Source organism: Pseudomonas protegens (assembly GCF_003363755.1).
In the GTDB taxonomy this organism is placed as follows: Bacteria; Pseudomonadota; Gammaproteobacteria; order Pseudomonadales; family Pseudomonadaceae; genus Aquipseudomonas; species Aquipseudomonas danubii.
In genome coordinates this window covers 1,995,105-2,107,647 of sequence record NZ_CP031396.1, presented here as the reverse complement: position 1 = coordinate 2,107,647, position 112,543 = coordinate 1,995,105, and the positions used below count along the sequence as shown (strand labels likewise).

Below are 112,543 nucleotides of genomic sequence, written 5' to 3'. Positions count from 1 at the left end.
ACTGTGGCTCGACGGCGAAATGCAGTCCTCGCCCATGCGGATGCCGCGGGTGTCGGCAATTTCCTGGGTCACCTTGTGCTTGGGCAGGATGCCGCCATGGCCCGGCTTGGCGCCCTGGCTCATCTTGATCTCGATCATCCGCACTTGCGGGTTCTGCGCCTGGGTGGCGAAGCGCTCGGGGTCGAAGCGGCCGTCGGCGGTGCGGCAGCCAAAGTAGCCACTGCCCAGTTCCCAGGTCAGGTCGCCGCCGTGTTCACGGTGATAGGGGCTGATGCTGCCTTCACCAGTGTCGTGGGCAAAGTTGCCGAGCTTGGCACCCCGGTTCAGGGCACGGATGGCGTTGGCACTCAGGGAGCCGAAGCTCATCGCCGAGATGTTGAATACCGAGGCCGAATAGGGCTGGGTGCATTGCGGGCCGCCGACGGTGACCCGAAAGCTGCTGGGGTCGCTCAAGGGCGCCGGGCGCATGGAGTGGCCGATGAACTCGAAGCCCGACTGGTAGACATCGATCAGGGTGCCGAAGGGTTTGTCGGCGCTTTCATTCTTGGCCCGCGAGTACACCAGGGAGCGCTGGGCGCGGGAAAAGGGCAGGGCGTCGCTGTCGGATTCCAGCAGGTATTGGCGGATCTCCGGACGTATGCCTTCCACCAGGTAGCGGATGTTGCCCAGGATCGGGTAGTTGCGGCGTACCGCGTGGGGACTTTGCAGCAGATCGAAGATCCCCAGCAGGCTCAGCAGGCCGGTGACCAGGGTGAATGGCCAGAGCCAGTCGTGTTCGAGAAAGGGCAGGCTGGCGAGGGTGAATATCACGCAGGCAGCAAAGAAGGCGTAGCGGCTCAGAAGTGACAGGCTCATACGGTTTCCTTGGTTCGGACTCATCAGGTCAATCAGGCACCGGGTGCCTTGATAACGGGTAATCGACAGCGACACCGAACGGCTGAGACGGTGGGCTGCACAGGCATTTCTTATAGGAATTCACGGCTGTGTCAGAGCGTTGCAGCCCAGCATACTGGCCCGCTGGGGCCTTACGGGCAAGCCTGAATCGGGGGATCGAGGCAGGACTTAGACCATTGTTGCAGAATCTTATTGCGATAAGTTCTCGTTTAAACAGGGTTTTATTGTTACTGTATAACACTGTTTTTCACCCCAGCCGCTGGAGACTCCGATGAAACCCAACATTCACCCTGACTACCGCCCCGTGCTGTTTCACGATACTGCCGCCGACGTGTTTTTCCTCATTGGCTCTACCGTCGATACCGACCGCACCTATCAGCACAGTGATGGCCAGACCTATCCGTACGTAACCCTGGATGTGTCCAGCGCTTCGCACCCGGTGTACACCGGCCAGCAACGCAAGACCCAGTCCGAAGGCCGTATCGCTGGCTTCAACAAACGTTTTGCCTCCTTCGGTTCCAGCGGTAAAGCCGCTGCCAAGTGAGGTCATTGGCCTCCATTCTCGCCGCCGTCCGTTGGTGCTCTTCCAGCGGACGGATGGTATTAAAAAGCCATCATTCCCCTCGGAAATGCTTCTACGCTTGAATCAGGCAACAAGGATCAGTGTTGCCAGTGAAAAGAATGAAGGACATGTGCATCGATGTTGACCCGAGGTGTCTCATGGGTGAGCTGAACGTTGCCACAGTCACACGCCAGTCCGAGGTTCTGTTGGTAGACAGCCAGGACGCGATCCTGCAACGCCTGCACCAACTGCTCAGTGCCCATTCCTACGTGCTGCACCTTGCCCACGACGCCAGCGAAGCCCTGAAGGTCATGGCCACCCGGGAGGTGGACCTGGTCATCAGCGCCGCCCATCTGCCGCAGATGGATGGCCCGTCCCTGCTGGCGCGCATTCATCAGCACTATCCGGACACTACGCGCATCCTGCTGACCGGTGACCCGGACCTGAAACTGATCGCCAAGGCGATCAATGAAGGGGAAATCTACCGTTACCTGAGCAAGCCCTGGGATGACCAGGAACTGCTGCTGGCCCTGCGCCAGGCCCTGGAGCACCAGCATTCCGAACGTGAGCGCCAGCGCCTGGAAGCTCTGACCCAAGAGCAGAACGCTGAGCTCAAGGCCCTCAATGCCCTGCTGGAAAAACGCGTCGCATCGCGCACCGCGGAGCTGCAACAAACCGCCGACATGCTGGACCTGGCCTATGAGGAGCTCAAGCACAGCTATGCCACGGGCGCCGAGCTGTTCTCGCTGCTGGTGAACCAGCGTCTGCCGAGCGACAAGCAGACTAACCGCCGGATCATCGATTTGGTGCGTGCCTACTGCAAGATCCACGGCATCGACGCCGTGGCGCAGCGCGACCTGGCCATGGCCGCGGCCCTGCACAACATCGGCAAGCTGAGCTGGAGCGACAGCATGATGGTCACTCCGGCCGATTGGTTGCACCACCATGAGCGTGAACGCTATCGGGCCTATCCGGCGCAAAGCGAATCGCTGCTGATGACCCTGGAACCGGTGCAGGATGCGGCGCGCCTGATCCGCCATCACCAGGAACACTGGGATGGCAGCGGCTTTCCCGATCACCTCAAGGGCGAGGCGATTCCCCTGGGCTCGCGGTTGCTCAAGCTGGCGGTGGATTTTATCGAACTGCAGTGCGGGCTGATTCTCGAACGGCACATGAACAGCGACGAGGCCCTGGTGTTCATCCGTAAATACGCCGGCCGGCTGTACGACCCCGAGTTGGTGGAGGGGTTTATCCAAGTGTGTTCTGTGTACCTCAGCGATGTGACCCTGGGCGACCCTTCGGTCAAGGTCCTGGGCACCCGGGAGCTGGCGGCGGGCATGCTGCTGGCGCGCAACCTGAATGCTGACAACGGCATGCTTCTGCTCAACGCCGGCAAGGTGCTGAGCCAGCCTCTGGTGGACAAACTGATCGCCTTTGAAACCATGGAAGGCGCCCGTTACAGCGTGTTCGTCAAGCTGGCGCGAGAGCCGCAGTCGGGCACCTGAGAAACGCCCTGGAACGACGGGAAATATACCGCTGGCGGATGACGACCCGCTGCCGGGCATGTGATCCTTGCGCCTTCGTTCTCAAGGTGTCCAGGTCCCCATGTCGCTGCCCTCCGCCGTTGCACCCTCCGTCATTCGTATCGCCGCCGCCCTGTTGCTGGGGGCCGATGGCCAGACCCTGCTGGTGCGCAAACGCGGCACCCAGGCCTTCATGCAGCCTGGCGGCAAGATCGAAGCCGGCGAGCCGCCGGTGCTGGCCCTGGTCCGAGAGTTGGAAGAGGAACTCGGCCTGCGCATCGATCCGAGCCAGGCCTGCTATCTGCAACAGTTTTGCGCACCGGCCGCCAACGAGCCCGGCCATGTGGTGCAGGCGGAGGTCTTTCTTGTTCGCATCGACATTGCGGTGACTCCGGCGGCGGAGATCGAGGAGGTGCGCTGGATCGATCCGGCCAGCGATGGTGGTTTGTTTCTGGCGCCGTTGACACGGGATCTGATCTTGCCGTTTTATCGTCAGGCCCAGGCGAGCCTCGCCTGACCTCCCGTTGCCAAGGACTGCCATGATCCCACTTCACGACTACCTGATTTTCGCCGCGGCCTCGTTGCTGATGGTGCTGACCCCAGGCCCGAACATGATCTACCTGATTTCCCGTTCGATCTGCCAGGGGCGCAAGGCCGGGGTGACGTCGTTATTGGGCGTCGTGATGGGCTTTTTCGTCCACCTGTTTGCCGCTGCACTGGGCCTGACCGCGATCTTCATGGCGGTGCCCATGGCCTATGAAGTGCTCAAGTGGGCCGGTGCCCTGTATCTGCTGTGGCTGGCCTGGCAGGCGCTCAAGCCTGGCGCGCGATCGCCGTTCGAAGCCCAGCAGTTGCCGCTGGACTCGCCCCGCAAGCTGGTGATCATGGGGTTTCTGACCAGCGCCCTGAACCCCAAGATCGCGGTGTTCTACCTGTCGATCTTTCCGCAGTTCATTCATCCCGAGCACGGATCGGTGTTTTCCCAGAGCCTCATTCTCGGCCTGACCCAGATCAGCGTGAGTTTTTCGGTGAACCTGCTGATTGCCCTGTTCGCCGCAGGCATTGCCTCCTGGTTCGCCAGTAACCCCACCTGGCTTTCGGTCCAGCGTTACTTCATGGGGTTCGTGCTGGCGGGGCTGGCGGTGCGCTTGATGTTCGAACAACGCCGTACCAACTGAACATGACGGACTGACGATCCCGCATGAACCTGCAGATCCGACACCTGACTCCTGACGATGCCGCGCAATACCGGGCCTTGATGCTCGAAGCCTATGAGCGCCATCCCCAGGCGTTCACTTCCAGTGTCCGGGAGCGCGAGAAGCTGCCCCTGGCCTGGTGGGGTGCCCGTCTGGATGGGGAGCTGGACCTGATGCTGGGAGCCTTTGACCGAGGGCGGCTGGCGGGGATCGTCGGCCTGGCCTTCGAGCTGCGGGAAAAGGCCCGGCACAAGGCGACCCTGTTCGGCCTTTACGTCACGGCCGAGCAACGCGGCAGCGGCCTGGGTCGACAGCTGGTGCAGCATCTACTGGCCGAGGCGGTGGGGTACGAAGGCCTGCGCCTGGTGCAACTGACGGTGACGGCGGGCAATGACGCAGCGCTGTCCGTGTACCAGCGCTGCGGCTTTGTCCAGTTCGGGCTAGAACCCCAGGCGGTGTGCGTGGGGGAGGACTATCTCGACAAGATCCACATGTGGCGCGAAGTGCCACGCTGATCCTGCTCGCTGGCCTGCCGGCGCCGCATGAGGGTGGCGCTCAGCGTACAGCGCTGACGCCGTCCAGGGTCGAGAACGAGGTGTCCTTGGCGGTCAGCAGGAAGTCACGCATGTAGGGCGCGTCCAGCATGTCGGCGCGAATCGCTGCGTACAGGGTGGCGAACAGTCCCTTTTCACCCAGCCGCTTGGCCTTCACATAACCCCGTGAGCTGTATTCATGCAGGGCCCAATGAGGCATGCCGCACACCCCGCGGCCGCTGGCCACCAGCTGCATCATCATCACCGTCAGTTCCGAGGTGCGGACCTGCGCCGGTTCGATGTCCGCCGGTTCCAGGAAGCGGGTGAAGATGTCCAGACGATCCCGCTCCACCGGATAGGTGATCAGGGTTTCGTTCAGCAGATCTTCCGGGACTATGTAGGGCTTGCTTGCCAGGGGGTGCTGGTTGGCCACCGCAAGCATGGCTTCGTAGGTGAACAGCGGCACATAGGTGATGCCGGCCAGTTCCAGGGGATCGGAAGTCACCACCAGGTCCAGGTCACCCCGGGCCAGCGCTGGCAGCGGTGCAAAGGAGAAGCCCGAGGCCAGGTCCAGTTCCACTTCCGGCCAGGCGTCGCGGAACTGGTCGATGGTGGGCATCAGCCACTGGAAGCAGCTATGGCACTCGATGGCCATGTGCAAGCGGCCGGCGGTGCCGCCGGCCAGGCGGGCAATGTCCCGTTCGGCGCCGCGCAGCAGCGGCAGGGTGGCATCGGCCAGTTGCAGCAGGCGCAGGCCAGCGCTGGTGAAGCGCACCGGCTTGGTCTTGCGCACGAACAGCGGCATGCCCAGGCGCTCTTCAAGTTCCTTGAACTGGTGGGACAGGGCGGACTGGGTCAGGTGCAGGCGTTCGGCGGCTTCAACCAGGCTGTCGGCTTCGCGCAGGGCGTGCAGGGTCTTCAGGTGACGGATTTCGAGCACCAGGATCTCCATGAGTAAATTTTGTGATCAACACGAAAAGGTTGAGTTTGTCTCATGTTGCCCGAGCTGTCGACAATAGCGCCATCTTTGACAAGGAGGCGCTTTCCCATGGCACTGGCCCACACCCTCGGTTTTCCCCGCATCGGCGCTGACCGCGAACTGAAAAAAGCCCTCGAAGCCTACTGGAAGGGCGACCTCGATCAGGCTGCATTGCAAGAGGTCGGTCGCGAGCTGCGGGCTCGGCACTGGCAAGTGCAAAAAGACGCCGGCATCGACCTGCTGCCAGTGGGCGACTTTGCCTGGTACGACCAAGTGCTCGGTCACTCCCTGACCTTCGGGGTGATTCCCGAGCGTTTCGACGGTCTTCGCGATGCCCAGGGCCGTCCGACCCTGGACACTCTGTTCGCCATGGCCCGTGGCGCCAATGCTGGCTGCTGCGGTGAGCAGGGCCAGGCGCAATACGCCCAGGAACTGACCAAGTGGTTCGACACCAACTACCACTACCTGGTCCCCGAGTTCAGCGTCGACCAGCCGTTCCAGCTGAGCTGGGAGCAACTGTTCGACGAAGTCGAGCAAGCCCATGCCCTGGGTCATCAGGTCAAGCCGGTGATCATCGGCCCCTTGACCTACCTGTGGCTGGGCAAGGCCAAGGGCAATGGATTCAATAAGCTCGACCTGCTGGAGCGCCTGTTGCCGCTGTACGGCGAGATCCTCAACCGGCTCAAGGCCCAGGGCGTGGAGTGGGTGCAGATCGACGAGCCGATCCTGACCCTTGACCTGCCCCAGGAGTGGAAGAGCGCCTTCGAGCGGGCCTACCACATCCTCCAGTACTCGCCGCTGAAAAAACTGGTGGCCACTTACTTCAGCGGTTTGGAAGACAACCTCGGCCTGGCGGTGGGCCTGCCGGTGGACGGCTTGCACATCGATGCGGTGCGGGCGCCGGAACAACTGGGCCAGGTCCTGGACCGGCTGCCGACCTACAAGATTCTTTCCGTGGGCCTGGTCAATGGGCGTAACGTCTGGCGCTGCGAACTGGAACAGGCCCTGCAGCAGTTGCAGGTGGCCCAGGAGCGTTTCGGCGACAACCTTTGGGTCAGCAGCTCCTGCTCCCTGCTGCACAGCCCGGTGGACCTGTCCCGGGAAGACCAGCTGGATGCCGAACTGAAAAGCTGGCTGGCCTTTGCCGTGCAGAAGTGCGGCGAGATTTCGGTCCTGCGTGATGCCCTGAACGATCCCCAGGCCCCGGCGGTGCAAGCGGCCCTGGCGCAAAGCCGGAAGGTCCAGGCCAGTCGTGCCCAGTCCCCGCGGATTCACAAGGCCCAGGTCCAGGCCCGGATCAAGGCCATCAGCGCCGCCGACAGTCAGCGTCAGTCGCCCTTTGCCCAACGTATCGAACAGCAGCGAGCGCGCCTGCAATTGCCGGTCTTTCCCACCACCACCATCGGCTCTTTCCCGCAGACTGCATCGATCCGCCTGGCGCGCCAGGCCTACCGGCAGGGCAAGCTGTCGCTCAACGACTACACCGATGCCATGCACAGCGAGATCCGCCACGCAGTGCAGATCCAGGAGAGCCTTGGCCTGGACGTGCTGGTCCACGGTGAAGCCGAGCGCAACGACATGGTGGAGTACTTTGCCGAGCAACTCGACGGCTACCTGTTCACCCGCTTCGGCTGGGTCCAGAGCTACGGCTCGCGCTGCGTCAAGCCGGCCATCATCTACGGCGACCTGAGCCGGCCCCGGGCCATGACCGTGGACTGGATCCAGTACGCCCAGAGCCTCACCGACAAGGTCATGAAAGGCATGCTCACTGGCCCTGTGACCATGCTCATGTGGTCTTTCCCCCGGGAAGACGTATCGCGCAAGGTCCAGGCCCAGCAACTGGCGCTGGCCCTGCGCGATGAAGTGCAGGACCTGGAACAGGCCGGGATCAAGATCGTGCAGATCGACGAGGCGGCGTTCCGCGAAGGCCTGCCCCTGCGCCGCGCGCAATGGCAGGAATACCTGGACTGGGCGGTGCAGGCCTTCCGCCTGAGCGCTTCGGGTGTGCGGGACGAAACCCAGATCCATACCCACATGTGCTACAGCGAGTTCAACGATGTGATCCAGTCGATTGCCGCCATGGATGCCGACGTGATCACCATCGAGACTTCCCGTTCGGACATGGAGTTGCTGCAAGCCTTCGAAGCCTTCGACTACCCCAACGACATCGGCCCGGGGGTGTATGACATCCACTCGCCACGGGTGCCGGACACTGCCGAGATGGTCAAGCTGATGAGCAAGGCGGTCAAACGCATTCCCGCCGAGCGACTGTGGGTCAACCCCGATTGCGGCCTGAAGACCCGCGCCTGGCCGGAAACCGAAGCGGCCCTGGTGAACATGGTGGCCGCGGCCCGCCAGCTGCGCAGCCAGCTGGCCTGAAAGCCGGTAGAAACCTGCTTGCCGACGAAGGCGATCATCAGTTCCACCTCGTCGGCAAGCGAGGCGTCGCCCGAGCGCCCCTAAGCGATGACCGCTGGGCGGGCTTCATCAAACTGTCACGCAACTGTGGCAGCGCGAAACATCGAAGTTCATCAGACTCGCGCTCTACTGGGGTTCTGCGTTTCGGTGTTTTCCATGCGGGCAAGATTGTTTTCCACTGTCATCCTGCTGGCCGGGCTTTTGCTCGGCCAGCTGTCTTTTGCGGCCGCGCGCTGCGATGTCAACGTACCCACGCAACGGGTCGACCTGGCGCAGGTGAGCCTGGCCTACCAAAGCATCGGTCGAAGCTCCGATCCGGCATTGCTGCTGGTCATGGGCCTGGGTGGGCAATTGATCCACTGGCCGGACGAAGTAGTGGAGGCCTTGTGTCAGCAAGGGTTTCGGGTGATTCGATATGACAATCGCGACGTCGGCCTGTCCACCTGGCGCCAGGCTCCGGCCAGCGCCAACCTGACCTTCGAAGTGCTGCGCTACAAGCTCGGCCTGCCCGTGGCTGCGCCTTATACCCTGAGCGACATGGCCGATGATGCCCTGGGGCTGATGGATGCCCTGCACATCGAGCAGTTCCATGTGCTGGGGGCGAGCATGGGCGGCATGATTGCCCAGCATCTGGCGGCCATGGCGCCACAACGAGTCGAGAGCCTGACGCTGATCATGACCAGCTCCGGGGCCCAAGGCCTGCCGGCGCCGAATGAGGCGCTGGTGCAATTGCTGTCCCGGCGCAATGCACCGAACCGCGAAGCGGCCCTGGAGCAGCAGGCGGACCTGCTGGCGGCCCTGGGCAGCCCGAAGGTCGCGGATGACCGTCAGGTTCTGCTGCATCAGGCTGCGTTGTCCTATGACCGGGCGTTCAACCCGGAGGGCGTCAAGCGTCAGATCATGGCGATCCTCGCCGAGCCGAGTCGGGTGGCCTTGCTCAAGCAACTGCGGGTGCCGGCCCTGGTGGTGCACGGCACCGCCGATCCGCTATTGCCGGTGATGCATGGGGTGCACCTGGCGGCGCAGATCCAGGGCAGCCAGCTGAAGCTGATTCCGGGGTTGGCCCATCGTTTCCAGGACGCCTTCAAGGCGCCTTTGCTGGCGGCGGTGCTGCCATACCTGCAAAACCATCGCGAAGACACTTCCCACTGGGCCCAGATCGAACCGCTGGAAGTGGGGCGCATGCTCTGAGCCAAGTCTCAGCGGATAGATTTTCGCTTGCAGCTTGTCGCTGTTCGCGTCAGCGAACAATCTTGTCTACCTGAATGCCGAGCTTTTTCAGGCGGTACCAGAAGCTGCGTTCGGAAATGCCGATCATCTGTGCCGCGGCCGCCTGGACGCCGTTGCTCTGGTGCAGGGCCGCGAGGATGTAGGCCCGCTCCACTTCGGCCAGGGCCGCGTCCAGGTCGCTGGGCACTTGTGGGCCAACGCTGAGGGCCACGCTGCCCTCGGTGCCTGCTGGCGGGGTGTCGAACAGATAGCCTGGCAGGTCACTTTCTTCGATGACCGGGGCGCGGGCGACGATGGTGGCTCGCTCCACGCAGTTCTGCAGTTCGCGGATGTTTCCTGGCCAGCTGTAGCAAGCCATGGCCTGCAGGGCTTGTGGGCTGAAGCCCGTGATGCGCTTGCCGGCGGTGGCCCCCAGGCTGTGGGCGAAGTGGCGGGCCAGTGGAGCGATGTCCTCGACCCGCTCGCGCAGCGCTGGCAAGGGAATGGGGAAGACATTGAGGCGGTAGTACAGGTCCTCGCGGAACTCCTTGTTGGCCACGGCTTCCAGCAGGTTCTTGTTGGTCGCGGCGATCACCCGCACATCGACCTTGCGCTCCCGGGGATCGCCCACCGGCTCGATCACGCGTTCCTGCAGGGCGCGGAGGATCTTGGCCTGCAAGGCCAGGGGCATGTCGCCCACTTCATCGAGAAACAGGGTGCCCTTGTCGGCCTGCTGGAAGCGTCCGACCCGGTCCGCCACGGCGCCGGTGAAGGCGCCCTTGCGGTGGCCGAACATCTCGCTTTCCAGCAAGCCTTCGGGAATGGCCGCGCAATTGACGGCGACAAAGGGTTTGTCCGCGCGATTGCCGTGCTTGTGGATGGCCCGGGCGACCATCTCCTTGCCGGTGCCGCTTTCTCCGGTCAGGAGAATGGTGGCGCTGCTCTCGCGTACCGAGTCCACCGCCTGCAGTACCTGGCGAAAGGCCGGGCTGTCGCCCACCAGGCTGTCGAACTGCTGGTGCTCGTCGAGCTCGGCGCGCATGCGCTGGTTGTCTTTGAGGATGTCGCGAAACTGCAGGGCCTTGCTGACGGTGATGTCCAGCTCATCGATATCGAAGGGCTTGGCAATGTAGTCGTAGGCGCCGTTGCGCATGGACTGCACAGCGTTCTTCACCGTGCTGTAGGCGGTCATCACGATCACCGGCAGGTTCGGGTAGCGCTGCTTGATTTCCGCCAGCAGCTGGGGCCCGTCCATGCCCGGCATGCGCCAGTCGCTGATCACCAGGTCGATGTCTTCCTGCTCCAGCACCTTGAGGGCGTGCAGGCCATTGCTTGCCGTGAACACCTGGATGCCGTTCTGGCTCAAGGCCGAAGACAGCAGGTCACAGAGTTTGGGTTCGTCATCGACCACCAGCAGGTTATGCGTCATCAGTGTCCTCGTCGTCCTCTTCACCGTTGGCCGGAATGTACAGGCTGAAGGTGGCGCCGGCATCTTTTTCGCTGACGCACTCGATGTGGCCGTCATGGCTTTCCATGATCGAAAAGACTTTCGCCAGGCCCAGGCCGGTGCCCGAGGCCTTGGTGGTGACGAAGGGGGTGAAGATGCGTTCCAGCATATCCGGCTCGATGCCCTGGCCGGTATCGCTGACGCTGATGATGGTTTCGTCTTCCTGCTGGGCGATGCCCAGGGTCAGGCGGCCGCCCTCGGGCATAGCGTCGATAGCGTTGAGGATCAGGTTCAGGCAGGCCTGCTTGAGCTGCCGGGCATCGGCATGGATGGTCGCACCCGGTGCCTGGTCGTCGATCCGCGCTTCGATATTGTGGGTCGCCAGTTCCGGGGTGCAGAAGCCCAGCAGTTCCTCGACCAGCGGGCGTGCCGCCTGGGTGGCACGAATGGGCGCGCTGGGTTTGGCGAAGTCGAGGAAGTCGGTGATCAGGTCGTTGATCCGGCTGACTTCACTGATCACGTATTCCAGGTGGCGCTTGTCGTTTTCCGGCAGGTTGGCCCGGCGGTGCAGCAGTTGGGTGGCGGTCTTGATGATGCCCAGCGGATTGCGGATTTCATGGGCCAGGCCCATGGCCACCTCGCCCAGGGCGTGCAGGCGATCGCGACGGCGCAACTGGCCCTCCAGGTGCTGCAGTTCTCCCAGGCGCTCGCTCATGTGGTTGAAGGTGCTGCTCAGCTCCGCCAGTTCGTCGCCACCGATCACCGGCACCCGCTGCCGGTAGTCACCGGCGATCACCGCCTGGACGCCCTTGGACAGGCCCCGCAGCGGCCGCGTCAGGCGTTGCGACACCAGCCAGCCGACACACAGCGAGGCGGCCGAGCTGAGGAGGAAGATCAGGATGAACAGGTTGCTCTGGTTAACCAGGCCCACCAGGCTGCTGTGGCGCAGCAGGCCACTGAAAATCACCCCCACCAGGTCGCCGCTGTCGTTGAAGATCGGTCGGTACAGGCCGCTGTAGCGGCTGGTGAACTGCTCGGTGGGCTGGCGGGTGGCGCGCAGGATGTCTTCGATCTTGTGCGGCACTCGGGGGGGATGGTCCTCGAAGCGCTGGGTGGCGAAGATCTCCGAGAAATCATCGGCCTTGGCCAGGTACAGGCGCAGGTCCAGGGAGTGCACATCGGCCACGCTGGTGAGGAAGCTGGCGTCCAGGTAGGTGGCGATCAACAGCTGGTAGTCGACCCCGTCGAGCTGGGTCTGGAAGGTCGAGACCACCGCCCCGGTGGCCACGCCACCCACCTGGATGGTCTGCAGGACGGCGTTGGAAGCGGTGCTGATCTGCCCTACCACGTCGTCCGCGGCGGTGGTGAACATCACCTTGTGGTCGCTCTTGCGGATCAGCGCCACCACGTCTATGCCCATGGAGTCGGCAATGTCGGCGGTGAGCTTGTCATGCTTGGCTGCATTGCGGTCCGAGGGCGGGCGCGTATAGCGCAGGAACAGTTGGGCGATCCGCGCGTTGTCATGGAGGATCTCGGTGATCTCGTCCTCGACGATCTTGGTGGATTCCTGCAGCCAGATGCGCACGTTGCTGTCGAAAATCTCCGACAACGTGGTGGCCGCCAGCTCCGCGGCAATCATGGTGGGAATCACACTGACCAGCCAGAACGCCAACACCAGCTTGCGCTGCAGGCTCCAGCGGGAGATGGCAAAAGGGCGGGGCGGGCGACGATCTTTTCTGGTCATGTACTTTCGCTTATTGCAGCAGCCATGGCGGGGTCGGAGCGATCCGGACGGACAAAGCGTTTTATCACCTTGAGCAGGGCATTGAGCAAGGGATTGCGATGCCTGAAAAACAACATGTTACCGGTGAACTGGCAACCCAGGCGCAACTTGCTGGCGTAACCGGCCTGACCACACTCGTACAGGGGAATGTGCTGCTGGATACAGTAGTCGACGTTGGCCAGCCAACTGCGGAAGTACAGATTGTGCTCACGGGTGACGTTCAAGTCGTGGGCGAAGAATTTGTCGATCAGCCGATGCTGGTCGATGAGTACCAGGTTGAAGGCCACCAGTTGGTCCTGGACCCAGTACAGGACGCAGGCGGCGCGCTGGTCCAGTTGTTCGAGAATGCCGGTGAAATAGGCCGCCGGCAGTCGCTCGAACTGCAGGTCGCTGCGTTCCAGGGTGGCTTCGTAGAGGCGCATGATGTCGGGCAGCACGTCGTCGATCTGCCGCCGCCACTCGATGCGCGGCGCCGGGGCGCGCAGCTTGCGCCGCAGGTCCTTGCGAGTGGACTTGCCCAGGGTGCCAAGATAGGCGTCGATCGAGGCGAAGGGCACCGGCAGCAGCGCGCTGGGCAGGCTCGGCATCGCCTGCAGGCCGGCGGCCCGGCAACTGGCGGCCCATTGCGGGTCGCTGCTGGGGGCATCCTTGACCGCCATCAGGCCGATGCCGAAGTTGTCGGCGTCGCGCCGGGCCAGTTGCAACAACTGCTCCAGCAACGCCTGACGACGTTCCAGGGGAACATGGCTGGCGGTGCCGGCACTGCACTGTTCGGCCACGGGCGAGCCGATGGCGTACAGGCGCAGTTCCAGGGCACCTGGCCACTGGCGTGCCAGGCGTTCGGTGAAGCGTTTGGCCAGGCCGGAGACCGTGGTGTCGAGCCGATACTGAGTCGTGAAGGCCGGCGCCACCGCCACCAGGGTCGAGCCCTCGTAGATCGCCAGGTAGCGCCAACGGAAATCGGCGATGGCGGCTTTTTCCACGGCCAGGTAGTAGTCCCAATCCTCCAGGGCGTCTGGAAAACAGTCATTCCAGGCGCTGCGTTCAATGGCCTGGATGGTGGAATAGGCTTGGGCGGTAATCACGTCTCTTCCTTAAGTCATGCCAGCTGGCGGTAGTCTTCGCGCACCGCAGGTGCAACCACTCGCTGCTCGATGAAGTCCACGCTCAACTCGATCACCCGCTGGTATTGCAGGTCCACGGTGATCATGTGATAGCAGTTGTCCAGGAGGATCTTGGTCACCGGGCCGCCGAGTTTGCGCTCCACATAGTCGGCATTCCACGGACTGGTGATGTCGTCCTCGCTGGAGTGCAGTACCAGGGCCGGGGTCATGATCGAAGGCATGCGTTTCTTGACCACGGCGTTCATCCGGTGCAACTCGCGCACCGTCACGCCCTCCATGGTCAAGAGGCCCGCATCGCTGCTCTGGCCGGCTTTCATCTGTTTCTCGACAATGGCCCGCAGGCGTTCGTTCTTGATGCCGTAGGGCGGCTTTTCCTCGAAGCGGCAGATGTGCACGCCGAAGGGAATCTTCATCAGCAACGGGGTGAGGAACGCCAGCTTGTTGATGCTCCAACCGTCGTACTTGAGGGTGGTGGAATACATCAGCAGGCCGCTGATCTGCCCCGGATGCTCGGACGCCAGGTACATGGACATCACGGCGCCCATGGACAGACCGCCGACGAACACTTGCTCGTGACGCTGTTGCACGCCGACAAAGGTCTTGCGCACGCCCTCGTACCAGTCCTGCCAGCCGGTGGCCTGCAGGTCGCTGTTGTCCCCGCAGTGCCCGGGCAGGGTCGGAACGTACACCGTGCACGTTCCGTCCTTGGCCAGGCCCTGGGCCACCCGACGGAGTTCCGTCGGGGTGCCGGTCAGGCCGTGGATCAACAAGACCCCGACCGGACCCGTGCCGAGAACGAAGCCGGCGTTGCCTTCGCCCAGATCGATCTCAGCGGCGCTCATCGCTTCATGGCCCGATCCAGCAGGCGGTCCAGCAGTGCGATGCCCAGATCGATTTCCGCGTAGCTGATTTCCAGCGACGGGGCCAGGGTGATGACGTTCTTGTAGTAGCCGCCCACGTCGAGGATCAGGCCCAGGCGCTGGCCGTCGATCTCGATGTCGCCCTTCATGCCTTCCTCGACCATGAAGTCCAGGGTCGCCTTGTCCGGGGTGAAACCGTCGGTGGTGCAGATTTCGCAGCGCAGCGCCAGGCCCAGGCCGTCGACATCGCCGATGATCGGGTAGCGCTTCTGCAGGTCTTGCAGGCCGGCCAGGAAGTACTTGCCCTTTTCCATGACCATCGCGCCGTAGTCGATCTCGCTGGTCATCTTGAACATTTCCAGGCCCACGGCGGTGCCCAGCGGGTTGGAGGCGAAGGTGGAGTGAGTCGAGCCTGGCGGGAATACGCCCGGGTTGATCAGCTCTTCACGGGCCCAGATGCCGCCCAGCGGGTTGAGGCCGTTGGTCAGCGCCTTGCCGAACACGATCACGTCGGGTTGGACGTCGAAGTGTTCGATGGACCACAGCTTGCCGGTGCGATAGAAGCCCATCTGGATTTCGTCCACCACCATCAGGATGCCGTGCTGGTCCAGCACCTGCTTGAGCTCGCTGTAGAAGTTCATCGGCGGGATCACGTAGCCGCCGGTGCCCTGGATCGGCTCGACGTAGAAGGCGGCGTATTCGCTCTGGCCGACTTTCGGGTCCCACACGCCGTTGTATTCGGTCTCGAACAGGCGGGCGAACTGCTGCACGCAGTGGCTGCCGTACTCTTCCTTGGTCATGCCTTTAGGGCCGCGGAAGTGGTACGGGAACGGGATGAACTGCGCGCGCTCGCCGAAGTGGCCGTAGCGGCGACGGTAGCGGTAGCTGGAGGTGATCGACGAGGCGCCCAGGGTACGACCGTGGTAGCCGCCTTCGAAGGCGAACATCAGGCTCTTGCCGTTGGTGGCGTTACGCACCACTTTCAGCGAGTCCTCGACCGACTGCGAACCGCCGACGTTGAAGTGCACGCGACCGTCGAGGCCGAACTTCTTCTTGGCGTCCACGGCAATCATTTCCGACAGCTCGATCTTGCCTTTGTGCAGGTACTGGCTGGCAATCTGCGGCAGGGTGTCGATCTGTTGCTTGAGGGCATTGTTCAGGCGCGGGTTGGCGTAGCCGAAGTTCACCGCCGAGTACCACATCTGCAGGTCGAGGTAGGCCTGGTCGCTGGTGTCCCAGACGTAGGAACCTTCGCAGCGGCTGAAGATGCGCGGGGGTTCGATGTAGTGAACGGTATCGCCGTAGGAGCAGTACTTGGCTTCTTTTTCCAGAAGGATCTGGTCTTCGGCGGTCGCGATGCGGATATCAGACATGGTGGAAGAGTTCCTGGGTTTCAAGGGAGAAATGGGTCGCGTTGGCCGCGTTGTTCGGCAGTTTTGCCAACAGCGCCGGCAGTTCGGCGAAGGAGTCGAACCGAGCGTGAGGAATCTTGTTGCGTTCGCAGTAGTCGGCCAGGCGATCCTTGGCGAAGACGAAGTCGGCGGTGGTTGCCACGCACATGTCCGACTGGCCATCACCGATCACCAGCACGCGTTTGCCCCGTGGCGTGGATTTGCACTTGCAGTTGCCGGAGGCGGCGCGGCAGGCGTCGCTGGCGTAGGGAAAGTCGATGCGCCAGCTGTTGTGGTCGACCTGGCGCAGGCGGTTGGCGAGGATCGGCAGCAGGGTCACGTAGTGGCGTGCCAGGATGCGGGCGATGCCTTGCTCGATGCCGTCACTGACCACTTCAATGGAGGCGCCCAGGCCGATCACGTGATCGACGAAGTCGGGGAATTCCGGGTCGATTTCGACACTGTCGAAGTAGCCCAGCAGTTCGGCGGGCGAAGCCTTGACCAGGGCCAGTTGGCGACTGAGGCATTCCCGGGAGCCGATGTGACCGTCCAGCCATTCCTGTTCTATGCCTTCCCAGCTCGGGTCGGCGAAGCGTTGGAGAACGTTATCGATCACGTCGGCGCGGGAGATGGTCCCGTCGAAGTCACATACGATATGCCAGTGCATCATCTGCTGTTACCTGTTGAATAAGAGCGCTGTTTGCGCTTGCGACAGGGGTAGAGCAGGGACTGTGCCAAGTTGCGAAAACCCAGCAGGGCTGGGCCTCTGGCGAGGGCGGCGGGAGATTTGTAGCGTTCTTGCTACAAATTTTGTAGGTCGCTACAAACAACATCAGTGCTTGCGTTCCAGGGGCGCTCTGATGATTGATGCGCGCATGTTCAGACAAGGAAACTCATTCATGCCTCGGCTTTCTTCCCCTGCTTTGCTCGCCGGTCTGCTGTCGCTGACCGTTGCCTGTAGTGCCTTTGCCGATTCCGACATCACGGGCGAACTCGGTCTGGGTGTCGGCTACCAACCCCATGACCCCACGGGCAGCCGCTATGAGACTGTGCCGCTGCCGTACCTGGATCTGGACTGGGGCGATGTCAGCCTCAGTACCGACGACGGCCTGACCTGGGATGCATTCAAGGGCAATGGTTTCAGCGCCGGCCCCTATCTCAACTACCTGCAGGGACGTAACGCCGATGGTGAGCTGCGCGGCTTGCGGGATGTGCGCGACATGGCCGATGTCGGGGCTTTCGTGCAATACGCCCCGGACGACTTCTGGCGGGTGTTCGCCGCCGTGGGCCAGGCCGTCGGCGGTGCCGGTGGCCAGGGCGGCATGCTGGGCAAGGTCGGAGGGGAGATCGGCTATCCCTTGGGCATGGGCATCATCGGCAGCAATAACCTGACCCTGCACTTTGCCGACGCCCGCCAGAGCCAGACCTTCTTTGGCGTCAACGCCAAGGAAGCCCTGGCTTCGGGCATTGATCGCTACAGTGCCGGCGGTGGCCTGCAGAACTTCAGCCTGAGCCAGAACATCCAGGTGCCGCTGGGCAACAACTGGTCGCTGGTGGCCAGCGCCAGTTGGATCCGTCTGGTCAACTCCGCAGCGGACAGCTCCATTGTTCGTCAGCGGGGCGAAGTCAACCAGGGCCAGGTGCAGACCGCCGTCAGCTACAAGTTCTGAGGCGCGTTGCCGCAGGTCGCCCCCGGCCTGCGCAGCCCTCACCTCCCTGGGGCATTCGGCAGAGGGCCCTCAGGCCTCCTCGCCCTCGGCCAAGAGGGCAATCCCGCCGATGATCACCAAGACCCCGACCCAGTGCAGCAGGCTGATCTGTTCGCCCAGGCCCAGCCAGGAGCCCAGCAGCACCACGACAAAGACCAGGGAGCTCAAGGGGAAGGCCAGGGACAGGCTGCTGCGACGCAAGATCAGCATCCACACGAAAAACGCGCCGATATAGCAGGCAATTGCCAGCAACACGCCCGGATTGACGGCTACCGCCGCCAGCCATTGCAGGTTGAAATCCATCTGCCCCAATTGGTCGCCGCCAACTTTGGTAGCGATCTGGCCGGCGCTCTCGAAGCCGATCAGCAGGGCCCAGAGCACGATGGTGCCCAGACGCTCGTGCAGCCAGCCGTGGGATGTGTTCGAACTCATGAAAGGTTTCCTTCTATTCGTTGAATAAGGCTCAGGTACTGGCCACGCACACCAGCATCACCCCGGCGGTGATCACCAGCGTGCCCATCCAGCGCCGACGGCTGACGGTCTCGCCCAGCACCACCTTGCCCGCCAGCACCACGCCGCAATAGGCCAGGGCCGCAGCCGGAAACAGCAGGCTCAGAGGGGCCCGGGACAGGGCTTCGAGCCAGACGAAAAACTCGATCACATAGGCCCCGATACCGCACCAGAGCAGGGGCGCGTTGAACACCTGGCCCCAGAAGGCATTCAGGCGAAAGCCGCCTTCCAGTTCTGGCAGGCGGTCCAGGCCGAGCTTGAAACAGAGCTGGCCGATGACGTCCAGCACAATGGAAAAAGCGACTAGCAGAACAACGGTCAAGGTCACGGGAACAGCTCCTCGAACAGCGAGATCAGGGCTTCATTGGTCACTGAGTTGCGCAGCAGGTCGTCCTGGCTCCAGCGCTCGGCCGGAGGTTGGTCCGACTTCGCTTCCCAGCGTTTGAAGGCATTGCTGAAGGCGGGTTTGGCGAACTCGCCGCAGACATCGATGCCCAGCACCCGCTTGCGCGCCGCCAGCTCGCGTATCGCTTGCAGCAAGTGGGTCAGGCGCATGCCGCCCTGGTCCCAGTTGGTGGCGGCGTCTTCGCTGGCCAGCACGTCCTTGTCGATGGTGATCCACACCGCTGCGGTGGGCAGGCTGTCGATCATTTGCGCGAGGAAGGCGGCCCAGTCCTGGTCCGCCAGATTGCGCCAGTGCAGGTGATTTTCCTGTTGCTGGTGCCCGGCGCCATCGCCGACCCGGCCCCAGACCTTGGATGGCGCGTGCTGCCAGGGAAACAGCTGCAGCTTGCCGTGCTTCAGGGCGCCGAGGTTGCCGCCTCGCAGTTGCGGATTGTGCAGGTCTTCACTGCAGGGGCCCAGGGTGACAATGCGCTGGATATTGGGCAGCTGCAGCGCCCGGTTGACCCAGGAGCCGCAGTGCCGGCGGGGGGCGAAGCGCACCCAATCCGGGTGATTGTCGAAGTGGATCAGGCTGATCGGTTCGGGCAGATCGTAGAGAAAGGCCGGGGTCAGGTGGTGATAGTCGCCGGAGCCGACAAAGAAGATTTCCGGTTGCGGGCCGCTGTGCCGGGGGCGTTGGCCCAGGCGTTCGCGGAAATGACGGTAGGTGCGTTCGGTGGACCAGAGTCGCAGCTTGGGGCCCAGGTCCAGCAGGTCCAGGCGTCGCGCCTGGCCGCTTTTCAGGCGCCGGACTATGGGCTCCTGGGCGGTCAGGCTGTGGTCGAGATCTAAGATGTTCAAGGTGTTCTTTACCCATGGCAGCGCCCTCCAGAAAACTGCGTGATCAGGCGAAAACGCAGGCTGGGCGGGCTTTACAGGGTAAATGCAAGGGTCGGGCCAGGGTCGTGGCCAGGTTGCCGGCGAGAGACCGCGGCGCAGGCTTGGCGAGCAAGCTCGTTCCTACGGGAATGCTAGGGCTCAGGCGTGGAGGCGGACCCAGACGCTGACCAGCAGGGTGGCGGCAATCAACCAGGCCACGGCGGCCACCGCCAGGGAGGCTTCCAGGCGCAGGCGATCGACCATTACATAGAGCGTCGCCAGGTAGACGAAGTAGGGAATGATCGACCACATGCCGAACAGGATGGTGGTCTTCAAGTCATCCAGAGAACGGCCCTTGCCGACGATGTAGTGGGCAATCAGGGCAAAGGTCGGGAACAGTGGCACCAGGCCGGCGATGTAGTAGTTCCGGGTTTTGGCCAGGGCCGCCAGAATCACCACCACCGCCGCGCCCAGGGCGGCCTTCAACAATAGATCCATGAGTCCTCGCGCTTGGGTCAGTGGTTCAGGCCGTACTTCTTGACCTTGTCGAACAGGGTGGTCTTGGCCATGCCCAGTTCCTGGCTGGCCTGGGTCAGGTTGCCACCGCTGCGCTGCAAGGCATCGTTCAGCAGGTTGCGTTCAAAGGCTTCCACCGCTTCGGCGAAACCCAGGCCCTGGGCGTTGCTGCTGCCGGACTTCTTGAACGCCGGCAGACCTAGGGCAAAGCGCTCGGCGACGTTGCGCAACTCGCGCACGTTGCCCGGCCAGTCGTGGCTCATGAGGGTCGACAGGGTCTGGTTGTCCAGCTCTGGCACGGTGCGGTCGAAACGCAGGGACGACTGCTGCAGGAAGTGTTCGAACAGTTGCAGGATGTCCTCGCGGCGTTCGCGCAGGGGCGGTAGTTCCAGGGTCACCACGTTGAGGCGGTAATACAGGTCGCTGCGAAATGCCTTGGCCCGGCTCAGTTCGTCCAGGTCCGACTTGGTGGCCGCGATCACCCGGCAATCCACGGCCACGCTCTGGTTCGAACCGAGGCGCTCCAGGGTCCGCTCCTGCAGTACCCGCAGCAGCTTGATCTGCAGATTGATCGGCATGCTTTCCACTTCATCAAGGAACAGCGTGCCTTGGTGGGCGTGCTCGATCTTGCCGATACGGCGCTTGCCGGCGCCGGTGAAGGCGTTGGCCTCATGGCCGAAGATTTCACTTTCGAAGAGGTTTTCCGGCAGGCCGCCGCAGTTCAGGGCGACGAACTGTTGTTGGTGGCGGCGGCTGAAGTCGTGCAGGCAACGGGCGACCAGTTCCTTGCCGGTACCGGTTTCGCCCTCGATCAGCACGTTGGCCGAAGTGTCGGCGACGTTGGCGATCAGCTCCCGCAGGTTCTGCATGGCCGGCGAGCGGCCGATGATCCGTCCCTCCAGGGAACTGCGTTCGGCCAACTGGCGGCGCAGGGCGGTCACTTCCCGGGCCAGTCCCCGTTGTTCCAGGGCGCGGCGGGCCACGTCCACCAGACGCTCGGGAGAAAAGGGTTTCTCCATGAAGTCGTAGGCGCCTTTCTGCATTGCCCCCACGGCCATGGAAATATCCCCGTGACCGGTGATCAGCACCACCGGCAGGCTGCGATCCCGGGCCTTGAGTTGGGTCAGCAGTTCCAGGCCATCGATGCCCGGCAGGCGGATATCACTGACCACGATGCCGGGAAAGTTCTCCCCGACCTGGGCCAGGGCTTCTTCGGCGCTGCCCACGCCGATGCAGGGAATGTCTTCCAGGGCCAGGGCCTGTTGGCAACCCAGCAGGACATGGGGGTCGTCTTCGACGATCAGCACGGTCAGCTCGTTGTTCATATCGGCTCGGCTTGATTGGGGCTTGCCAGGGGCAAGCTGAGGACAAAGGCGGTGCCGCCGCTTGCCGGATGTTCCACACCCAGGCTGCCGCCGGTGGCGGCGGCGAGGCTGGCGGACAGGGTCAGGCCCAGCCCCAGGCCCTGTTCGCCGGGTTTGGTGGTGAAGAAGGGTTCGAACAGGTGCTTGCGCGCCTCAAGATCGATGCCATGGCCGTTGTCGCGGACCCGCAGGCGATACTTGCCGTCGCCGGGTTCGCCTTCCAGCCACAGTTCCGGCGCCGGCTGCGCCTGCATGGCGTCCAGGGCATTGCCGATCAGGTTGACCAGGATCTGCTCCAGGCGGGTCTGGTCGATCTGCAGGGTCTGTTCGCTGAAGTCGCGGTGCAGTTGCAGGGGCAGGGGTTCGATGCGCGCGTTGAGAATCTGCAGGGCGGCGTCCACTGCCTTGTCCAGGCTGGCCTGGCCTTGGTCGTCGCCGCGGCGGGCGAAGGAGCGCAGGCTGGCGGTGATGCGGCCCATGCGGTCGATCAGTTCATTGATGGTCTTGAGGTTGGCGCTGGCGGTGTCCAGGGCGCCGCGCTCAAGAAAACGCACGGTGTTGCCGGACAAGGTGCGCAACGCCGCCAGCGGCTGGTTCAGCTCGTGGGCGATGCTGGTGGACATCTGGCCGATGGCCGCCAGCTTGCCGGCCTGGACCAGTTCGTCCTGGGCCCGGCGCAGGGTCTCTTCGGCCTGGCGGCGTTCGCGGATCTGCCCTTTGAGGCGCTCGTTGCTGGCCCGCAGGTCGGCGGTGCGTTCGGTGATCCGCCGCTCCAGCTGGCTGTTGGCTTCCTGCAGGGCTTCTCGGGCGGCCAGGCGGGTGGCGATGACCTTGCGCCGTTCATTCCAGGCGATCAGCAGGAAGGCCACCAGGGCAAAGGCCACGGCCACCAGGATGCCCTGGTTGATGGCTTCCCGGCGCAGGTCCTGCAACGGGGTGAGCAGGGTGAAGTTCCACGGGGTGTCGCTCAGTGGCCGGGTCTGGGACAGGTAGCTGATGGCCTTGTCGTCGGATACCAGTTCGGTATTGGCGGGAAAGGTCAGCTTCTCCACGCCTTCGGCCAGGCGTTCCCGGGCCAGGGGTTCCAGTTCGTTGAGGGGGAACCAGTAGTACTGCAGGCTGCGGGCCAGGCGTTCCTTGGTGTCGTCGCTGAGCGGGCGGACCGACTTGAGCCGGCGCGCCGGGTCGCTGGAGAGAATGATGATGCCGTTCTCGTCACTGACGAAGGCTTCCAGGCGGGCCCTTTGCCACCGTTCCTCCAGGGCCTCCAGGCGCACTTTGACTACCGCCACGCCAATGATCTTGCCGTGTTCTTCCAGGCCGTGGGCCAGGTAGTAGCCGGGCTCGCCGCTGGTGCTGCCGATGCCGTAGAAACGTCCGGGCTGGCCACGTACGGCGTTCTGGTAGTAGGCGCGGAAGGACAGGTCTTCACCCAGGTAGCTGTCGACATCGCGCCAGTTGCTGGTGGCCAGCACCCGGCCGGTGGTGTCCATGACATAGATGGCCCGGCTGCGGCTGCGCCGATTCAGGCCTTCGAGGTATTGGTTGACGGTTTGCCGGTGCTCCGGCGAGGGATCGGCCAGCAGCCTGGAGACACTGGACTCCAGTTCCAGGAGGCTGGGCAGATAGGTGTATTTGCTGATCTCGCTTTCTACGGCGCGGGCGTGCAGTTCCAGCTGGCGTTCGCCATTTTCACTGAGGCTGCGAATGCCATTGTGTTCGCTGATCCAGAAGCCGACGTAGCCCAGGCCGATCATCAGCAGGATGACCAGGGGCGGCAGGAACAGGTGACGGATCAGGCGGGGTTTCACGGCGAGTGATGGCGGCGCGGCGCGATAGAGAGTGGGGTCGCATTTCATCACAGATGCCTTGGGTCAACCACTGTGCGGTGTCCATAGGAGCCGGCCGGCCGGCAAAACGGGCGAACCTGGCGATAGGGGAGCCCGGTGCGTCCCCTTCGCCGGCCAGCCGGCTCCTACAGAAGCACAGGTTTAGTGCTGCAGGATCTTCTCGAGGAAGTGCTGGGCACGTTCGGAGCGGGCGCTGATGTCACCGAAGAATTCCTCTTTCTGGCAGTCTTCGATGATCTGGCCCTTGTCCATGAAGATCACCCGGTTCGCCACTTTGCGGGCAAAGCCCATTTCGTGGGTCACGCACATCATGGTCATGCCTTCCTGGGCCAGTTGCACCATCACGTCCAGCACCTCGTTGACCATTTCCGGGTCCAGGGCCGACGTAGGTTCGTCAAACAGCATGACGATCGGGTCCATGGCCAGGGCGCGGGCGATGGCCACACGCTGTTGCTGGCCCCCGGACAACTGGCCCGGGTGTTTGTGGGCATGGGCGGAGAGGCCGACGCGATCCAGCAGTTGCAGGCCTTTCTTGGTGGCCTCTTCCTTGCTGCGGCCCAGGACCTTGATCTGCGCGATGGTCAGGTTCTCGGTGATGGTCAGGTGCGGGAACAGCTCGAAATGCTGGAACACCATGCCCACCCGAGAACGCAGTTTCGGCAGGTTGGTCTTCGGGTCGGCGATGGAGGTGCCATCGACCACGATGTCGCCCTTCTGGAAGGGTTCCAGGGCGTTGACGCATTTGATCAGGGTGGATTTGCCCGAGCCGGACGGCCCGCAGACCACCACCACTTCGCCTTTCTTGACCTCGGTGCTGCAATCAGTCAGCACCTGGAAGTCCCCATACCACTTGTTGATGTTCTTGATAGAGATCATACGGCGAACCTTTTTTGCAGACGCTTGACCAGCAGCGAGGCGGCAAAGCTGATTGTGAAATACACCAGACCGGCAACGATCAGGAATTCATTGGAGCGGCCGATGATGTCGCCGCTGGAACGCGAGGCGTTGAGGAAGTCCACCAGGCCCACGGTGTACACCAGGGAGGTGTCCTGGAACAGGATGATGCTCTGCTGCAGCAGCAGCGGAGTCATCTTGCGGAATGCCTGAGGCAGGATGATCAGGCGCATGGTCTGGCCGTAGCTCATGCCCAGTGCCTGGGCAGCGCCCATCTGGCCCTTGGGAATGGACTGCACGCCGGCACGGACGATTTCGCAGAAGTACGCCGCTTCGAACATCATGAAGGCCACGATGCAGGAGGTGAACGCACCGATCGGGGTGTCTTCGCCGGTGATCCAGCGCAGCACGAACGGCACCGCCAGGTAGAACCAGGTGATCACCAGCAGCAGCGGAATCGAGCGGAAGTAGTTGACGTAGGCACCGGCCAGGTTCGACAGCAGCTTGTTGTGGGACAAGCGCATCAGTGCCAGCAAGGTGCCGAGGATGATCCCGCCCACCACGCCCATGACCATCAGCTTGAGGGTCATCAGCATGCCGTTCCACAGGCCGGGAATGGCCGGGATGATGCCCGAGAAGTCGAATTCCATTATTTACCTCCCACGGAGATCAGGCCGGGGACCGATACTTTTTTCTCGACCAGGCGCATCAGCAGCATCAGGCTCATGTTCAAGGTGAAGTAGATCAGGGTAGCCAGGGTGAAGGCTTCGAACAGGTTGGCCGAGAACTCGGCGGTCTGCTTGGTCTGGGCCAGCAGTTCCATCAAGCCGATCAGCGACGCCACGGAGGAGTTCTTGAAGACGTTGAGGAATTCCGAGGTGAGCGGCGGAATGATGATCCGGTAGGCCTGGGGCAGCAGCACGTTCCAGTAGATCTGCGGCAGCGAGAAGCCCATGGCGCGAGCGGCGGATTCCTGGCCACGTGGCAGCGCCTGGATGCCGGTACGCACCTGCTCGCAAACCCGTGCGGCGGTGAACAGGCCCAGGCACACGACAACGCTCAGGTAGGCCGAGGTGGTCGGGTTGAGGTCCTGCTTGTACCACTCCTGGAGGTTGGCCGGCAGCAGATCCGGCACCAGGAAGTACCAGATGAACAGCTGCACCAGCAGCGGCACGTTACGGAAAATCTCCACGTAGACCGTGGCAATGCCCGACACCAGACGGTTCGGTATGGTGCGCATGACGCCCAGGATCGACCCCAGCAGCAGCGCGATGATCCAGGCCACCACAGCGATGGCGATGGTCCAGCCCAAACCGCTGATGAACCAGTCGAGATAGGTCTCGCTGCCCACACCGGTGGACTTGAAGAATACGCCCCAGTCCCAGTTGTAATTCATTAGGGTTACCCCTCAGATCGTTCGATGTACAAGCACCCGCCTGGGGACGTCCGTTCCCGCCTGATCATGACGACCAGGCACACACGAGCGGCTCGACAACCACCGGTTCGAGTGTTTCCAAAAAATGCCAGCAGGTAGTGACAGACTCCCGAAGGGGCGGCGCCCCTTCAGGAGATAAGGTTAGTCAGGAATCAGGACTTCTTGTCGTCAGCCGCTTTGTCGGTCGGGTTGGCGATCAGGGCCTTGAGCTCGTCGCTCATCGGGAACATCAGGTTCAGGCCTTTTGGCGGAATCGGCGATTGGAACCATTTGTCGTAGATCTTGTTGATTTCGCCCGACTTGTAGGTGGCGACGATGGCGTCATCCACGGCTTTCTTGAACGGGGCATCGCCCTTGCGCACCATGCAGCCGTAGATTTCGTAGGACTGAGGAGTACCGGTCACGGCCCAGTCGGCAGGCTTCTTGGCCTTGGCCATTTCACCGGCCAACAGTGCGTCGTCCATCATGAAGGCCACGGCGCGGCCCGATTCCAGCATCTGGAACGACTCACCGTGGTCCTTGGCGGAGATCACGTTCATGCCCATCTGCTTGTCGGCGTTCATCGCCTTGAGGATGCGCTCGGAAGTGGTGCCAGCGGTGGTCACCACGTTCTTGCCTTTGAGGTCAGCGAAATCTTTGTAGGTCGAGTCCTTTTTGGACAGCAGACGGGTACCGATTTCGAAGATGCCGACGGAGAAGTCGACCTGTTGCTGACGTTCCACGTTGTTGGTGGTGGAACCACACTCGACGTCGACGGTGCCGTTCTGCACCAGTGGGATACGGGTCTGGGAGGTCACCAGGTTGTACTTGACCTTGAGGTCAGGCATGTCGAGGTCTTTCTTGATCGCTTCGACGATTTTCAGCTGGATGTCGTGGGAGTAGCCCACTGGCACGCCGGAAGCGTCAGCAATGTAGGAAAACGGAATGGAAGCGTCGCGATGTCCGAGGGTGATGGTGCCGGATTCTTTGATTTTCTTCAGTGTGCCGGTGAGTTCGGCTGCGAAAACTGGAGTGCTAATCAGAGCGGCAGCGATAGCTGCGCCCAACAGATGGGGAACGATGCGCATCAATATTTCCTCGACATTTGTTTTTTTTATGAAGCCAGTTCGACGGCTCTTTTATACAGCGAATGCCTTGACGGCTCCTGTTGTGTTGGCACGACAGGCATTCGTCGCACAGTGTAGAGCATGAGTCGTGCCAGACCCATTGTTCATGGATAACGTATTGATTTTAAAGGCTATTAAATATTTGTTGCGAAGGTTTTAGCTGCGGATTATCCGGTTATCCGAATCATTTTCGGTGCTGCGTTCGGAAAACCGAATGCGCATCCGGCACTCTTAGGAGCCGGCGTGCTGGCGAAACGTTCAATGCGTCGCCCACAAAAAAGCCCCTGAACCTTAGGCAGCAGGGGCTTTGTCTATCTGGGCTGCTCAGGCGGCCTTGATCTTGCCGCGGTTGTGCTCGACCTTCTGCAAGTAGTCTTCCAGTTGCTGCTGTTGCGCCACGGTGGTGAACAGGCCGAGTTTGCTCCGGCGCCAGAGGATGTCCTGGGCTTTCAGCGCCCATTCTTCCGCGCACAGATAATCCACTTCACGCGTATAGAGGCCGCCACCCAGGTGCTCGCCCAGGTCGCTGAGGCTGTGTACGCCCTCCAGCAGGCGCCAGGTGCGGCTGCCATAGGTGCTGGCCCAGCGCTGGGCGATCTGGCTGGGCACCCAGTCGAATTTCTTGCGGATGGCTTCTGCCAGGGCCTGTGGCGTGCTCATGTTCTCGCCGCCGGGCAGGGTGGCTGTGGCAGTCCAGCTGGGCTTGGCCTGCTTGAAGTAAGGCGCCAGTTGCGCCATGGCCGATTCCGCCAGCTTGCGATAGGTGGTCAGCTTGCCGCCGAACACCGAGAGCAGCGGAGCTTCCTCGCCAGTGCCGGAAAGGGCCAGGGTGTAGTCGCGAGTCACCGCCGAAGGGTTGTCGGATTCGTCGTTGCACAGTGGGCGAACCCCGGAGTAGCTGTGCTGGATGTCGCTGCGGCTCAGTTGCTTCTTGAAGTGCGCATTGACCACTTGCAGCAGGTAATCGGTTTCCGCTTCGGTAATCGCTACCTTGGCCGGATCACCGGTGTATTCACGGTCGGTGGTGCCGATCAGGGTGAACTGATCGAGGTAGGGAATGGTGAAGACGATGCGCTGGTCTTCGTTCTGCAGAATGTGTGCGTGCTCGCCTTCGTACAGCTTGGGCACGATCAGGTGGCTGCCCTGGATCAGGCGGATGCCGTAAGGCGACTCCAGTTTCAGGTCATCCTTGATGAACTTGGCGACCCAGGGGCCGGCTGCGTTCACCAGGGCTTTGGCGCTGATGGAGAACAGGCTGCCGTCGGCACGCTCCAGTTCCAGCTGCCACAGGCCCTTGCTGCGCCGGGCGCTGACGCAACGGGTCTGGGTATGCACGTGGGCGCCGTGCTCCCGAGCGGCCATGGCATTGAGCACCACCAGGCGGGCATCGTCGACCCAGCAATCGGAGTATTCGAAGCCTTTGGTGATCTCGGCCTTCAGGGCGCTGTCGGCGCCGAACTTCAGGCTGCGCGAGCCGGCGAGTTTTTCGCGCTTGCCCAGGTGGTCATACAGGAACAGGCCGGCACGAATCATCCAGGCCGGGCGCAGGTGCGGCCGGTGCGGCAGGACAAAGCGCATGGGCTTGACGATGTGCGGGGCCTTGGCCAGCAGCACTTCACGTTCGGCCAGGGCTTCGCGCACCAGGCGGAACTCGTAATGTTCGAGGTAGCGCAGGCCGCCGTGGATCAGCTTGCTGCTGGCCGACGAGGTGTGGCTGGCCAGATCGTCTTTTTCGCAAAGGAACACGGACAAGCCGCGACCTGCCGCATCCGCGGCAATTCCAACACCATTGATCCCACCGCCGATGACGGCGATATCGTAAACCTCGGAGAGAGGGCGCGCGGGCAAGGTAGAAGTGGGCATCGACAGGCCTCGTGTTGCTTTGATATTTGAATTCGAACATTAATGTTCATTTTCGAAAATACTAGCGCATAAAGAAGGGCGTATCCAGCAAGTTTCGATTGAAAAAACTGATCGAAATGCCCTGAAAGGAAAGTTTACGAACATTAACGAGGGGTAACTGTAGTCGCTGCCGCGGGCTTTGACTGTGTGCGAGTGATCGGCCGTGTCGATTCCGAAAACGATGCAGCCCTTGCTGGGCGGCGTTCGGACACAGCCGGATCCGGGAGGGGGAGGAGGGGGTCAGACCACTTCGAGGCGGATCTTGTGCTGGTTGAGCAGTTGGGTCAGGGCCGGTACCGGTTGCTGGTCGGTGACCAGGCAGTCGATCAGGCTGATGGGCCCCAGGCGGATCATGGCATTGCGCCCGAACTTGCTGGAGTCGGCGGCGAGGATCACTTGTCGGGCGTTGGCGATGATCGCCTGGGATACCCGTACTTCCTGATAGTCGAAGTCCAGCAGGCTACCGTCTTCGTCGATACCGCTGATGCCCACCAGGGCGAAATCCACTTTGAACTGATTGATGAAGTCGACGCTGGCCTGGCCGACCACGCCGCCGTCACGGCGCACATTGCCGCCAGTGAGCAGCACATCGAAATCGTCCTTGGCGCTGAGCATCGAGGCCACGTGCAGGTTGTTGGTGATGATCTTCAGGTGGCTGTGGTTGAGCAGGGCGCGGGCGATGGACTCGGTGGTGGTGCCGATGTTGATGAACAACGAGGCGTGATCGGGGATCTGCGCGGCAACGGCTTCACCGATGCGTTGCTTTTCGTCGCGCATCTGGTCGGCGCGCATGGCGTAGGCGGTGTTTTCGACGCTGGAATCATAGGCTGCGCCGCCGTGATAGCGGCGCAGCAGATTGGCTTCCGCCAGCTGGTTGATGTCGCGGCGGATGGTTTGCGGGGTAACAACGAACAGCTGGGCCAATTCCTCGATGCTGACGTACCCGCGTTCGCGGACCAGATCGAGGATTTGTTGCTGACGGGGAGGCAGATTCATGGTGCTTCCTTTGGGCTGCCGTGCAAAATTTGCCCATGATGCCGCAGGAATCCCCTCCCGACCAGTTACAAGCGGTTACCAATCCACGGCTTGGCTTATTTGGCCTCGTCGTGGGGTTCCCAGTCGCGGGTGCGGCTCACCGCTTTCTTCCAGCCTGCATACAGGCCTTCTTTTTCCTCTTGCGCCAGCTGTGGTTCGAACTCGCGCTCGATCACCGCTTTGCCTCGCAGCTCTTCCAGGCTGCCCCAGAAACCGCAGGCCAGGCCCGCCAGGTAGGCCGCGCCCAAGGCTGTGGTTTCGCGCATTTGCGGGCGCTCCACCTGAGTGCCGAGAATGTCCGCCTGGAATTGCATGAGGAAGTTGTTGGCCACTGCGCCGCCGTCAACCCGCAGGGCTTTCAGGCGTTCGCCGGAATCCTGCTGCATGGCGTCGAGCACGTCGCGGGTCTGATAGGCAATGGACTCCAGGGCGGCGCGGATGATGTGGTCCACGCGTACGCCACGGGTCAGGCCAAACAGCGCGCCGCGGGCGTAGGGGTCCCAGTAGGGAGCGCCCAGGCCGGTAAAGGCGGGTACCAGGTACACGCCGTTGCTGTCCTTGACCTTGCCGGCGAAGTATTCGGTGTCATGGGCGTCGTTGATGATTTTCAGTTCATCACGCAGCCACTGCACAGTGGAGCCGCCGTTGAACACTGCGCCTTCCAGGGCATAGGCCACTTCGCCGCGGGGGCCACAGGCGATGGTGGTGAGCATGCCGTGCTGGGACTTCACCGCCTTGTCGCCGGTGTTCATCAGCAAGAAGCAACCCGTACCGTAGGTGTTCTTGGCCTGGCCCGGTTCGACGCACATCTGGCCAAACAGCGCGGCTTGCTGGTCGCCGGCGATACCGCCGATGGCGATGCCACTCTTGGTACGGCCGTAGATTTCCGACGAGGACTTCACCTCCGGGAGCATCTCCCGCGGGATGTCCAGCACTTCCAGCATCTTCGCGTCCCACTCCAGAGTGTGGATGTTGAAGAGCATGGTGCGCGAGGCGTTGGTGTAGTCGGTGACGTGGGTCTTGCCGCCAGTGAATTTCCAGATCAGCCAGCTGTCGATGGTGCCGAACAGCAGTTCGCCGCTACGGGCGCGCTCACGGCTGCCTTCGACATTGTCGAGGATCCACTTGAGCTTGGTGCCGGAGAAGTAGGGGTCGGTGACCAGGCCGGTGGTGTCGCGGATGTAGTCTTCCAGGCCGTCGCGCTTGAGCTGCTGGCAGATCTCGGTGCTGCGGCGGCACTGCCAGACGATGGCGTTGTAGATCGGGCGGCCGGTGGTCTTGTCCCAGACCACTGTGGTTTCACGCTGGTTGGTGATGCCAATGGCAGCTACCTGATCGTGATGCAGGCCGGCCTGTGCCAGGGCCTCCACCATCACCGCGCTCTGGGTGGCGAAGATTTCCATCGGGTCATGTTCGACCCAGCCGGCCTGAGGGTAATGCTGGGCGAATTCACGCTGGGCAGTGCAGACCACGTTGGCATCGCGGTCGAAAATGATCGCCCGGGAGCTGGTCGTACCCTGATCAAGGGCAATGATGTAGTTCTTATTCTGAATGTCGGTCATGTCGATTGCCTTGGACGAAATAAGGGAGTGAGAACAGGCGCGTGATCGATTTGGGCAGGATCACGCGCCGCGAGAATCAAGACACTTTGACTTTGCCCTCTATGGCCGGTTCGGCCTCGGAGGCAGCAACAGCGCTGGGCAGATGCCGGGCAATCAGCCCGCGATAGGCCGCAGCACCGAGGCAGGCCCCCAGAATCGGGGCAAAGATCGGTACCAGGAAATACGGAATGTCACGGCCGCCGGTGAAGGAGATTTCACCCCAGCCAGTCATGAACGTCATCAGTTTAGGGCCGAAGTCCCGTGCCGGGTTCATGGCGAAGCCGGTCAGGGGACCCATTGCGCTGCCGATCACGGCAATCAGCAGGCCGATCAGCAGCGGCGCCATCGGGCCGCGAGGCAGGCCGTTGTTGTCATCGGTCAGGGACATGATCACGCCCATGAGAATCGCTGTGATCACCACTTCCACCAGGAACGCCTGGGCAGTGGACAGTGCCGGGTTGGGGAAGGTGGAGAACACCGAGGCCAGTTCCAGGCTGGCCTGGGAGCCACGGATCATTTGGTGGGATTGTTCGAAATCGAAGAATAGGTTGCTGTACAGCGTGTAAACCAACAGCGCCGCGCAGAAGGCGCCGGCGACCTGGGCCAGGATATAGAAGGGCAGTTTGCGTTTATCAAAGTCGGCGAACAGCCACAGAGCGATACTCACGGCCGGATTCAGGTGCGCGCCGGAGACCCCGGCAGTCAGGTAGATCGCCATGCTCACGCCGATCCCCCAGATGATGCTGATTTCCCACAGACCGAAGCTGGCGCCCGCGACCTTGAGGGCGGCGACACAGCCGGTGCCGAAGAAGATCAATAGCGCAGTACCCAGGAACTCGGCCATGCATTGGCCCGATAGCGACGGTTGTTGCAGAGCAGTTGTCATTGTGAACCTCGATTTTTGTTGTTGTCTGGCGCTGCTGCAAAAGGCATGGAGCGCGACTTCCAACGAAGACGGAATCCCCATTCCGGCCTCGTCTTGCTACTGGGTGCAACCTTGGATCTACCGCAGGATATTCAGAAACGAAAAAATATAGACAAGAAACACCGCTGTCAAAGGTCGAAAGTGAACGATTGGTCATTTTATAGATATCAATCAGATGAATGATCCTGGGTGGCAGTCTCGGGAGTGACAGAGAACGTTGTGCTGGCAGCTCTCAGGGTGCGTTATCAAGGCTTGGAATAGAGCCTTTTGTTGGTGAATGACCTAAAATTCAGCCGCTCGGTTTTGCCTTTTCGTACCCCTTGGAGCTGCCATGACCCCTGCACTGGACCTGCTGAAAAAAGTTCGCGCCGAACATCGCATTCACAGTTACGAACATGACCCCAAGGCAGCGTCCTACGGCCTGGAGGCGGCGGAGAAGCTCAATCTCGATCCGGCGCAAGTGTTCAAGACCCTGCTGGCCAGCAGTGAAAAGGGCGAATTGCTGGTGGCGGTGGTGCCGGTCGTCGGAAGTCTTGACCTGAAGGCCCTGGCCCATGCTGCGGGGGTGAAGAAGGCTGAGATGGCTGATCCGGCTGCTGCCCAACGTGCCACCGGTTATCTGCTGGGGGGCATCAGTCCGCTGGGGCAGAAAAAACGACTGCGGACCTTTATCGACAACAGTGCCCAGCCGTTGGCCAGTATTTTCGTCAGTGCCGGTCGCCGTGGCCTGGAGGTGGAGTTGGCGGCGGCCGTGCTGGCCGAGCACACCCAGGCGAAGTTCGCCGACATCGGTCGCTCTTGAGCCCAGGCGTCGGCAGCGGCCCGGGCTGCTGCTGTATGCCGGAAAATCTTCCCTTCTGTGTCTGTCGGGTTCCTTGTTCCGGGCCTCATGCTGGCGGCCGACTATCCAAGGAGCACAGTTATGCCGCTTGAGTTCCAACAGATCGATGCCTTCAGTGATCGCCCCTTCGCCGGCAATCCGGCCATGGTTTACCGGCTTGATGCGTGGCTTGACGAGGCGCTGATGCAGCAGATCGCCGCCGAGCACAACCTGGCGGAAACCGCTTTTGTGGTGCGTGAGGCGCAAGGCTGGCGAATCCGCTGGTTTACTCCGACCACTGAAGTACCTCTGTGCGGGCATGCCACCCTGGCCAGTGCTTATGTGTTGTTCGAGGTCTACGACGAGCCGACGCAACGCATCGATTTTCAGAGCCGTTCCGGGCCCTTGAGTGTCACCCGCGAAGACGGGCTGCTATGGCTTGATTTCCCTTTGCGCAGCCCCAGCAGCCAGGCTGGGCTGGAAGACGTGGCGCAGATACTGGGTGCCCGAGTCATCGAGCTGCTGGGCGCCAATGAGCTGTTGGCGGTGCTGGAGTCGGAGCAGGCGGTGCGCGATTGCCAGCCGGATATGGCTGCGTTGGCGAAGCTGCCCTGGCCTGGAGTGATTGTCACGGCGCGTGGAGACCGGCATGACTTTGTCTCGCGGTATTTTGCCCCGGCCATTGGCATCGACGAGGACCCGGTGACCGGTTCGACCCATTGCTGCCTGACGCCTTACTGGGCACGGCAATTGGATAAACAGCAGTTGAGCGCTTATCAGTGTTCGGCGCGAGGTGGAGCCTTGTTCTGTCGGTTGGAGGGAGAGCGGGTGAAGATCGGTGGCCATGCGCGGCTGATTGCCAGCGGACATTTGCACCTGGAATGACTGTGCCGGGTGTTTCGCCGTCAAGCCGGCTCCTACAGTTCGTTGCGATCTTGTAGGGGCCGGTTGGCCAGGGGAAGCGTTATCAGTGCGCGCTGCTGTAGCGGCGTACCCCTGATTCACTGTGTGGAATCTGCGCGGCGGTGCTGCCCGAGGCCTGGAACAGCACCAGGTGTTCTGCGGCGACCCGAATCCCCACATCCGCTCCAACCTGATGATCGGCATGGCTGGGGAAGATCGACTCCAGCAGGCTGCCGGTTGGCAGTTGCAGGCGATACAGGGTCGAGGCACCGAGAAAGGTCTTGCCGACGATCCGCGCTTTCAGAGCGCTGTCCGGCGCATAGACGATATCGTCGGGGCGCAGCAGTACGTCCACCGCTCCACCGGACGGCCAGGTGTAGGCGCGGTTGCCCTGCAGCACACCCAGTTCGGTCTGCACCGATTCCGGGCTGCTCAACTGGCCGCGAATGAAGTAGCCCTGGCCAATGAAACTGGCGACAAAGGGCGTCTGCGGCTCGTGATAGAGGTTGTAGGGGGTATCCCACTGTTCCAGGCGGCCTTCCTTGAACACCCCGACCTGATCGCTCACGGCAAAGGCTTCTTCCTGGTCGTGGGTGACCAGGATGGCACTGGTACCCCGAGCCTTGAGGATGTCGCGCACCTCATGGCTGAGCTTGCGGCGCAATTCGCCATCGAGATTGGAGAAGGGCTCGTCCAGCAGCAGCAGTTGGGGTTCCGGTGCCAGGGCGCGGGCCAGAGCCACCCGTTGTTGTTGGCCGCCAGACAGTTCGTGGGGGAAGCGCTGACCGAGGTTCTTCAGGTTGACCAGTTCCAGCAATTCAGCGACCACACGGTCTTTCTGTGGGTGCTTGCGAATGCCGAAGGCAATGTTGTCCGCCACACACAGGTGTGGGAACAGGGCGTAGTCCTGGAACACCATGCCGATCCGGCGTTTCTCCGGCGCCAGGGTGAAGCCGGCGCTGGAGATGGTTTCGCCGGCCAACTGGATCTCGCCCTCGTGTACGGGCTCGAATCCGGCGATGGCCCGCAGGGTGGTGGTCTTGCCGCAGCCGGATGAACCCAGCAGGCAACCGATATCACCGGCATTGAGGTGCAGATTGAGGTTCTGCACCACCCGTTGGTCCTGATAGCCGCATGCCAGATTGCGCAGGTTGAGCAGTAATGGCTGGCTCATGCGTGGTGGTACGCCGGCTCGAAAAGAAACTCGAGCAGGGCCTTTTGCGCATGGAGACGGTTTTCCGCCTGGTCCCAAGCCACCGAACGTGGGTCGTCCAGCAGGTCGAGGCTGATTTCCTCGCCGCGGTGGGCGGGCAGGCAATGCATGAACAGTACGTCCGGCGCGGCCAGGTCGAGCAGGGCGCGGTTTACCTGGAATGGCGCGAACAGCTTGAGGCGCTTGGCGGTTTCCTCTTCCTGGCCCATGGAGGTCCAGACGTCGGTGCTCACCAGGTGGGCGCCGGTCACCGCTTCGCGAGGATCGCGGACGATGGTCACGCGATCGCCGGCCAGAGCGACAAACTCCGGGTTGGGCTCGTAGCCTTCAGGGCAAGCGACGCGCAGTTGGAAATCGAACTGCATGGCCGCTTCTATATAGCTGTTGCACATGTTGTTGCCATCGCCGATCCAGGCCACGGTCTTGCCTTGGATCGAGCCGCGATGTTCAAGGAAAGTCTGCATGTCCGCCAACAGTTGGCAGGGGTGCAGGTCATCGGACAGGCCGTTGATCACCGGTACCCGGGAGTTGGCCGCAAATTCGGTCAGGGTGCTATGGGCAAAGGTACGGATCATCACTGCGTCGAGCATGCGCGACATGACGATGGCGCAGTCGCCGATGGGCTCGCCGCGTCCCAGTTGGGTATCCCGTGGCGAAAGGAAGATGGCCTGGCCGCCCAGTTGGATCATGCCGGCTTCGAAAGACAGTCGGGTACGAGTCGACGACTTCTCGAAAATCATGCCGAGCACACGATTTTTCAAGGGCTCGAAGAGTACGCCGCGGTTACGCAGGTCCTTCAGCTCGATGCCTCGACGAATCACACTGACCAGCTCTTCGGGCGTGCAATCCATCAGGGAGAGAAAGTGCCTTGCGCTCATCATTAACTACCTTTTTGCAACGGACCGCAGATTCTCAAAGCCTTGTTTAATCGAACAACGGGCTGGACCTGCGGCGAAAGCCGCACGGGGCGACGAAATAGGGGAAGGCGCGATCTTATAATTAAATGTCGCGTCTTACCAATAGTGCTACGGCGATTACGGGCATGAGAGGTCAGGACGCGATTGCGCTGACGCTTTTGAGACCAGTTTCCAGACAGCAGCCGGGCATTTGTACACTGCCCTGGCGCGCCTTGGCAATCCAGCGGGGCGCCGGCTGTTCGCTTGCAGTCGTTTTCTGACCTGTGGGCCGAGGTCGCTGCCATGGGCATGCCGAGAGGGTGTCAGTCTGAAACATTTCCTAATGCAAAGTACTGCGGATACCCAGGCGAATCTGCGGCCGGGATAGATGCGCGATGGAATCCAAGGAGCAGCAACTGATGGCGCTTTTGGGGCATGGCCCGGACGCTCACTGACATGACCGCCTCAGTGACAGCCCTTTTTTTGAATTGCTGCTCAATTGCTGCCGATGGCCTGCCGCGCTTGCCCCGAACTGACAGCTCTGATCATGGCTGGGGCTGATGGCCCTGAATTCATGGGACGAACGTCGCTGGTGTCAGCAGCGGTCAGCCGCCATAGTTTTTGCTTCCAGCGGCCCCCTATGGGTTGCCTTCAAACAATAGAGACTGGCCATGACCAAGACTCTCCATCACCGTGCCTGCCACTTGTGCGAAGCGATCTGCGGCCTGACCCTGGAAGTCACCGAGGAAGAGGGTGGCGCTCCGCGCATTACCTCGATCAAGGGGGACGCTCAGGACAGCTTCAGTCGCGGCCACATCTGCCCCAAGGCTGTGGCCCTGCAGGATATTCAGAATGACCCCGATCGTCTGCGTCAGCCGGTGCGGCGCGTGGGCAATGAATGGCAGCCGATCGAGTGGGACGAGGCTTTCGCCCTGGTAGCCGAAAGGCTGGCGAGCATCCAGCAGCATCATGGCAATAATGCGGTGGCGGTCTATCAGGGCAACCCCAGCGTTCACAACTACGGGCTGATGACCCACAGCAACTACTTCCTTGGCCAGCTCAAGACCCGTAACCGTTTCTCGGCCACGTCGGTCGACCAGTTGCCCCAGCACCTGACCAGCTACCTGATGTACGGCCACGGTCTGCTGCTGCCGATTCCGGACATCGACCACACCGACTTCATGCTGATCCTCGGCGGCAATCCCTTGGCGTCCAACGGCAGCATCATGACGGTGCCGGACGTGGAAAAGCGTTTGAGGGCAATCCAGGCTCGTGGTGGCAAGGTGGTGGTGATCGATCCTCGGCGCAGTGAAACGGCGGCCATGGCCGATCAGCATCTGTTCGTCCGTCCTGGAGGCGATGTGGCCTTGCTGTTTGGCCTGTTGAACACGATTTTTGAGGAAGGGCCGATTCGCGACAGTCATCTGCAAGTCGATGGATTGGCAGAGGTGCGCCAGGCGATTTCCCCCTTCACCGCAGAGGCCATGAGCCCGCTGTGTGCGATTGCGGCGCCGCAGATTCGGCAGTTGGCCCGGGAGTTCGCCTCGGCGGAGCGAGCGGTCTGTTATGGACGCATGGGGGTTTCGACCCAAGCCTTCGGTACGTTGTGCCATTGGTTGCTGCAACTGCTCAATCTGATCACCGGCAACCTTGACCGGGTAGGTGGGGCCCTGTGTACCGAGCCGGCGGTGGATCTGGTAGCGGCGACATCGGGGGGGCACTTCAACCTTTGGCAGAGTCGGGTTTCCGGGCTTCCGGAGTATGGCGGCGAGCTGCCTGTATCGGCCCTGGCCGAAGAGATGCTCACTGAGGGCGAGGGACAGGTTCGGGCATTGATCACCGTGGCAGGCAACCCGGTGTTGTCCACACCCAATGGCCGGCAGTTGGAGCAAGCACTGGACGGGTTGGAGTTCATGCTCAGCATCGACTTGTACATCAATGAAACGACCCGTTATGCCGACTTGATCCTGCCGTCCACCTCGGCTCTGGAGAACGATCACTACGACACCACGTTCAATCTTCTTGCAGTACGCAATGTCAGTCGCTTCAACCGGGCGATCCTGCCCAAGCCTGCGGGTGCGCTGCACGACTGGGAGATCTTTGTCGGCCTGGCCAAAGCGTTTGCTGCGAAAACCGAACAACCGCTGAAGCCGACCATCCCCCCAGCGCAGATGATTGACATGGGTTTGCGAGCCGGTGCCTACGGCGATGCATCGCCGCTCAAACTGTCCTTGGCAACACTGGACCAGTATCCCCACGGTATTGATCTGGGGGCGCTGCAGCCGAATCTGGCGGCCCGCTTGAAAACCGAGAATCGGCGGATTCAGGCGGCGCCAGCGCCGATCATGGCGGATCTGGCGCGATTTGCCGCCTTGAGCGTGCCGCCGTTGGATGAGTTGCTGCTGATTGGCCGTCGCCATGTACGCAGTAACAACTCGTGGATGCACAACTATCACCGCCTGGTGAAGGGCAAGCCCCGTCACCAGTTGCTGATGCACCCGGATGACCTGGCCAGTCGCGGGCTGAATGACGGTCAGCGGGTGCGAATCAGCTCTCGGGTCGGTGCGGTGGAGGTAGAGGTGCTGGCCAGCACTGAAATGATGCCGGGGGTGGTGAGCTTGCCCCATGGTTGGGGGCATGGGCGCCCAGGGGTGCAACTGAACATTGCCATGGAGCAGCCCGGTTGCAGCGCCAATGACCTGACCGATGAACGTCAGCTTGATGCGTTGTCTGGGAATGCGGCGTTGAACGGGGTGCCAGTCAAGGTGGAAGCGGCCTGAGATGTCTGTCGGAGAGGCCGAGCAGGGCGCTCAGGTTTCCGTTACAATGCGCCACCGTGCCGACAACAGCGTCGGAAAGTTCAGCCGAGGTGTTCCATGGATATCATCGAAACTATTAAAGAGCAGATTGCCAACAACACCATTCTGCTTTATATGAAAGGCTCGCCGAATGCCCCGCAGTGTGGCTTCTCCGCGAAAGCCGCCCAGGCCGTAATGGGCTGTGGTGAGAAGTTCGCTTATGTGGACATCCTGCAGAACCCGGAAATTCGCGCCAACCTGCCCAAGTACGCCAACTGGCCGACCTTCCCACAGCTGTGGGTGGCAGGTGAGCTGGTCGGTGGTAGTGACATCATGGCTGAGATGTTTGCCAACGGTGAATTGCAGGCTCTGATCAAGGACGCAGCCGAAAAAGCCGCGGCCAAGACTGAAGCCTGACGCGAATATATCCGCGTAATAAAAAGCCCCGCCTCTCTTTCGAGGGCGGGGCTTTTTATTGCTTGAGTATTACGAGTTAAGTTACTCGTCACCCATTTGCGATTGCAGATAGTTCTCGATGCCGACTTTATCGATCAGGCCCAATTGGGTTTCCAGCCAGTCGATGTGTTCTTCTTCGGATTCAAGAATATCTTCCAGCAGTTCACGGCTGCCGAAGTCGCTCACCGACTCACAATGGGCGATGGCTGCCTTGAGGTCTGCATGGCCAGTGCGTTCGATACGCAGGTCGCACTCGAGCATTTCCTTGGTGTGTTCGCCGATGTGCAGCTTGCCCAGGTCCTGAACGTTCGGCAGGCCTTCGAGGAAGAGAATGCGCTTGATTAGCTTGTCCGCATGCTTCATCTCGTCGATGGACTCGTGGTACTCGTGCTTGCCCAGCTTGTTCAGGCCCCAATCTTCATACATGCGTGCATGCAAGAAGTACTGATTGATCGCGACCAGTTCATTGGCAAGGATTTTATTGAGATGCTGGATGACTGTAATGTCGCCTTTCATGATGGGGTCCTGCCCTTTAATTAGTGGAATAAGGACAGAGTCTGAGCCGCGCAAACATTACTGTCAAACCTAAGTTATTGAATAATATATGAAAATTAATCGGAATAAGAATGTTTGTGTTCCGCGTTTTGACCCTAAGCGATTGAATTACAGGCATAAAAAAACCGGACGCTAGGTCCGGTTGTTTAAAACAGTGCTATTTATCCGAGAAATCAGGCGACATTAAATTCCACTGGATAGGGAATTGCTGCCTGGCTGCTCTGCAGTTCGGTCAGGGTCTCGCGGACCACTTGCTTGGCCAGGCATGCGCATTTACCACATTGGCTGGCGACGCCGGTTGCCTGACGCACATCGCGGTAGCTGCAGCAACCTTCATAGATGGCTTCGCGAATTTGTCCGTCGGTGACACCGGTGCAGAGGCAGACATACATAGGATGAGAACCGTCGCTGGTTAGGGCTCAATTGCGATGGATCTTAATGTTAACGAGAATGATTGTCAAAGTGGTTTCGGCGACCTTTGTTGCAGTTTCCTACCAGGGTGACGAACGGTTTTGTTCGCGATAGTGACAGATGATTCGCATTTTTCGCTTTGTGAGCCGGGCTGATGAAAAACCGTTGAGGACAGCTCAAAGACGCGGTGTATGATGGCCGGTCCTTGCGAAGCGGGGTCAGGTCAAGGAGCTGTCGCATCCGCGTGGCAGACTCAAGGCCAATCCCCTTCTTCATTACTACGTCCACACCAGGAGATATCCAATGAGCGTACTCGTAGGCAAACAAGCCCCTGACTTCACCGTACCGGCCGTTCTCGGCAATGGCGAAATCGTTGACAGCTTCACCCTGTCCTCGGCCATCAAAGGCAAATACGGCCTGGTGTTCTTCTATCCACTGGACTTCACCTTCGTTTGCCCGTCCGAGCTGATCGCCCTGGACCACCGCATGGCTGACTTCAAGGCACGCAACGTGGAAGTGATCGCTGTTTCGATCGACTCGCACTTCACCCACAACGCCTGGCGTAACACCCCGATCAATGCCGGCGGCATCGGTCAGGTTCAATACATCATGGCGGCTGACATGAAGCACGACATCGCCAAGGCCTACGACGTTGAGTCCGAAGGCGGCGTGGCTTTCCGTGGCGCGTTCCTGATCGACGACAAAGGCGTTGTTCGTTCGCAGATCGTCAACGACCTGCCACTGGGCCGTAACATGGAAGAGCTGATCCGTCTGGTTGACGCTCTGCAATTCCACGAAGAGCACGGCGAAGTCTGCCCTGCCAACTGGAAAAAAGGTGACAAAGGCATGACCGCTTCGCCAGAAGGCGTTGCTGCTTACCTGAGCGAGAACGCTGGCAAGCTGTAAGCCAGGCGTCACGCATAAAAAAACCGGCCTCAGGGCCGGTTTTTTTATGCAGGCAATTCAACCCGACGAAGAATTGATCAGTCGTCGAAATCCTGCCAGCCGCCCATTTGTTTCCAGCGGTTGACGATGCCGCAGAACAGCTCGGCAGTCTTCTCGGTGTCGTAACGGGCCGAGTGAGCCTCGCGACCGTCGAAGTCGATATCCGCACTCTGACAGGCCTTGGCCAAAACGGTCTGTCCATAAGCCAGGCCAGCCAGGGTGGCGGTGTCGAAGCTGGAGAACGGGTGGAACGGGTTGCGCTTCATATCCAGGCGCGCCACAGCGGCGTTGAGGAAGCCCAGGTCGAAACTGCTGTTGTGGCCCACCAGGATGGCGCGTTTGCAGCCATTGGCTTTCAGCGCCTTGCGCACCCCACGGAAAATATCGGTCAGTGCAGTTTCCTCGCTGACGGCCATGCGCAGCGGGTGGTCGAGCTTGATCCCGGTGAACTCCAGGGCCGCGGCTTCGATGTTCGCGCCTTCAAAAGGCTCGACCCGGAAGAAATAGGTGTGTTCCGGGAACACGAAGCCTTTTTCATCCATGCCGATAGTGGTGGCGGCAATCTCCAGCAGGGCGTCGGTGGCCGAGTTGAAGCCGCCGGTTTCAACGTCGACGACTACCGGCAGGTAACCGCGAAAACGAGCGGCCATCGGGTGTCGAGGGCCGCCGCCGTTACCTTCTTGTTCGTCGTCGAAATGGTCGTCACTCACGAGTGATCCTCCAGCAGGCGCCAGCGCAGTTTTTCACCGGCGCGCAGCGGAATGACAGTCAGCTCACCGAACGGCAGGCTGGCGGGGGCGGTCCATTCTTCACGAACCAGGGTGATGCGATCGGTGTTGGTCGGTAGGCCGTAGAAGCGCGGGCCGTTGAGGCTGGCAAAGGCTTCCAGTTTGTCCAGGGCATTGCGCTGTTCGAACGCTTCAGCATACAGCTCGATCGCGGCATAGGCGCTGTAGCAGCCGGCGCAACCGCAAGCGGCTTCCTTGGCGTGCTGGGCATGAGGCGCCGAGTCGGTGCCGAGGAAGAACTTCTCGCTGCCACTGGTGGCCGCATCCAGCAGAGCTTCCTGGTGGGTGTTGCGCTTGAGAATCGGCAGGCAATAGAAGTGCGGGCGAATACCGCCCACCAGCATGTGGTTGCGGTTGTACAGCAGGTGGTGCGCGGTGATGGTGGCGCCGACGTTGGCCGAAGCCTCCTTGACGAACTGCACGGCTTCGCCGGTGGTGATGTGTTCGAACACCACTTTCAGACTGGGGAAGCGCTCGACCACGCGACGCATATGCTCGTCGATGAAGATTTTCTCGCGGTCGAAGACGTCGACGTCGCCGCGGGTCACTTCACCGTGAATCAGCAGCGGCAGGCCAACTTCGGCCATCGCCTCGAGCACCGGGAAGATCTTGTCGATGCTGGTCACGCCCGAGTCCGAGTTGGTGGTCGCGCCGGCCGGGTACAGCTTGGCGGCGTGCACGAAACCGCTGGCCTTGGCTGCGTGGATCTCGTCCGGCTGGGTGCGGTCGGTCAGGTAGAGCACCATCAGCGGCTCGAAGCGGCTGCCGGCCGGGCGCGCAGCTAGAATACGCTGGCGATAGGCGTCGGCTTCCACGGCGTTACGCACCGGAGGTACCAGGTTGGGCATGATGATGGCGCGGCCAAAGGTGCGCGCGACATCTGCGACTGTATTGGGCAACACGGCACCATCGCGAAGATGAATATGCCAGTCGTCGGGACGCAGCAGGGTCAGGCGGTCGGACATTGGAGGTTCCAGGCGGGTAAAACTCGGGGGGAATGCTACCGGAAAAGACTCTTCCAGGCACTCGCTATCAAGTTTTGCGACGAGCAACCGATATCCCGAAGGTATGGCGTATTAACGCCTGTCGATTTTTCTGTTGTACACGTCAGTGGAGCCTCCCGTGCGCCAGCGTTATCTAGCCTTGCTCAGTGTGTTTGCCAGCCTGCCCGCGATGGCTCTCACTTTCCAGACCCGTCTGGAGAGCATTGAGTGGACGGTCGAAGGTGACAAATTCGAGTGCCGCTTGATCCAGCCCGTCACCGATTTCGGTTCCGGCGAATTCGTTCGCCGCGCCGGTGAGCAGGCGATTTTTCGCCTCAAGAGTTTCAACCCGATGCAGGCAGGTGGCTCGGCGACGCTGCTTGCGGCCGCGGCGCCCTGGCAGCCGGGGCGTGGCGACATCAACCTCGGGGCGGTCAAGGCCGGCACGGATGGGGTGCTGTACAACAGCAATCAGATGCAGGCCGGTCGCCTGATCATCGGTTTGCTGGAAGGGCGTAGTCCGGTGGTCCGGCATTTTTCCCGCGAGGGTGGGGTTTCCGAGGTGCGCCTGCTTCCGGTGAAATTCAGCAAGGCCTACAGCGACTATCAAAGCTGCATGACCAAACTGCTGCCGATGAACTACGAACAGGTGAAGCAGGGCGAGATCGGGTTCCCGGGCGGCGGTATCGAACTCGATGCTCGGGCCAAGGCGAAGTTGCAGGTGATGGTGGATTTCATCAAGGCCGATCCGACGGTCAATCACGTCGAACTGGATGGCCACTCTGACAATAGCGGCAATCGCTTGACCAACCGCGACCTGTCCCGCCGCCGGGCCTTGGCGGTGATGGAGTTCTTCAAGGCCAACGGTTTGGCGGAAAACCAGATTGTGGTGCGCTTCCATGGTGAGCGTTATCCCCTGGCTCCCAACACCAATCCTGCCAACCGAGCGAAGAATCGCCGGGTCAATGTGCATCTGGAACGGGTCGCCCCCACCGAAAAACCGGCTCCGGCGCCTCAGGCCACCTCCGGTTCCAGCGCTGCGGCGACTTCCTGATACGGCTGTCGTCGTCGCGCGCTCGACATAATCTGTCGCTTGGTCGTCATAAGCTGTCGCGCCTCTGTAAATTATCCTCGTGGATCGGTAGACTCGACGGCTTTCCGTACAACCCCGTGGAGTGATGGCATGGCGGACGTAAACAAGGTCGTTCTGGCGTATTCGGGCGGCCTGGACACTTCGGTGATCCTCAAGTGGCTGCAGGATACTTACAACTGTGAAGTAGTGACTTTCACTGCTGACCTGGGCCAAGGCGAAGAGGTCGAGCCGGCCCGCGCCAAGGCGCAAGCCATGGGCGTCAAAGAGATCTACATCGACGATCTGCGCGAAGAGTTCGTGCGTGATTTCGTTTTCCCGATGTTCCGCGCCAACACCGTCTACGAAGGCGAGTACCTGCTGGGTACTTCCATCGCTCGTCCGTTGATCGCCAAGCGTTTGATCGAAATCGCCAACGAGACTGGCGCGGATGCCATTTCCCATGGCGCCACCGGCAAGGGCAACGATCAGGTGCGTTTCGAGCTGGGCGCCTATGCCCTCAAGCCAGGGGTCAAAGTGATCGCCCCTTGGCGTGAGTGGGACCTGCTGTCCCGCGAGAAACTGATGGACTACGCCGAGAAGCACGGTATCCCGATCGAGCGTCACGGCAAGAAGAAGTCGCCGTACTCGATGGATGCCAACCTGCTGCACATTTCCTATGAAGGCGGCGTGCTGGAAGACACCTGGACCGAGCACGAAGAAGACATGTGGCGCTGGACCGTCTCCCCGGAGAAGGCTCCTGACACCCCGCAATACCTGGAGCTGACCTACCGCAACGGTGACATCGTCGCCATCGACGGTGTGGAAATGACTCCGGCTACCGTGCTGGCGACCCTGAACCGCATCGGTGGTGAACACGGCATCGGTCGTCTGGACATCGTCGAGAACCGTTACGTGGGCATGAAGTCCCGTGGCTGCTACGAGACCCCGGGTGGCACCATCATGCTGCGCGCCCACCGCGCCATCGAGTCCATTACCCTGGACCGCGAAGTGGCTCACCTCAAAGACGAGTTGATGCCCAAGTACGCCAGCCTGATCTACACCGGCTACTGGTGGAGTCCTGAGCGTCTGATGCTGCAACAGATGATCGACGCCTCCCAGGCCCACGTGAACGGTGTAGTGCGCCTGAAGCTGTACAAGGGCAACGTGATCGTTACCGGCCGCAAGTCCGATGAGTCGCTGTTCGACGCCAACATCGCCACCTTCGAAGAAGACGGCGGTGCTTACAACCAGGCGGACGCAGCAGGCTTTATCAAGCTCAACGCATTGCGCATGCGCATCGCTGCAAACAAGGGGCGGACTCTGGTCTGATACCTTGAGTTGCTAAAAGAACCCCGCGATAAGCGGGGTTTTTTTTGCTTCTGATTAATGGTGCCTACGGGCAGAGGCTGAGTAGGGCAGTTGATTGAACGAAGAAGTGCTATTGAGTGCAGTTTGTTAATCACCCTCTCGCTGCTGAAAGTGCTGCCTGATGATGTGTCTTTTAGTACGAAAAGTAGCTGCTCTAGCGATTAATCTTAAGCGCTTTTCCAGTTAAGCGACCTTTATCTAAATTTTTTTGTAAGGTAAATCGGTATTGTTTGTAAGGATCGTCCTCGTAGGGTCGTAGCCCCTGGTAGCACGGTGTCAGAGTCAATTCTCTGGGGTATTGTGCGGGCTCTAAAAAACTCTAAGGACTTGGATGGACCTATGAAAAGAGTATTGATCGTGGATGATCATCCTGTTATTCGCCTGGCTGTGCGCATGTTGATGGAACGCCATGGTTTTGAAGTAGTAGCAGAAGCAGATAACGGCACGGATGCTTTAAAGTTGGCTCTTGAATATGTTCCCGATATTTTGATTTTGGATATTGGTATCCCACAACTTGATGGGCTTGAAGTTATAACCCGCCTGATGTCCAGAGGCATGCCGATCAAGATTCTAGTGTTGACTCTGCAAGTTCCCGGACCCTTTTCCATGCGTTGCATGCAGGCCGGGGCCGCCGGCTACGTGTGCAAGCAGCAGGACATTACCGAACTGATCAGTGCGGTGCGGGCGGTGCTGGCAGGTTACAGCTACTTTCCCAACGAGGCGTTGCACACCTTTCGTTCCAGTCAGGGCATCAGCAGCGAGGAAGAAATGATCGAGCTTCTTTCAGGGCGTGAGTTGATCGTATTGAAGCAGCTCACCAATGGCATGAGTAACAAGGAAATCGCCGAGGGCTTGTGTTTGAGCAACAAGACCGTCAGCACTTACAAGCGGCGGTTGTTGGCCAAGCTCAATGCTCGTTCATTGGTTGACCTGATCGAATTTGCCCAGCGCCATCAGTTGGTATGAGTGTGGGTGACTGAAGCGACAGCCTTGAATGGAACAATCTGTTAATTAGGAACGGACCGGTCATGCCGAGGGGCTGACCGGTCGAGTTTCAGGGCGAGAGAGGCACAAAAAAACCTCCGTCTGGAGGTTCTTTTGTGACTAGAGGTCAAAGTCGTAATCGGCCAGTTGTTTCTGCAGCCGTCGTTCTTCCAGAAGATTGTCGATGGTTCTGCGCTTGCTCAGATTGGTTTTCGCCACCTCGACCACCGGTTCAGCATCGTCTGTGTCTGCTGCGATGAAGTCTTCTTCCACGTCCAGTTGTTCTTTGCCAGTGCTCATAAGGTCAACTCCAGGCTAAGACTGCCATTGGCGCTCCTTATATCGATATTCTCCTGGCGGGTAAAAAAGATTTTTTCAATCGACTCATCAACAAAATCAATGCTGCCTCAATCGTCAGAAGTCTTTTGCTTGTACTCGCACAGGTCTTCGATTCGACAGCTACCGCAACGTGGCTTACGGGCCAGGCAGACGTAGCGACCGTGAAGGATCAGCCAGTGATGGGAGTCCAGCAGAAACTCCTTGGGTACAAACTTCAGCAGTTTTTTTTCCACTTCCACTACATTCTTGCCCGGGGCCAGCCCGGTGCGGTTGCTGACCCGGAAGATGTGGGTGTCCACAGCCATGGTCAATTGCCGGAAAGCGGTGTTGAGGACCACGTTGGCGGTCTTGCGGCCGACGCCGGGCAAGGCTTCCAGCTCCTCCCGGGTCTGTGGCACTTCACTGTTGTGGCGTTCCACCAGCAGGCGGCAGGTCTCGATGACGTTCTTGGCCTTGCTGTTGTACAGGCCAATGGTCTTGATGTATTCGGACAGTCCCTCGACCCCCAGTGCATGGATAGCTGCCGGTGTATTGGCCACGGGGAAGAGTTTGGCGGTCGCCTTGTTGACCCCGACGTCGGTCGATTGCGCCGAAAGAATCACCGCGATCAGCAACTCGAACGGCGAGGAGTAGGCCAGTTCGGTTTTTGGTTCGGGGTTGTCTTCGTGAAGTCGGCGAAATATTTCCAGGCGTTTGGCGGCATTCATCGGTGGTTCATTTCCTCGAAGACGGTCGGTTGAAGGATGAAGAGGTGGTCCAGGCCCGCTTTGCCGCCAGCAGCAGGCCAAGCAGGATAAAACCCCCAGGGGCCAGAGTCAGCAGGCGCAATCCGCCTTGGGGCAGCAACACCCAACCGGCGCTATCACCGGGCAGGCCGGCGAGCCAGCCTAGATGGCTGCCCAGGGCGCCGGTGCCCAGCAATTCGCGCAGCGCGCCCAGCAGCGCCAGCGCGCCACAGAAACCTGCAGTTAGGCGTAGCCGGTCGCGGTGCTGGAAGAAGCCCGCCTGTTCCAATATCACGCATTGCAGGGGCAGCAGGCCCAGGTACAGGCTCAACTGCTGGTGTAACTCATAACTCCAGGCTTGCACCGCCAGCCACAGCCAACTGCCGAGAGTGGCGGCGAGCAACAGGCTGGCCAGCCACTGCTGACGGCTTTGCAAGTGTGGCCGCAGCAGGCCCATGCCGGCCCCGAAGGTCCCGATCAGCAGCGTGGACGCCAGAGCCAGGCCCAGGGCCTTGACCCAGGAATCCGTGGCCCCGATCAACGGCGTCAGCATCAGCAGGCCCGGCAATGACAGTGGCTTACTCATCGGCGGCTCCCGAAAGCAGTTGCTGACGATGCTCATCGAAGTAGCGCAGGGCATCGTGCAGGGCGCTGATCACCGCGCGGGAGGTGATGGTGGCGCCGGCGATCTGATCGAACTGGCCATTGTCCTTTTTCAGGGCCCAGGCAGCATCGTCCGGGGACGTGCGGGATGTGCCGGAAAACCCCTGCAGCCAGGCGTTGGGCTGTTCGGCGATGCGGCCTCCCAGGCCTGGGGTTTCATCCTGCTTGAGCGTCTTGCTGCCCAGCAGGCGGCCATGGCTGTCGATGGCGATCAGCAGCTCGATGGGGCCCGCGTAACCGTTCACTCGAGTGCGTAGCAGCACGGCACTGGGCTGACCCGCGCGGGTGGCCAGGTAGCCATCCAGCAAGCGGCTGTTGTCCAGTTGCACATCCCTCAAGGGCAGTGGTTGCTCCAGTGGCTGGTTGTCGTAGCTTGCTGCAGGCAGCAGGTCGAGTAACTTGCGGGCCTGCAACGCCCGTTGCTCGGCGGCGATGCGCGGTGCGCCAGCGTATTGCAGCCACAGAGTGGCGCCCACGCCGAGAACGCCGAGCAGCACCAGCAGGAGCAGACCTCGCGCGCTCTTCATGCTCAAGCTTTCTCCTGTTCCGAGAGGCACAGGCGTTCCAGCCCCGGTACCGCCAGATTCATCAGCAGTACGGCGAAGGCAACGCCGTCGGGGTAGCCGCCCCAGGTGCGGATCAGGTAGGTCAGCAGGCCGACGCCGACGCCGAACAGCAGCCTGGCTTTCGCTGCCTTGGGGCCGGACACCGGTTCGGTTACGATAAAGAATGCGCCCAGCATGCTGGCGCCGCTGAGCAGGTGAAACAGCGGTGAGCCATGGGAGTCGGAGCCCGAGCCGTTCCAGCACAGCAGGCTGATGACAAAGAGGCTACCCAGCATGCCCACGGGCGCCTGCCAACTGATGACCCGTTGCTGCAGCAGAAACAGCCCCCCGGCAAGAAACCCCAGGCTGATCCATTCGGCGCCACGGCCGCCGAAGTGACCGAAAGCGCGGTTGCCGGCAAAGAGTTCGTCGAGGGTCAGGCTCTTGTTGATCCGCAGGCTGTCCAGTGCCGTGGCTTGAGCCCAGGCGTCCGCATGCAGGCCGTCCGCGACACCGAATACCTGTTGCAGGCCACCGAGCAAGTCCATGGCGTGGGGCGCAGGCCAATGGGTCATCGACTGGGGAAAACACAACAAGGCCAGGGCGTAGCCGAGCATGGCCGGATTGAACGGGTTCTGGCCCACACCGCCGTATAAGTGCTTGCCCAGGACAATGGCGGCGGCGGCCGCGCTCAGCGGCAGCCACCAGGGGCAGTAAGCTGGCAAGGCCAGGGCCAGTAGCGTGGCGCTGACCAAGGCACTGCCATCGCCTAGGTTGGGCGGCAGCGGGCGTCTTCTGAGGTACAGGACCAGGGCTTCCATGGCCAGGGCGCCGCTGACGGTCAGCAGCAGATTGAGCAGCACGCCCCATCCGTACAGCCACAGCATCACCAACAGGCCCGGCAGCGTGGCCAGCAGCACTCGCTGCATGGCCTGGCGCAGGCGTTGGTCGACGCCGTCAGCTATCAGCATGGGCCTTCACCTGGCGCTCGGCCTCGTGCAAGCGTGCCTGAGCCTGGGCCAGCTGTTCTGCTCGGGTGTCGGGCTGGCGCTGTAGTTTGTTCAGATCGGCGCGGGCGTAGGCCAGTTCGGTTTTCAATTGCCGCAGCTGTGGATCGATCGGGCGTTTTTCGATGCGAGTCAGTGTCGGCGCCGGTTTCGCACTGGCGTCCTCGGCCGCATGCAGGGCCTGTTCGGCCGCCGCCAGGGCTGCGCTCAGGGTTTCCAGTTCAGCACTGGACGCTTCAGCCGCCTGAGCTTTCTTCAGTTCGGCGCGGCGCGTCGCCAACTGGATCTTCGCGCGCTTGAGCTCAGCATCCTTGGCCTCTGGCGGCGGAGCAGGGGGCGCCTGGGACTCCAGCTGGGCCAAGGCCTGCTCGGCGGTTTCGAACTGACGCTGCAGGACGATCAATTGCATTTGCTGCTCGAAGGTCGGCGGATGGCCGAATGCCTTGAGCGACTTGTGCAACTGGGCCCGGCTCATGGCCAGCTCGATCTTGGCTTTCTTCAGTGCTGCATCGGCCGCCGCGGCCTTCTGCGCACGGACCCGTTCGATGGCGGCCTGCACCGGGTTCTGGCTGTTGTCAGTGGTTTGCGCGGCTCGTTGTGCGCGGGCCTGGCGCTCGGCCAGGCGCCGGGCTTCTTCCCGTTGCAAGCGTTCGTTGCGTTGTTCGAAGCGTCGTCGCGCCTGCTCGCGCTTGCGGCTCCGGGCTTGCACCTGCTCGGGGCTGGTGGCCTGGCCGCCGACGATCGGTACCACCTTGCTCTCGGGCAGCGGCAGCATATCGATACAGTCCACCGGACAGGGCGCCACGCACAGGTCACAGCCGGTGCATTCGTCGACCAGCACGGTATGCATCAATTTGGCCGCGCCGACGATGGCGTCCACTGGACAGGCCTGGATGCATTTGGTGCAGCCGATGCATTCTGCCTCGCGAATATAAGCGATCTGGGCCGGAGCTTCGCCGCGGCTGCGATCCAGCTCCAGCACCGGTAGCTGCAGGAGTTGCGCCAGGCCGGCGATGGTTTCCTCGCCGCCGGGTGGACACTTGTTGATGGCCTCGCCGTTGGCGATGCCCTGGGCGTAGGGTTTGCATCCGGGGTGGCCGCACTTGCCGCACTGGGTCTGGGGCAGGAGGGCATCGATGCGTTGAATCAGACTCATGTTTTGATCAGTCCGTTGAAGCCGAAAAACGCTACTGCCAGCAGGCCGGCGCTGATCAGGTCGATCGGCAGGCCGCGCCAGGGCAGGGGAATATCGTTGTTGGAGATACGCTGGCGCAGATCGCTGAACAGGCTCAGTACCAGCCAGAAGCCCAGTCCGGCCCCCAGGCTCATGGCGCTGAGGGTCGCCAGCCCGAGGTTTTCCCCAGTGGCGATCAGCAGCAGGCCGAGCGCACTGGCATTGCCCAGCAGTAGCGGCCAAAGGCCGTCGAATGGAACATTGGGCAAGGCCCGGGATAGCAACCGCAATAGCGGTTTGATCAGCAGCACGCTCAGGGGCAGCCAGAGAAACAACTGCAAGGATTCCAGCCCCCAAGGCAGCAGCGCACCACGATAAAGGACATGGCCGAGCACGCAGCTGACCAGCATCAGGACCGTGGTCGCCAGGCCCAGCGCGTGAATCCGCTGCCGAGTGCTATCGGCTGGGGCCTGCAGCAGCGGATCGACGCCCAGCGGCCACTGCAACACGAAGTTGTTGATCAGGGCGGTGCTGACAAGGGCGAGGAGGAAGTGGGTCATGGTTGGGCCGGTACGGGCAGGCGGTCTCTCAAGAGTAGGCAAACTCCGGCGCGGGCGCAGGGCCGCCAGATATGCAAATCCCCCCGTTGCGCCGGGCACAACGGGGGGACGGGGTCCAGCCTGCAGCCTTACTTGATCCGCTGGCCCGGCTTGGCGCCGCTGTCCGGGCTCAGCAGGTAGATTTCTTCACCGCCAGGGCCGGCGGCCATCACCATGCCCTCGGAGATGCCGAATTTCATTTTCCGCGGCTTGAGGTTGGCGATCATCATGGTCAGGCGACCATCGAGCTTGGACGGATCCGGGTAGGCGCTCTTGATTCCGGAGAACACGTTGCGCTGCTCGTCACCGATATCCAGGGTCAGGCGCAGCAGCTTGTCGGCACCTTCCACGGCTTCGGCCTTGACGATCAAGGCGACGCGCAGGTCGATGGCGGCGAAGGTGTCGAAGTCGATTTCCGGCGACAGCGGATCCTTGGCCAGTTCGCCGTTGCCTGCTGGCGCGGCTGCGCCGGTGTCGGTCTGGCTGGCGGTCAGGTCTTCTTTCGAGGCGTCGGTCATGGCTTGTACTTTTACCGGGTCGATCCGCGTCATCAGCGGCTTGAATTCGTTGAGTTGATGGTTGGCCAGCAGGTGCAGGTGATCGTTCCAGGTCAGCGGTGCAACGTTGAGGAACGCCTCGGCATCGGCGGCCAGCAGCGGCAGCACCGGCTTGAGGAAAATCACCAGCTGGCGGAACAGGTTGATACCGGTGGCGCAGATGGCCTGCACCTCGGCTTGCTTGCCTTCCTGCTTGTTCAGCGACCATGGGGCCTTGTCGGCGATCCAGGCGTTGGCGCGGTCGGCCAGGGCCATGATTTCGCGCATGGCACGGGCAAAGTCGCGGGCTTCATAAGCGTCGGCGATGCTTGGCGCGGCAGCCAGGAAGGCCTCGGTCAGCTCGGGAGCGGCATTGCTGTCGACCATCAGCCCGGCATTGCCCTTGTGGATGAAGCCGGCGCAACGGCTGGCGATGTTCACCACCTTGCCCACCAGGTCGGAGTTGACCTTCTGTACGAAGTCTTCGAGGTTCAGGTCCAGATCGTCGACACCACGGCCCAGCTTGGAGGCGTAGTAGTAGCGCAGGTATTCCGGCGACAGGTGCTCCAGGTAGGTGCGGGCCTTGATGAAGGTGCCCCGGGACTTGGACATCTTCTGGCCATTGACCGTCAGGTAGCCGTGGACGTTGATGCCGCTCGGCTTGCGGTAGCCGGCGCCTTCGAGCATGGCGGGCCAGAACAGGGCGTGGAAGTTGACGATGTCCTTGCCGATGAAGTGGTACAGCTCGGCGGTGGAGTCCTTGCCCCAGAACGCGTCGAAATCCAGCTCAGGACGACGGGCGCAGAGGTTCTTGAAGCTGGCCATGTAGCCGATTGGCGCGTCCAGCCACACGTAGAAGTACTTGCCCGGCTCGTCCGGGATCTCGAAGCCGAAGTACGGCGCGTCGCGGGAGATGTCCCACTGCTGCAGGCCGGCATCCAGCCATTCGGCGATCTTGTTGGCCACGGCGTCTTGCAGGGTGCCGCTGCGGGTCCAGCTTTGCAGCATCTGCTGGAAGTCCGGCAGCTTGAAGAAGAAGTGCTGGGAATCCTTGAGCACCGGGGTGGCGCCGGAGATCGCCGATTTTGGATCTTTCAGGTCGGTCGGGGCGTAGGTGGCGCCGCATTTTTCGCAGTTGTCGCCGTACTGGTCCTCAGTGCCGCACTTCGGGCAGGTGCCCTTGATGAAGCGGTCGGCCAGGAACATTTTCTTTTCCGGGTCGAAATACTGCGTGATGGAGCGCGTGGCGATGTGCCCGGCGTCCCGCAGCTTGAGGTAGATCTGGCTCGACAGCTCACGGTTTTCCTCGGCGTGGGTCGAGTGGAAGTTGTCGAAGTCCACCAGGAAGTCGGCAAAGTCGGCGCTGTGTTCGGCCTGGACGTTGGCGATCAGTTGCTCCGGGGTGATGCCTTCCTTTTCCGCGCGCAGCATGATGGCCGAGCCGTGTGCGTCGTCGGCGCAAACATAGATGCATTGGTTGCCGCGATGCTTCTGGAAGCGCACCCACATGTCGGTCTGGATGTACTCAAGCATGTGGCCAAGGTGGATGGAACCATTGGCATAGGGCAGGGCGCTGGTGACGAGGATCTTGCGTGGCTCGGACATGGGGCTCGGCTACTTGATGAAACGGAGGTCGGCCACTATAAAGCGCCAGCGCGGATTTTTCACCCTTCCGGGTACATTGTGCACAGCAAGCTTTCTCGCCACGAAGGAGTCGGCGGCGTAGGATAGCCGCCTGATTTTCCAGTCTTGTTATCGGAGTTGCCCATGAGCGCCGTCAATCGCGCAGCGGTGGAAGCCGTCCTTCGCCAATACACCGACCCTTACCTGAACCAGGACCCGGTCAGCGCCGGCTGCGTGCGCGACATCGACGTCCAGGGCGACCGGGTCACGGTCCGCATGGAACTGGGTTATGCCGCCGGCCTGTTCAAGAGCGGCTGGGCGCAGATGCTGCAACTGGCCATCGAGGGCCTGGACGGTGTGAGCTCGGCCAAGGTCGAGATCACCAGCGTGATCGCCGCGCACAAGGCCCAGGCGCAGATCCCGGGCCTGGCCAACGTCAAGAATGTGGTGGCGGTGGCGTCCGGCAAGGGCGGCGTGGGCAAGTCCACCACCGCGGCCAACCTGGCCCTGGCCCTGGCCCGGGAAGGCGCCAAGGTGGGGATTCTCGACGCTGATATCTATGGTCCGAGCCAGGGCATCATGTTCGGCATTGCCGAAGGCACCCGGCCGAAGATCAAGGACCAGAAGTGGTTCGTGCCCATCGAGTCCCATGGGGTCGAGGTCATGTCCATGGCTTTCCTCACCGACGACAACACGCCGATGGTCTGGCGCGGCCCGATGGTCTCCGGCGCCTTGCTGCAACTGGTGACCCAGACCGACTGGGGCAATCTCGATTACCTGGTGATCGACATGCCGCCGGGCACTGGCGATATCCAACTGACCCTGGCGCAGAAAGTCCCGGTGGCCGGTGCCGTGATCGTCACCACGCCGCAGGACCTGGCGTTGCTGGATGCGCGCAAGGGCGTGGAGATGTTCCGCAAGGTCAACATCCCGGTGCTGGGCGTGGTGGAGAACATGGCGGTGCACATCTGCTCGAACTGTGGCCATGCCGAGCATCTGTTTGGCGAAGGCGGTGGCGAGAAGCTGGCCAGTCAGTACGATGTTGAACTGCTGGCTTCGTTGCCGTTGTCGATGCTGATCCGCGAACAGGCCGATGGTGGCAAGCCGACGGTGATCGCCGAGCCTGAAAGCCAGATCGCCATGGTCTATCAGGAACTGGCGCGGCATGTCGGCGCGCGCATCGTGTTGCAGGAAGCCGCGGCGCCGGCGATGCCCAGCATCACTGTCAGCGATGACTGAATCGCCGCGCTTCTTATAGGTGCCGGCACCCCCCAAGAAAAAGCCCGATGTGCAAACATCGGGCTTTTTCTTGGGGGCTCAGACTCGCAGGCCGCCGTCCATTTCCAGGATGCGTCCGGTGTAATAGTCGTTCTCGAAGATGTACGCCGCCGAGTGGGCGATCTCTTCCGGCTTGCCCATGCGCTTGAGGGGAATCCCCGAGGTCATCTTCTCGAGGGCTTCAGGCTTCATGCCCAAGGTCATCTCGGTTTCGATAAAGCCCGGGGCAATACCGGCCACGCGGATGCCATAGCGCGCCAGTTCCTTGGCCCAGGTCACGGTGGCCGCCGCGACCCCGGCCTTGGCCGCGGAATAGTTGGTCTGGCCGATGTTGCCAGCGCGCGAGATTGACGAGATGTTGATGATCGCGCCGCTGTTGTTCAGCTCGATCATTTTTGCCGCCACTTCACGGGTGCAGAGGAATACCCCGGTCAGGTTGACGTCGATCACTGCCTGCCACTGGGCCAGGCTCATCTTGGTCATCTCGCCGTCCTTGACCTTGACCAGCAGGCCGTCGCGCAGGATCCCGGCATTGTTGATCAGGCCGTGGATGGCGCCGAAGTCCTCGGCGACCTGGGCCACTATATGGTTGACCTGTTCTTCATTGGCGACGTTGCACAGATAGGCTCGGGCTTCTACGCCATGGGCCTTGCAGGCCGCGACCGCCTGGTCGAGTTTTTCCTGGTTCAGGTCCACCAGGGCCAGCCGTGCGCCCTTGGCGGCGAAATACTCGGCCATGGAGCGGCCCAGACCTTGGCAACCGCCGGTGATAATGATTACTTTGTCAGTGAGTTGCATTCGCATGTCCCGCTAGCAGGTCTTGAGGGGTGGTCCTTTTGGGGGAACCTCGGCTGGCTGCCGGACCTGGCCTGGCTGCAGAAGAGAATTGCCCCGTTGGCGTAGCTGGAACAATGCTCCAGGCGCCCGTCCGTTTTCGACGGATTCTAAAGAAGGAGTCATAAAGTGAGCGTTGAAGCTGCCAAGAATGCACGAGAATTGCTGCTCAAGGAATACCGCGGCGTGTTGTCGACGCACTCCAAGGCCATGCCGGGTTTTCCCTTTGGGTCCGTAGTGCCTTATTGCCTGGATGCCGAGGGGCGACCGCTGATTCTTATCAGCCGCATTGCCCAGCACACCCACAATCTGCAGAAGGATTCCAAGTGTTCGCTGCTGGTGGGCGAGCGCGATGCCGACGACGTGCAAGCAGTGGGGCGCCTGACCTACCTGGCCGAAGCCGAGAAGCTTGAGGACCAGGACGCCATCGAGGCCGCCGCCGAGCGCTACTACCGCTATTTCCCTGAATCCCAGAACTACCATAAGGCCCATGACTTCGATTTCTGGGTGCTCAAGCCCGTGCGTCACCGCTATATCGGCGGTTTCGGCGCCATTCACTGGGTGGATCAAGTGGCCCTGGCCAACCCGTTCGCCGGCAAGGCCGAGCTGAGCATGGTGGAGCATATGAACAGCGACCACGCCAAAGCTATTGCCCACTATGTGGAGTTGGCCGGACTGCCGCACAGCGAGCCCGCGCAACTGGCCGGAATCGACAGTGAAGGCATGCACCTGCGCATTGGCCAGGCTCTTTACTGGCTGCCATTTCCAAGCCTTTGCAACACGCCGACACAAGTGCGCGAAGCCCTGGTTTTTCTGGCCCACGCCGATCAATGGCCGAAAAATCCGGCACCGGGTGCTTGAATTCACGAATTGGCGACGTCATTTACGGTCTACTGGAAGGCATTCTTCCGCAGAGGAAACCATTTGATGCGCCCTTTTCTGTTGCTCTTTTTACTGTTCCCGGTGCTGGAGCTGTTCGTCTTCGTCAAGGTCAGCGCAGCCATCGGGTTTTTCCCGGCACTGCTGCTGATCATTCTCGGTTCGATGCTCGGTGTGCTGGTGTTGCGCGTGGCCGGTCTGGCCACGGCACTGCGTGCTCGTGAAAGCCTCAATCGCGGCGAGCTGCCGGCTCAGCAGATGCTCGAAGGGCTGATGCTGGCCCTGGGGGGCGGCCTGCTGATCCTGCCGGGCTTCATCAGCGATGTATTCGGCCTGCTGATGCTGCTCCCTATCAGTCGTCGTCTGCTGGCCAATAAAATGCGCCAGCGTGCCGAGGAGCAGGCCCTGCGCCAACGCGCCTTTGCCGATGACATGCGTGCGGCCCGTGGCGGCCCGGCGCCGCAACAGCCGTTGGGCCGTGAGCCCAATGTCATTGAAGGTGAGTTCGAGCACCGAGATTCTTGATAACTGGCCTCAAACACACGGCACCTTCGGGTGCCGTGTTCGTTTTAACCCGGGTGATGTAAAAAATTTCATCAGCCAGCCCTTGTAATAACCTTATGCGCCCTTATGTAACGGTCACCGCAAGGTTTCTGGTGCTGACACCAGACAGACTTCCGCGGCTCGCTCGCGAGCCGCACCCGGCAAAGCCGGATTTGCTAACCCGCCGGTATCGACACCGGCCGTTGAAAACCACAATTAGGAGAGATCGACAATGAAGCTTCGTCCTCTGCATGACCGCGTCGTCATCCGTCGCAGCGAAGAAGAATCGAAAACTGCTGGCGGCATCGTTCTGCCTGGTTCGGCTGCTGAAAAACCTAACCGTGGCGAAATCGTCGCTGTAGGTACCGGCCGTGTGCTGGACAACGGTGAAGTACGTGCGCTGGCCGTGAAAGTGGGTGACAAAGTGGTGTTTGGCCCGTACTCCGGCAGCAACACCGTGAAAGTCGATGGCGAAGATCTGCTGGTAATGGCTGAGAACGAGATTCTCGCCGTTATCGAAGGCTGATTTCCCACGTATTTCCCCGCTACTACACAGTATTTAAGGAATATCGATCATGGCTGCTAAAGAAGTTAAATTCGGCGATTCCGCCCGCAAGAAAATGCTCACTGGTGTCAACGTTCTGGCTGACGCAGTAAAAGCGACCCTGGGCCCGAAAGGCCGTAACGTGATCATCGAGAAGAGCTTCGGCGCTCCGACCATCACCAAGGACGGCGTTTCCGTAGCCAAAGAAATCGAGCTGAAAGATCGCTTCGAAAACATGGGCGCGCAGCTGGTCAAAGACGTTGCCTCCCGTGCCAACGATGACGCTGGCGACGGCACCACCACCGCCACCGTTCTGGCTCAGTCGATTGTCAACGAAGGCCTGAAAGCCGTCGCTGCCGGCATGAACCCGATGGACCTGAAGCGCGGTATCGACAAGGCCACCATCGCCATCGTCAAAGAGCTGAAAGGTCTGTCCAAGCCATGCGCTGACTCCAAAGCCATCGCTCAGGTCGGCACCATCTCCGCCAACTCCGACAACTCCATCGGCGACATCATTGCCGAAGCCATGGAAAAAGTCGGTAAAGAAGGCGTGATCACCGTTGAAGAAGGCTCGGGCCTGGAAAACGAACTGTCGGTTGTAGAAGGCATGCAGTTCGACCGTGGCTACCTGTCGCCTTACTTCATCAACAAGCCGGACACTATGGTCGCCGAACTCGACGGCCCGCTGATCCTGCTGGTGGACAAGAAGATCTCCAACATCCGCGAAATGCTGCCAGTGCTGGAAGCCGTTGCCAAAGCCGGCCGCCCACTGCTGATCGTGGCTGAAGACGTTGAAGGCGAAGCCCTGGCGACTCTGGTTGTGAACAACATGCGTGGCATCGTCAAAGTCGCTGCCGTCAAGGCACCGGGCTTCGGCGACCGTCGCAAGGCCATGCTGCAGGACATCGCCGTTCTGACCGGCGGTACCGTGATCTCCGAAGAGATCGGCCTGAGCCTGGAAAGCACCACCCTGGAGCACCTGGGTAACGCCAAGCGCGTGATCCTGTCCAAAGAAAACACCACCATCATCGACGGTGCTGGCGTTGAAGCGGACATCCAGGCTCGTGTGACCCAGATCCGTCAACAAGTGGCCGACACTTCGTCCGACTACGACCGTGAAAAACTGCAAGAGCGTCTGGCCAAGCTGTCCGGCGGCGTTGCAGTGATCAAGGTTGGCGCTGGCTCCGAAGTTGAAATGAAAGAGAAGAAAGCCCGCGTTGAAGACGCCCTGCACGCGACCCGTGCAGCCGTCGAAGAAGGCGTGGTACCTGGCGGTGGCGTAGCCCTGATCCGTGCTCTGCAAGGCATCAAGGACCTCAAAGGCGACAACGCCGATCAGGACGTGGGTATCGCTGTTCTGCGTCGCGCTATCGAAGCCCCACTGCGTCAGATCGTTGCCAACTCCGGCGACGAGCCAAGCGTGGTGGTGGACAAGGTCAAGCAGGGCGCTGGTAACTTCGGTTACAACGCTGCCACCAGCGAATACGGCGACATGATCGAAATGGGCATCCTGGACCCAACCAAGGTGACCCGTTCCGCGCTGCAAGCTGCATCGTCCATCGGCGGTCTGATCCTGACCACCGAAGCCGCTGTTGCTGAAATCGTGGAAGACAAGCCGGCCGCTGGCGGTATGCCAGACATGGGCGGCATGGGTGGCATGGGCGGCATGATGTAAGCCAGCCTTACCCCCGCACTGAAAAAGCCCTGCCGGTGAAAACCGGCGGGGCTTTTTTGCGCCTGAAATTGAGGGGCGCCTGTCGGTGCCGCCTCTGGCATGGACTGAGAATGGCCAGGCCCTTGCTGTCGAACAGTCCCAGGTGTTGGTGGTTGCCCACCAGGACCGCAGTGGCCGTGGGGTGTCTTGCAACAGCTCCAGGACGCTCGATTCGTCGTTCAGGTTCAACAACCCAACAGCGCTGGCACGGCGAACATCCATTGAGTTCTGGCCAATGAAACGCATTGGCTCTTTCTGCTCGGCGGGCAAGCCAGGAAGTGCTGTTCCTGTCTGTTTCTGGTCGGCAAACGGTCGGCAGTCTGGGCTTGCCCCTGTAGTCAGGTTGTGAGCCAGCGGTGAAAAATTTGTTAAGCCATTGAAGGGGGCAAAAGTGCCCCAGGATCGGTCAGACAAGGCTGGCGGCGAGTCGGACTTGGCCTTAAGCTGCGCGAGCCAAGACGGCCCTAACTGTGTGCGGAGAGAGTGCCGATGCGAATTCTACTGGTCGAAGACAACCGCGATATTCTCGCCAACCTGGCGGATTACTTGGGACTCAAGGGCTATACCGTGGACTGCGCCCAGGATGGTCTGTCGGGGTTGCACCTGGCTGCCACCGAGCATTACGACCTGATCGTGCTCGACATCATGCTGCCAGGGATCGACGGCTACACCCTGTGCAAGCGCCTGCGCGAAGATGCCCGGCGCGATACCCCAGTGATCATGCTCACGGCCCGCGACCAGTTGGATGACCGGCTTCAGGGCTTCAAGTCCGGGGCCGACGACTATCTGCTCAAGCCATTTGCCCTGTCCGAACTGGCCGCGAGGATCGAGGCGGTGATGCGCCGTGCCCAGGGCGGTGGTCGTCGAGCGCTGCAGGTCGGTGACCTCAGTTATGACCTCGATACCCTGGAAGTCACCCGCGAAGGGCGTCTGCTCAAGCTCAACCCGGTGGGCCTCAAGCTGCTGGCAGTGTTGATGCAGAAGAGCCCCCATGTGTTGCGCCGGGAAATCCTCGAAGAGGCCCTGTGGGGCGATGACTGTCCGGACAGTGACAGCCTGCGCAGCCATGTCCACCAACTGCGCCAGGTGATCGACAAGCCGTTCGCCAAGCCGTTGCTGCACACCGTGCACGGTGTCGGCTATCGGTTGGCCGAGGGCCGTGATGGAGTTTAAGCAGAGCCTTGCCCAGCGCATCATCATCGCCTTTGCTTTGATGAGCGCACTGGTGGCGGGGGCTTTCGCCATGGGCATCGTGGCGACCGTGCATCTGGTGGAGGAGAAACTCATCTCCGCCGGCCTTGGCGGCGATCTGCAACGCCTGTTGCTGATGGATAACGTTGCCGACTGGAATCACCGCCCCGAGCCCGACCAGCTGTTCTACTACAGTGGCGGGCGCGGCGACTTCGAGTTGCCCAAGGACCTGAGGCATCTGGACCCGGGCTTCCATGAAGTGTTTCGCGAGCAGCTGTCCTATCACGCCATGGTTGAAGTGGTGGATGGCCGGCGTTATGTGCTGCTGCAGGATCAGAGTGATTTCGAAGAGCGCGAGCGGGTGCTGTTCGCGGTGGTGCTGGTGGGCTTTGTCCTCAGCCTGGCGCTGGCGGTGTTCCTGGGTTGGGTCTTGGCGCGTAGGGTGATGGCACCGGTGGTTCGTCTGGCTCGCCAGGTCCGTCACCGCGATCAATTGCTGGGCCTGGCCCCGCCCCTGGCGCCGGATTATGCGGCGGATGAGGTGGGCGAGTTGGCGATCGCCTTCGATGCGACGCTGGGACGTCTGCGCCAGGCTTTGAGCCGTGAGCGCCTGTTCACCAGTGATGTCAGCCATGAACTGCGCACGCCGCTGATGGTCCTGGCCACGTCCTGCGAGCTGCTCCTGGAAAACCCTGGGCTTGATCCCCGTGGACGATCCCAGGTCGAACGTATTGCCCGGGCCTGCGAAGAAATGCGTGAGCTGGTGCAGACGTTCCTGATGCTGGCCCGGGCCCAGCGGGAAGATGCCAGTATGTCGCCGCAGCTGACGTTGACCCAGGTGGCCAATGACCTGATCGGAGTGTGGCGCGAATCCATCGAAGCCAAGGGTATCGAGCTGATCTTCGAGCCGGGGCAACCGGGTGAAACTCGCTACAACGCCACCTTCCTGCATGCGGTGATGGGCAACCTGTTGCGCAATGCCTTGCACTACACCGAACAGGGATTCATTCGTTTGAGCCTGGTGGCGGATGGATTTGTCGTCGAGGACAGCGGCGTGGGCATTCCCGAGGAAAAGCGCGAGGCGATGTTCCAGCCCTTTGTCCGTGGCGATGAAAAACGCGGTGAGGGCCTGGGGCTGGGCTTGTCCCTGGTCCAGCGCATCTGCGAGAACCAGGGCTGGAGCGTCACTCTCAGTACCATGACCCCCAATGGCTGTCGTTTTCACGTTCAGCTCCCCCCTTCCAAGGCTTGAATACTCTTGCCAGGCCCTGTTTTGCAGGGCCACTCGCTTGTCGATTTTTCTTCTGAAGTGGCCCCAGGCCATTGCCTGCTGCCTGTAAAACTCTGAAATATTTCATCGTTGGACGGTACGAAGTTTTCACAAGGGGATGACCTGTCGCTGACACGTCGCTGCCTAAGGTGGCGCCATCAGTTGCAGGAGACTTTGATGATGGCGACACCGATCAAGCTGGAATTTTCCGACAAGTACGATGCCCAACATGCGCAGCAATACCTGCTCAAGCACCAGCAAGGACTGGCGCGACAGTTGTCCCACAAGCGTGATGAACAATTGGCTCGCGCTGCGCTGGCCCTGGCGGGAGAGCCGGGCCTGGTGCTGGACCTGCCCTGTGGCGCGGGCCGTTTCTGGCCGCTGCTGACCGAAAAGGCCAATCGAGTCATTGTTGGCGCTGACAATTCAGCGGCTATGCTCAGCACCGCTACGGTGGCGCAACCGGCCGACGTGGTGAAACGGGTACGAGCCTTGCAGACGTCAGCGTTTGCCATCGATTTACCGGACAACGCTGTGGACTGCATTTTTTCCATGCGGTTGCTGCACCACATCGGCGAGGTCGAGCATCGGATGGCGCTGCTACGGGAGTTTCAGCGGGTCACCCGTGACAGCGTGATTATCTCGCTATGGGTCGATGGCAATTTCAAGGCCTGGAAGCGCAAGCGTATGGAGCGCAAGCGGCTGTCCGAAGGTGGGCAGGAGGGTTACCAGAATCGTTTCGTGTTACCGGCGGCTACGGTCGAAGAAGAGTTCAGGCAAGCCGGTTTTCGTGTCCAGGAGCATCTGGACTTCTTTCCGCTCTACGCCATGTGGCGAGTCTACGTATTACGCAAGAGGTAAGAGGATGGCTGTTGAATGTGCTTCGGAAATGGATGCCGTGCCCACAGATTGCTTCGAATACTTCTGGGACCAACAAGGTGAATGGGTCGAGCAACCCAATAAGCGTCGAGGCGGTGAGAGCGGCGTGCAGCGCCTGATCAGCGGCGGTCGTCTGCTCTATGCCAAGCGACAGATCGGGCATATTCATCGCAGTTTTCTGCATCCTTTTGGTCGTCCGACCGTCCTGCGTGAGCGTGATGCCCTGCAAAGCCTGCGTTCGCTGGATATAGAGGTGCCGGAACTGGTGTTCTGCGGCGCCCGGCGCGGCCCCGAGCACCAGTGGCAGGCCCTGCTGGTGACCGCTGCGCTCGACGGCTTCGTGGAAATCGATAACTGGTATGCCGCAGGTGAGCGTGAACGCCACGGCGAAGTTTTGCACGAACGAGTGTTGCAGACACTGGCGCAGACGCTGGCGCGCATGCACAAGGGCCGTTGGCAGCATGGCTGCCTGTATTCCAAACATGTTTTCGTGCGAGTAGATGGCGAGGGCGAGCAGGCCCAGGTGAGGATTGCATTGCTGGATTTCGAGAAGTGCCGCCAGCGCCTGAGCAGCCGCCGGGCCGCGGCCCACGACCTCAAGCAACTGCGCCGCCATTCGTCGTGGAATGACACCGACTGGCAAAAGCTCTACTACCTTTATAGAACGGTGTTTGGCAGCCCCATCAAAGGTTTATAGCTATGAAGCTAGAAATTGCACGAGGTTTGTTCCTGGCAGGAGCCTTGGCAGTTGCTTCCTTGGCCATGGTTGTCTGGGAGCAGCCGCGAACGCAGGTTCTCAGCGCCGCTCAGGGTGAACATTGCCCATTGCCACGGGTGGCCAAGAGCTCGGTGGCGGTCAAGCCGGATCATGAACTGCTGCTGTTCATGTTCGGCATGAGCCAGGCGTTGAAGCCACAGAGTTGAAGACCTGAAACTGCCACCTGAAGGCCTCGCATTGCGAGGCCTTTTGTTTGTCCCCGGCTCAGGCGTCCGGCTTGGCCAGCAGGGTGTAGATGCAGGGGAGGACGAAGAGGGTGAACAGGGTGCCGATGGACATGCCTGTGGCAATCACCGTGCCGATATCGAAGCGGCTGACTGCTCCGGCACCGCTGGCCAGGATCAGTGGCACCATGCCGAACACCATCGCCGCTGTGGTCATCAGCACTGGGCGCAGGCGAATGGACGCGGCTTGCTCCACCGCCTGTCGGGCGCTGAGTCCCTGGTCCCGGCGCAGTTGGTTGGCGAATTCGACGATCAGGATCCCATGCTTGCTGATCAGGCCGATCAGCGTCACCAGGCCGACCTGGGTGTAGATGTTCATGCTCGACCAGCCGAGAAACAGCGGGATCAGGGCGCCGCAGATCGATAGCGGCACGGTCACCAGAATCACCACCGGGTCGCGGAAGCTTTCGAACTGCGCCGCCAGTACCAGGAAAATGATCGCCAGGGCCAGGCCGAAGGTGACCCAGAGCGCGCTGCCTTCCTGGACGTACTGGCGGGCAGCGCTGGCATAGTCGAACGCATAGCCGGCGGGGGCCTCCTGCGTGGCGATCTGGCGCATGGTGTCGATGGCTTCGCCCATGCTGACCACGGGCACACCGGAAATGGTCGCGGCATTGAGTTGCTGGAACTGGTTCAACTGCCGAGGGCGGGCGCGGTCGCTGACTTTGATCAGGGTCGACAGCGGCAAGGCCTCCCCCTTGCTGTTCTTCACGTAGTAGTTGTTCAGCCAGTCAGGGTTGTCCCGATAGGCGCGCTCCACTTGGGCGATCACTTTATAGCTGCGGCCGTCGATGGTGAAACGGTTGATTTCCGCCTCGCCGAGCAAGGTCGCCAGCGTACCCCCCAGGTCCTGCATGGTAACGCCCATCTGCGCCGCCTTGGCCCGATCGATGCCGACCACTACCTCGGGCTTGTCGAAGGCCAGGTCAATGTCGACAAAGGCGAACTTCCCCGACTCCATGGCGCGTTTCTTTACCCGGTTGGCCACCTCCAACAGGGACTCGTAATCGTTGGGGGTGTTGATCACGAAGGCAAAGGGCAGGCCCTCGCCGGTGCCGGGCAAGGCTGGCAGGTTGAAACCGAAGACTTGCAGGCCGGCAATGCCTGCCAGTTTCTCCTGGACCTGAGGCAGGATTTGCATCTGGGTCTGTTGGCGCTGGTTCCAGGGCTTGAGCAGGAAGCCGCCGATCCCTGACTGCACTCCGTTGAAACCGTTGATCTGGAATGAGGAGTAGTACTCGGGGAACTCCTTGAAGATCGCCAGGAACTCATCGGTGTAGGCATTGAGGTACTCCAGGTTGGCCGGTTGCGGCGCCGTGGCCAGCATGAAAACGATGCCCTGGTCTTCGTCCGGTGCCAGCTCCGCCTTGGTGAACTTGAGCAGCAGGGGAATCAGGCACAGCACGATCAGTGCGAACACCAGTACGACGGGGCGGGTATCAAGGGTGCCGTGGAGCAGGCGCTGGTAGCGCTGCTTCAGGCTGTCGAAAATCCGGTCCAGGCGATGGGACAGGCCGCTGGGGTTTTCCTCGCGGCGCAGCAACAGTGCACACATCATCGGTGACAGGGTCAGGGCGACGATCCCGGAAATCACCACGGCCCCGGCCAGCGTCAGGGCGAACTCCTTGAACAGGGCCCCGGTGAGTCCCTGGAGAAAACCAATGGGGGCGTAAACCGCCGCCAGAGTGATGGTCATCGATACCACCGGCATGGCGATTTCCCGCGCTCCTTCGATGGCCGCGTCCAGGGGGGACTTGCCCTCTTCGATGTGCCGATGGATGTTCTCCACCACCACGATGGCGTCGTCCACCACCAGGCCAATGGCCAGGACCATGGCCAGCAAGGTCAGCAGGTTGATCGAGTAGCCCATCAACTGCATGAAGAACATCACGCCGATCATCGACAGTGGAATGGTCACCACCGGGATCACCACCGAACGCAAGGCGCCAAGAAACAGGAACACCACCACAATCACGATCAATACTGCCTCGAACAGGGTCTTGAGCACCTCGTCGATGGAGGCCTGGATAAACAGCGTGGCGTCATAGGCAATGTCTAACTTGAGGGTCGGGGGTAGTTGCGCTTCCAGTTCCGGGAGCAGCTTGCGCACCTCCTTGATCACGTCCAGAGGGTTGGCTCCGGGGGTGGCCTTGATGCCGATGTAGACCGAAGGGACGCCGCCGAAGGAGCTGATGGCGTTGTAGTTTTCCGCACCCATTTCCACCCGCGCCACATCCTTGAGCAGGACCCGGCTGTCGCCATCGGTTTTCAACGGGATAGCGGCGAACGCCTCGGCGGATTTCAGTTCGGTGTTGGCATTGATACTGGTGACGACATACTCGCCCTTGACCTCGCCGGCGGCGGACAGAAAGTTGTATTGGCGCACGGCATTGCTCACGTCGCTGGCCGCCAGGCCATAGGCCGCCAGCTTCACCGGGTCCAGCCACAGGCGCATGGCAAACACCTGGTTACCGAGGATCTCCGCCTCGGCCATGCCCGGCAGGGTCGCCAGCTTGGGTTGGATCACGCGCGACAGGTAGTCGGTGATCTGTGGGTTGTTCAGTTGCGGGCTGGAGAAGCTGATGTACATCAGCACCGAGGCGTCGGCTGCTTCTTTGCTCAACACCGGGTCTTCGGCTTGCTGGGGCAGCTTGTTCTTGACCTCGTTGGCCTTGGCCAGCAGTTCGGTGAACAGGCGGTCGCTGTTGGAGCCGATCCGGGCGTAGATCGAGATCACCGAGAAGTTCTGCCGGCTCACCGAGGTCATGTAGTCGATGCCTTCGGCGCTAGCCAGGCTCTGCTGCATGGGTTGGGTGATATAGCCCTGGATGGTTTCGGCATTGGCCCCGGGGTAGGCGGTGGTCACCGTGATCAGGGCGTTCTCCATCTGCGGGTACTGGCGCAAGGGCAGCTTGCTCCAGGCCTGGAACCCCAACAGCACAATCAGCAGGCTGACCACGGTCGCGAGCACCGGGCGGCGAATGAACGGATCGGTAAAGGCCATGGGGATTCCTTGATCAGTCGGCGCGGGGCTGGCTGTTCGGCTGTTCCGGTTGCAGCTTGTCCGGAGTGATGCTGATGTCGGCGCCGTTATCCAGTTTGATCTGACCGGCACTGACCACCTGTTCGCCCTTTTTCACGCCCTTGTTGATCATCACCAGGCCGCCGCGATGCTCGCCCGTGTCGACGAAGCGCCGCTCGGCGACCAGCAGCGGCTGGCCCTTGGGGTCTTTCTCCAGGCTGCCGTCGGCGGCTTTCTTTTGCGTTACCACATACACCGAGTTGCCGTAGAGGGTGTAGGTGAGGGTGCTTTCCGGCACCACGACCTTGAGCTGCGGATCGGGGAGCAATACTTGCAGGTCGGCGAACATGCCTGGCAGCAAGCGGCCTCCGGGGTTGGCCAGGGTGGCGCGTACCAGCACGTTGCGGGTGCTGTTCTCGACCTTGGGGTTGATGGCGCTGATGCTGCCGGGGAACGACTCTCCGGGGAACGCTGCAACGCTGAGTTCCACGGTCTGTCCCAGGCGGATCTTGGGCACCGATTGTTCCGGGATGTAGAAGTCCACGTACAGGCTGCTCAGGTCCTGCAGGGTGGCGATCACCGTACCGCTGGCCAGGAAGTCGCCGATATCCACCTGGCGGATGCCGATCGTGCCGGCAAAGGGGGCGAGAATGCGTTTCTTGGCCAGGGAGGCCTTGAGCTGGTTGACCGTGGCCTTGTTTTTTTGCAGCTGTGCCGAGAGTCGGTCGTACTCGCCCTTGGAAATCGCCTGGCTGCCCACCAGTTGGCTGCCGCGTCCGAAATCCAGCTGGGCCAGGCCGAGGTCGGCCTGGGCGGTTTCCAGCAGGGCGCTTTCCACCGCGCTGTCCAGGGTCAGCAACGGCTGGCCGGCCTTGACCTGCTGCCCGGATTCGAACTGCAGGTCCTTGACCGTACCGGCGACTTCCAGGCTGAGGTTGACCCCTTGCAGGGCCTTGAGGCTGCCGACACTGGGCAGCCGGCTTTGCCAGGGGCGCTCGTCGGCGGTAATCACCGCCACGCTGATGGGCGGCTTGGGGGCCGAGTAGACCTGGACCATCTTGTAGATCGAAAACGCCTTGTAGCCGGCCAGCAACAGCACGACCAACAGGACCACACCCAGCATGATCAGCATGCGGCGACGCAGCATATTCCGCTTCCTTGGAAAGCCCGGTAAACAAGCCCGGTAGACATTACTCCGAGTCGCGTGCGGGTTCCAGATGAGCGTCCTGTCGTTCAGCGAAGCTCCCGGCGCCAAGGCCGGGGAGGTTTTTTCAGATCAGATGCAGATGGTTGTCCCAGAGCCCTGCGGGCAGATCCAGCGGCTTTGCCACAATCTGTGTCTGACGACAGTCGTAGAAGCGGCAACGGCCTTGTCCCGACGTCACCACGAAACCGTCGGCCACGGCGCCGACCCCGGCACAGTCTGGCAGGGGCGCATCGACCCGCACTGCGCCGCTGTCCAGGTCCCAGATGAAGAAACGGTTGCCCCGGGGGGCGGTCAGGGCCACCAGGCGCAGGTCGCTGTGCACCGCGACGCTGGCGGTGTAGTGCCCCATGGCTTGCAGCTGCTGTTCGGGCACCGGGAAGGCCGCGAAGGGCTGGCCCGGACGCTTGATTGCCAGGAGTTCCGAGGGCTCGTGGGCGGCGCCCATGAACTGCTGGCCGGTGACGATGGTGCCGTCGCTGGCGATGCCCATGTGGCGCACGCTGTTCATCTGCTGGGCCAGGGTTTCCTTGCTCAACAGGGTGCCGTCGCGCTGCATCAGCACCAGGCTGGGCTCCATGGCATCGAGGTTCATCTCCACCCGGCTCTCGGCTTCAGTGCGGATGCCGCCATTGGCTACCACCAGGGTTTCACCGTCGGGCATCCACGACACCTGGTGCGGGCCGATACCGTGGGTGGACAGCTCAGCGCTGTGCACCAGACGCTCGCCTTCGAAGCGATACACCCCGAGCAGGCCGCGGCCGGGGTCCCGGGTGTCGTTCTCGGTGGCGTACAACCACTGGCCATCCTTGTGGATCACCGCGTGACCGTAGAAGTGCCGGTCAGGTTGTGAGGTCACGGTCTGCAGCAGCGCGCCGTTGCGCAGGTCGATCAGGTAACTCTCGGTGCCCGGGCGCCGGGCCACGAACAGGGCGATCGGCAACTGCGGGTGATTGATGATGTCATGGCAACGCTGGCCGACCTGGGTGGCAAACACCTGTTTACCGTCCAGCTGATAACCGACGGCGTAATGCTTGCCGTCACCATCGTCCCTGGCCGAAAGCAGCAAGGGCTGTTTGCCCTTTTGCTTGAACAGCGTCCAGCCGCCCAAGGTCACCGCACTGAGCAGCAGGCTGCCCAGAACCAAAGCCTGACGTCGCAGCATCATCAGTCACCGTCGTTGGCGTTGAAGCCCAGTTGGATACCCAGCGCCTTGGCCAGTTCGCCTTCGTGCAGGCGGTGGACCACGTTGAGGCTGTCGTACAGATCATTGAGCTGCTGGCGCCCGGCGTCGTCACCGAGCATTTCGGTCAGCGAGCGCTGGGTGCTGGCGAAGAGTTTCAGCGAGGCGGCGTATGCAGCGTCGATCTTGTCGGCCAGGGGCTTCTGATCGGCTGGCAACAGGCCGCGCAGGCCCTTGTTGTCGACTCCGGCCCAGACCGTCTGAGCAGCGCTGAGGCTGGCCTCAAGGCCTTGCAGGGACGACTGGCTGCGCCAGGCGTCGGCCTGGAACGGCTGAGGAATGCCCTTGGTCTGGCGGCCCATCGGCGTGCCGAGCTTCTTCTTCAGGGTATCCAGGGCAGTGACCTGGACCCGCAGCAAATCAGCGATGGCTTCATGGGAGTCGGCGTAGCGCTGGTTGGGGAACTTGCTCATCTGGGCGAGCATGCCGTCGTTGGTATTCCAGCCCGCCAGGATTTCTTCCGCCAGTTGTTTCTGACGTTCACCGATGGCGGTCAACAGTGGGCAGTAGCGAGCTTTCTGTGCGCTGTCGGCCATGTCGATCTTGCTGTCGAACAGGATGTACTCGTAAGCCGACAGGCCTTGCACCACCACACTGGACTTGGCCAGGGCCGCGGCATCGATCTGCGCATTGGCGCTGACCAGTTGTTCGACCTGGCGGCCTACCAGGTTTTTCTTGTCCGGCCAGAACTGCACTTGCCAGGCGCGGTTGCCCTCGGCCAGCGGGCCGATCAGCAGCGGTTGCAGCTCGGCCCAGGCCTTTTGTGCGTGGAGGAAGTCGGCACGGGCAGTGTCCAGGCTTTCCTTGCCTTCGCAGAAGGCCAGGGCGCTGATGGCCAGTTGGCGGTCAGCGTCGACCCAACGGCTGTAGGTCGGCAGGATCACCTGCTTGGCGATAGCGGCCGAGGTCACGGCTTGTGGGTCCTGGGGCGAGCAGGCGCCCAGGGCAAGTGCGGCAAGGCTGGTGAACAGCAGTTTGGGGCGGAACATGTTCGGGCTCCCTTTGTTGTGGAGAAAGCAGATGAGACGAATGTTTATAGCGAATTCAAAAAGGCCAGCAGCGCGGCACGCTGCTCGGCATTGAAGGCGAGAACCTGTTGCTTCGCGCCCTCGGCTTCGCCGCCATGCCACAGCACCGCCTCCATCAGGTTGCGGGCGCGGCCGTCATGCAGGAACTGGGTGTGGCCACTGACGGTTTCCGTCAGGCCGATGCCCCACAGGGGCGCAGTGCGCCAGTCGCGGCCACTGGCCTTGAACTCAGTGCGGTGGTCCGCCAGGCCCTCCCCCATGTCGTGCAGCAGCAGGTCGCTGTAGGGGCGTATCACCTGATTGGCCAATTCGGGTTCGGCGGCGTTGGCCGCAGTGGTGAAGCTTGGGGTGTGGCAAGACTGGCAGCCGGCCTGGAAGAACAGGTTCTTGCCGGCCAGGACCTGGGGCGAATCGACATCGCGGCGCGCCGGTACCGCCAGGTTGCGAGTGTAGAACAGCACCAGGCGCAGGATGTTGTCGCTGACCTCCGGCTCACCGTCCGGACCATTGCCGTTGGGGGCCTGCTTGCAGGCGGTTTGCGCGTCGGTGCAGTCATCGAAGGGCCTCAGGCGGGTGGTCAGGCCCATATCACCAGAGAACGCGTGAACATTTTGTTGATTGAGGTTGGGTTGGCCGGCTTTCCAGCCAAAACGCCCGAGTACGGTCTTTTGCTGGGCGTCATCCCAGACCCAGTTGGGTCGTCCGGCAATGGCCTTATTGCCGGAAGCGGGCCGAGCGTTGGCCAGGATTGCCGCTTCGGGAATGGCCTCCAGCAACCCCAGGCCGATCATCGGCGGCGCCACTCGGGCGGAGAACTGCGTCTCGGGGTGCATTGGGCCGTAGCCCAGGTCCGTGATCTGCAGCCTGGGTTTGCGCAACTCCACCTGGGTGCCGTCCTTGAACCGTACGGGCAGCGGATCGTATTCGACCCGTACCCGGCCTTCGGGGGCGACTCCGGGAATCGCCATGTCTTGCAACTGGCCGCCATACACCGGTTCCGGCACCACGCCGACCTGCTCAATGACCTTGGCGTAGGCCGGGGTATCCGGAATCGACAGGCGCACCAGCATCGACACCGCGTTCAGCGCATCCGGCGCGGGCGGATGGCCGCGGCCGTCCTTGACGTGGCAGTTCTGGCAGGCATTGGTGTTGAACAGCGGGCCGAGGCCGTCACGGGCGGTGGTGGTGGAAGGGGCGATCACCCAGGGGTTGCGGAAAAAACTGTTGCCGACGCTGAAGTCCAGGCGTCGGGTCGGTGGCAGGTTGGCCGATGGCAGGGAGAAGGCATTGCGATCGGCCTTGTTGACCGTGGTCGCGCCGCCGGCCCGGGCTTCCCCTGGTTCGGCCTGGGTAAAGCGCGGAGCGTCATCGCAGGCACTCAGGCTCAAGGCCATGAGTAGAGCGGACCAGCGAAGCAGCGACGGGGGCATCGGACATCCTGCAAGACGAGCAAAACAAGGGCGCAAAGTCTAACAGGGCCGCCTGGATTGAATAAGAGGAATTATCGTTTGGTTTGATTCAGGACAAGCTTGCCGGGAAGCGTCCAGGCGCCTGAAACGGAGCGCCACGGGCACAAAAAAGGCGACCCGCAGGTCGCCTTTTGGCTGAAGCCGCGCTGATCAGAACTCGTGATCGGCGTTGTCCGGGTTCAGGTCGCTGATGCCCAGCTTGCCCGCAGCCTGTTCGATCGAGCCGGTCTGCTTGACCAGGGCGGCGATGGCGTCGCGTACGATCTGGTTGCCGGATTCGTTGCCCGCCGCGATCAGTTGGTCGTAGTGCTCACCCTTGTTGGCGTGGTCGACCATGACTTGGATCTTGGCTTCGGTGGCGGCCAGGTCGGCTTTCAGGGCGGCGTCGGCTGCCGGGTCGGCCTTGGCCACCAGGGACGACAGACTGGCGCCGGTCATCTTGCTGCCGTCGACACGGGTGTACTCGCCCAGATAGACGTTGCGGATGCCCTTGGCATCGTAGAAGTGCGAGTTGTGGGTGTTGTCGCTGAAGCAATCCTGCTCATCTTCAGGGGAGTTGGCTTCCAGGGATACCTTCATCCGCTCGCCCGCCAGTTCGCCCAGGGAAAGGCTGCCCATGCCGAACAGCATCTTGCGCAGACCGGTCTCGGCCGGTTCGGCTTCCAGGGTGGCGCGGTAGTTGTCGGCCACATCCGGCTTCCAGTTGCCGACCATTTCTTCCAGGTCGTTGACCAGCAGTTGGGTCACGGCCTTCAGGTAGGCGCGACGACGCTCGTTGTGGCCGCCGGTGGCACCGGCACCTTCCAGGTAGTCGGAAGCAGGGCGGGCGCCGGCGCCAGGGCCGGTGCCGTTCAGGTCCTGGCCCCAGAGCAGGAATTCGATGGCGTGGTAGCCGGTGGCGACGTTGGCCTCGGCACCACCCAGCTCGTTCAGGCTGGCGAGGGTTTCCGGGGTGATGTCTTTCACGTCGACCTTGTCTTCGCCGACCTGGATCTGGGTGTTGGCGATGATGTTGGCGGTGGCGCCCGGGTTGCCCAGTGCGTGCTCGTAGCTCTTGTCGACGTAGTCGATCAGGCCTTCGTCCAGTGGCCAGGCGTTCACCTGACCTTCCCAGTCATCGATGATGGTGTTGCCGAAGCGGAACACTTCGCTCTGCAGGTAAGGCACGCGAGCGGCAACCCAGGCAGCCTTGGCGGCTTTCAGGGTTTCGTCGTTGGGCTTGGCGAGGAAGGCATCGATGGCGGTTTGCAGGGTTTTCGCGGTGGATTCGGAGTCGCTGTAAACGGCGAATACCATGTCGGCGTAATGCGCGACTACAGCCTTGGCCGCGGCTTCGTCGACCTTGCCGGCAGCGTCAGTGGCTGGGGTGGCAGTGCTGGCGGCCGGGGTCGGCGCTTGAGCGGCAGCCTTGTCGTCTTTGCCTTCGCCGCAGCCGGCGAGGGAAATAGCGATGGCCAACAGACTGGCGGTAGCCAGAGGCATACGAATCATGGCGAACATCCTGCTTCGAGAGGGGGAGTGGACGGCGCTGGGGGGCGCGCAAAACTGCAACATAATGCGAAAGATTTGCATTATGTGTAAAGGGTCGCGCTTGTAAATATTTCTTATTCAGAAGGGGACTGCGCCAGGTCAAGCCGGCCAGTGCTCTGTTTAGGTCAGAGGATCACCGCGTTGCTGCGCTGCGCCTGTTTCAGGTAGGCGCTCAACTCCCGTGCCGGCAGGGGTTTGCTGTAGTGATAGCCCTGACCCTCATGGCAGCCTTCGGAGATGATGTAAGCCTCCTGTTCAGCCGTTTCCACGCCCTCGGCGATCACCTGCATGCCCAGGCTTTTACCCAGCTGGATGATGGCGCGCACGATGGTCGCATCGTCGTCGTCATCCAGCAGATCCTGGACGAAGCTCTTGTCGATCTTGATCTTGTCCAGGGGCAGGCTTTTCAGGTAACTCAGGGACGAATAACCAGTGCCGAAATCGTCGATGGCGATCAGCGCTCCGGAGCGTCGCAGGCTCAGCAGATGCTGGGCGGCGGTGCTGATGTCTTCCATCAGGCCGGTTTCGGTGACTTCCAGTTCCAGGCTGCGCGGTGGCAGGCGGTAGATCTGCAGCAGGTTGTTGACCACCCGTGGCAGCTCGGCGTGGTGCAGTTGCACCGTGGACAGGTTGACCGCCATACGCAGGTCGCTGAAGCCCATGTCGTGCCATTCGCGCAGTTGACGGCAGGCCTGATCCAGGACCCATTCGCCGATGGCGATGATGGTGCCGTTCTGCTCCGCCAGGGGAATGAACAGGTCCGGCGGCACCAGGCCGTGTTCCGGGTGTTGCCAGCGAATCAGCGCCTCGACTCCCACCACCCGGTGGTCGCGATAGCTGATCTGTGGCTGATAGACGAGGAAGAACTGCTCCCGGGTCAGGCCTTCACGCAGGTCCTTCTCCAACTCCCGGCGCCGACGCATTTCGCTGTCGACGCTGGCGATATAGAACTGATAGCGATTGCGTGACCGGCTCTTGGCCAGGGTCATGGTCTGTTCGGCTTTTTGCAGGAGTTTTTCCGTGCTGTCGCCGTCTTCCGGGAACAGGGTGATGCCGATGGTGGCGCGCAGGCGGATTTCCTGATGATCGAGGGCGAAGGTGGCCTCCAGGTCGTCGAGGATGCTTTGTGCCAGCTCTGCGGCTTCATAGGGTTGTTCGATATCGGCCTGGACCAGGGCGAACTGATCGCCACCCAGGCGAGCCAGGGCGCCGAGGCGGCCACTGTGGCCACGCAGGCGATCGGCCAGGGCCAGCAGCAGTTGGTCGCCGGTCTGGTAGCTGAACTGTTCGTTGATGCCCTTGAAGTCATCCAGGCCGACACACAGTACTGCCACCCGGCGTTGCAGGCGTCCGGCGTCCACCAGGATCTTGTCCAGTTGCTGCTGCAGTTGCTGACGGTTCGGCAGGCCGGTCAGGAAGTCGTACTGGGCCATGCGCAGCAGGCTGTTTTCCGCTTCGTGGCGCAAGTGGGTGTTGCGCTCGATGGAGGCCAGCAACTGGTTGGCGGTGATGATCCAGATTCCCAGTTCGTTTTTTTCGTGCCCCTTGAGCAGTGGCAACTGGTGTTCGCTGGGGCGGTCGGGATTGATGGTAGTCAGGTGCTCGATGATTCGTGACAGCGGTTTGGTCAGCAACCAGTGATAGACCAGGTACAGCACCAGTGCCATGGCCAGGGCGCGCAGGACGCCGGAGATGAAGATGATCACCGAGTTGATGATGAAGCCCTGGCCGTAGGTAGCGGTGTCGAGGGTGATGCTCAGGTCGCCGTAATACTCGCTGTAGGGGCCGCGGCCCACCAACTGGGTGGTGAAGGTGCGTTCCTGGCCAAGAATCAGATCGGTGAGCCAGCGACTGGAAGAATGCTGCAGCTCGCGGGACTTTTCCGCGAGCATAGTTTCATTGGGGTGGCCAATGGAGGCCATGCGCACCGCATCATCCTGGAACAGGCCTTCAATGACTTGCATGCCCATTTCCCGGTCCAGGCTGTAGACCGCCTGTGTCGATGGGTCGCGAAACATGTCGAGAATGCGCTGGGCGTCGTTAGCTACCGCCTGCCGAGTCTTGTAGGCATCGAAGACGATCTGGGCACAGCTCAGGACTACGCCCACTATGAGTGCCGACAGCAGCACAACCCGGAGCAACTTCACCGACAAGCTGTTTTTGAGTTCCAGCTTCAAAGGGCTATTCCTTGTTCCGTGCGCGTAGCGTCAAGTTGCCATGAGTATTGGCAATCCCGTGTTGGCCGTCAAAGTGACATTAAGGCCGAGAACAGGACGTCTGCGGGCCAGGCCCGGGTGATCAGATTCAGGATTGCTCTTGCTGTGGATAGTGTGTCGGTAGCGACGCCTTGCAACTTGAGGGGCGGCGTTGATTTTTACATCAGATGAATCTTAGCGTCTCGGCTGGGCGGGACAAGATGCCGGCTTTGTCAGAGGCAAAAAAAACCCGGCCAGGCCGGGTTTTTTGCACTGCAAACGGACTTAAGCGACGAAGTTCTTGCCTTCGAACTGCTCAGCCACGAATTTCCAGTTGACCAGGTTCCAGAACGCTTCGACGTATTTAGGACGAACGTTGCGGTAGTCGATGTAGTAGGCGTGTTCCCAGACGTCGCAGGTCAGCAGCGGAGTGTCGCCGCTGGTCAGCGGGTTGCCGGCGCCGATGGTGCTGGCCAGGGCCAGGGAACCGTCAGCCTTCTTCACCAGCCAGCCCCAGCCGGAACCGAAGGTGCCAACGGAAGTCTTGGTGAATTCTTCTTTGAACTTGTCGAACGAACCGAAGGCTGCGTTGATGGCCTCGGCCAGAGCGCCAGTAGGTTGGCCGCCGGCGTTTGGCGCCAGGCAGTTCCAGTAGAAAGTGTGGTTCCAGACCTGGGCTGCGTTGTTGAAGATGCCGCCCGAAGAGGTTTTGACGATCTCTTCCAGAGTCTTGCCTTCGAACTCGGTGCCTGGCACCAGGTTGTTCAGGTTCACGACGTAGGTGTTGTGGTGCTTGTCGTGGTGGTATTCCAGGGTTTCCTTGGAAATGTGCGGCTGCAGGGCGTCGTGTGCATAGGGCAGCGGCGGCAATTCGAAAGCCATGATGATTCTCCTAATCAGGTCAGTTGCGGTGAGCGCAAGGCCGATCACGGGCGGCCAGACAAGCGCCGGGGAGTTTGTACTCTTTGCGGCGCAGGGTTCGGATCATAGCACCGGGGGTGCGGCTTAACCACGCAACAACTGTGTGGGATAGAGGTTCCAGAGCCTTTTGGAATAAGTCACGCAGCGCTGATCAGTTGGAACGCCACGCTGAACATCATCACCGCCACCAGTAGGTCGAGCATCCTCCAGGTACTGGGGCGAGCCAGCCACGGAGCCAGCCAGGCGGCGCCCAGGGCCAGGGTGAAGAACCACAGCAACGAAGCGCTGGCGGCCCCCACCACGTAAGCGCCGGGCTCGGTTTGTTGCGCCCCCAGTGAACCGATCAGCAGCACGGTATCCAGGTAGACGTGGGGGTTGAGCAGGGTGACCGCCAGGGCACTGAGCATAACAGCCCGCAGCGAACGCACGGTCTGGCCTTCGCCCTGTTGCAGGCTTTGTTTCGAGCAGGCCCGGCGCAGGGCCTGGGTGCCGTACCAGATCAGGAACGCCGCGCCGCCCCAGCGCGCCACGGCCAGCAGCATCGGGCTCTGGGTCAGGATGGTGGCCAGGCCGAACACCCCGGCCGCCACCAACAGGGCATCGCAGGTCACGCACAGTGCCGCCACCGGCAAGTGGTGTTCACGGCGCAGGCTCTGAGCCAGGACGAAGGCGTTTTGCGTGCCGATGGCCATGATCAGGCCGGCGGCCACCAAGAGACCGTTTACATAGCTTTGCCACATGATTACTGCTCCTCGCCGGCGGCCAGTTTTTGCAGAACCTGCATGGCTCGCCGGGCATCCGCCTGACCGACAAACAGGTGGTCGTGGTAGTAGCCGGCGATCACGTTGCAACTGATTCCGGCCTGGCCCAGGGCGCCAGCGAAGGCCGCTGTCAGGCCCACGGCTTCAAGGGCCGAATGCACGTTGAGGGTGATCCAGGCCGCCACGTAATCGAAGGCCAGACCCAGGCGCTCGGCCTGTTGGCGCGGGAGGATAACCGTCAGTCCCTCGCGTTCGCGAAAGCTGCCCAGCACTTCGCAGTCCTGCAGCAGGCTGGGGTCAGTGAGGGAACAGAACACGTACTCGCCGTCGTTGAGCTGTGGGCTCATGCTGCGTAGCAGGGTAGCGAGGGAGGTTTCACCAGCCATGAACAAAATCCTTGAGCGAAGAAGCATTACAGAGGCTTTACGCTGGCTATTTTCTCGCTCCAGGCGGTATAAGAAAAACCAATAGTGCTGATCACTCATTAGGAAAAATGATGTTCGACTACAAGTTGCTCTCTGCCCTGGCCGCGGTAATCGAACAGGCAGGATTCGAACGGGCGGCCCAGGTGCTGGGATTGTCGCAGTCGGCCATTTCCCAGCGCATCAAGCTACTGGAGGCCCGGGTCGGGCAGCCAGTGCTGGTGCGGGTGACGCCACCTTCGCCCACGGAAATCGGGCGCCGCCTGCTCAACCATGTGCAGCAGGTACGCCTTCTGGAGCGGGACCTGCAAAGCCTGGTGCCGGCCCTGGACGAAGAAGGCTTGCCGGAGCGCCTGCGTATTGCCCTCAACGCCGACAGCCTGGCCACCTGGTGGGCCGAAGCGGTGGCTGACTTTTGCGCCGAACATCACTTGCTCCTGGACCTGGTGGTGGAGGACCAGACGGTGGGCCTCAAGCGCATGCGCGCCGGCGAAGTGGCGGCTTGTGTCTGCGCCAGCGAGCGTCCGGTGGCCGGGGCCCGCAGCCTGCTGCTGGGGGCCATGCGTTACCGCGCCCTGGCCAGCCCGGCGTTCATCGCCCGGCATTTTCCCCTGGGCGTGCGCGCCGAGCAGTTGGCTCGGACCCCGGCGTTGGTGTTCGGCCCCGACGATTTCCTGCAGCATCGCTATTTGGCGTCCCTGGGGGTCGATGGCGGTTTCGAACATCATTTGTGCCCATCTTCCGAGGGCTTCATCCGTCTTGCCGAAGCTGGGCTGGGCTGGGGGCTGGTGCCCGAACTGCAGGTTCGCGAGCAACTGCAGCGAGGCTTGCTGGTGGAGCTTTTGCCGGATAAACCCATCGATGTGCCGCTGTACTGGCATCATTGGCGCAACGGCGGACAATTGCTGGGCTTGTTGACCGAGCACCTGGCACGTTTATCTGCACAATGGCTGGTGCCTTGGGAGCAGCCATAAGCGTCAAGCGACAAGCTGCCAGTGCACAGCTTGCGCTTCGACTTTCAATGCGCGGCTTGTAGTTCGTAGCTCGTCACTGCTTTGTTTAGGAATATTCATGAAAATTCTGGTTACCGGCGCAAGCGGCTTCATCGGCGGGCGCTTTGCTCGTCTTGCCCTTGAGCAGGGCCTGGAGGTCCGGGTCAACGGCCGTCGCGCCGAAGCGGTGGATCATCTGGTGCGCCGTGGCGCCGAGTTCGTCCAGGGCGATTTGAACGATGCGGGCCTGGTGCGCGAACTCTGTCGCGATGTCGATACCGTGGTGCATTGCGCCGGTGCGGTGGGCTTGTGGGGGCGTTATCAGGATTTCCATCAGGGCAACGTGCTGGTCACTGAGAATGTGGTCGAAGCCTGCCTCAAGCAACGGGTCCGGCGCCTGGTGCATCTGTCCTCGCCGTCGATCTATTTCGATGGCCGTGATCACCTGGGGCTGACCGAAGAGCAAGTGCCCAAGCGTTTCAAGCACCCCTACGCAGCCACCAAGTACCTGGCCGAGCAGAAGGTTTTCGGTGCCCAGGAGTTCGGGCTGGAGGTCATTGCGTTGCGGCCGCGTTTTGTCACCGGTGCCGGCGACATGAGTATCTTCCCGCGGTTGTTGAAGATGCAGCGCAAAGGTCGCCTGGCCATCATCGGCAACGGCCTGAACAAGGTCGACTTCACCAGTGTGCACAACCTCAACGAGGCCCTGTTCAGCAGCCTGCACGCCAGTGGCTCGGCCCTGGGCAAGGTCTACAACATTAGCAACGGTGCGCCGGTGCCGCTGTGGGACGTGGTCAACTATGTGATGCGCCAGATGCAGGTGCCGCAAGTCACCCGCTATCGCTCTTTTGGCCTGGCCTATAGCGTGGCGGCGCTCAACGAGGGGCTCTGCAAGCTCTGGCCCGGCCGTCCTGAACCGACCTTGTCGCGCTTGGGGATGCAGGTCATGAACAAGGACTTCACCCTGGATATCAGCCGGGCCCGGCATTACCTCGGCTATGAGCCCAAGGTCAGCTTGTGGGCCGCTCTGGATGAGTTCTGCAGTTGGTGGAAGGCTCAGGACATAAGCTGAAATCAAAGACTGAACCCGGTTTGCCCGGGCCGGTCCATTGGCCGGGTGAATTAGCGGTTTATACTCGCCGCATTCAGCCATCACCGCGGTTCACAAAGGTTGCCCCATGCGTAACGATGCACACGATGACTTCGATGACGTTCCAAGTCTGCGCGCCGATCCCCTCGATGACGATGTCTTTCCTACCACCAGCGCTGCCCGTGAGCGCACCACCGTGCATTCGCGCAGCGCTCCGGTGGCCAAGGTCAAGGGGCCCAGTACCGGACCATTGTGGGCATTGGTGGGGGCGTTGTTCTTTGCCTTCATCGGTCTTGCCTGGTGGAGCTTCCAGCAGATTTCGCTGATGGAGCAGCAACTGGTGGCGACCCAGGAAAGCTTCGCCAGGATCAGTGAAGAGGCCGCCGGCCGTCTGCAGGACATCTCCGGCAAGGTAGTGGCCAGCCAGACCAATGTCACCACTGACAGCGAAGCCTTGAAGCTGCAGATCAAACAGTTGGAAAGCCGGCTGCAGGATCAGAGCCGACAACAGCAGGGCGTGGCCGGGCAGGCGACTGACCTGGACAAGCGCCTGGCGCAGATGACAGCCCAGACTGCCGAGCAGCAGGCGGCCAACGTGCAGTTGCAGGCCCAGGTGAAAGCCTTGAGCGCTGAACTGGCGAGCCTCAAAGGCGTCCAGGCGGACGCCGGCAAGCTCGATAGCCAGCTCAAGAGCTTGAATGCCGACCTTGCCGCATTGAAAAAACAGGGCAACCCGAGCGCTGCCATCGAGCGACTGGAGCAGGAGCTGGTGGTACTCAAGAGTGAGCAGGACAATCGTCCCGCTGCCCAGAGCGGAGCCAGCACCGCCGAGTTCGATGCGTTCCGTGGCCAGGTCACCCGCAACATCAATACCCTGCAAAGCCAGATCCAGAACCTGCAGCAGCAGATCAATACCCGTCCTTGAGTGGTCAAGCCCTCCCCGCGCACGGCGTGGGGGGCTGTTCGGCCAAAGTGTGCTGAATGTTCACCCATATTGCGCAGCCGTCTACGCTCTTCAAACGTCATCAGGAACGAGGTGCGAGCGATGAGGCTGTTGCAGAAAAATACCTGGCTGGGATGGTTGTTATTGCTGTGCATGGGTTCGTTGCATGCGGCGGTACCGGCGGCCGATGACGGTGTGGCGGCCCGGGCGCTGCTGGAAAAAGCCCTGCGCTATTACCACGACCAGGGTGACAAGGCGTTTGCGGCCTTCAGCCGCCAGGGTGAGTTTGTCGACCGTGATCGTTATGTGTTCGTGGTGGACACCCGGGGCGTGATGCTGGCCAGCGGCGGTCCTTCGTCGGCATTGATTGGCCGAGATGTTTCCGAAGTCCTGGGGCCGGATCTGCGCAAGGCGTTCAAGGACGCCCTGAAGATTCCCGAGGCCAATGGCATCCAGCAAGCCGAATACCGCTGGCAGAACTGGGCCGACGGCAAGATCGAACGCAAGCATGTGTACTTCCAGCGTATCGGCGAACGCATCCTGGCGGTGGGGTATTACCTGCCTCGGGCCTCGGCCGAGCAGGCCAAGGCGCTGCTGGATCGAGCGGCCACGGCCTTGGGTGGCGATCAGCCGGGTACGCTCAAAGCCATCAATGACTTGCGTGGCGGGTTTCTCGAAGACGATCTGTATGTGTTCGTGGTGGACCTCGACAGCCACCGCTATCTGGCCCATGGCACCAACCTGCGCCTGCTCAATACCGATTTTGGCAAGATCAAGGACCCAGAGGGCAAGCCGGTTGGGGAGCCGATCCTGGCGCTCATGGCAGGCCAGGATCAGGGGGAATACGAGTACCGCTGGAAGAACCCGGTGACGGGCAAGGTCGAGGACAAGCATGCCTACTTGCGCAAGGTCGGAAAGCTGCTGGTTGCCGTGGGGTACTACAGCCCTTGAATCCTGAGCGCTGGCCCCTGCCAGCATCAGGATCAATGCGCCTTGTCTTCACGGCCCCGTAACAGGCGATTGGGCATGGCAATCGCCGCCGCCAGCCCCAGCAGGGAAACCGCGGCACTGACCAGCAGCAGGTGCTGGAAGGTCAGCAGCAACTCGTTGCGCAATGCGTCGCGCGCGGGGCCAGGCGCGGCGTTCAGGCCTTGCAGCAAGGCATTGCCGGAATGCCCCTCGCTCATCAGCCCTGTGCCACTCAGATGCGCCAGGCTGGAATCCTGCAACAAGGCCAGCAGCAAGGCCGACATCAGCGCCACCCCCACCGCGCCGCCCAGGGCGCGAAACAGGTTGGTGGTGCTGGTGGCGACACCGATATCCCGTTGCTCCACCGAGTTCTGGGTGCCCACCAGGGAGGTAGGGAACTGCATGCCGCTGGCGATCCCGCAGAGCAACATGAACAGGCTGCTCAGCAGGACCTCCTGGGGCGACACCAGGGCTATGCCGAGAATCGACACCGGCATCAATAGCGCGCCGCCCAGGATCATCGGCTTGTAGCGTCCGGTCACCGAGGTCAGGCGTCCGGCGCAATAAGCGCCCATGGGCAGGCCCATGGCCAAGGGCAGCAGGTGCAGGGCGGCACTGTCAGCCCCGGCCCCGGTGATGCTTTGGAAACGCAAGGGCATCAGCACGATCAGCGAGATGGCCTGGAAACTGGTGAAGAAAATCGTGCACCAGCACAGCAGCGCATTGCGATTGGCAAACAGGTGCATCGGCAGCAGGGGCTCCCGGGCCCGGCGCTCATGCCAGACGAACAGGGCCAGGACGATGCAGCCGATAGCCAGCAGGTCGAGCACTTCGGCGCTGCGCCAGGAGTGGCCCTGGCCCACTTGGGTGATGCCCAGCAGCAGGGCGCTCAGGCCGATGATCAGCAACACAGTGCCGAGGTAGTCGATGATCGGCTTGCGCTGGGGCACCGGCAGCCCTACCAGGGTGCGGTGTGCCACCCACCAGGCACCCAGTCCCAGGGGCAGGTTGACCAGGAATACCCAGCGCCACGACAGAAACTCGGTCATGTAGCCGCCCAGCACCGGGCCGGCGACACTGGCCACCGCGTACATGCTGCTGAAGTAGCCCTGATAGCGGCCGCGCTCCCTGGGCGGGACTATGTCGCCGATGATGGCCTGGCTCACCGAGATCATGCCGCCGGCGCCGATGCCCTGAAAGATCCGCGCCAGCACCAGTTGTTCCATGTTCTGCGCCAGGCCGCAGAACAGCGAGGCCAGGGTGAACAATCCCATGCCGAACAGCATCAGCCGACGCCGGCCATACAGATCGCCGAGCTTGCCGTAGATCGGCACTGCCACGGTCATCGCCACCATGTAGCCGGAGATGACCCAGGCCAGCAGGCTGACATCCTTGAACTGAGCGGAAATGGCCGGCATGGAGACCGCGACGATGGTCTGGTCCAGGGCGCCGAGAAAGATCGCCAGCATCAGGGCGATCAGCACGCTGCGGATGGCCGGTTTGGGCGGGCCAGGCTGTTGGAGGTGAGTCACGAAAAAACCTGCAGGCAGTGATTGATCCGTAGCGGCAAGGCTGGCGGGAATGGGCGTCAGTGTACTCGATAGGGTGCTATCGGATAGCGCTACAAGGAAGAGCACGGCGTTTTTTCATGAAGGTTTTCAAGGGGGGAGGTTGTGCCAAAGCGCCTTGGATTCACCGCTCTCGAAAAGCTTTGTGGCACTTGGTGTTGATGTGTAATGGGACGCATTCTGTATAGTGTGCGCTCGGTGCCGGCTCCCTGAATCCTGGCTGTGCGAGTGTTTATTTGTGTTGCCGGTGCTTGCGTTTTTCCTGGCTGAACCCGTCAATGGGTCGATGAAATCTGGCGGTTACCTGAGCTTTTTTTCAGCGGTGCAATTCTCCCCCCCTGTTACTCTGAGGCCTGGACTGTAGTGATGAACAAGCCTGCCCTTGCTGCCATTCCCGTGTTCAAACTCTATGGCGAAAGCCTGGAGTGGCCCACCCCGGATTTGCTCCATTGCGAGTCCATCAGTCAACGCAGCCGTGAGCACCAGTGGGAAATAAAACCCCATCGGCATGCCGACCTCGGCCAATTGCTGTTTGTCTTCCGAGGGCAGGCCGAACTGGAGGTCGAAGGCCTGCGGACTTTGTTGAACGAACCGATGATTCAGGTGTTGCCGCCGTTATCGGTCCATGGCTTTCGATTTTCCGAGGATGTCGAAGGTTATGTCGTGACTCTGGCGGCGCCGCTGTTGAGCCATTTGCAAGCTCAGTTGGGGCGTTCGGAAAATACCCTGGCCACGTCTTGCAGCTACCCGGCCCGGGAGGATGCGCAGTACCTGAACGGTTTGTTCAGTGCCTTGCAGAATGAGTATCAAGGGCAGCAGCCGGCTCGGGAAATGCTCATGCACGCCCTGGTGAGCATGATTGTGGTCTGGATTGGTCGTCAGGCACTGCAGCGCAGCAGTTCCAGTCAGCGTCCCCAGCGGGCCCGGGAATATTTCAACGGTTTTATCCAGTTGGTGGAGGCCCACTACCGCGAGCATGTGAAGGTCGAGGACCTGGCTCACAAGCTGGGCATCTCCGTATCGCACCTCAACGGCACCTGCCGCGAGCTGGCCGGGCAACCGGCGCTGCAGATCATGCACGAGCGTCAACTGCTGGAGGCCAAGCGCCTACTGACCTACACCGGGATGACCATCTACGAGATTTCCGATGACCTGGGCTTTTCCGATCCCACCAATTTCACCCGGCTGTTCCGACGCCGCGAGGGGATTTCGCCCAAGGTGTTCCGCGACCGGCTCAAGGCCGATCAGGCGGGGGAGCCTGGGGCGTTGCCGCTCACCTGAGGGCGTTCAAGGTGGCGTTGTGGGGAATGCAGCGTTCCAGGTTGCAACTGGCGTAGTTGCGCTGTTGCATGCGGGCCTGCTCGACGCGATAAGCGGCGGTACCGTATAGCGCCAGGGTCATGGTGCAGGTCATGAAGATGGCCAGGTACCTTCTTGTCTTGACGTTCATGGCAACGACCTCTGAACCAATACCCCGTGTTTTCAGGGGCACTGATATCAGCATAGGTCAGTTGCGGGGGCTTGCCAGGCCGCTGCCCAGCCTGTTTGGCGAGGTATTGAACCGCTGGATCGTGCCTACAGCCCCACATCCCAGAGCGGTTCCTGGGGAAACCTGAGCACCAGGAAATCCAGCATGCTGCGCAAGGTCGCCGGCATGTGCTTGCGCGAGGCGTAGACCGCATACATGTTCATCGTGCGGGGTTCGGCATGGGGCAGCAGGCGCACCAGTTCTCCCCGCTTGATGTACTCCCCGGCCTGGTAGCTGGGCAGCATGGCGATGCCGGCGCCGGCCACTGTGGTGCGCAGCAGGGTACTGGCTTCGTTGGCGCTGATATTGCCCTGTACCGGTACTGACACCTGCTCGCCGTCTTGTTCGAAATGCCACAAGCTTTTGCCGAAGTAGGAGTGGGTCAGGCAGTTGTGCTGGCTCAAGTCCTCCACCCGTTGTGGCGCCGGGTGCTCCTGGAGGTAGATCGGTGAGGCGCAGATCACCGAGCGACAGACGGTCAGGCGTCGGGCGATCAGGTTCGGGTCCAGGTCGTTGCTGGTGCGGATCGCCAAATCGATACGCTCATCCACCAGGTTCACCGTGCGATCGAGCATCTGCAGATCGATGCTCACACCGGGGTAACGCTTGACGTAGTCGGCCATCGCCTCCGCCAGTTGTGACTGGCCGAAGGAGGTGCTGACGCTGATGCGCAGCAGCCCGCGGGGCGCATCGTCAGGCTCGCCCACCGCAGCCTGCATATCGTTGGACAGCTCCAGCATCTGCCGACAGCGGGGCAGGATCTCGCCGCCGGCCGCGGTCAGGCTGAGCTTGCGCGTGGTGCGGTGCATCAACCGGGCACCGACCCAATCCTCCAACTCCGCCAGATAACGTGAAACCACCGGCCGTGAAAGGTCCAGGTGGTCGGCGGCGGCCGACTGGCTGCCCAGGTCCACAACGGTGACAAAGACCCGCATTGCTTGGAGACGATCCATGATTTGCCCGCTTTCAGAAACAAACTATGTTCAAGCATCGCATTTTTTGTAACGAGTCTGGCAACTAAGCTTTGTCCACTTCCAACCAAGCCAACAGATGCTGGAGCTGCCCTCATGATCGGATTCACCTCTCTTAAACGCCTGCTGCTGGCCACCGCCACCCTGGGTTTTGCCGCCCATGCCGCAGCCGCCGAGCCCAGCCTGAAGCTGGATGTCTACAACCCGGGGGCCAATGCCATCTTCCCGGTGACCTCGGTATTGGTCAGCGGCAAGAAGGACGCGATCCTGGTGGATGCCCAGTTCGGCAAATCCCAGGCCCAGCAACTGGTGGAAAAGATTCGTGCCAGTGGCAAGCACTTGACCACCATCTACATCAGCCACGGTGATCCGGACTACTACTTCGGCCTCGACACCCTGACCAAGGCTTTTCCTGATGCCAAGGTTGTTGCCTCACAACCCACAGTGGATCACATCAAGGCCACGGTGGATGGCAAGCTGGCGTTCTGGGGCCCGAAAATGGGCGCTGACGTTCCGGCCAAGACCATCGTGCCCGGCGTACTCAAGGGCCACAGCCTGACCCTGGAAGGGCAGAAGCTCGAAGTCATCGGCCTGGACGGCAAGCAACCGGATCGCAGCTTTGTCTGGATTCCGTCGATCAAGGCGGTGGTCGGTGGCGTGGTGGTCGCGGAAAACATCCACGTATGGATGGCCGATACCCAGACCCCGCAGTCTCACCAGGACTGGCTGAGCACCCTGAAGACCATTGAGGGCCTGAACCCCAAGACCGTGATTCCCGGGCACTTCCTCGGCGACAGCGCACGCTCCCTGGCCCCGGTGCACTTCACTGCGGACTACATCAAGGCCTTCGATGAAGAGACGGCCAAGGCCAAGGACTCCGCTGCGCTGATCGCGGCCATGAAAAAGCGTTACCCGGACCTGGGCGAAGACAGTTCCCTGGAACTGAGCGCCAAGGTTGCCAAGGGCGAAATGAAGTGGTGAAACCGGTTTGACCCGCTCCCTTCGGGGAGTGGACGCCTCTGTACTCTCTTAGCCAACTGGAGACATGTCATGAGCAAAATCGCAATCATTGGTGCCACCGGCCGTGCCGGTAGCCAACTCCTGGAAGAAGCCCTGCGTCGCGGTCACAGCGTCACCGCCATCGCCCGCAACACGGCGAAGATCGGCCAGCGTGCCGGCGTACTCACCCGCGAGGTGGATGTGGCCGACAGCGCTGCATTGCAGGCGGCGGTAGCCGGCCACGACGTGGTGATCAGTGCCGCGCATTTTTCCACCATCCCGGCCAATGCCATCATCGACCCGGTGAAAAAGGCCGGGGTCAAGCGTCTGCTGGTGGTGGGCGGTGCCGGTTCGCTGCTGCTGCCCGGTGGCGGCAAGGTCATCGACAGCCCCGGTTTCCCGGAGGAGTACAAGGCCGAGGCCAGCGCCGGTGGCGTGTACCTGGACACCTTGCGCAAGGAGCAGGATCTGGACTGGACGTTCCTCTCGCCATCGGCGGAGTTCGTTGAGGGTGAGCGCACCGGGCAGTTCCGCCTGGGCCAGGACGATCTGCTGGTCAGTGCCCAAGGTCGCAGTTGGATCAGCTTCGCCGACTACGCCATCGCCATGCTCGATGAAGTGGAGAAGCCGGCCCACCGCCGCCAGCGCTTCACCGTCGGTTACTGATTAGCGGCCGATTGCCCCGGTAGCCGCCTGCCGTTGGCGGCTATCGGGGAGTTCCGATCAGTGTTGAAGGCCCTCGCGGGCCTTTTTGCTGTCTGCCGGCATCAGGGTTTTCTCATTCAGCGCTGTTTGGCCTGTTCCACCAGCCAGTCCAGCAGTTCCTGCAAGGCCGCCGCAGGCCCTGGGTGCTCCGGGTAGACCAGATAGTACGCCTGGCCCGTCGTGATCTTCAGTTCAAAAGGCATGACCAGCCGTCCGGCACTCAGGTCGTCGCCAATCAACGCCCAGTCGCCAATCGCCACGCCCGTTCCCTGGGACGCCACGGACATCGCCAGGTCCAGGGTCTCGAAATGCTGACCCTTGCCCAGGGTATTGAGTGGCGTGCCGGAGGCTTTCAACCAACTTTGCCAGTCCCGTTGATCGTGGGAGGGATGCAGCAGCAAGTGCTGTTGCAGGTCCGCCGGGTTCTTGAGGGGCACCGGGCCCTCCAGCAGCGGTCGCGAGCAGACCGGCGTCAGTTGTTCATTGAACAGGTGACGCGAACCCAGGGTCGGGGACGGCGGGGCTCCGTACATGACGGCGGCATCGAAGGGTTCGCGGCTGAAATCCACGCCGTGCTGAATGGTAGTGGTCAGTTGCACCGGTACATCCGGGCGCTCCCTCTGCCACTGCAGCAGCCGGGGCAGCAGCCAGCGCATCACACAGGTCGGAGCCTTGAGGCGCAGGTTGCGGCTCTGCCCACCGATGTCATCCACCGCGCCATTGATCAGTTCGAATACCTGCTGCACCCGCGGCAACCATTGCGCCCCTTCGTTAGTGAGGCTCAAGCCCCGGGCATGGCGCTGGAACAACGGATAACCCAGATGGCTTTCCAGGCCGGCAATTTGTCGGCTCACCGCTCCTTGGGTGATGTGCAACTGCTCGGCAGCGCGCGTGAAATTGCAGCACTGGGCGGTGACCAGAAAGGTGTGCAGCGCGGGCAGGGGAGGCAAGCGTTTCATGGGCAGCCAAGGCATGACGTGAGGACATGGCTAGTATGACTTTTTATCCATTGTTGCGGCTACAGCCTCACCGTTCCAATAGCCCTCCCGGCGTCTGCTGAGTTTTTCAGTCGGCAGTCAGTCGGGTTTTCCACCAATAAGAAGGGCGATGAGATGGCGACGTGCGGCGAAGTACTGGTCAAGTTACTTGAAGGTTATGGGGTTGAGCAGGTGTTCGGCATTCCCGGGGTGCATACCGTCGAGTTGTATCGCGGTCTGGCCCGCTCGCCCATCCAGCATGTCACCCCGCGCCATGAGCAAGGCGCCGGTTTCATGGCCGACGGCTACGCCCGCACCAGCGGCAAGCCCGGCGTGTGTTTCATCATCACCGGCCCCGGCATGACCAACATCACCACCGCCATGGGCCAGGCTTATGCGGACTCGATTCCCATGCTGGTGATCTCCAGCGTGCAGACCCGCAGCCAGCTGGGTGGCGGGCGCGGCAAGCTCCATGAGTTGCCGAACCAGAGTGCGCTGGCCAGCGGCGTGGCGGCGTTTTCCCATACCCTGATGAGCGCCGATGAATTGCCAGTGGTGCTGGCCCGGGCTTTTGCCCTGTTCCAGGCTGGACGCCCACGTCCGGTGCATATCGAGATTCCTCTCGATGTACTGGTTCAGGATGCCGATCATCTGCTGGCCAGCGAGCCGGTAACCGTTGCCCGTGCCGGTGCCGCCCCGGACGCTGTCGCCCGGATGAGTCAGCTGCTGGCGACGGCCAAGCGCCCGCTGATCCTGGCCGGTGGCGGCGCCATTGATGCGGCCGCTCCCCTGACCTGTCTGGCGGAACTGCTGCAGGCTCCGGTGGCCCTGACGATCAACGCCAAGGGCATGTTGCCGTCGGCCCACCCGCTGCTGATTGGCTCCACCCAGTCATTGGTGGCAACCCGTGCCCTGGTGGCCGAGGCCGATGTGGTGCTGGCCATCGGCACCGAACTGGCGGAAACCGATTACGACGTGACCTTTGCCGGTGGCTTTGAAATTCCCGGGGCCTTGCTGCGGATCGATATCGATGCCGATCAAACGGTGCGCAACTACCCACCGAAAGTGGCACTGGTGGCCGATGCCGGGAACGCAGCCCAAGCCCTGCTGGCAGAGCTGTCCCGGCACACCTTGAGCGAGCGCAGCAGCGACTGGGGCCAGGCCCGCGCCGCGGCCTTGCGCAGCGAACTCGAGAACCTGTGGGACACGCCGACCCGGGCCCAGACCCTGTTCCTGGAAACCGTGGTCCAGGAGTTGCCGGAGATCGTCCTGGTGGGCGATTCCACTCAGCCGGTGTACAGCGGCAACCTGACGTTCAATCCTGAGCAGTCGCGGCGCTGGTTCAACTCATCCACCGGCTACGGCACCCTGGGTTATGCCTTGCCGGCCGCCATCGGCGCCTGGCTCGGGGGCGCTTCCCAGTCCAGCTCGCGGCGGCCGGTGGCTTGCCTGATCGGCGACGGTGGCTTGCAGTTCACCCTGGCGGAACTGGCCTGCGCCGTGGAAGCACGCACGCCGATCATCGTCCTGCTGTGGAACAACCAGGGTTATGAAGAGATCAAGAAATACATGGTCAATCGGGCCATCGAGCCAGTAGGCGTCGACATCTACACCCCGGATTTCATTGCCGTGGCCAAGGGCCTCGGGTGCGCAGCCGAGCGCATCGACAGTGTCGAACAATTGCGTGCGGCCCTGCGCATGGCCGTTGATCGCCAGGGACCGACCTTGATTGAAGTTGACCAGAATCGCTGGACTCAAGGAGCACAGGCATGAGTTCGCCGCACCTGTTGAACGGTGTGTACATCGACGGCCAATGGTCGGCAGGCAGTGAGCACCTGCAGGTGATCAACCCGTCCACCGAGGCGCCCTTGGCCTGGGTGGCGGGCGCCGGACCGCAAGCCGTGGATCAGGCGCTGCAAGCCGCTACGGCGGGGCTTGCCCGCTGGGCACAAAGCAGTGGCGTCGAACGTGCCGCCGTGCTGCGCAAGATCGCTGCCGGTGTGGCCGAACGCCGGGAGCGGCTGATGCACCTGCAGTCGAGCAACAACGGCAAGCCGCAGTTCGAGGCGGCGATGGATGTGGACGATGTCATTGCCACCTTTGAGTATTACGCCGGGCTGGCCGAGGAGCTGGACGCGACCCAGGATGCGAATGTGCCGCTGCCCAGTGAGGATTTCAGCGCGCGCCTGCGTCGTGAGCCCTGTGGCGTGGTCGGGCTGATCGTGCCGTGGAATTTCCCCATGGTCACCACGGCCTGGAAGTTGGCGCCAGCCCTGGCCGCCGGTTGCAGCGTGGTGCTCAAACCCTCGGAAGTCACCCCGCTGCCGGAGCTGGAACTGGCGGCGATCATCGCCGAAAGCGGCTTGCCCAACGGGGTGTTCAACCTGGTCTGCGGGACGGGCCTGGCGGTCGGTGCGCCTTTGGCGGCGGACCCGCGAGTGGCGAAGATTTCCTTCACCGGCAGTAATGCGGTGGGCGTCCAGGTCATGCAGCGGGCGGCGGAAACCGTCAAGGGCGTGAGCCTGGAACTGGGGGGCAAGTCATCCTTGCTGGTGCTGGCGGATGCCGACCTTGACCTGGCGGTGGAGCTGGCCTGTGGCGGTGGCTTCTTCAATGCCGGGCAGATGTGCTCCGCCACCAGCCGGGTACTGGTCGCCGACGAGCTGGCCGATGAATTCCTCTTGCGGCTCAAGGCCCGGGCTGAAGGCATTCGGGTGGCTGACCCGTTCGACCCTGAGGTGGTCATGGGCGCCCTGGTGAACCAGGCGCAATACCACAGAGTGCTGGCGCACATCGATCGTGGTCTGAATGTCGGTGCCAAGCTGGTGTGTGGCGGCGGCCGCCCGGCCGGGCTGCAGCAGGGCTTTTTCATCCAGCCCACGGTGTTCACCGAGGTGCCGCTGGACAGTGCCCTGTGGCGTGACGAAATCTTTGGCCCGGTGCTCTGTGTACGCAGTTTCAGCAGCGAGCAAGAGGCGATCGAACTGGCCAATGACAGCGAGTTCGGCCTGGTGGCCAGTGTGGTGGGGGCGGACGTGGACAATGCCGAGCGGGTGGCCAATGCCCTGCAGGCCGGCCTGGTGTGGATCAATGCACCCCAGGTGATCTTTCCCCAGACTGCCTGGGGCGGCTACAAGCAGAGCAGCATCGGCCGCGAGCTGGGCCCCTGGGGCTTGCAAGCCTTCCAGGAGCTCAAACACGTAATCCGCGCGCTGTAGCCGCCGGCTTGCCGGTGACCCCGGGTTACCCGCCAACCCGCAGGCGCGCCATGTCCCGCAAGGGCGGCGCGCCAAACAGTCGGCTGTACTCACGGCTGAACTGAGACGGGCTTTCATAGCCGACTCGATACCCCGCCGCCGAAGCTTCTAGACCTTCGGCCAGCATCAAGCGCCGGGCTTCCTGCAGACGCAGCTGTTTCTGGTACTGCAAGGGACTCATGGCGGTCATCGCCTTGAAGCGGTGGTGCAGGGTCGACACGCTCAGGTTCACTTCCCGGGCCAGGTCATCGATGCGCAACGGCTGCACGAAATTGCCGTTGAGCCACTTGATGGCCTGATTGACCCGGTGCCCCTGGCTGTTGGCGGTGGCGATCTCGTACAGACGGTGGCCCTGGGGGCTGCGCAGCAGGCGATAGAGAATTTCCCGACGCACCAGCGGCGCGAGCATGGCGATGTCTTTCGGGGTGTCCAGCAGGCGGGTCAGGCGCAGCACGGCGTCCAGCATCGCCGGGTCCAGGCGCTCTACGTACAGGCCCCGTCCAGTGGGCCGGGCAGGCACCCCCAGCGGTCCGGCGTCGGCGATCAGTGCATTGATTTCCCCGGGGTCGATGTCCAGGCGCAGGGCCAGGATCGGCTCTTGCGGCGAAACGATCGCCACCTTGCCGCTCAGTGGCACGGAAACCGACACCACCAGGTAATTCAGCGGGTCGTAGTTGTAGCTTTCATCGGCCAGGCGCACTTCCTTGCGGCCCTGGGCCATGATGCACAGCGCCGGTTGCGCCAGCACCGAGCCGAAGTGATGGGAGGTGCTGTGACGCGAGACGAACAGCGAGTCGATGGCGGTGGCATAGCTGCCATCTTCGGTGGTGTTGCGCGCAATGATCGCGGCCAGTTCCACGCGCTGGCGTTCCATCTCCGGAGCCAGGGGCGGCGGCAGGGTATCCAGTGATGACATGGGGCGCCTCGGGGTGTTTGCAGTCGGCACAGCTTAAGTTTGTGCAAGAGTCGCGGGTAGGCGAATCCTGCGTAAAACTTGCCTGATCCTGCTGCTTGCGCGCGGGATAGACAAGAGGCGCCGACGCCCGGGCGCGTCACTTGCTTGAAACGCCGCTGTAACGCTTTTGCCCCATGCCGCCGCCCAAGCGATGGAGAAAGCGGCTGGTCGCAGGATTGGGCAAATCAACGGCAGAAATCGACTAACGCGCAAGTGGGCCCGCCCCGTATCGTTGATCCTGTCGCAGCCCGTCCCCGGCTGCCTCGACAACACCCTGGGAGGGTTCCACATGTCCACGCATATTCCCGTCAGTCACATGGCTTTCGTTCGAGCCCGGGCCGGGCGTTCCAAGGAACTGGGTGCGCGCTTGAGCAGCCTGATCGAACCGTCGCGCCAGGCCAGCGGTTGCCTGCACTTCGCCCTGCAGCATTCGCAGTGCGATGCCGACCTGTGGCTGGTGTCCGGTTTCTGGAGCAGCCAGCAGGCGATGACCGCCTATTTCAGCTCGCCGGCCATGGCGATCTTTGCCGAGCTGGTGCAGGACCTGGTGGTCAACAGCCTGGATTTTCATACCTTCAGTACGGTGTCGGCGCTGCAAGCCCATGGCGAATACCCCCAACTGCAGCGTGCACCGCTGCACAAGCTGGCCAGTTGAAGGTTTAGAATGGCCGACTTTTCATTGGCCAGGACTTGCAACATGGCACGCAAAGAGTTTGCACATTACGAAGCCGTTTCCGCGGTGGTTCCGGGGGAGGGCGGATACAGCGCCGCCATCGCCGTCAAAGCCCTCGGAGCATCGGGCGCCCCGCGCTTTCACAAAGTCCTGGATGAGCAGAGGTTCAAGACTGCCCATGACGCCGACCAGGCTGCCGCACAACAACTCGAACAACTGGCCGACGTCGATCAGGACGGCGAATTGAGCTGGAAAGCCGACTGATTCGCCGCGCTACTTGACCGCCCCCGGGCGGTGCATCTTGAACAACGCTTCCGGCCCCAGTTGGAAGTAATCCGCCGGTCCGCCGCCGCGCAGAATCGGTTCTGCCGCGGCGGTGTCGTAGATCCCGTCCTTGAGCAGCCACTTGGCGATATGCACGGCGACCACCTCGCCGAGGATCAGCCAGCTCGGCACCCGCTCTTTGTCCGCCCGCTGCAATTGAATGATCTGGGTGACCTTGCACTCGAAGGACACCGGGCTCTCGGCGACCCGCGGCACACTGATGACCTTCGACGCCACGGGCGTCAGGCCGGCCAGGGCGAACTCGTCGACCTCGGGCGCAACCGCGGCGCAGCTCTGGTTCATCTGCTCGGCCAGTGGCCGGGTGGCCAGGTTCCAGGCGAATTCTCCGGTGGCCTCGATGTTGTTCAGGCTGTCTTTGCGCCCGACGCTGGAGAACCCAATGATCGGCGGAATGTAGTTGAAGGCATTGAAGAAGCTGTAAGGCGCCAGGTTCAGCCGGCCTTGTGCATCCTGGGAAGAGATCCAGCCGATGGGACGCGGGCCGACGATGGCATTGAACGGGTCATGGGGCAGACCGTGGCCCAGGGCGGGTTGGTAGAAGTGGATATCGTCGGACATGGCTCAAGGTTCCTGCTGTGGGGCGAGTGAAGGGCGCCATAGTGCAGTGCGCACGGCTCGAATTCCAGCGTTCCAAACCCCGGTTTAGGCCGCTGACGGGGGATGTTGGCGGAGCACAAAAGACTAAGCCCGGCCGAAGCCGGGCTGTGATGTCAGGTGAGTCGATCAGCTGATGGTGGCGGAACCGGTGCGATCGTAGCCGTCGGCCGCGAAGGTGGCGGAACCGGTGCGATCGTAGCCGTCTTCAGCGAGGGTGGCGGAACCGGTGCGATCGTAGCCATCGGCGGCGAAGGTGGCGGAACCGGTGCGATCGTAGCCGTCTTCAGCAAGGGTGGCGGAACCGGTGCGATCGTAGCCGTCGGCGGCGAAGGTGGCGGAACCGGTGCGATCGTAACCGTCGGCGGCGAGGGTGGCGGAACCGGTGCGATCGTAGCCGTCGGCGGCGAAGGTGGCGGAACCGGTGCGATCGTAGCCATCGGCGGCGAAGGTGGCGGAACCGGTGCGATCGTAGCCATCGGCGGCGAAGGTGGCGGAACCGGTGCGATCGTAACCGTCGGCGGCGAGGGTGGCGGAACCGGTGCGGTCGTAACCGTCGGCCGCGAAGGTATTGGCAGCCAGTACCGACAGGGTCAGGGCGAGGATCAGTTTGGTTTTCATGGCGGTGTCTCCGGGTTCGTTGAGGTGTTTGCGTTGGGCTTGATGTGAATCCTACTCCGATAAAGTTGATTAAAAAGCGCAAATAAATGCTTATTAAAATCGAATTTATCGATGTGTATAGGGGCGTCTCTCACCGCCGATCAGCGCATTCAGGCCTCATTACAGATACGCACCAAGTCGCAACTTGGATTCAGTAGCAGCCTAAGGAGCCGGCATTAACTGACCGTTAATGGCTCAGTCCATGGGGCAGGAAAGGATTAAAAAACCATCGACGGTTTTTTCATTCGGCCCCGACCTATTTTTCACCCCCGAGCCTTCAGCCTTCGCGCAGGCCTGCAACCCACGACAGGCCATTTTGAATGCGACCCTTGGAGCTCCTTGATCAATGAACAAACTTCCCCAGATCACCCTGGCCTTCTGGGTCATGAAAATCTGCGCGACAACCTTGGGGGAAACCGCCGGTGATCTGCTGTCGATGACCCTCAATGTCGGTTACGCCATCAGCTCGATGATCCTGATCAGCGTGTTCCTGCTGACCCTGGTCACCCAGCTGTGGTCCAAGACCTACAACCCGGTGCTGTACTGGATGGTGATTCTCTCCACCAGTACCGCCGGCACCACCCTGTCGGACTTCATGGACCGCACCCTGGGCCTGGGCTATGCCAGTGGCTCGCTGATCCTGATCGGGATGCTGCTGGCGATCTTCGCCACCTGGCGCCTGAGTGGCGACTCGCTGAACGTCAACAGGATCCAGACCTTTCGCGGCGAGCTGTTCTATTGGATGGCGATCCTGTTTTCCAACACCCTGGGCACCGCCCTGGGCGATTACCTGGCGGACGATTCGGGGCTGGGTTTTGCCGGCGGCGCGTTGCTGATCGGCTCGACCATTGCCGTGGTGGTCCTGCTCAAGTACCTCACCCGGCTCTCGTCGGTGCTGCTGTTCTGGGTGGCCTTCGTGCTGACTCGGCCGTTCGGCGCCACCCTGGGCGATTTCCTCACCAAGCCCCATGAAAAGGGCGGGCTGGATTTCGGCACCATCGGCTCGTCGGCGGTACTGGCGGGGATTCTGCTGGTGATGATTGTCGGCGCGGCCTGGGCCCAGAACCGCTACGCGCGCCAGGGCGCCGCCGAACTCTCCTGAGCCACACCCACTTTCTGTAGGCGCCGGCTGGCCGGCGAACGCCTCCCCACAGATCGCGAAAAAGCGCCCGGGCCTTGCACCCGGGCGCTGTGGTTTTCAGTCGGTCTCGATCCGCGAATGCTTGCGGGTGTCCTTCATGGTCGCGTAGACCAGCAACGAACAGGCAATACAGGCGGTGACGTACCAGTAGTAGCCGGTTTCCATGCCGATGCTCTTGAACCACAGGGCGATGTATTCCGCAGTGCCGCCGAAGATCGATACGGTCAGCGCGTAGGGCAGGCCCACGCCCAGGGCACGGATTTCAGTGGGGAACAGCTCGGCCTTCACCACCGCGTTGATTGAGGTGTAGCCACTGACGATGATCAGTGCCGCCATGATCAGGAAGAACGCGCCCCACCAGGTCTGGATGGTGTGCAGGGTGGTGAGGATCGGCACGGTGAACAGGGTGCCGAGGATGCCGAAGGCGATCAGGATCGGCCGCCGGCCCACCTTGTCCGAGAGTGCACCGATCACCGGCTGCAGGCACATGAACAGGAACAGCGTGGCGGCAGAAATGGTGGTGGAGTCGGAAATGCTCATGCCGACGGTGTTCACCAGGTATTTCTGCATGTAGGTGGTGTAGGTGTAGAAGGCCAGGGTGCCGCCCATGGTCAGGCCGACCACGGTCATCAGTTCCTTGGGATGACGCATCAGGGTGCGCATCAGGCTTTCTTTGGGCTTCTCTTTCTTCTTGGTGAAGGACTCGGTTTCTTCCATGCCGCGACGCAGGTACAGGGCCACGACCGCACACAGGGCGCCGATGCCGAACGGAATCCGCCAGCCCCAGGATTGCAGCTCCTCGGTGGTCAGAATGTTCTGCAGCACGATCAGTACTCCCAGGGCGATGAGCTGACCGGAGATCAGGGTCACGTACTGGAAGCTGGAGAAGAAGCCGCGACGTTCCTTGGTCGCCATCTCGCTGAGGTAGGTGGCCGAGGTGCCGTATTCACCACCCACCGACAGGCCCTGCATCAGGCGCGCCAGCACCAGCAGGATGGGGGCGCCGACGCCGATGGTTTCGTAACCCGGGGTCAGGGCGATGATCAGCGAGCCGAAGCACATCAGCAGCACCGAAGCCATCAGCGCGGCTTTACGGCCTTTGCGGTCGGCGTACAGGCCCATCAGCCAGCCACCGATCGGGCGCATCAGGAAGCCCACGGCGAAGATCGCAGCGGTGTTCAGCAGTTGCGCGGTGGTGTCGCCCTTGGGGAAGAAGACTTTGGCGAAGTACAGCGAGAATGCCGCGTAGACGTACCAGTCGTACCACTCGACCATGTTGCCCACGGAACCGCTGAAGATCGACTTCAGGCGGCTGGCGGTGGTCTTTTCGGTGGCGGATGCAGCCGCCGACCCGGCAGGCAGGGTATTAGAGATATCCATGACGGACCCTTCTATTCATTGTTTTTGTGGAGCGCGCGCAAGCGCAGCCTGCTGGGGCTGTAGCAGGACCTGTGCCAAGGACAAGAGGCCCGGGCTAGAAGGGTTTGATCGGTGGTGATGAGCGGAAATCCGCCTATGGGTGCCTGTGGGGTAGGCGGGAAATTGCCGAAAGGTGCGCGGCACCTGGGAGGCGTGTTCGGGCGGCTTGCCGTTTGCGGGTATGGGTGGGGCTACACCTGGCTTGAGGGCCTGTTCGCCGGCAAGCCGGCTTCTACAGGGACGAGGGTTATGGGTCTTTGAGGAACATTTCCCGGGTCAGGCCGTGACGCTGCATTTTTTCATTCAGGGTCCGGCGCGGCAGTTGCAGTTCGTTGAGCACGGCCTTGATCTCGCCCTTGTGGCGAGTCAGGGCAGCGCGCAGGCACTGGGCTTCGAAGGCTTCTTGCTGCGCGGCCAGGGATTGGCCGGCTTCGAGGACTTCGGCCTCCGGCTCCCCGAGGCCCAGCACCTGACGCTCGGCGGCGTTGGCCAGTTCGCGCACGTTGCCCGGCCAGTCGTGACTGAGCAGGCGGCTCAACTGGGTGCCACTCAAGGGCGCGACGCTGCGCCCCAGGCGCTCGGCGGCGGCCTGGGCGAAGTGTTCGTAGAGCTGTGGAATATCCTCGCGGCGCTCACGCAGTGGCGGCAGGCGCAGTTCGGCCACGGTCAGGCGATAGGCCAGGTCTTCGCGAAAGCGTCCGGCCCGGGCCTCCTCCAGCAGGTCGGGCTTGGTGGCGGCGATCACCCGCAGGTCGACCTTGATGCTCTGGTTGGAGCCCAGGCGTTCCAGTTTCTGCTCCTGCAGTACCCGCAGTAGCTTGACCTGCTGGGCCAGGGGCATGCTTTCGATCTCGTCGAGAAACAGCGTGCCGCCATGGGCGTACTCCAGCTTGCCGATGCGCTTGCCCTGGGCGCCGGTGAAGGCGCCGCTTTCATGGCCGAACAACTCGGCCTCGAACAGCTGCTCGGGGATCGCTGCGCAGTTCAGGGCGACAAAGGGCTTGCCGGCCCGGGGACCGAAGTCGTGCAGGCAGCGGGCGATCAATTCCTTGCCGCTGCCGGTTTCACCTCGGATCAGCACATTCACGGGCAAGGCGGCCAGATCCAGTACCTGGCGGCGCAGGGTCTGCAGGGCCCGGGACATGCCGAGCAGGGTGGCGTCGAGCTTGGCCCGGCTGTCAGCCTGCTGGTGCAGGCGACGGTTTTCCAGGACCAGGCGGCGTTTGTCCAGGGCCCGGCGCAGGCTGCTGAGCAGGGTGTCGGGGCTGAAGGGTTTTTCCAGGAAGTCATAGGCACCGTCGCGCATGGCCTCGACCGCCATGGGCACGTCACCGTGACCGGTCAGCAGGATGATCGGCAGGTCGGGGTCCAGGCGCTGGACCTGGGCCAGCAGCTCCAGGCCGCTGATACCGGGCATGCGCACATCGCTGAGGATCACCCCGGGGAAGTTCTTCGGCAGTTGCGCCAGGCAATCCTCGGCGCGACTGAACAGCTGGACCTCGAACCCCGACAGGCTCAGCCATTGTTCGACGGCGGTACGGATGCTGGCCTCGTCATCCACCACGATTACCGAGTTCAGCATTGGATGTGCGCTTCCAGATCGATGGGCAGGCTGAGGGTGAACACCGCGCCCTGATTCTGGTTGGCGGCGCTCAAGCGTCCCCCCAGTTCATGGACGATGGCGTAGGACACGGCCAGCCCCAGGCCCAGGCCATCACCCACCGGCTTGGTGGTGAAGAACGGGTCGAACACGCTCAGCAGGTGCTCTTCGGCGATCCCGCCGCCGTTGTCGGCGACCCGCAGTTGCCACAATTGGTCCTCGGCCTCGAGGCTGATCTGCAGGTGCTTTTCAGGCTTGTTGTGCATGGCGTCGAGGGCATTGCGCAGCAGGTTGATCAGCACCTGCTCCAGGCGGATGGCATCACCGCGAACCCAGGCCGGGCGCGTCAGGTGCAGCTCGATCTGGATGTCTTCGGCACGCAGCCGGGTTTCCAGCAACTGCAGCGACTGGTCCACCACCGCGGCCAGATCCAGGCGTTCGCGCAGGCCGCTGGGGCTCTTGCGGGCGAAGGTCTTGAGGTGGCTGGTAAGGGCGGCCATGCGGGTCAGCATGTCGTCCAATGGTCGCAGGGCTTTGTAAGCCTCATCCACCCGGCCGTGATCCAGCAGCAGCCGCAGCGTGGCAAGCTGCATGCGCTGGGCGGTCAGGGGTTGGTTGATTTCATGGGCCAGGGCCGCGGACATCTGCCCCAGGGCGGCCAGCTTGGCCGATTGCACCAGGCCTTCCTGGGCGGTGCGCAGATCCCGAGTGCGTTCCTGGACCAACTGTTCCAGCTCTTCACGGTTGCGCTGGCGGATTTTCCCCAAGCGCCAGCGTTGGCTGAGGAACAGCAACAGGAACACCAGGGTCAGCCAGGCGCCGGCGGCCGCCAGCCCGGCATTGCGGCTTTCCTCGAAAGCGCTGGCCGGCTTGCGCAGCAGGTGCAGGGTCCAGCCTTCGGCGGTCAGCGGCAGGGATTCCCAGAGATAGTTGGCCACGCCCTCGGGGCCTTCGACCTGGACCAGTCTGCTGTTGTCGTCGAATGTTTGCAGGGTCGTATGTTGCAGCGCCGTCAGCGGTTGCTTGTCGTACTGGCGGGTCAGCTTGATCTCCGCCAGGTCGTTTGCGGACAGCGGTTGCAACTGCCGGTAACGCCAGCCGGGCTGGTTGGCGATAAAGATGATGCCTCGGGCGTCGCTCACCAGCAGGGTGTCGTTGCCCTGGCTCCATTCATGCTCCAGTTCGGGGAACTCCAGCTTGACCACCATGGCCCCGAGGAAGTCCTCGTTGTCGGCCTTGACCGCGCTGGAGAGGAAATACCCCGGAATGCCGCTGGTGACGCCCACGGCGTAGAAACGCCCGCTGCCCTGGCTGCGGGTCTGCTTGAAGTAGGGGCGAAAACCATAGTTGTGGCCGACATAGCTGCTGGGCAGTCGCCAGTTGCTGGCCGCCACGGCCAGGCCTTCATGGTTCAGCAGTTCCAGGGTCGAGGAGCGGGCGGCGCCGTTGATCTTTTCCAGTTTGCGGTTCAGTGCATCCTGGGTGTCTGCCGTCACCGGGCCCTGAAGTGCCGAACGCAATTCCGGGTCCAGGGCCAGCACCGCTGGCAGGGCGCGATAGCGTTCGATCAGGGTGTGCAGCGAGTTGGCGTACAGCCCTAGCTGTTCATTGGCTCGGGCGGCATCCTCCACCAGCGTCTGGCGTTCGGCGTGGCGCATGGCCAGGCCGGCGCTGATGACGGTGCCAGCGAGAATAACCAGGATATAGAACGTCAAGCGGATAGGGCGAGAGATCTGGGCCATGAGTCGGGGCAGGCTGCAATGGGGGCGGGAACGATAGCATGAGCGACGGGTGGAACGTTGATCGCCGACAGTGTCGCGAAAGGGCGCGGCATAAAAAAAGCGACGGGCTGTTGTCTCAACAGCACCGCCGCTTTGGCCAAACGTTAGAAGGGCTTACTGCACTTCTACCGCCAGGCTGTCACTGATCTTTTTCTGCCAGATGGCAGGACCTGTGATGTGGACCGACTCGCCCTTGCTGTCGACGGCGACAGTCACTGGCATGTCCTTGACCTCGAACTCGTAGATCGCTTCCATGCCCAGTTCGGCGAAGGCCAGGACCTTGGACTTCTTGATCGCCTGGGCCACCAGGTAGGCGGCGCCGCCGACGGCCATCAGGTACACGGCCTTGTTGTCCTTGATCGCGTCGATGGCGGTCGGGCCACGCTCGGACTTGCCGATCATGCCCAGCAGGCCGGTCTGCTCGAGGATCTGCCGGGTGAACTTGTCCATCCGCGTGGCAGTGGTCGGGCCGGCCGGGCCCACCACTTCGTCGCCCACCGGATCAACCGGGCCGACGTAGTAGATGAAGCGACCCTTGAGGTCTACCGGCAGGGTTTCACCCTTGTTCAGCATCTCCACCATGCGCTTGTGCGCCGCGTCGCGGCCGGTGAGCATCTTGCCGTTGAGCAGCACGGTCTCGCCCGGCTTCCAGCTTTGCACGTCTTCCGGGGTCAGGGTGTCGAGGTTGACCCGACGTGCCGACGGACCGGCTTCCCAGACGATTTCCGGGTAGGCGTCCAGAGGTGGCGCTTCCAGTGCGGCCGGGCCGGAACCGTCGAGCACGAAATGCGCGTGACGGGTGGCGGCGCAGTTGGGGATCATGCACACCGGCAGGGAGGCGGCGTGGGTCGGGTAGTCCATGATCTTCACGTCGAGCACCGTGGTCAGGCCACCCAGGCCCTGGGCGCCGATGCCCAGTTGGTTGACCTTCTCGAACAGCTCCAAGCGCATTTCTTCGATGCGGTTGGACGGGCCACGGGCCTTGAGCTCGTGGATGTCGATGGACTCCATCAACACTTCCTTGGCCATCACCGCAGCCTTTTCGGCGGTGCCGCCGATGCCGATGCCCAACATGCCCGGTGGGCACCAGCCGGCACCCATGGTCGGTACGGTCTTGAGGACCCAGTCGACGATGGAGTCGGACGGGTTGAGCATGGCCATCTTCGATTTGTTCTCGGAGCCGCCGCCCTTGGCCGCCACGTCCACTTCCACGGTGTTGCCGGGAACGATGGAGTAGTGGATCACCGCCGGGGTGTTGTCCTTGGTGTTTTTCCGAGCGCCTGCCGGGTCGGCCAGGATGGAAGCGCGCAGGACGTTTTCCGGCAGGTTGTAGGCGCGACGCACGCCTTCGTTGATCATGTCGTCCAGGCTCATGGTGGCGCCGTCCCAGCGCACGTCCATGCCCACGCGAACGAACACGGTGACGATCCCGGTGTCCTGGCAGATCGGCCGGTGGCCGGTGGCGCACATGCGCGAGTTGATCAGGATCTGTGCCATGGAGTCACGAGCGGCCGGCGATTCCTCGCGCAGGTAGGCCTCGTGCATCGCCTGGATGAAGTCCACGGGGTGGTAGTAGGAAATGAACTGCAGGGCGTCGGCAACGCTCTGAATCAGGTCGTCTTGCTTGATCACGGTCATGAGTCGCGCTCCTCTAAAAGACGGGAACATTTAATAAGGTGGCTGCAGCAGGGTGTATCGGTCGGTTGCAGACACCTTCTAAGGCACGCCGGACAGACAACTGGCGCGACGCTAAAAAGGCGCGGCAGTATACCGCGCCTGGGGGCCCGGCACACCCGCCAGCCGGGCAAACGAAAGTCGCCCATCGGGTGGGCACTGTTCTTGCGTGAATCAGCGGCAAAACCGCAGAACACGGCTTAAAATTTGGATAGTCATTTGCCGGGCGCAGCACTAAAGTTGCAACTGGCCTGCAGGGTAGGAAACTCTTTAAGCCTCCTTTCTCACGGTGAGTCAACGATTGACCCATAAAGCCATCCAGAGCTTGTTATTCAAGCGCTTCACCATTGCTGCGGGCACCTACGGACTGATCCTGCTGCTGTTCTGGCTGGCGGTTCTCGCGGGGCACTATCGCGCCTCCACCAGCAGTGCGCTGTTGGCCTCGGGGTTGGTGTTGGCCACTCAGGGCCTGCTGTGCTGGGTGTTCATCAGCGGGCGCAACCTGCGCTTTGCCGATCCCAGCCTGACTGAAGTCCAAGTGGTCCTGGGCATTGCCTGGCAGACCTGGCTGATCGCCCACCTGGATCAGGCCCGGGGCGCTTTCCTGGTGTTCTATATCCTGCCGCTGCTGTTCGGCCTGTTTCATTTATCCCGTCGGGCCTACCTGCGTTGCGCGGCGCTGATCTTCTTCTGTTTTGCCGGGGTCAACCTGTGGGACGGCTATCGCTTTGTCCTCAAGGATCCCCAGCTGGCGGCGCTGCAACTCTGTGTGCTGCTGGTGATGCTGGTGTGGATGTGCCTGTACGCTGCCTATGTCCAGGCGTCGCGTTCGCGCATGCGGCAACGGCGTTTTGCCTTGCAGGCCCATCAGGACACCCTGCGGGGGATGATGCGGCAACTGGAAGATCTGGTGGCTACCGATGAGTTGACCGGGCTGTTCAATCGCCGACACTTCCTGCGTATCGCCAGCCGTGAGTTGCAGGCCATGGACCAGGAACAGATGCATGGGCTGGCGCTGATCGACCTGGATCATTTCAAGCGCATCAACGATCTTCACGGCCATGCGGCAGGCGATCAGGTGCTGCAGGCGTTCGCCGCGGTGGCCACGGCCTGCCTGCGGGACGGTGATGTACTGGCCCGCTACGGCGGTGAGGAGTTTGTGGTGCTACTGCCCGACTGTGATGCCGAGCGCCTGACCTCTTGTTGCGAGCGTCTGCGCCTGGCCTTCATGGAGGTGCAATTGGTGGGCCTGAATGTGCGTGACCTGAGCCTGTCGGCAGGGATGACCCTGCTGCAGGCCGGCGATGATCTGGACAATGCCCTGCAACGCGCCGATCAGGCGCTGTACCGGGCCAAGCGCGACGGCCGCAATCGTTGTTCCGCCGCCTGGGAAAACCTCGATGCCTGAATTGACCGTGGGCAGCCGGCGCTGGACAGTGGCACCGGCAAGCAACCTGCTGGATGCCTTGAATCAGGCCGGTGTGGCGGTGCCCTACAGTTGTCGCGCCGGCAGTTGTCATGCCTGCCTGGTGCATTGCGTCCAGGGCCTGCCCAACGACAGTCGGCCGGATGCCCTGAGCGATGAACAGCGCCGCCGTGGCTGGCGCCTGGCCTGCCAGTGCCAGGTGGTGGAGGACCTGCAGGTCGAGACGTTCGATCCGTTGCGCGATGGCCGGCCGGCCCAAGTGGTCGGGCTCGACTGGCTATCGCCCACAGTCCTGCGCTTGCGTCTGCAGCCTGAGCGGCCATTGCGTTATCGCGCCGGCCAGCACCTGGTGCTGTGGACCACCAGCCAGATCGCCCGGCCGTATTCCCTGGCCAGTCTGCCGGAAGAGGACCGCTTCCTGGAGTTTCATCTGGACTGCCGGCATCCGGGACAATTCAGCGACGCCGCACGCCAGTTGCAACTGGGCGACCCGATCCGCCTGGGCGAGTTGCGCGGCGGCGCCTTGCACTACGATCCGGACTGGCAGCAGCGACCGCTCTGGCTGCTGGCCTCGGGAACCGGCCTGGCGCCCTTGTTCGGGGTGTTGCGCGAAGCCCTGCGTCAGGATCACCAAGGCCCTATCCGCATCATTCACCTGGCCCATGACGCCACCGAACATTACCTGGCCAAACCCTTGGCAGCCCTGGCAGCGAACCGTCCCCAGCTGAGTGTGGAGCTGTGGCAGGGCGCGCAGCTGGCGACGGCCCTGGCGCAACTGCGACTTGTTTCCCGGCAAACCCAGGCCTTACTCTGCGGGCACCCCGACAGTGTCGAGGCCTTTGCCCGACGCCTGTACCTGGCGGGGCTGCCGCGCAATCAACTGCTGGCCGATGTGTTCCTGCCCCGTGGTTGAGCGCTGATTTTTCCAGAGCGAGATCTTCATGACCGATGCCATCGAGCTGCAACGCGAGGGCGGGCTGCTGACCCTGCGCCTGAACCGCCCCGACAAGAAAAACGCCCTGACCCGTGCCATGTACAGTCGTCTGGCGCAAGCCCTGGCCGAGGCGGACGCCGATCCGCAAATCAATGCCCTGCTGATCTGCGGCAGCAGTGAATGCTTTACCGCCGGCAACGACATCGCCGACTTCCTGCAACAGCCGCCCAGGGACCTCGACAGCCCGGTGTTCCAGTTCATGCGCAACCTGCTCGATTGCCGCAAGCCGGTGGTGGCTGCGGTGGCCGGCGCGGCCGTGGGCATTGGCACCACCTTGTTGCTGCATTGCGATCTGGTCTATGTCAGCCGTGATGCACGGTTGCGCATGCCGTTCGTCAACCTCGGGCTGTGCCCGGAATTTGGCTCGAGCCTGATCCTGCCGCGCTTGCTGGGACAGGCCAAGGCCGCTGAGTTGTTGCTGCTCGGCGAAGGCTTCAGTGGTGAACAGGCGGCGGCCTGGGGCATTGCCACTGCGGCCCTGGGAGATGGCGCGGCAGCCCTGGCCAAAGCCAGGGAGGCGGCATTGCGTTTCAGCCAACTGGCGCCGGAGGCGGTGCAGGTGAGCAAGCGCCTGATGAAGGCTCCCTATCGTGAGCAACTGCGCCAGGTAATAGAAGAAGAGGGCGCGCAGTTCACTCAGCGCCTGCGTTCACCAGAAGCCATCGCCGCCTTGTCGGGTTTTTTCGCCAAAGGCTAACACCTGTCGCTACAGGGAAGGACGGACACAAAAAAGCCCCGGGGTTTCCACCTCCGGGGCTTTTGCGTTCAGCGAGCCAGGGCTCAGACCATCGGGTCGCCAACGTGCAGGATCTTCATGCCATTGGTGCCGCCGGTGGTGTGGTAGCTGTCGCCCTTGGTGAGAATCACCCAGTCGCCTTTCTCTACTACGCCGCGCTTGAGCAACTCGTCGATCGCAGCCTGGCTGACTTGCTCAGGCGGCAGGGAAGCCGGGTCGAACGGGATGGTGTAGACGCCGCGGAACATGGCTGCACGCGCCTGGGTTTCACGGTGCGGGGAGTAGGCATAGATCGGCACCGAGGAACGGATGCGCGACATGATCAACGGGGTGTAGCCGCTTTCGGTCAGGGCGATGATGGCCTTCACGCCCGGGAAGTGGTTGGCGGTGTACATGGCGGCCAGGGCGATGCTCTGGTCGCAGCTTTCGAACACCTTGCCCATGCGGTGGCTGGAGGTCTTGCTGGTGGGGTGCTTTTCCGCACCGACACAGATCCGCGCCATGGCCTGGACCGCTTCCAGCGGGTAGGCACCGGCGGCGCTTTCTGCCGAGAGCATGACCGCGTCGGTGTAGTCGAGCACGGCGTTGGCCACGTCGGACACTTCGGCACGGGTCGGCATCGGGTTCTGGATCATCGACTCCATCATCTGGGTCGCGACGATCACTGCCTTGTTGTGGCGGCGCGCGTGAAGAATGATTTTCTTCTGGATGCCCACCAGCTCGGCGTCGCCGATTTCCACACCCAGGTCGCCACGGGCCACCATCACGGCGTCACTGGCGTTGATCAGGCCATCGAGGGTTTCGTCGTCGGCCACGGCTTCGGCGCGTTCGATCTTGGCCACCAGCCAGGCCGTACCACCGGATTCGTCACGCAGTTTGCGCGCGTATTCCATATCGGCGGCGTCGCGAGGGAAGGACACGGCCAGGTAGTCGACCTGCATTTCGGCCGCCAGCTTGATGTCGGCCTTGTCCTTTTCGGTCAGGGCCGGAGCGGTCAGGCCGCCGCCACGACGGTTGATGCCTTTGTGGTCGGACAGCGGGCCGCCCACGGTCACCACGCAATGCAGCTCGGTGGCGGTGGCGGTTTCCACGCGCATCACCACGCGGCCATCGTCCAGTAGCAGTTCGTCATTGACGCCGCAGTCCTTGACCAGGTCCGGGTAGTCGATGCCGACAATGTCCTGGTTACCTTCGGTCAGCGGGTGCACGGTGGAGAAGGTGAACTTGTCACCGATCTTCAGTTCGATACGCTTGTTGGCGAATTTGGCGATGCGGATTTTCGGGCCTTGCAGGTCGCCGAGGATGGCCACGAAGCGGCCGTGCTTGGCGGCCAGGTCGCGGACCAGTTGGGCGCGAGCCTTGTGCTCGTCCGGAGTGCCGTGGGAGAAGTTCAGACGGGCAACATCCAGGCCCGCGAGAATCAACTGTTCGAGAACTTCCGGCGAGTTACTGGCCGGGCCAAGGGTGGCAACGATTTTGGTACGACGAACGGACATGCACGGACTCCTGAGTTCAAGCGCAACGAGAGGCTACTATGCTCCGAAGTTGTAGTCATTGTTCGTTTGCACTACTTATTGCTTTGTTTGTTTACCGCAACAACCTTGAAGATTTTTGCCGATGAGTCGATACACTGCACAAGACAGGAGATACCCCATGCGATTCGTACTCATTGCTATCTTGGCCGTCAGTGTTGTCGGCTGCACCCGCTGGTCCATGAACCATCATTTGAATAACGCCTACCGCGCTTATGACCGCGGCAACTGCGAGAGCGTGATGCTCGAGTTGAGCCAGGTCGACCGCAACAGCCGTGCGCGGCCTTACATCCAGCCGGAAGTGTCGATGCTGCGCGGGCAATGCCTGGAGCGGCAGAAGTTGTTCGTCGATGCGGCGCAGACTTATCAGTTCATCATTACCCAGTACCCCAGCAGCGAGTATGCCTTCCGTGCCCGTGCGCGCCTGGACACCTTGCAGCAACTGGGGCATTACCCGGCAAACGGTGCAGCACAAGTTCGCCGTACAGCGTTGTAAGCGATACCGGTCAGGGGCAGTGTAATTGCCCCTCGCGCTTGAGCTAACATTTGTACAGGTTGTTCGAACACTGCACGGTTCCTGCCTGGCGCAGTGGCGTTGAAATCCTTGTGAAGATTTTCCTCGCACCTCGAATCCGGGAGAACGAGCCGCTACTCAAGGCCCGTTCCGAAGCACTAGTGCGGTCATGCTTAATGACCTTTCATAGCGATACCCAGCATGTTCACGGAACCTCGGATCGAGCGGCATCAACTGCCGTCCTACTTGAAAGTCTTCAACCGGTTTACCGACAAGCCTGTCGGTTACCTGGGCAATATTTCCGCTGACGGGCTGATGTTGATCAGCCAGTTGCCGATGCTGATCGGTGCCGAGTTCGAGCTGCGGGTGAAAGTCCCCGGCAGTGATGGACAGACGCAGTTCATCGATTTCAGCGCCTGTTGCCTGTGGTGCCATGAGGACCTGACCCCTCACCAGTACGACAGCGGTTTCAGCCTGCTGCGGGCGACCGCCGAATTCGCTGAACTGGAGCAGGTCTTGCGGCACTACTTCAGCTTCCATCCGTTGCAGACATCGGCCTGAATGTCGCGGTAGCCCGCTACAGGCTGCCGGCTTTCTTCCAGCTCAGATACCGGCTGACCAGCTCCGCCCCCAGCTCGCCTGGACGGGCGTCGAGCAGGGCGATGCCGTGGGCGCTCAGGCGTTCATGCAGTTCGGCCCGGCTATTGAGGTAGTTCACGGCGGCACTGTAGATCAGCGCCTCGGGCAAGGTCTGCACTGGGCTTTGGCGCAACTGATCGAGCACTTCCTCGCGCAGGCTGGCCACCAGTACCCGGTGCTGGCGGCTGATGCGTTTGACCGCAGTCAGCAACTCCTGGTCGTCTTCATCCCGCAGGTTGGTGACCAGTACCACCAGCGCCCGACGCTTCTGCCGCGCCAGCAATTCACTGGCTGCAGCCTGGTAGTCGGCTGGACGCTGGCTGGTGTCCAGGTCGTAGACGCCGTTGAGCAGCACACTCAGTTGGGCCGAGCCCTTGACTGGCGCAAGGTAGCGCGAGCGCTCTCCGGCAAAACTGTAGAGGCCCACGGCATCCCCCTGGCGCAGCGCGACATAGCTGAGCAGCAGGCAAGCGTTGAGGGCATGGTCGAAGTGCGCCAGCTCGCCGTCCTGGCTGCGCATGCGGCGTCCGCAGTCGAGCATGAAGATGATCTGCTGGTCGCGTTCGTCCTGATACTCCCGGGCGATGGGCGTGCGCTGGCGGGCGGTGGCTTTCCAGTCGATCTGCCGCAGGCTGTCGCCTTCGCGAAACTCCCGCAGTTGATTGAACTCCAGGCCCAGCCCGCGGCGTTGCAACTGGCGCACCCCGAGTTGGCTGAGCCAGTTGTCCACTGCCAGCAACTGCGCGCCATAGAGGCGGGCGAAGTCCGGGTAGACCCGGGAGCTGTCGTGGACCTTCAACCGTCGTCTGGCGCTCCACAGACCCAAGGGGCTGGGCAGGCTGACTTCACATTGGTGGAAGTTGAAATGCCCTCGTTGCAGCGGTCGCACGCTATACCCCACTCGGCTGACCTGGCCCGGCTCCAGGCTCACCGATTGTGGCAGGTGCTCAAAGCTCAAGCCCTGGGGCGGATGGTCGAACAGTTGCACCTCAAGCGCTTGCCGATAAGGGTGGCGGATCTCCAGTTGCACTTCGCTCCAGCGTCCCAGGGGCAGGCTGCCGGGCAACTGACGCTGTATCTCGGGCGACGCCAGGCGCGACAAGCGCAGGGCATCCAGCAGCGCCAGCAGCAACAGCGCCAGCAACAGGCCCCAGGCGATCGAGTCCAGGCGCGGCAGCGCCTCGATACCCAGGGCTCGCACCGCTCCCAGGAGGATGTACAGGCCGGTCAGGGTGCCCAGCCAGATCAGCAACAGACGAGTCGGCTTCATCAGTGTGGGCGGCTCATAGGCGCGGTGCCGGAATCTGCTCGAGCATCTGCTTGAGCACCTGTTCCACCGACAGCCCTTCGATATCCAGCTCCGGAGCGACCCGTACCCGATGCCTTAGCACGGCCAGGGCGCAGCCCTTGATGTCATCCGGGATCACGAATTCGCCGCCCCGCAGCAGGGCCCGGGCCCGGGCTCCGCGCACCAGGGCAATGGAGGCACGCGGGCCAGCGCCCAGCGTCAGTCCCGGCCAGCTGCGGGTGGCCCGGGCCAGGCGCACGGCATAGTCGAGCACCTGTTCGTCCAGGGGCAGTTCACTGGCGATGCGCTGCAGGGCCAGCACGTCCTTGGCCTGGAGCACGGTACGCAGGGGCTGTACATCAAGCATGTCGGCGCGGGTCGAGCGAGCCACCTGGCGAACCATGTTCAGTTCCTCCTCGGCGTCCGGGTAGTCCATCCGCAACTTGAGCATGAAACGGTCCAGTTCGGCTTCCGGCAGCGGGTAGGTGCCTTCCTGCTCGATGGGGTTCTGGGTCGCCAGGACCATGAATGGCTGGGCGATGGGCAGGGCCCGGCCTTCCAGGGTCACTTGGCGTTCCTGCATGGCTTCCAGCAGCGCGGCCTGGGTCTTGGCTGGGGCGCGGTTGATTTCGTCCGCCAACAGCAGATTGGTGAACAGCGGACCCTTGCGCAGTTTGAACTGTTCGGTCTGCAGGTCGTACACCGCGTGGCCGGTGACATCGCTGGGCATCAGGTCCGGGGTGAACTGGATTCGTGCAAACTCTCCGCCAAAGCAGCGGGCCAGGGCCCGTACCAGCAGCGTCTTGCCCAGACCAGGGACGCCTTCGAGCAACACGTGGCCACCGGCGATCAGCGCCGTCAGCACATCATCGATCACGGCCTCCTGGCCGATCACCACCTTCTGCAGTTCCTGGCGCACCGCCTGCGCCAGCTGGCTGGCCCGCTGGCGCTGCTGGGCCGCATGGACCTGGGGCTGAGGCGCCTCGGAGGAGTCAAGGGATTCGACGGGTTGTTCGCTCATAGGGCATTCCTGAGAGTTTGCAGGTGGGCGACCTGGTGGCTGAAATCAGCACCGGAAAGGCGCTGCCCGGACACCGGTTGCAGGGCTTGGCGCACAGCATCGACAGGCTGCTGGCTGAGCAGGGCGAGGACGTCCCACTGGGCTTCGGGTTCCAGTTGTTCGAAACCCGGATGGCGACGTCGTGCCCGGCGCCGGATATCCAGTTGCAGGGCCTGCAGCAGTGGGCCCTGGCCGCCATGGCGCAGGATGAAGTCGGCACTGGCGCGCAGGTGCTCCCGCAGTTGACGCCGGGCCTTGGGCGGCGGTGCCAGCAACGGCCCCTGGCGGCTACCGGCCTGCCACAGCCACAGGCCGATCAACAGGGCCAGGGCTACCAACGCTTGGGGAAAATAGCGCCAGAGCAATTGCCACAGGCTCGGGTGGTCAGTGTTGAACAGCAGGGTCACGGCCGTATCGGTATTGAGGTACCACAGCAGCCAGGCGTTGTCGTACAGGCCGATGGCCGGGGTTTTCCAGATGTCGGCGTCGGTCAGCACGGTGACCGAGCCCTGGCCGTAGTCGAGCTGGATCATGTGGGTGGCCACGCCGCTGTTGGCCCAGGACTGGGCCAGGCTGTCCGGGTCGTCCAGGTGGAAGGCGGTGTCGAAGCCGATGTAGGCCGGGGCCTGTTCGTCTTCCAGATAGACTTTGGTCAGCTTTGGAAAGGCGTCGTTGGCTTCCTGTTCCGGCGGCTCCTCGAGGTCTTCACTGAGCTGTTGATGGATCTGCACCCGATCCAGCAGCAAGTCACCGCTTTGCTGAGTGTCATCGTCCCACAGGGCTTCGGCGACAAAGATCAGTCGGCCACCGGCACGGGCCCAATCCAGCACCTGGTCGGCCTGGCGCGGGCTCATGTTCGAGCGCTCCCCCAGCAACAGCAGGCTGTTGCCGGCGGGCTTCAAGGTGGCCAGTACTTCCAGGCCGTTGGCGTGATCGACCTTGAGGCCGCGTTCGCGCATAAACAGCTCGGCGGCCAGGTAGGGATTGGCGCGGGCTTCGGGCGAGGGGCCGTGATCGACGAGTTCCTGATAGGGCGTGGCGTGGCGGTACAGGTAGTAGCCGGCGGCTCCCAGTACCAGGATCAGCAACAGGGCCAGGCTGCCCCATAGATAGCGCTTCATGCTGGCGCTCCTGGGCCGAACAGACTGCGCCAGGCGTCGCACAGTTGCGGCTGCAGATCGGCGCCGGGAACCCGGTGCCCATAGGCCATGTTCTGCCAGTGCTTCGTCAGTTCGCGGCTGAAGGCTTCCAGGGGCGGTTGCTGCAAGGCCTTGATCCGCTCCAGTACCTGGCCTTCGGTATCGGCCACGCTCAGGGGCAGATGAAAGTCTTCCAGCAGGCGACTGAGCAGTGCCCTGTAAAGCAGGCCCAGGGCCTCCCGGGGCTGGCTGGACCAGAGTTCCTCGGCGCGGGCGGCCACATCGGCAGGCAAGGTTTCGCTGCTGACGTCCAGGCCGAACAGTTGCTGGGGGATCGCGGCGGGGCGTTTCTTGCGCGGTAGCGGACGGCGGCTGACAAAGGCTCGCAGCCAATCGCGGTAGCGCCAGATCAGCCAGCCCAGGGCCCCTAGCAGCAAGGCCCAGAGGAGGATTTCCAGGCCCTTGGCGAGGCTGCCGAAACTGTTGTTGTCGAGGTTCTCAAGCAGGTTCTTGAGCCAGCCCGGCGGCTTGCCCTTGGCGTCTTTCTTCTGTGCCTGCTCTTCGCCGAAGCGGTAGCGGGTGACCGACTCCTGGTTCTTGAACGGCGGCTTTTCCAGGATGCCCTGGATGCTGTCCTTCGAGGCTTTGCTGGTCAGCGGTTGCTGCAGCAGTCGTGGCGCTTCGGGGCCGGCCACGGAAGTGCTGGGGGTGGCTGCCCAGATCGATGCGCCCGGCATCGCCAGCATCAGGCCGGTCACCAGCAGCAGCGCCGTGACGCCCGCCAGACGCTGGCGCAGGCGACGGAAAACCAGTTCGATGTCCCAGGCCTCGAGCTCGGTGCGGCGGTTGAGGTACAGGCTGAAGCCACAGGCCACGTAGATGGGCTCCCAGATCACCAGGACCAGAGCGTAGAAGGCGTTGGTCAGGTGTTCCAGCCAGAACCAGTCCTGCTGGGCGGCGATGACCAGGCTCTGCCAGTTCCAGTCCAGTTCGATCTGTTGTGGCAGCAGCAG

106 protein-coding genes (2 of these 106 only partly in view) are annotated in these 112,543 nt (G+C 62.0%); 43 read left to right on the top strand and 63 right to left on the bottom strand.

The window, feature by feature from the left end:
- Nucleotides 1-855: the 5' portion of an FMN-binding glutamate synthase family protein gene (locus DWF74_RS09170; protein WP_115580798.1), read on the bottom strand. It extends 765 nt beyond the left edge of the window; 855 of the gene's 1,620 nt are visible here — the first part of the coding sequence; it begins with the start codon at nt 853-855; the stop codon falls past the left edge of the window.
- Nucleotides 856-1,165: 310 nt separating this feature from the next.
- Here DWF74_RS09170 and DWF74_RS09165 point away from each other — a divergent pair, with 310 nt between their 5' ends.
- The 5 genes from DWF74_RS09165 to DWF74_RS09145 all read left to right on the top strand — a co-directional run bounded on the left by DWF74_RS09165 (nt 1,166) and on the right by DWF74_RS09145 (nt 4,690).
- Nucleotides 1,166-1,438, top strand: a complete 273-nt coding sequence (locus DWF74_RS09165) for a type B 50S ribosomal protein L31 (RefSeq protein ID WP_102860452.1) — start codon at nt 1,166-1,168, stop codon at nt 1,436-1,438.
- A 176-nt stretch (nt 1,439-1,614) separates the two neighbouring features.
- Nucleotides 1,615-2,961, top strand: a complete 1,347-nt coding sequence (locus DWF74_RS09160) for an HD domain-containing phosphohydrolase (RefSeq protein WP_115580797.1) — start codon at nt 1,615-1,617, stop codon at nt 2,959-2,961.
- 100 nt (nt 2,962-3,061) lie between these two features.
- A complete protein-coding gene (locus DWF74_RS09155) occupies nt 3,062-3,496 on the top strand; it encodes an NUDIX hydrolase (RefSeq protein WP_102860454.1) in 435 nt (144 codons plus the stop codon).
- Between the two features lie 22 nt (nt 3,497-3,518).
- Nucleotides 3,519-4,157 (top strand): LysE family translocator, encoded by a 639-nt coding sequence (locus DWF74_RS09150; protein WP_102860455.1) that lies wholly within the window; start codon nt 3,519-3,521, stop codon nt 4,155-4,157.
- Between the two features lie 29 nt (nt 4,158-4,186).
- On the top strand, nt 4,187-4,690 hold the full coding sequence (locus DWF74_RS09145; RefSeq protein ID WP_115582434.1) for a GNAT family N-acetyltransferase: 504 nt from the start codon (nt 4,187-4,189) through the stop codon (nt 4,688-4,690).
- Nucleotides 4,691-4,730: 40 nt separating this feature from the next.
- On the opposite strand, the gene metR is transcribed toward DWF74_RS09145, so the two are convergent.
- Nucleotides 4,731-5,648 (bottom strand): transcriptional regulator MetR, encoded by a 918-nt coding sequence (gene metR, locus DWF74_RS09140; protein WP_102860993.1) that lies wholly within the window; start codon nt 5,646-5,648, stop codon nt 4,731-4,733.
- 108 nt (nt 5,649-5,756) lie between these two features.
- Between metR and metE the strand changes: the two genes are divergently transcribed.
- Nucleotides 5,757-8,066, top strand: a complete 2,310-nt coding sequence (gene metE / locus DWF74_RS09135) for a 5-methyltetrahydropteroyltriglutamate--homocysteine S-methyltransferase (RefSeq protein ID WP_115580796.1) — start codon at nt 5,757-5,759, stop codon at nt 8,064-8,066.
- 195 nt (nt 8,067-8,261) lie between these two features.
- On the top strand, nt 8,262-9,296 hold the full coding sequence (locus tag DWF74_RS09130; RefSeq protein WP_102860457.1) for an alpha/beta fold hydrolase: 1,035 nt from the start codon (nt 8,262-8,264) through the stop codon (nt 9,294-9,296).
- Between the two features lie 49 nt (nt 9,297-9,345).
- On the opposite strand, the gene DWF74_RS09125 is transcribed toward DWF74_RS09130, so the two are convergent.
- Genes DWF74_RS09125 through DWF74_RS09100 form a run of 6 tightly spaced genes read right to left on the bottom strand, consistent with a single transcriptional unit; the run spans nt 9,346 to nt 16,589 of the window.
- Nucleotides 9,346-10,743 (bottom strand): sigma-54-dependent transcriptional regulator, encoded by a 1,398-nt coding sequence (locus tag DWF74_RS09125; protein ID WP_102860458.1) that lies wholly within the window; start codon nt 10,741-10,743, stop codon nt 9,346-9,348.
- The gene (locus DWF74_RS09120) at nt 10,733-12,505 is read right to left on the bottom strand and encodes a sensor histidine kinase (RefSeq protein WP_102860459.1); all 1,773 of its coding nucleotides are present in this window, start codon (nt 12,503-12,505) and stop codon (nt 10,733-10,735) included. Before DWF74_RS09120 ends, DWF74_RS09125 begins: the two co-directional genes overlap by 11 nt.
- The gene (locus DWF74_RS09115; protein WP_102860460.1) at nt 12,502-13,629 is read right to left on the bottom strand and encodes a GNAT family N-acetyltransferase; all 1,128 of its coding nucleotides are present in this window, start codon (nt 13,627-13,629) and stop codon (nt 12,502-12,504) included. The genes DWF74_RS09120 and DWF74_RS09115 overlap by 4 nt, the downstream gene beginning before the upstream one ends.
- 14 nt (nt 13,630-13,643) lie before the next feature.
- Nucleotides 13,644-14,510, bottom strand: coding sequence for an alpha/beta hydrolase (locus DWF74_RS09110; protein ID WP_115580795.1), 867 nt, complete (start codon nt 14,508-14,510; stop codon nt 13,644-13,646).
- On the bottom strand, nt 14,507-15,901 hold the full coding sequence (locus DWF74_RS09105; RefSeq protein WP_102860462.1) for an aspartate aminotransferase family protein: 1,395 nt from the start codon (nt 15,899-15,901) through the stop codon (nt 14,507-14,509). The genes DWF74_RS09110 and DWF74_RS09105 overlap by 4 nt, the downstream gene beginning before the upstream one ends.
- The gene (locus DWF74_RS09100; RefSeq protein ID WP_115580794.1) at nt 15,894-16,589 is read right to left on the bottom strand and encodes an MtnX-like HAD-IB family phosphatase; all 696 of its coding nucleotides are present in this window, start codon (nt 16,587-16,589) and stop codon (nt 15,894-15,896) included. The genes DWF74_RS09105 and DWF74_RS09100 overlap by 8 nt, the downstream gene beginning before the upstream one ends.
- A gap of 229 nt (nt 16,590-16,818) precedes the next feature.
- Here DWF74_RS09100 and DWF74_RS09095 point away from each other — a divergent pair, with 229 nt between their 5' ends.
- Nucleotides 16,819-17,589, top strand: coding sequence for a MipA/OmpV family protein (locus tag DWF74_RS09095; RefSeq protein WP_240322041.1), 771 nt, complete (start codon nt 16,819-16,821; stop codon nt 17,587-17,589).
- A gap of 69 nt (nt 17,590-17,658) precedes the next feature.
- On the opposite strand, the gene DWF74_RS09090 is transcribed toward DWF74_RS09095, so the two are convergent.
- The 14 genes from DWF74_RS09090 to DWF74_RS09025 form a co-directional block, all read right to left on the bottom strand.
- Nucleotides 17,659-18,060 carry an EamA family transporter gene (locus DWF74_RS09090; protein ID WP_025129629.1) on the bottom strand — a complete coding sequence of 134 codons (402 nt, stop codon included), beginning with the start codon at nt 18,058-18,060 and terminating at the stop codon, nt 17,659-17,661.
- A gap of 31 nt (nt 18,061-18,091) precedes the next feature.
- Nucleotides 18,092-18,466 (bottom strand): transporter, encoded by a 375-nt coding sequence (locus DWF74_RS09085; RefSeq protein WP_115580793.1) that lies wholly within the window; start codon nt 18,464-18,466, stop codon nt 18,092-18,094.
- The gene (locus tag DWF74_RS09080; protein WP_102880757.1) at nt 18,463-19,383 is read right to left on the bottom strand and encodes an arginase; all 921 of its coding nucleotides are present in this window, start codon (nt 19,381-19,383) and stop codon (nt 18,463-18,465) included. The genes DWF74_RS09085 and DWF74_RS09080 overlap by 4 nt, the downstream gene beginning before the upstream one ends.
- A 177-nt stretch (nt 19,384-19,560) precedes the next feature.
- The gene (locus DWF74_RS09075) at nt 19,561-19,890 is read right to left on the bottom strand and encodes a GlpM family protein (protein ID WP_180988516.1); all 330 of its coding nucleotides are present in this window, start codon (nt 19,888-19,890) and stop codon (nt 19,561-19,563) included.
- 26 nt (nt 19,891-19,916) lie between these two features.
- A complete protein-coding gene (locus DWF74_RS09070; RefSeq protein WP_240322058.1) occupies nt 19,917-21,194 on the bottom strand; it encodes a sigma-54-dependent transcriptional regulator in 1,278 nt (425 codons plus the stop codon).
- A 44-nt stretch (nt 21,195-21,238) separates the two neighbouring features.
- Nucleotides 21,239-23,140 carry a sensor histidine kinase gene (locus DWF74_RS09065; protein ID WP_102860469.1) on the bottom strand — a complete coding sequence of 634 codons (1,902 nt, stop codon included), beginning with the start codon at nt 23,138-23,140 and terminating at the stop codon, nt 21,239-21,241.
- A gap of 132 nt (nt 23,141-23,272) precedes the next feature.
- Complete coding sequence (locus DWF74_RS09060) at nt 23,273-24,007, bottom strand: amino acid ABC transporter ATP-binding protein (protein ID WP_102860470.1); 735 nt, start codon at nt 24,005-24,007, stop codon at nt 23,273-23,275.
- Nucleotides 24,004-24,675: an amino acid ABC transporter permease gene (locus DWF74_RS09055; RefSeq protein ID WP_025129635.1), complete on the bottom strand. Its 672-nt coding sequence runs from the start codon at nt 24,673-24,675 to the stop codon at nt 24,004-24,006. Before DWF74_RS09055 ends, DWF74_RS09060 begins: the two co-directional genes overlap by 4 nt.
- Entirely contained in the window at nt 24,675-25,421 is a 747-nt protein-coding gene (locus tag DWF74_RS09050; RefSeq protein ID WP_102860471.1) for an amino acid ABC transporter permease, read from the bottom strand. Before DWF74_RS09050 ends, DWF74_RS09055 begins: the two co-directional genes overlap by 1 nt.
- A gap of 191 nt (nt 25,422-25,612) precedes the next feature.
- Nucleotides 25,613-26,527: a glutamate/aspartate ABC transporter substrate-binding protein gene (locus DWF74_RS09045; RefSeq protein WP_102860472.1), complete on the bottom strand. Its 915-nt coding sequence runs from the start codon at nt 26,525-26,527 to the stop codon at nt 25,613-25,615.
- Nucleotides 26,528-26,890: 363 nt separating this feature from the next.
- On the bottom strand, nt 26,891-28,429 hold the full coding sequence (gene glpD / locus DWF74_RS09040) for a glycerol-3-phosphate dehydrogenase (RefSeq protein ID WP_110594910.1): 1,539 nt from the start codon (nt 28,427-28,429) through the stop codon (nt 26,891-26,893).
- A gap of 279 nt (nt 28,430-28,708) precedes the next feature.
- Nucleotides 28,709-29,464 carry a DeoR/GlpR family transcriptional regulator gene (locus DWF74_RS09035; RefSeq protein ID WP_011063123.1) on the bottom strand — a complete coding sequence of 252 codons (756 nt, stop codon included), beginning with the start codon at nt 29,462-29,464 and terminating at the stop codon, nt 28,709-28,711.
- A gap of 95 nt (nt 29,465-29,559) precedes the next feature.
- Nucleotides 29,560-31,065: a glycerol kinase GlpK gene (glpK, locus tag DWF74_RS09030; protein WP_102860474.1), complete on the bottom strand. Its 1,506-nt coding sequence runs from the start codon at nt 31,063-31,065 to the stop codon at nt 29,560-29,562.
- Nucleotides 31,066-31,141: 76 nt separating this feature from the next.
- Nucleotides 31,142-31,990, bottom strand: coding sequence for an MIP/aquaporin family protein (locus tag DWF74_RS09025; protein ID WP_102860475.1), 849 nt, complete (start codon nt 31,988-31,990; stop codon nt 31,142-31,144).
- Nucleotides 31,991-32,360: 370 nt separating this feature from the next.
- Here DWF74_RS09025 and ybaK point away from each other — a divergent pair, with 370 nt between their 5' ends.
- Together ybaK and DWF74_RS09015 are read left to right on the top strand one after the other, a co-directional pair.
- The gene (gene ybaK, locus DWF74_RS09020; protein ID WP_102860476.1) at nt 32,361-32,831 is read left to right on the top strand and encodes a Cys-tRNA(Pro) deacylase; all 471 of its coding nucleotides are present in this window, start codon (nt 32,361-32,363) and stop codon (nt 32,829-32,831) included.
- A gap of 120 nt (nt 32,832-32,951) precedes the next feature.
- The gene (locus tag DWF74_RS09015; RefSeq protein ID WP_102860477.1) at nt 32,952-33,734 is read left to right on the top strand and encodes a PhzF family phenazine biosynthesis protein; all 783 of its coding nucleotides are present in this window, start codon (nt 32,952-32,954) and stop codon (nt 33,732-33,734) included.
- Nucleotides 33,735-33,816: 82 nt separating this feature from the next.
- On the opposite strand, the gene DWF74_RS09010 is transcribed toward DWF74_RS09015, so the two are convergent.
- Both DWF74_RS09010 and argF read right to left on the bottom strand, forming a co-directional pair.
- Nucleotides 33,817-34,926, bottom strand: coding sequence for an ABC transporter ATP-binding protein (locus tag DWF74_RS09010; RefSeq protein WP_102860478.1), 1,110 nt, complete (start codon nt 34,924-34,926; stop codon nt 33,817-33,819).
- Complete coding sequence (gene argF / locus DWF74_RS09005; RefSeq protein ID WP_115580791.1) at nt 34,923-35,843, bottom strand: ornithine carbamoyltransferase; 921 nt, start codon at nt 35,841-35,843, stop codon at nt 34,923-34,925. Before argF ends, DWF74_RS09010 begins: the two co-directional genes overlap by 4 nt.
- A gap of 689 nt (nt 35,844-36,532) precedes the next feature.
- Here argF and DWF74_RS09000 point away from each other — a divergent pair.
- Entirely contained in the window at nt 36,533-38,641 is a 2,109-nt protein-coding gene (locus DWF74_RS09000; RefSeq protein WP_115580790.1) for a molybdopterin oxidoreductase family protein, read from the top strand.
- Nucleotides 38,642-38,737: 96 nt separating this feature from the next.
- Nucleotides 38,738-39,076 carry a Grx4 family monothiol glutaredoxin gene (gene grxD / locus DWF74_RS08995; RefSeq protein WP_115580789.1) on the top strand — a complete coding sequence of 113 codons (339 nt, stop codon included), beginning with the start codon at nt 38,738-38,740 and terminating at the stop codon, nt 39,074-39,076.
- Between the two features lie 81 nt (nt 39,077-39,157).
- Here the strand turns inward: grxD and bfr are convergent, their stop codons facing one another.
- On the bottom strand, nt 39,158-39,631 hold the full coding sequence (bfr, locus tag DWF74_RS08990) for a bacterioferritin (protein ID WP_025129649.1): 474 nt from the start codon (nt 39,629-39,631) through the stop codon (nt 39,158-39,160).
- A gap of 212 nt (nt 39,632-39,843) precedes the next feature.
- Nucleotides 39,844-40,062, bottom strand: coding sequence for a bacterioferritin-associated ferredoxin (locus tag DWF74_RS08985; RefSeq protein ID WP_102860481.1), 219 nt, complete (start codon nt 40,060-40,062; stop codon nt 39,844-39,846).
- A 322-nt stretch (nt 40,063-40,384) separates the two neighbouring features.
- On the opposite strand from DWF74_RS08985, the gene DWF74_RS08980 reads away from it, so the two are divergent.
- Nucleotides 40,385-40,987, top strand: a complete 603-nt coding sequence (locus DWF74_RS08980) for a peroxiredoxin (RefSeq protein ID WP_007922432.1) — start codon at nt 40,385-40,387, stop codon at nt 40,985-40,987.
- Nucleotides 40,988-41,064: 77 nt separating this feature from the next.
- On the opposite strand, the gene rnt is transcribed toward DWF74_RS08980, so the two are convergent.
- Nucleotides 41,065-41,736: a ribonuclease T gene (gene rnt, locus DWF74_RS08975; RefSeq protein ID WP_102860482.1), complete on the bottom strand. Its 672-nt coding sequence runs from the start codon at nt 41,734-41,736 to the stop codon at nt 41,065-41,067.
- Entirely contained in the window at nt 41,733-42,779 is a 1,047-nt protein-coding gene (gene pyrC / locus DWF74_RS08970; RefSeq protein ID WP_102860483.1) for a dihydroorotase, read from the bottom strand. Before pyrC ends, rnt begins: the two co-directional genes overlap by 4 nt.
- A gap of 157 nt (nt 42,780-42,936) precedes the next feature.
- On the opposite strand from pyrC, the gene DWF74_RS08965 reads away from it, so the two are divergent.
- The 3 genes from DWF74_RS08965 to DWF74_RS08955 all read left to right on the top strand — a co-directional run bounded on the left by DWF74_RS08965 (nt 42,937) and on the right by DWF74_RS08955 (nt 46,203).
- Complete coding sequence (locus DWF74_RS08965; protein WP_102860484.1) at nt 42,937-43,851, top strand: flagellar protein MotY; 915 nt, start codon at nt 42,937-42,939, stop codon at nt 43,849-43,851.
- A gap of 129 nt (nt 43,852-43,980) precedes the next feature.
- Nucleotides 43,981-45,198, top strand: a complete 1,218-nt coding sequence (locus tag DWF74_RS08960) for an argininosuccinate synthase (RefSeq protein WP_102880745.1) — start codon at nt 43,981-43,983, stop codon at nt 45,196-45,198.
- 378 nt (nt 45,199-45,576) lie between these two features.
- Entirely contained in the window at nt 45,577-46,203 is a 627-nt protein-coding gene (locus DWF74_RS08955; protein ID WP_102860486.1) for a response regulator transcription factor, read from the top strand.
- A 138-nt stretch (nt 46,204-46,341) separates the two neighbouring features.
- On the opposite strand, the gene DWF74_RS08950 is transcribed toward DWF74_RS08955, so the two are convergent.
- From DWF74_RS08950 to metG, 8 genes are all read right to left on the bottom strand, one after another.
- Nucleotides 46,342-46,521: a PA3496 family putative envelope integrity protein gene (locus tag DWF74_RS08950; protein WP_102860487.1), complete on the bottom strand. Its 180-nt coding sequence runs from the start codon at nt 46,519-46,521 to the stop codon at nt 46,342-46,344.
- 107 nt (nt 46,522-46,628) lie between these two features.
- On the bottom strand, nt 46,629-47,267 hold the full coding sequence (gene nth / locus DWF74_RS08945) for an endonuclease III (protein ID WP_060840796.1): 639 nt from the start codon (nt 47,265-47,267) through the stop codon (nt 46,629-46,631).
- Between the two features lie 7 nt (nt 47,268-47,274).
- The gene (locus DWF74_RS08940; RefSeq protein WP_115580788.1) at nt 47,275-47,871 is read right to left on the bottom strand and encodes an Rnf-Nqr domain containing protein; all 597 of its coding nucleotides are present in this window, start codon (nt 47,869-47,871) and stop codon (nt 47,275-47,277) included.
- Nucleotides 47,864-48,475 (bottom strand): RnfABCDGE type electron transport complex subunit G, encoded by a 612-nt coding sequence (locus DWF74_RS08935; RefSeq protein ID WP_102860489.1) that lies wholly within the window; start codon nt 48,473-48,475, stop codon nt 47,864-47,866. Before DWF74_RS08935 ends, DWF74_RS08940 begins: the two co-directional genes overlap by 8 nt.
- Nucleotides 48,476-48,477: 2 nt before the next feature.
- Nucleotides 48,478-49,464, bottom strand: coding sequence for an RnfABCDGE type electron transport complex subunit D (locus tag DWF74_RS08930; protein WP_115580787.1), 987 nt, complete (start codon nt 49,462-49,464; stop codon nt 48,478-48,480).
- Complete coding sequence (rsxB, locus tag DWF74_RS08925) at nt 49,451-50,656, bottom strand: electron transport complex subunit RsxB (protein WP_115580786.1); 1,206 nt, start codon at nt 50,654-50,656, stop codon at nt 49,451-49,453. The genes DWF74_RS08930 and rsxB overlap by 14 nt, the downstream gene beginning before the upstream one ends.
- Nucleotides 50,653-51,234 (bottom strand): Rnf-Nqr domain containing protein, encoded by a 582-nt coding sequence (locus DWF74_RS08920; protein WP_115580785.1) that lies wholly within the window; start codon nt 51,232-51,234, stop codon nt 50,653-50,655. The genes rsxB and DWF74_RS08920 overlap by 4 nt, the downstream gene beginning before the upstream one ends.
- 128 nt (nt 51,235-51,362) lie before the next feature.
- A complete protein-coding gene (metG, locus tag DWF74_RS08915; protein ID WP_115580784.1) occupies nt 51,363-53,414 on the bottom strand; it encodes a methionine--tRNA ligase in 2,052 nt (683 codons plus the stop codon).
- Between the two features lie 162 nt (nt 53,415-53,576).
- Here metG and apbC point away from each other — a divergent pair, with 162 nt between their 5' ends.
- Nucleotides 53,577-54,671 carry an iron-sulfur cluster carrier protein ApbC gene (apbC, locus tag DWF74_RS08910; RefSeq protein ID WP_047305860.1) on the top strand — a complete coding sequence of 365 codons (1,095 nt, stop codon included), beginning with the start codon at nt 53,577-53,579 and terminating at the stop codon, nt 54,669-54,671.
- Between the two features lie 78 nt (nt 54,672-54,749).
- On the opposite strand, the gene DWF74_RS08905 is transcribed toward apbC, so the two are convergent.
- Nucleotides 54,750-55,508 (bottom strand): SDR family oxidoreductase, encoded by a 759-nt coding sequence (locus DWF74_RS08905; RefSeq protein ID WP_115580783.1) that lies wholly within the window; start codon nt 55,506-55,508, stop codon nt 54,750-54,752.
- 165 nt (nt 55,509-55,673) lie between these two features.
- Between DWF74_RS08905 and DWF74_RS08900 the strand changes: the two genes are divergently transcribed.
- The 9 genes from DWF74_RS08900 to DWF74_RS08860 all read left to right on the top strand — a co-directional run bounded on the left by DWF74_RS08900 (nt 55,674) and on the right by DWF74_RS08860 (nt 63,488).
- Nucleotides 55,674-56,405 carry a HugZ family protein gene (locus DWF74_RS08900; RefSeq protein WP_102860495.1) on the top strand — a complete coding sequence of 244 codons (732 nt, stop codon included), beginning with the start codon at nt 55,674-55,676 and terminating at the stop codon, nt 56,403-56,405.
- A gap of 66 nt (nt 56,406-56,471) precedes the next feature.
- Nucleotides 56,472-56,948: an FxsA family protein gene (locus DWF74_RS08895; protein ID WP_011063094.1), complete on the top strand. Its 477-nt coding sequence runs from the start codon at nt 56,472-56,474 to the stop codon at nt 56,946-56,948.
- Between the two features lie 250 nt (nt 56,949-57,198).
- The gene (locus DWF74_RS08890) at nt 57,199-57,492 is read left to right on the top strand and encodes a co-chaperone GroES (protein ID WP_011063093.1); all 294 of its coding nucleotides are present in this window, start codon (nt 57,199-57,201) and stop codon (nt 57,490-57,492) included.
- 49 nt (nt 57,493-57,541) lie between these two features.
- Nucleotides 57,542-59,185, top strand: a complete 1,644-nt coding sequence (gene groL, locus DWF74_RS08885) for a chaperonin GroEL (RefSeq protein ID WP_047288866.1) — start codon at nt 57,542-57,544, stop codon at nt 59,183-59,185.
- 528 nt (nt 59,186-59,713) lie between these two features.
- A complete protein-coding gene (gene colR / locus DWF74_RS08880) occupies nt 59,714-60,397 on the top strand; it encodes a two-component system response regulator ColR (protein ID WP_102860496.1) in 684 nt (227 codons plus the stop codon).
- Nucleotides 60,387-61,667, top strand: coding sequence for a sensor histidine kinase (locus DWF74_RS08875; RefSeq protein ID WP_115580782.1), 1,281 nt, complete (start codon nt 60,387-60,389; stop codon nt 61,665-61,667). Before colR ends, DWF74_RS08875 begins: the two co-directional genes overlap by 11 nt.
- 198 nt (nt 61,668-61,865) lie before the next feature.
- Entirely contained in the window at nt 61,866-62,546 is a 681-nt protein-coding gene (locus DWF74_RS08870) for a class I SAM-dependent methyltransferase (RefSeq protein ID WP_102860994.1), read from the top strand.
- A 4-nt stretch (nt 62,547-62,550) separates the two neighbouring features.
- Nucleotides 62,551-63,261 (top strand): lipopolysaccharide kinase InaA family protein, encoded by a 711-nt coding sequence (locus DWF74_RS08865; RefSeq protein ID WP_102860498.1) that lies wholly within the window; start codon nt 62,551-62,553, stop codon nt 63,259-63,261.
- Between the two features lie 2 nt (nt 63,262-63,263).
- The gene (locus tag DWF74_RS08860; RefSeq protein WP_102860499.1) at nt 63,264-63,488 is read left to right on the top strand and encodes a hypothetical protein; all 225 of its coding nucleotides are present in this window, start codon (nt 63,264-63,266) and stop codon (nt 63,486-63,488) included.
- Nucleotides 63,489-63,546: 58 nt separating this feature from the next.
- On the opposite strand, the gene DWF74_RS08855 is transcribed toward DWF74_RS08860, so the two are convergent.
- From DWF74_RS08855 to DWF74_RS08810, 10 genes are all read right to left on the bottom strand, one after another.
- Nucleotides 63,547-66,570 carry a multidrug efflux RND transporter permease subunit gene (locus DWF74_RS08855; protein WP_115580781.1) on the bottom strand — a complete coding sequence of 1,008 codons (3,024 nt, stop codon included), beginning with the start codon at nt 66,568-66,570 and terminating at the stop codon, nt 63,547-63,549.
- A gap of 13 nt (nt 66,571-66,583) precedes the next feature.
- Nucleotides 66,584-67,735, bottom strand: coding sequence for an efflux RND transporter periplasmic adaptor subunit (locus tag DWF74_RS08850; RefSeq protein ID WP_115580780.1), 1,152 nt, complete (start codon nt 67,733-67,735; stop codon nt 66,584-66,586).
- 124 nt (nt 67,736-67,859) lie between these two features.
- On the bottom strand, nt 67,860-68,957 hold the full coding sequence (locus DWF74_RS08845; RefSeq protein ID WP_102860995.1) for a DUF1513 domain-containing protein: 1,098 nt from the start codon (nt 68,955-68,957) through the stop codon (nt 67,860-67,862).
- 2 nt (nt 68,958-68,959) lie between these two features.
- Nucleotides 68,960-70,024 (bottom strand): imelysin family protein, encoded by a 1,065-nt coding sequence (locus tag DWF74_RS08840; RefSeq protein ID WP_102860502.1) that lies wholly within the window; start codon nt 70,022-70,024, stop codon nt 68,960-68,962.
- A gap of 44 nt (nt 70,025-70,068) precedes the next feature.
- The gene (locus DWF74_RS08835; RefSeq protein ID WP_102860503.1) at nt 70,069-71,493 is read right to left on the bottom strand and encodes a di-heme oxidoredictase family protein; all 1,425 of its coding nucleotides are present in this window, start codon (nt 71,491-71,493) and stop codon (nt 70,069-70,071) included.
- 189 nt (nt 71,494-71,682) lie between these two features.
- Nucleotides 71,683-73,023 carry an imelysin family protein gene (locus tag DWF74_RS08830; protein WP_102860504.1) on the bottom strand — a complete coding sequence of 447 codons (1,341 nt, stop codon included), beginning with the start codon at nt 73,021-73,023 and terminating at the stop codon, nt 71,683-71,685.
- Between the two features lie 164 nt (nt 73,024-73,187).
- Entirely contained in the window at nt 73,188-75,239 is a 2,052-nt protein-coding gene (locus DWF74_RS08825) for a putative bifunctional diguanylate cyclase/phosphodiesterase (RefSeq protein ID WP_102860505.1), read from the bottom strand.
- Between the two features lie 303 nt (nt 75,240-75,542).
- Nucleotides 75,543-76,139: a superoxide dismutase gene (locus DWF74_RS08820; RefSeq protein WP_011063080.1), complete on the bottom strand. Its 597-nt coding sequence runs from the start codon at nt 76,137-76,139 to the stop codon at nt 75,543-75,545.
- 176 nt (nt 76,140-76,315) lie between these two features.
- Nucleotides 76,316-76,918, bottom strand: a complete 603-nt coding sequence (locus tag DWF74_RS08815; protein ID WP_115580779.1) for a LysE/ArgO family amino acid transporter — start codon at nt 76,916-76,918, stop codon at nt 76,316-76,318.
- A gap of 2 nt (nt 76,919-76,920) precedes the next feature.
- Nucleotides 76,921-77,325 carry an ACT domain-containing protein gene (locus DWF74_RS08810; protein ID WP_102860507.1) on the bottom strand — a complete coding sequence of 135 codons (405 nt, stop codon included), beginning with the start codon at nt 77,323-77,325 and terminating at the stop codon, nt 76,921-76,923.
- A 110-nt stretch (nt 77,326-77,435) separates the two neighbouring features.
- Between DWF74_RS08810 and DWF74_RS08805 the strand changes: the two genes are divergently transcribed.
- From DWF74_RS08805 to DWF74_RS08790, 4 genes are all read left to right on the top strand, one after another.
- A complete protein-coding gene (locus DWF74_RS08805) occupies nt 77,436-78,335 on the top strand; it encodes a LysR family transcriptional regulator ArgP (protein ID WP_102860508.1) in 900 nt (299 codons plus the stop codon).
- Nucleotides 78,336-78,432: 97 nt separating this feature from the next.
- Entirely contained in the window at nt 78,433-79,425 is a 993-nt protein-coding gene (locus DWF74_RS08800) for an NAD-dependent epimerase/dehydratase family protein (RefSeq protein WP_115580778.1), read from the top strand.
- 106 nt (nt 79,426-79,531) lie between these two features.
- Nucleotides 79,532-80,368 carry an ATPase gene (locus tag DWF74_RS08795; RefSeq protein WP_115580777.1) on the top strand — a complete coding sequence of 279 codons (837 nt, stop codon included), beginning with the start codon at nt 79,532-79,534 and terminating at the stop codon, nt 80,366-80,368.
- A gap of 120 nt (nt 80,369-80,488) precedes the next feature.
- Nucleotides 80,489-81,337, top strand: coding sequence for a cache domain-containing protein (locus DWF74_RS08790; RefSeq protein WP_102860511.1), 849 nt, complete (start codon nt 80,489-80,491; stop codon nt 81,335-81,337).
- 32 nt (nt 81,338-81,369) lie between these two features.
- Here the strand turns inward: DWF74_RS08790 and DWF74_RS08785 are convergent, their stop codons facing one another.
- Entirely contained in the window at nt 81,370-82,887 is a 1,518-nt protein-coding gene (locus tag DWF74_RS08785; protein ID WP_115580776.1) for an MDR family MFS transporter, read from the bottom strand.
- 402 nt (nt 82,888-83,289) lie between these two features.
- Here DWF74_RS08785 and DWF74_RS08780 point away from each other — a divergent pair, with 402 nt between their 5' ends.
- Nucleotides 83,290-84,204, top strand: a complete 915-nt coding sequence (locus tag DWF74_RS08780; RefSeq protein WP_115580775.1) for a helix-turn-helix domain-containing protein — start codon at nt 83,290-83,292, stop codon at nt 84,202-84,204.
- Here the strand turns inward: DWF74_RS08780 and DWF74_RS30415 are convergent.
- Entirely contained in the window at nt 84,197-84,373 is a 177-nt protein-coding gene (locus tag DWF74_RS30415) for a hypothetical protein (protein ID WP_162884084.1), read from the bottom strand. The two genes, DWF74_RS08780 and DWF74_RS30415, sit on opposite strands and share 8 nt — an antisense overlap.
- Before the next feature lie 125 nt (nt 84,374-84,498).
- Entirely contained in the window at nt 84,499-85,404 is a 906-nt protein-coding gene (locus DWF74_RS08775; protein WP_102860515.1) for a LysR family transcriptional regulator, read from the bottom strand.
- 114 nt (nt 85,405-85,518) lie between these two features.
- On the opposite strand from DWF74_RS08775, the gene DWF74_RS08770 reads away from it, so the two are divergent.
- Both DWF74_RS08770 and DWF74_RS08765 read left to right on the top strand, forming a co-directional pair.
- Nucleotides 85,519-86,403: an MBL fold metallo-hydrolase gene (locus tag DWF74_RS08770; RefSeq protein WP_102880719.1), complete on the top strand. Its 885-nt coding sequence runs from the start codon at nt 85,519-85,521 to the stop codon at nt 86,401-86,403.
- Nucleotides 86,404-86,472: 69 nt separating this feature from the next.
- Entirely contained in the window at nt 86,473-87,087 is a 615-nt protein-coding gene (locus DWF74_RS08765) for an NAD(P)-dependent oxidoreductase (protein WP_102860517.1), read from the top strand.
- Nucleotides 87,088-87,203: 116 nt separating this feature from the next.
- Here DWF74_RS08765 and DWF74_RS08760 read toward each other — a convergent pair whose 3' ends face one another.
- The gene (locus DWF74_RS08760; RefSeq protein ID WP_115582433.1) at nt 87,204-88,085 is read right to left on the bottom strand and encodes a LysR substrate-binding domain-containing protein; all 882 of its coding nucleotides are present in this window, start codon (nt 88,083-88,085) and stop codon (nt 87,204-87,206) included.
- A 153-nt stretch (nt 88,086-88,238) separates the two neighbouring features.
- On the opposite strand from DWF74_RS08760, the gene DWF74_RS08755 reads away from it, so the two are divergent.
- Entirely contained in the window at nt 88,239-89,876 is a 1,638-nt protein-coding gene (locus DWF74_RS08755; RefSeq protein ID WP_115580774.1) for a 5-guanidino-2-oxopentanoate decarboxylase, read from the top strand.
- Complete coding sequence (locus DWF74_RS08750) at nt 89,873-91,321, top strand: aldehyde dehydrogenase family protein (RefSeq protein WP_102860519.1); 1,449 nt, start codon at nt 89,873-89,875, stop codon at nt 91,319-91,321. The genes DWF74_RS08755 and DWF74_RS08750 overlap by 4 nt, the downstream gene beginning before the upstream one ends.
- Nucleotides 91,322-91,346: 25 nt before the next feature.
- Here the strand turns inward: DWF74_RS08750 and DWF74_RS08745 are convergent, their stop codons facing one another.
- The gene (locus tag DWF74_RS08745; protein ID WP_102860520.1) at nt 91,347-92,276 is read right to left on the bottom strand and encodes an AraC family transcriptional regulator; all 930 of its coding nucleotides are present in this window, start codon (nt 92,274-92,276) and stop codon (nt 91,347-91,349) included.
- A gap of 328 nt (nt 92,277-92,604) precedes the next feature.
- On the opposite strand from DWF74_RS08745, the gene DWF74_RS08740 reads away from it, so the two are divergent.
- Both DWF74_RS08740 and DWF74_RS08735 read left to right on the top strand, forming a co-directional pair.
- Complete coding sequence (locus DWF74_RS08740) at nt 92,605-92,970, top strand: putative quinol monooxygenase (RefSeq protein WP_060844457.1); 366 nt, start codon at nt 92,605-92,607, stop codon at nt 92,968-92,970.
- 9 nt (nt 92,971-92,979) lie between these two features.
- A complete protein-coding gene (locus DWF74_RS08735) occupies nt 92,980-93,252 on the top strand; it encodes a hypothetical protein (RefSeq protein WP_060840761.1) in 273 nt (90 codons plus the stop codon).
- Between the two features lie 9 nt (nt 93,253-93,261).
- Here DWF74_RS08735 and DWF74_RS08730 read toward each other — a convergent pair whose 3' ends face one another.
- Together DWF74_RS08730 and DWF74_RS08725 are read right to left on the bottom strand one after the other, a co-directional pair.
- Nucleotides 93,262-93,891 (bottom strand): flavin reductase family protein, encoded by a 630-nt coding sequence (locus DWF74_RS08730; RefSeq protein ID WP_115580773.1) that lies wholly within the window; start codon nt 93,889-93,891, stop codon nt 93,262-93,264.
- 165 nt (nt 93,892-94,056) lie between these two features.
- Complete coding sequence (locus tag DWF74_RS08725; protein ID WP_115580772.1) at nt 94,057-94,548, bottom strand: heme utilization protein; 492 nt, start codon at nt 94,546-94,548, stop codon at nt 94,057-94,059.
- A 385-nt stretch (nt 94,549-94,933) separates the two neighbouring features.
- Here DWF74_RS08725 and DWF74_RS08720 point away from each other — a divergent pair, with 385 nt between their 5' ends.
- The gene (locus tag DWF74_RS08720) at nt 94,934-95,689 is read left to right on the top strand and encodes a COG4705 family protein (protein WP_115580771.1); all 756 of its coding nucleotides are present in this window, start codon (nt 94,934-94,936) and stop codon (nt 95,687-95,689) included.
- 96 nt (nt 95,690-95,785) lie between these two features.
- Here the strand turns inward: DWF74_RS08720 and DWF74_RS08715 are convergent, their stop codons facing one another.
- The 4 genes from DWF74_RS08715 to DWF74_RS08700 form a co-directional block, all read right to left on the bottom strand.
- Complete coding sequence (locus DWF74_RS08715) at nt 95,786-97,108, bottom strand: MFS transporter (protein WP_047305837.1); 1,323 nt, start codon at nt 97,106-97,108, stop codon at nt 95,786-95,788.
- A 286-nt stretch (nt 97,109-97,394) separates the two neighbouring features.
- The gene (locus tag DWF74_RS08710; RefSeq protein WP_115580770.1) at nt 97,395-98,729 is read right to left on the bottom strand and encodes a sigma-54-dependent transcriptional regulator; all 1,335 of its coding nucleotides are present in this window, start codon (nt 98,727-98,729) and stop codon (nt 97,395-97,397) included.
- Entirely contained in the window at nt 98,723-100,489 is a 1,767-nt protein-coding gene (locus tag DWF74_RS08705) for an ATP-binding protein (protein WP_102860525.1), read from the bottom strand. The genes DWF74_RS08710 and DWF74_RS08705 overlap by 7 nt, the downstream gene beginning before the upstream one ends.
- A gap of 153 nt (nt 100,490-100,642) precedes the next feature.
- Nucleotides 100,643-102,166 (bottom strand): fumarate hydratase, encoded by a 1,524-nt coding sequence (locus DWF74_RS08700; protein WP_102860526.1) that lies wholly within the window; start codon nt 102,164-102,166, stop codon nt 100,643-100,645.
- Between the two features lie 337 nt (nt 102,167-102,503).
- Here DWF74_RS08700 and DWF74_RS08695 point away from each other — a divergent pair, with 337 nt between their 5' ends.
- The 3 genes from DWF74_RS08695 to DWF74_RS08685 are packed head-to-tail and all read left to right on the top strand — an operon-like array spanning nt 102,504 to nt 105,319.
- Nucleotides 102,504-103,610 (top strand): GGDEF domain-containing protein, encoded by a 1,107-nt coding sequence (locus DWF74_RS08695; protein WP_102860527.1) that lies wholly within the window; start codon nt 102,504-102,506, stop codon nt 103,608-103,610.
- Nucleotides 103,603-104,541: an iron-sulfur-binding ferredoxin reductase gene (locus DWF74_RS08690; protein WP_102860528.1), complete on the top strand. Its 939-nt coding sequence runs from the start codon at nt 103,603-103,605 to the stop codon at nt 104,539-104,541. The genes DWF74_RS08695 and DWF74_RS08690 overlap by 8 nt, the downstream gene beginning before the upstream one ends.
- 28 nt (nt 104,542-104,569) lie before the next feature.
- Nucleotides 104,570-105,319 (top strand): enoyl-CoA hydratase-related protein, encoded by a 750-nt coding sequence (locus DWF74_RS08685; protein ID WP_102880705.1) that lies wholly within the window; start codon nt 104,570-104,572, stop codon nt 105,317-105,319.
- 83 nt (nt 105,320-105,402) lie between these two features.
- Here DWF74_RS08685 and pyk read toward each other — a convergent pair whose 3' ends face one another.
- Nucleotides 105,403-106,854, bottom strand: coding sequence for a pyruvate kinase (gene pyk, locus DWF74_RS08680; protein WP_016963242.1), 1,452 nt, complete (start codon nt 106,852-106,854; stop codon nt 105,403-105,405).
- Between the two features lie 157 nt (nt 106,855-107,011).
- Here pyk and DWF74_RS08675 point away from each other — a divergent pair, with 157 nt between their 5' ends.
- Nucleotides 107,012-107,386 carry a tetratricopeptide repeat protein gene (locus DWF74_RS08675; RefSeq protein ID WP_115580769.1) on the top strand — a complete coding sequence of 125 codons (375 nt, stop codon included), beginning with the start codon at nt 107,012-107,014 and terminating at the stop codon, nt 107,384-107,386.
- Between the two features lie 219 nt (nt 107,387-107,605).
- A complete protein-coding gene (locus DWF74_RS08670) occupies nt 107,606-107,965 on the top strand; it encodes a PilZ domain-containing protein (protein ID WP_115580768.1) in 360 nt (119 codons plus the stop codon).
- 16 nt (nt 107,966-107,981) lie between these two features.
- On the opposite strand, the gene DWF74_RS08665 is transcribed toward DWF74_RS08670, so the two are convergent.
- The 4 genes in view from DWF74_RS08665 to DWF74_RS08650 are tightly spaced (at most 13 nt apart) and all read right to left on the bottom strand, a layout consistent with a single transcriptional unit that may run on beyond the window.
- A complete protein-coding gene (locus DWF74_RS08665) occupies nt 107,982-109,313 on the bottom strand; it encodes a DUF58 domain-containing protein (RefSeq protein WP_102860532.1) in 1,332 nt (443 codons plus the stop codon).
- A 13-nt stretch (nt 109,314-109,326) separates the two neighbouring features.
- Entirely contained in the window at nt 109,327-110,352 is a 1,026-nt protein-coding gene (locus DWF74_RS08660; RefSeq protein ID WP_102860533.1) for an AAA family ATPase, read from the bottom strand.
- Nucleotides 110,349-111,512: a DUF4350 domain-containing protein gene (locus DWF74_RS08655; RefSeq protein ID WP_102860534.1), complete on the bottom strand. Its 1,164-nt coding sequence runs from the start codon at nt 111,510-111,512 to the stop codon at nt 110,349-110,351. The genes DWF74_RS08660 and DWF74_RS08655 overlap by 4 nt, the downstream gene beginning before the upstream one ends.
- Nucleotides 111,509-112,543 carry the 3' portion of a DUF4129 domain-containing protein gene (locus tag DWF74_RS08650; RefSeq protein WP_115580767.1) on the bottom strand. It continues 516 nt past the right edge of the window, so 1,035 of the gene's 1,551 nt are visible here — the last part of the coding sequence; the start codon falls outside the window, past its right edge — the gene reads right to left on this strand; the stop codon is at nt 111,509-111,511. The genes DWF74_RS08655 and DWF74_RS08650 overlap by 4 nt, the downstream gene beginning before the upstream one ends.

Bases quoted from the DNA above. Each gene is read 5' to 3' on its own strand.
- DWF74_RS09165 (WP_102860452.1), top strand. From the start codon at position 1,166: ATGAAACCCAACATTCACCCTGACTACCGCCCCGTGCTGTTTCACGAT.
- DWF74_RS09160 (WP_115580797.1), top strand. From the start codon at position 1,615: ATGGGTGAGCTGAACGTTGCCACAGTCACACGCCAGTCCGAGGTTCTG.
- DWF74_RS09155 (WP_102860454.1), top strand. From the start codon at position 3,062: ATGTCGCTGCCCTCCGCCGTTGCACCCTCCGTCATTCGTATCGCCGCC.
- DWF74_RS09150 (WP_102860455.1), top strand. From the start codon at position 3,519: ATGATCCCACTTCACGACTACCTGATTTTCGCCGCGGCCTCGTTGCTG.
- metE (WP_115580796.1), top strand. From the start codon at position 5,757: ATGGCACTGGCCCACACCCTCGGTTTTCCCCGCATCGGCGCTGACCGC.
- DWF74_RS09130 (WP_102860457.1), top strand. From the start codon at position 8,262: ATGCGGGCAAGATTGTTTTCCACTGTCATCCTGCTGGCCGGGCTTTTG.
- DWF74_RS09125 (WP_102860458.1), bottom strand. From the start codon at position 10,743: ATGACGCATAACCTGCTGGTGGTCGATGACGAACCCAAACTCTGTGAC.
- DWF74_RS09120 (WP_102860459.1), bottom strand. From the start codon at position 12,505: ATGACCAGAAAAGATCGTCGCCCGCCCCGCCCTTTTGCCATCTCCCGC.
- DWF74_RS09110 (WP_115580795.1), bottom strand. From the start codon at position 14,510: ATGAGCGCCGCTGAGATCGATCTGGGCGAAGGCAACGCCGGCTTCGTT.
- DWF74_RS09105 (WP_102860462.1), bottom strand. From the start codon at position 15,901: ATGTCTGATATCCGCATCGCGACCGCCGAAGACCAGATCCTTCTGGAA.
- DWF74_RS09100 (WP_115580794.1), bottom strand. From the start codon at position 16,589: ATGATGCACTGGCATATCGTATGTGACTTCGACGGGACCATCTCCCGC.
- DWF74_RS09095 (WP_240322041.1), top strand. From the start codon at position 16,819: ATGCCTCGGCTTTCTTCCCCTGCTTTGCTCGCCGGTCTGCTGTCGCTG.
- DWF74_RS09090 (WP_025129629.1), bottom strand. From the start codon at position 18,060: ATGAGTTCGAACACATCCCACGGCTGGCTGCACGAGCGTCTGGGCACC.
- DWF74_RS09065 (WP_102860469.1), bottom strand. From the start codon at position 23,140: ATGAAATGCGACCCCACTCTCTATCGCGCCGCGCCGCCATCACTCGCC.
- DWF74_RS09060 (WP_102860470.1), bottom strand. From the start codon at position 24,007: ATGATCTCTATCAAGAACATCAACAAGTGGTATGGGGACTTCCAGGTG.
- DWF74_RS09055 (WP_025129635.1), bottom strand. From the start codon at position 24,675: ATGGAATTCGACTTCTCGGGCATCATCCCGGCCATTCCCGGCCTGTGG.
- DWF74_RS09050 (WP_102860471.1), bottom strand. From the start codon at position 25,421: ATGAATTACAACTGGGACTGGGGCGTATTCTTCAAGTCCACCGGTGTG.
- DWF74_RS09045 (WP_102860472.1), bottom strand. From the start codon at position 26,527: ATGCGCATCGTTCCCCATCTGTTGGGCGCAGCTATCGCTGCCGCTCTG.
- glpD (WP_110594910.1), bottom strand. From the start codon at position 28,429: ATGCCCACTTCTACCTTGCCCGCGCGCCCTCTCTCCGAGGTTTACGAT.
- DWF74_RS09035 (WP_011063123.1), bottom strand. From the start codon at position 29,464: ATGAATCTGCCTCCCCGTCAGCAACAAATCCTCGATCTGGTCCGCGAA.
- glpK (WP_102860474.1), bottom strand. From the start codon at position 31,065: ATGACCGACATTCAGAATAAGAACTACATCATTGCCCTTGATCAGGGT.
- DWF74_RS09025 (WP_102860475.1), bottom strand. From the start codon at position 31,990: ATGACAACTGCTCTGCAACAACCGTCGCTATCGGGCCAATGCATGGCC.
- ybaK (WP_102860476.1), top strand. From the start codon at position 32,361: ATGACCCCTGCACTGGACCTGCTGAAAAAAGTTCGCGCCGAACATCGC.
- DWF74_RS09015 (WP_102860477.1), top strand. From the start codon at position 32,952: ATGCCGCTTGAGTTCCAACAGATCGATGCCTTCAGTGATCGCCCCTTC.
- DWF74_RS09010 (WP_102860478.1), bottom strand. From the start codon at position 34,926: ATGAGCCAGCCATTACTGCTCAACCTGCGCAATCTGGCATGCGGCTAT.
- argF (WP_115580791.1), bottom strand. From the start codon at position 35,843: ATGAGCGCAAGGCACTTTCTCTCCCTGATGGATTGCACGCCCGAAGAG.
- DWF74_RS09000 (WP_115580790.1), top strand. From the start codon at position 36,533: ATGACCAAGACTCTCCATCACCGTGCCTGCCACTTGTGCGAAGCGATC.
- grxD (WP_115580789.1), top strand. From the start codon at position 38,738: ATGGATATCATCGAAACTATTAAAGAGCAGATTGCCAACAACACCATT.
- bfr (WP_025129649.1), bottom strand. From the start codon at position 39,631: ATGAAAGGCGACATTACAGTCATCCAGCATCTCAATAAAATCCTTGCC.
- DWF74_RS08985 (WP_102860481.1), bottom strand. From the start codon at position 40,062: ATGTATGTCTGCCTCTGCACCGGTGTCACCGACGGACAAATTCGCGAA.
- DWF74_RS08980 (WP_007922432.1), top strand. From the start codon at position 40,385: ATGAGCGTACTCGTAGGCAAACAAGCCCCTGACTTCACCGTACCGGCC.
- pyrC (WP_102860483.1), bottom strand. From the start codon at position 42,779: ATGTCCGACCGCCTGACCCTGCTGCGTCCCGACGACTGGCATATTCAT.
- DWF74_RS08960 (WP_102880745.1), top strand. From the start codon at position 43,981: ATGGCGGACGTAAACAAGGTCGTTCTGGCGTATTCGGGCGGCCTGGAC.
- DWF74_RS08955 (WP_102860486.1), top strand. From the start codon at position 45,577: ATGAAAAGAGTATTGATCGTGGATGATCATCCTGTTATTCGCCTGGCT.
- DWF74_RS08950 (WP_102860487.1), bottom strand. From the start codon at position 46,521: ATGAGCACTGGCAAAGAACAACTGGACGTGGAAGAAGACTTCATCGCA.
- nth (WP_060840796.1), bottom strand. From the start codon at position 47,267: ATGAATGCCGCCAAACGCCTGGAAATATTTCGCCGACTTCACGAAGAC.
- DWF74_RS08940 (WP_115580788.1), bottom strand. From the start codon at position 47,871: ATGAGTAAGCCACTGTCATTGCCGGGCCTGCTGATGCTGACGCCGTTG.
- DWF74_RS08935 (WP_102860489.1), bottom strand. From the start codon at position 48,475: ATGAAGAGCGCGCGAGGTCTGCTCCTGCTGGTGCTGCTCGGCGTTCTC.
- DWF74_RS08930 (WP_115580787.1), bottom strand. From the start codon at position 49,464: ATGCTGATAGCTGACGGCGTCGACCAACGCCTGCGCCAGGCCATGCAG.
- rsxB (WP_115580786.1), bottom strand. From the start codon at position 50,656: ATGAGTCTGATTCAACGCATCGATGCCCTCCTGCCCCAGACCCAGTGC.
- DWF74_RS08920 (WP_115580785.1), bottom strand. From the start codon at position 51,234: ATGACCCACTTCCTCCTCGCCCTTGTCAGCACCGCCCTGATCAACAAC.
- metG (WP_115580784.1), bottom strand. From the start codon at position 53,414: ATGTCCGAGCCACGCAAGATCCTCGTCACCAGCGCCCTGCCCTATGCC.
- apbC (WP_047305860.1), top strand. From the start codon at position 53,577: ATGAGCGCCGTCAATCGCGCAGCGGTGGAAGCCGTCCTTCGCCAATAC.
- DWF74_RS08905 (WP_115580783.1), bottom strand. From the start codon at position 55,508: ATGCAACTCACTGACAAAGTAATCATTATCACCGGCGGTTGCCAAGGT.
- DWF74_RS08895 (WP_011063094.1), top strand. From the start codon at position 56,472: ATGCGCCCTTTTCTGTTGCTCTTTTTACTGTTCCCGGTGCTGGAGCTG.
- DWF74_RS08890 (WP_011063093.1), top strand. From the start codon at position 57,199: ATGAAGCTTCGTCCTCTGCATGACCGCGTCGTCATCCGTCGCAGCGAA.
- groL (WP_047288866.1), top strand. From the start codon at position 57,542: ATGGCTGCTAAAGAAGTTAAATTCGGCGATTCCGCCCGCAAGAAAATG.
- colR (WP_102860496.1), top strand. From the start codon at position 59,714: ATGCGAATTCTACTGGTCGAAGACAACCGCGATATTCTCGCCAACCTG.
- DWF74_RS08875 (WP_115580782.1), top strand. From the start codon at position 60,387: ATGGAGTTTAAGCAGAGCCTTGCCCAGCGCATCATCATCGCCTTTGCT.
- DWF74_RS08870 (WP_102860994.1), top strand. From the start codon at position 61,866: ATGGCGACACCGATCAAGCTGGAATTTTCCGACAAGTACGATGCCCAA.
- DWF74_RS08865 (WP_102860498.1), top strand. From the start codon at position 62,551: ATGGCTGTTGAATGTGCTTCGGAAATGGATGCCGTGCCCACAGATTGC.
- DWF74_RS08860 (WP_102860499.1), top strand. From the start codon at position 63,264: ATGAAGCTAGAAATTGCACGAGGTTTGTTCCTGGCAGGAGCCTTGGCA.
- DWF74_RS08855 (WP_115580781.1), bottom strand. From the start codon at position 66,570: ATGGCCTTTACCGATCCGTTCATTCGCCGCCCGGTGCTCGCGACCGTG.
- DWF74_RS08850 (WP_115580780.1), bottom strand. From the start codon at position 67,735: ATGCTGCGTCGCCGCATGCTGATCATGCTGGGTGTGGTCCTGTTGGTC.
- DWF74_RS08845 (WP_102860995.1), bottom strand. From the start codon at position 68,957: ATGCTGCGACGTCAGGCTTTGGTTCTGGGCAGCCTGCTGCTCAGTGCG.
- DWF74_RS08840 (WP_102860502.1), bottom strand. From the start codon at position 70,024: ATGTTCCGCCCCAAACTGCTGTTCACCAGCCTTGCCGCACTTGCCCTG.
- DWF74_RS08835 (WP_102860503.1), bottom strand. From the start codon at position 71,493: ATGCCCCCGTCGCTGCTTCGCTGGTCCGCTCTACTCATGGCCTTGAGC.
- DWF74_RS08830 (WP_102860504.1), bottom strand. From the start codon at position 73,023: ATGATTCGTATGCCTCTGGCTACCGCCAGTCTGTTGGCCATCGCTATT.
- DWF74_RS08820 (WP_011063080.1), bottom strand. From the start codon at position 76,139: ATGGCTTTCGAATTGCCGCCGCTGCCCTATGCACACGACGCCCTGCAG.
- DWF74_RS08815 (WP_115580779.1), bottom strand. From the start codon at position 76,918: ATGTGGCAAAGCTATGTAAACGGTCTCTTGGTGGCCGCCGGCCTGATC.
- DWF74_RS08810 (WP_102860507.1), bottom strand. From the start codon at position 77,325: ATGGCTGGTGAAACCTCCCTCGCTACCCTGCTACGCAGCATGAGCCCA.
- DWF74_RS08805 (WP_102860508.1), top strand. From the start codon at position 77,436: ATGTTCGACTACAAGTTGCTCTCTGCCCTGGCCGCGGTAATCGAACAG.
- DWF74_RS08800 (WP_115580778.1), top strand. From the start codon at position 78,433: ATGAAAATTCTGGTTACCGGCGCAAGCGGCTTCATCGGCGGGCGCTTT.
- DWF74_RS08795 (WP_115580777.1), top strand. From the start codon at position 79,532: ATGCGTAACGATGCACACGATGACTTCGATGACGTTCCAAGTCTGCGC.
- DWF74_RS08790 (WP_102860511.1), top strand. From the start codon at position 80,489: ATGAGGCTGTTGCAGAAAAATACCTGGCTGGGATGGTTGTTATTGCTG.
- DWF74_RS08780 (WP_115580775.1), top strand. From the start codon at position 83,290: ATGAACAAGCCTGCCCTTGCTGCCATTCCCGTGTTCAAACTCTATGGC.
- DWF74_RS30415 (WP_162884084.1), bottom strand. From the start codon at position 84,373: ATGAACGTCAAGACAAGAAGGTACCTGGCCATCTTCATGACCTGCACC.
- DWF74_RS08775 (WP_102860515.1), bottom strand. From the start codon at position 85,404: ATGGATCGTCTCCAAGCAATGCGGGTCTTTGTCACCGTTGTGGACCTG.
- DWF74_RS08770 (WP_102880719.1), top strand. From the start codon at position 85,519: ATGATCGGATTCACCTCTCTTAAACGCCTGCTGCTGGCCACCGCCACC.
- DWF74_RS08765 (WP_102860517.1), top strand. From the start codon at position 86,473: ATGAGCAAAATCGCAATCATTGGTGCCACCGGCCGTGCCGGTAGCCAA.
- DWF74_RS08760 (WP_115582433.1), bottom strand. From the start codon at position 88,085: ATGAAACGCTTGCCTCCCCTGCCCGCGCTGCACACCTTTCTGGTCACC.
- DWF74_RS08755 (WP_115580774.1), top strand. From the start codon at position 88,239: ATGGCGACGTGCGGCGAAGTACTGGTCAAGTTACTTGAAGGTTATGGG.
- DWF74_RS08750 (WP_102860519.1), top strand. From the start codon at position 89,873: ATGAGTTCGCCGCACCTGTTGAACGGTGTGTACATCGACGGCCAATGG.
- DWF74_RS08745 (WP_102860520.1), bottom strand. From the start codon at position 92,276: ATGTCATCACTGGATACCCTGCCGCCGCCCCTGGCTCCGGAGATGGAA.
- DWF74_RS08740 (WP_060844457.1), top strand. From the start codon at position 92,605: ATGTCCACGCATATTCCCGTCAGTCACATGGCTTTCGTTCGAGCCCGG.
- DWF74_RS08735 (WP_060840761.1), top strand. From the start codon at position 92,980: ATGGCCGACTTTTCATTGGCCAGGACTTGCAACATGGCACGCAAAGAG.
- DWF74_RS08730 (WP_115580773.1), bottom strand. From the start codon at position 93,891: ATGTCCGACGATATCCACTTCTACCAACCCGCCCTGGGCCACGGTCTG.
- DWF74_RS08725 (WP_115580772.1), bottom strand. From the start codon at position 94,548: ATGAAAACCAAACTGATCCTCGCCCTGACCCTGTCGGTACTGGCTGCC.
- DWF74_RS08720 (WP_115580771.1), top strand. From the start codon at position 94,934: ATGAACAAACTTCCCCAGATCACCCTGGCCTTCTGGGTCATGAAAATC.
- DWF74_RS08715 (WP_047305837.1), bottom strand. From the start codon at position 97,108: ATGGATATCTCTAATACCCTGCCTGCCGGGTCGGCGGCTGCATCCGCC.
- DWF74_RS08710 (WP_115580770.1), bottom strand. From the start codon at position 98,729: ATGCTGAACTCGGTAATCGTGGTGGATGACGAGGCCAGCATCCGTACC.
- DWF74_RS08705 (WP_102860525.1), bottom strand. From the start codon at position 100,489: ATGGCCCAGATCTCTCGCCCTATCCGCTTGACGTTCTATATCCTGGTT.
- DWF74_RS08700 (WP_102860526.1), bottom strand. From the start codon at position 102,166: ATGACCGTGATCAAGCAAGACGACCTGATTCAGAGCGTTGCCGACGCC.
- DWF74_RS08690 (WP_102860528.1), top strand. From the start codon at position 103,603: ATGCCTGAATTGACCGTGGGCAGCCGGCGCTGGACAGTGGCACCGGCA.
- DWF74_RS08685 (WP_102880705.1), top strand. From the start codon at position 104,570: ATGACCGATGCCATCGAGCTGCAACGCGAGGGCGGGCTGCTGACCCTG.
- pyk (WP_016963242.1), bottom strand. From the start codon at position 106,854: ATGTCCGTTCGTCGTACCAAAATCGTTGCCACCCTTGGCCCGGCCAGT.
- DWF74_RS08675 (WP_115580769.1), top strand. From the start codon at position 107,012: ATGCGATTCGTACTCATTGCTATCTTGGCCGTCAGTGTTGTCGGCTGC.
- DWF74_RS08670 (WP_115580768.1), top strand. From the start codon at position 107,606: ATGTTCACGGAACCTCGGATCGAGCGGCATCAACTGCCGTCCTACTTG.
- DWF74_RS08665 (WP_102860532.1), bottom strand. From the start codon at position 109,313: ATGAAGCCGACTCGTCTGTTGCTGATCTGGCTGGGCACCCTGACCGGC.
- DWF74_RS08660 (WP_102860533.1), bottom strand. From the start codon at position 110,352: ATGAGCGAACAACCCGTCGAATCCCTTGACTCCTCCGAGGCGCCTCAG.
- DWF74_RS08655 (WP_102860534.1), bottom strand. From the start codon at position 111,512: ATGAAGCGCTATCTATGGGGCAGCCTGGCCCTGTTGCTGATCCTGGTA.